This is a genomic window from Algoriphagus aestuariicola (assembly GCF_017254835.1).
In the GTDB taxonomy this organism is placed as follows: domain Bacteria; phylum Bacteroidota; class Bacteroidia; order Cytophagales; family Cyclobacteriaceae; genus Algoriphagus; species Algoriphagus aestuariicola.
On record NZ_JAFKCW010000003.1, the window covers coordinates 1 to 115343 of the forward strand.

At 47.4% G+C, this 115343-nt stretch carries 105 protein-coding genes, 2 tRNA genes and 1 rRNA gene (1 of these 108 running past the window's edge); 45 read left to right on the plus strand and 63 right to left on the minus strand.

Going from position 1 to position 115343, the window contains the following annotated elements; genetic code table 11:
* From J0A67_RS12520 to rpmH, 6 genes are all read right to left on the minus strand, one after another.
* Nucleotides 1-119 (minus strand): 16S ribosomal RNA (locus tag J0A67_RS12520); the annotation flags it as partial.
* A 352-nt stretch (nt 120-471) separates the two neighbouring features.
* On the minus strand, nt 472-981 hold the full coding sequence (locus tag J0A67_RS12525; protein WP_206569712.1) for a DUF2480 family protein: 510 nt from the start codon (nt 979-981) through the stop codon (nt 472-474).
* Nucleotides 978-1667, minus strand: a complete 690-nt coding sequence (tsaB, locus tag J0A67_RS12530; protein WP_206569713.1) for a tRNA (adenosine(37)-N6)-threonylcarbamoyltransferase complex dimerization subunit type 1 TsaB — start codon at nt 1665-1667, stop codon at nt 978-980. Before tsaB ends, J0A67_RS12525 begins: the two co-directional genes overlap by 4 nt.
* Before the next feature lies 1 nt (nt 1668).
* Complete coding sequence (locus J0A67_RS12535) at nt 1669-3330, minus strand: S41 family peptidase (RefSeq protein ID WP_206569714.1); 1662 nt, start codon at nt 3328-3330, stop codon at nt 1669-1671.
* A complete protein-coding gene (rnpA, locus tag J0A67_RS12540) occupies nt 3320-3706 on the minus strand; it encodes a ribonuclease P protein component (RefSeq protein ID WP_206569715.1) in 387 nt (128 codons plus the stop codon). The genes J0A67_RS12535 and rnpA overlap by 11 nt, the downstream gene beginning before the upstream one ends.
* Before the next feature lie 48 nt (nt 3707-3754).
* Complete coding sequence (gene rpmH / locus J0A67_RS12545) at nt 3755-3913, minus strand: 50S ribosomal protein L34 (RefSeq protein ID WP_077346283.1); 159 nt, start codon at nt 3911-3913, stop codon at nt 3755-3757.
* A 138-nt stretch (nt 3914-4051) separates the two neighbouring features.
* On the opposite strand from rpmH, the gene J0A67_RS12550 reads away from it, so the two are divergent.
* Complete coding sequence (locus J0A67_RS12550; RefSeq protein WP_206569716.1) at nt 4052-5710, plus strand: M61 family metallopeptidase; 1659 nt, start codon at nt 4052-4054, stop codon at nt 5708-5710.
* Nucleotides 5711-5755: 45 nt separating this feature from the next.
* On the opposite strand, the gene J0A67_RS12555 is transcribed toward J0A67_RS12550, so the two are convergent.
* The 7 genes from J0A67_RS12555 to rimO all read right to left on the minus strand — a co-directional run bounded on the left by J0A67_RS12555 (nt 5756) and on the right by rimO (nt 15129).
* The gene (locus J0A67_RS12555; protein ID WP_206569717.1) at nt 5756-6484 is read right to left on the minus strand and encodes a LolA-like protein; all 729 of its coding nucleotides are present in this window, start codon (nt 6482-6484) and stop codon (nt 5756-5758) included.
* A 58-nt stretch (nt 6485-6542) separates the two neighbouring features.
* Nucleotides 6543-8588 carry a M16 family metallopeptidase gene (locus tag J0A67_RS12560; RefSeq protein ID WP_206569718.1) on the minus strand — a complete coding sequence of 682 codons (2046 nt, stop codon included), beginning with the start codon at nt 8586-8588 and terminating at the stop codon, nt 6543-6545.
* 26 nt (nt 8589-8614) lie between these two features.
* Nucleotides 8615-9946 carry a M16 family metallopeptidase gene (locus tag J0A67_RS12565; RefSeq protein WP_206569719.1) on the minus strand — a complete coding sequence of 444 codons (1332 nt, stop codon included), beginning with the start codon at nt 9944-9946 and terminating at the stop codon, nt 8615-8617.
* 192 nt (nt 9947-10138) lie between these two features.
* On the minus strand, nt 10139-11134 hold the full coding sequence (locus tag J0A67_RS12570; protein WP_206569720.1) for an adenosine kinase: 996 nt from the start codon (nt 11132-11134) through the stop codon (nt 10139-10141).
* A gap of 193 nt (nt 11135-11327) precedes the next feature.
* On the minus strand, nt 11328-12491 hold the full coding sequence (locus J0A67_RS12575; RefSeq protein WP_206569721.1) for a hypothetical protein: 1164 nt from the start codon (nt 12489-12491) through the stop codon (nt 11328-11330).
* A 240-nt stretch (nt 12492-12731) separates the two neighbouring features.
* Nucleotides 12732-13256 (minus strand): peroxiredoxin family protein, encoded by a 525-nt coding sequence (locus J0A67_RS12580; RefSeq protein ID WP_206569722.1) that lies wholly within the window; start codon nt 13254-13256, stop codon nt 12732-12734.
* Nucleotides 13257-13815: 559 nt separating this feature from the next.
* Nucleotides 13816-15129: a 30S ribosomal protein S12 methylthiotransferase RimO gene (gene rimO / locus J0A67_RS12585; protein ID WP_206569723.1), complete on the minus strand. Its 1314-nt coding sequence runs from the start codon at nt 15127-15129 to the stop codon at nt 13816-13818.
* 264 nt (nt 15130-15393) lie between these two features.
* On the opposite strand from rimO, the gene J0A67_RS12590 reads away from it, so the two are divergent.
* The 3 genes from J0A67_RS12590 to J0A67_RS12600 all read left to right on the plus strand — a co-directional run bounded on the left by J0A67_RS12590 (nt 15394) and on the right by J0A67_RS12600 (nt 18620).
* Entirely contained in the window at nt 15394-15771 is a 378-nt protein-coding gene (locus J0A67_RS12590) for a GxxExxY protein (RefSeq protein WP_206569724.1), read from the plus strand.
* Nucleotides 15772-16107: 336 nt separating this feature from the next.
* Complete coding sequence (locus J0A67_RS12595) at nt 16108-18111, plus strand: alpha-ketoacid dehydrogenase subunit alpha/beta (RefSeq protein WP_206569725.1); 2004 nt, start codon at nt 16108-16110, stop codon at nt 18109-18111.
* Nucleotides 18111-18620, plus strand: a complete 510-nt coding sequence (locus J0A67_RS12600; RefSeq protein WP_241265183.1) for a GNAT family N-acetyltransferase — start codon at nt 18111-18113, stop codon at nt 18618-18620. Before J0A67_RS12595 ends, J0A67_RS12600 begins: the two co-directional genes overlap by 1 nt.
* A gap of 6 nt (nt 18621-18626) precedes the next feature.
* Here the strand turns inward: J0A67_RS12600 and truA are convergent, their stop codons facing one another.
* The gene (gene truA / locus J0A67_RS12605) at nt 18627-19523 is read right to left on the minus strand and encodes a tRNA pseudouridine(38-40) synthase TruA (protein ID WP_206569726.1); all 897 of its coding nucleotides are present in this window, start codon (nt 19521-19523) and stop codon (nt 18627-18629) included.
* Between truA and J0A67_RS12610 the strand changes: the two genes are divergently transcribed.
* The 3 genes from J0A67_RS12610 to J0A67_RS12620 are packed head-to-tail and all read left to right on the plus strand — an operon-like array spanning nt 19504 to nt 20559.
* Nucleotides 19504-20076, plus strand: coding sequence for a hypothetical protein (locus J0A67_RS12610; protein WP_206569727.1), 573 nt, complete (start codon nt 19504-19506; stop codon nt 20074-20076). The two genes, truA and J0A67_RS12610, sit on opposite strands and share 20 nt — an antisense overlap.
* Nucleotides 20076-20324 (plus strand): DUF4160 domain-containing protein, encoded by a 249-nt coding sequence (locus J0A67_RS12615; protein WP_206569728.1) that lies wholly within the window; start codon nt 20076-20078, stop codon nt 20322-20324. The genes J0A67_RS12610 and J0A67_RS12615 overlap by 1 nt, the downstream gene beginning before the upstream one ends.
* Nucleotides 20305-20559, plus strand: a complete 255-nt coding sequence (locus J0A67_RS12620) for a DUF2442 domain-containing protein (RefSeq protein WP_206569729.1) — start codon at nt 20305-20307, stop codon at nt 20557-20559. Before J0A67_RS12615 ends, J0A67_RS12620 begins: the two co-directional genes overlap by 20 nt.
* Before the next feature lie 280 nt (nt 20560-20839).
* Here J0A67_RS12620 and leuB read toward each other — a convergent pair whose 3' ends face one another.
* The 9 genes from leuB to ilvD form a co-directional block, all read right to left on the minus strand.
* Nucleotides 20840-21907, minus strand: coding sequence for a 3-isopropylmalate dehydrogenase (gene leuB, locus J0A67_RS12625; protein ID WP_206569730.1), 1068 nt, complete (start codon nt 21905-21907; stop codon nt 20840-20842).
* Nucleotides 21876-23462 carry a hydroxymethylglutaryl-CoA lyase-like TIM-barrel protein gene (locus J0A67_RS12630; RefSeq protein WP_206569731.1) on the minus strand — a complete coding sequence of 529 codons (1587 nt, stop codon included), beginning with the start codon at nt 23460-23462 and terminating at the stop codon, nt 21876-21878. Before J0A67_RS12630 ends, leuB begins: the two co-directional genes overlap by 32 nt.
* 9 nt (nt 23463-23471) lie before the next feature.
* Entirely contained in the window at nt 23472-24062 is a 591-nt protein-coding gene (gene leuD / locus J0A67_RS12635; RefSeq protein ID WP_206569732.1) for a 3-isopropylmalate dehydratase small subunit, read from the minus strand.
* 134 nt (nt 24063-24196) lie between these two features.
* A complete protein-coding gene (gene leuC, locus J0A67_RS12640) occupies nt 24197-25603 on the minus strand; it encodes a 3-isopropylmalate dehydratase large subunit (protein WP_206569733.1) in 1407 nt (468 codons plus the stop codon).
* Nucleotides 25604-25605: 2 nt separating this feature from the next.
* Nucleotides 25606-27114 (minus strand): 2-isopropylmalate synthase, encoded by a 1509-nt coding sequence (locus J0A67_RS12645; protein WP_206569734.1) that lies wholly within the window; start codon nt 27112-27114, stop codon nt 25606-25608.
* Between the two features lie 20 nt (nt 27115-27134).
* Nucleotides 27135-28178 carry a ketol-acid reductoisomerase gene (gene ilvC, locus J0A67_RS12650; protein ID WP_206569735.1) on the minus strand — a complete coding sequence of 348 codons (1044 nt, stop codon included), beginning with the start codon at nt 28176-28178 and terminating at the stop codon, nt 27135-27137.
* Between the two features lie 135 nt (nt 28179-28313).
* Complete coding sequence (gene ilvN / locus J0A67_RS12655) at nt 28314-28814, minus strand: acetolactate synthase small subunit (RefSeq protein ID WP_206569736.1); 501 nt, start codon at nt 28812-28814, stop codon at nt 28314-28316.
* Nucleotides 28815-28823: 9 nt separating this feature from the next.
* Nucleotides 28824-30518, minus strand: a complete 1695-nt coding sequence (gene ilvB / locus J0A67_RS12660; protein ID WP_241265184.1) for a biosynthetic-type acetolactate synthase large subunit — start codon at nt 30516-30518, stop codon at nt 28824-28826.
* A 4-nt stretch (nt 30519-30522) separates the two neighbouring features.
* Nucleotides 30523-32211, minus strand: coding sequence for a dihydroxy-acid dehydratase (ilvD, locus tag J0A67_RS12665; protein ID WP_206569737.1), 1689 nt, complete (start codon nt 32209-32211; stop codon nt 30523-30525).
* A gap of 529 nt (nt 32212-32740) precedes the next feature.
* Here ilvD and ispE point away from each other — a divergent pair.
* The 3 genes from ispE to J0A67_RS12680 all read left to right on the plus strand — a co-directional run bounded on the left by ispE (nt 32741) and on the right by J0A67_RS12680 (nt 34178).
* Nucleotides 32741-33547, plus strand: a complete 807-nt coding sequence (ispE, locus tag J0A67_RS12670) for a 4-(cytidine 5'-diphospho)-2-C-methyl-D-erythritol kinase (RefSeq protein WP_206569738.1) — start codon at nt 32741-32743, stop codon at nt 33545-33547.
* 69 nt (nt 33548-33616) lie between these two features.
* Nucleotides 33617-33859 carry a ribbon-helix-helix domain-containing protein gene (locus tag J0A67_RS12675; protein WP_206569739.1) on the plus strand — a complete coding sequence of 81 codons (243 nt, stop codon included), beginning with the start codon at nt 33617-33619 and terminating at the stop codon, nt 33857-33859.
* Nucleotides 33860-33887: 28 nt separating this feature from the next.
* The gene (locus J0A67_RS12680; RefSeq protein ID WP_241265185.1) at nt 33888-34178 is read left to right on the plus strand and encodes a type II toxin-antitoxin system PemK/MazF family toxin; all 291 of its coding nucleotides are present in this window, start codon (nt 33888-33890) and stop codon (nt 34176-34178) included.
* 5 nt (nt 34179-34183) lie between these two features.
* On the opposite strand, the gene J0A67_RS12685 is transcribed toward J0A67_RS12680, so the two are convergent.
* From J0A67_RS12685 to tgt, 3 genes are read right to left on the minus strand one after another with little or no spacing between them, the layout of a single operon-like run.
* The gene (locus tag J0A67_RS12685) at nt 34184-35101 is read right to left on the minus strand and encodes a DMT family transporter (RefSeq protein ID WP_206569741.1); all 918 of its coding nucleotides are present in this window, start codon (nt 35099-35101) and stop codon (nt 34184-34186) included.
* A complete protein-coding gene (locus tag J0A67_RS12690; protein ID WP_206569742.1) occupies nt 35102-36175 on the minus strand; it encodes an LptF/LptG family permease in 1074 nt (357 codons plus the stop codon).
* 2 nt (nt 36176-36177) lie between these two features.
* A complete protein-coding gene (tgt, locus tag J0A67_RS12695) occupies nt 36178-37308 on the minus strand; it encodes a tRNA guanosine(34) transglycosylase Tgt (protein ID WP_206569743.1) in 1131 nt (376 codons plus the stop codon).
* Between the two features lie 120 nt (nt 37309-37428).
* Here tgt and J0A67_RS12700 point away from each other — a divergent pair, with 120 nt between their 5' ends.
* The 9 genes from J0A67_RS12700 (at nt 37429) to selD (ending at nt 50991) form a co-directional block, all read left to right on the plus strand.
* The gene (locus tag J0A67_RS12700) at nt 37429-38568 is read left to right on the plus strand and encodes a glycosyltransferase (protein WP_206569744.1); all 1140 of its coding nucleotides are present in this window, start codon (nt 37429-37431) and stop codon (nt 38566-38568) included.
* Nucleotides 38559-39170, plus strand: a complete 612-nt coding sequence (locus tag J0A67_RS12705; protein WP_206569745.1) for an RNA polymerase sigma factor — start codon at nt 38559-38561, stop codon at nt 39168-39170. Before J0A67_RS12700 ends, J0A67_RS12705 begins: the two co-directional genes overlap by 10 nt.
* Complete coding sequence (rsmG, locus tag J0A67_RS12710; protein WP_206569746.1) at nt 39170-39814, plus strand: 16S rRNA (guanine(527)-N(7))-methyltransferase RsmG; 645 nt, start codon at nt 39170-39172, stop codon at nt 39812-39814. Before J0A67_RS12705 ends, rsmG begins: the two co-directional genes overlap by 1 nt.
* Before the next feature lie 467 nt (nt 39815-40281).
* Nucleotides 40282-43095, plus strand: coding sequence for a TonB-dependent receptor (locus J0A67_RS12715; RefSeq protein WP_206569747.1), 2814 nt, complete (start codon nt 40282-40284; stop codon nt 43093-43095).
* Between the two features lie 160 nt (nt 43096-43255).
* Nucleotides 43256-43996 carry a GLPGLI family protein gene (locus J0A67_RS12720; protein ID WP_206569748.1) on the plus strand — a complete coding sequence of 247 codons (741 nt, stop codon included), beginning with the start codon at nt 43256-43258 and terminating at the stop codon, nt 43994-43996.
* Nucleotides 43997-44105: 109 nt separating this feature from the next.
* Nucleotides 44106-48398, plus strand: coding sequence for a DNA polymerase III subunit alpha (dnaE, locus tag J0A67_RS12725; RefSeq protein WP_206569749.1), 4293 nt, complete (start codon nt 44106-44108; stop codon nt 48396-48398).
* Between the two features lie 134 nt (nt 48399-48532).
* Nucleotides 48533-48853, plus strand: coding sequence for a thioredoxin (trxA, locus tag J0A67_RS12730; RefSeq protein ID WP_206569750.1), 321 nt, complete (start codon nt 48533-48535; stop codon nt 48851-48853).
* A gap of 28 nt (nt 48854-48881) precedes the next feature.
* Nucleotides 48882-49988, plus strand: coding sequence for a tRNA 2-selenouridine(34) synthase MnmH (gene mnmH / locus J0A67_RS12735; RefSeq protein WP_317195063.1), 1107 nt, complete (start codon nt 48882-48884; stop codon nt 49986-49988).
* On the plus strand, nt 49951-50991 hold the full coding sequence (gene selD / locus J0A67_RS12740) for a selenide, water dikinase SelD (protein ID WP_206569751.1): 1041 nt from the start codon (nt 49951-49953) through the stop codon (nt 50989-50991). Before mnmH ends, selD begins: the two co-directional genes overlap by 38 nt.
* On the opposite strand, the gene J0A67_RS12745 is transcribed toward selD, so the two are convergent.
* The 9 genes from J0A67_RS12745 to cmk form a co-directional block, all read right to left on the minus strand.
* Nucleotides 50988-51545 carry a DUF502 domain-containing protein gene (locus tag J0A67_RS12745; protein ID WP_206569752.1) on the minus strand — a complete coding sequence of 186 codons (558 nt, stop codon included), beginning with the start codon at nt 51543-51545 and terminating at the stop codon, nt 50988-50990. The two genes, selD and J0A67_RS12745, sit on opposite strands and share 4 nt — an antisense overlap.
* 84 nt (nt 51546-51629) lie before the next feature.
* Complete coding sequence (locus J0A67_RS12750; protein ID WP_206569753.1) at nt 51630-52259, minus strand: 3-keto-disaccharide hydrolase; 630 nt, start codon at nt 52257-52259, stop codon at nt 51630-51632.
* Between the two features lie 127 nt (nt 52260-52386).
* The gene (nqrE, locus tag J0A67_RS12755; RefSeq protein WP_206569754.1) at nt 52387-52998 is read right to left on the minus strand and encodes an NADH:ubiquinone reductase (Na(+)-transporting) subunit E; all 612 of its coding nucleotides are present in this window, start codon (nt 52996-52998) and stop codon (nt 52387-52389) included.
* 15 nt (nt 52999-53013) lie between these two features.
* Nucleotides 53014-53697: an NADH:ubiquinone reductase (Na(+)-transporting) subunit D gene (locus J0A67_RS12760; RefSeq protein ID WP_206569755.1), complete on the minus strand. Its 684-nt coding sequence runs from the start codon at nt 53695-53697 to the stop codon at nt 53014-53016.
* A gap of 30 nt (nt 53698-53727) precedes the next feature.
* Nucleotides 53728-54480: an NADH:ubiquinone reductase (Na(+)-transporting) subunit C gene (nqrC, locus tag J0A67_RS12765; protein WP_206569756.1), complete on the minus strand. Its 753-nt coding sequence runs from the start codon at nt 54478-54480 to the stop codon at nt 53728-53730.
* Entirely contained in the window at nt 54467-55669 is a 1203-nt protein-coding gene (locus tag J0A67_RS12770; RefSeq protein ID WP_206569757.1) for an NADH:ubiquinone reductase (Na(+)-transporting) subunit B, read from the minus strand. The genes nqrC and J0A67_RS12770 overlap by 14 nt, the downstream gene beginning before the upstream one ends.
* Nucleotides 55670-55672: 3 nt before the next feature.
* A complete protein-coding gene (locus J0A67_RS12775; protein ID WP_206569758.1) occupies nt 55673-57022 on the minus strand; it encodes a Na(+)-translocating NADH-quinone reductase subunit A in 1350 nt (449 codons plus the stop codon).
* A 120-nt stretch (nt 57023-57142) separates the two neighbouring features.
* Nucleotides 57143-58039: a 4-hydroxy-3-methylbut-2-enyl diphosphate reductase gene (locus tag J0A67_RS12780; protein WP_206569759.1), complete on the minus strand. Its 897-nt coding sequence runs from the start codon at nt 58037-58039 to the stop codon at nt 57143-57145.
* On the minus strand, nt 58023-58727 hold the full coding sequence (gene cmk, locus J0A67_RS12785; RefSeq protein ID WP_206569760.1) for a (d)CMP kinase: 705 nt from the start codon (nt 58725-58727) through the stop codon (nt 58023-58025). Before cmk ends, J0A67_RS12780 begins: the two co-directional genes overlap by 17 nt.
* A 132-nt stretch (nt 58728-58859) precedes the next feature.
* Here cmk and ade point away from each other — a divergent pair, with 132 nt between their 5' ends.
* The 3 genes from ade to J0A67_RS12800 all read left to right on the plus strand — a co-directional run bounded on the left by ade (nt 58860) and on the right by J0A67_RS12800 (nt 62920).
* Complete coding sequence (ade, locus tag J0A67_RS12790; RefSeq protein WP_206569761.1) at nt 58860-60485, plus strand: adenine deaminase; 1626 nt, start codon at nt 58860-58862, stop codon at nt 60483-60485.
* A gap of 314 nt (nt 60486-60799) precedes the next feature.
* Nucleotides 60800-61801, plus strand: a complete 1002-nt coding sequence (locus tag J0A67_RS12795; protein ID WP_206569762.1) for a hypothetical protein — start codon at nt 60800-60802, stop codon at nt 61799-61801.
* A 165-nt stretch (nt 61802-61966) separates the two neighbouring features.
* Nucleotides 61967-62920 (plus strand): metallophosphoesterase family protein, encoded by a 954-nt coding sequence (locus J0A67_RS12800; RefSeq protein ID WP_206569763.1) that lies wholly within the window; start codon nt 61967-61969, stop codon nt 62918-62920.
* A 41-nt stretch (nt 62921-62961) separates the two neighbouring features.
* Here the strand turns inward: J0A67_RS12800 and J0A67_RS12805 are convergent, their stop codons facing one another.
* Together J0A67_RS12805 and J0A67_RS12810 are read right to left on the minus strand one after the other, a co-directional pair.
* Entirely contained in the window at nt 62962-64542 is a 1581-nt protein-coding gene (locus J0A67_RS12805) for a peptide chain release factor 3 (protein WP_206569764.1), read from the minus strand.
* Nucleotides 64543-64831: 289 nt separating this feature from the next.
* Nucleotides 64832-66067 carry a sensor histidine kinase gene (locus tag J0A67_RS12810; RefSeq protein WP_206569765.1) on the minus strand — a complete coding sequence of 412 codons (1236 nt, stop codon included), beginning with the start codon at nt 66065-66067 and terminating at the stop codon, nt 64832-64834.
* 232 nt (nt 66068-66299) lie between these two features.
* Between J0A67_RS12810 and J0A67_RS12815 the strand changes: the two genes are divergently transcribed.
* Nucleotides 66300-66770, plus strand: a complete 471-nt coding sequence (locus J0A67_RS12815) for a Dps family protein (RefSeq protein WP_206569766.1) — start codon at nt 66300-66302, stop codon at nt 66768-66770.
* A gap of 31 nt (nt 66771-66801) precedes the next feature.
* On the opposite strand, the gene J0A67_RS12820 is transcribed toward J0A67_RS12815, so the two are convergent.
* The 9 genes from J0A67_RS12820 to J0A67_RS12860 form a co-directional block, all read right to left on the minus strand.
* Nucleotides 66802-68112 carry an ABC transporter permease gene (locus tag J0A67_RS12820; RefSeq protein WP_206569767.1) on the minus strand — a complete coding sequence of 437 codons (1311 nt, stop codon included), beginning with the start codon at nt 68110-68112 and terminating at the stop codon, nt 66802-66804.
* Nucleotides 68105-68998 (minus strand): ABC transporter ATP-binding protein, encoded by an 894-nt coding sequence (locus J0A67_RS12825; RefSeq protein ID WP_206569768.1) that lies wholly within the window; start codon nt 68996-68998, stop codon nt 68105-68107. The genes J0A67_RS12820 and J0A67_RS12825 overlap by 8 nt, the downstream gene beginning before the upstream one ends.
* 7 nt (nt 68999-69005) lie before the next feature.
* Nucleotides 69006-69890 carry a toast rack family protein gene (locus J0A67_RS12830; RefSeq protein WP_241265186.1) on the minus strand — a complete coding sequence of 295 codons (885 nt, stop codon included), beginning with the start codon at nt 69888-69890 and terminating at the stop codon, nt 69006-69008.
* Nucleotides 69891-69970: 80 nt separating this feature from the next.
* The gene (gene dnaJ / locus J0A67_RS12835; RefSeq protein WP_206569769.1) at nt 69971-71077 is read right to left on the minus strand and encodes a molecular chaperone DnaJ; all 1107 of its coding nucleotides are present in this window, start codon (nt 71075-71077) and stop codon (nt 69971-69973) included.
* 6 nt (nt 71078-71083) lie between these two features.
* Nucleotides 71084-71641, minus strand: coding sequence for a nucleotide exchange factor GrpE (locus J0A67_RS12840; RefSeq protein WP_206569770.1), 558 nt, complete (start codon nt 71639-71641; stop codon nt 71084-71086).
* Nucleotides 71642-71720: 79 nt separating this feature from the next.
* Complete coding sequence (gene obgE / locus J0A67_RS12845; RefSeq protein ID WP_206569771.1) at nt 71721-72713, minus strand: GTPase ObgE; 993 nt, start codon at nt 72711-72713, stop codon at nt 71721-71723.
* A 77-nt stretch (nt 72714-72790) separates the two neighbouring features.
* Nucleotides 72791-73363 carry an adenylate kinase gene (locus J0A67_RS12850; RefSeq protein ID WP_206569772.1) on the minus strand — a complete coding sequence of 191 codons (573 nt, stop codon included), beginning with the start codon at nt 73361-73363 and terminating at the stop codon, nt 72791-72793.
* 16 nt (nt 73364-73379) lie between these two features.
* Nucleotides 73380-73919 carry a hypoxanthine phosphoribosyltransferase gene (hpt, locus tag J0A67_RS12855; protein WP_206569773.1) on the minus strand — a complete coding sequence of 180 codons (540 nt, stop codon included), beginning with the start codon at nt 73917-73919 and terminating at the stop codon, nt 73380-73382.
* Nucleotides 73920-73928: 9 nt separating this feature from the next.
* Complete coding sequence (locus J0A67_RS12860; protein WP_206569774.1) at nt 73929-74837, minus strand: zinc-binding metallopeptidase family protein; 909 nt, start codon at nt 74835-74837, stop codon at nt 73929-73931.
* A gap of 173 nt (nt 74838-75010) precedes the next feature.
* On the opposite strand from J0A67_RS12860, the gene J0A67_RS12865 reads away from it, so the two are divergent.
* The 5 genes from J0A67_RS12865 (at nt 75011) to J0A67_RS12885 (ending at nt 79784) form a co-directional block, all read left to right on the plus strand.
* The gene (locus J0A67_RS12865; protein WP_206569775.1) at nt 75011-76273 is read left to right on the plus strand and encodes an OmpA family protein; all 1263 of its coding nucleotides are present in this window, start codon (nt 75011-75013) and stop codon (nt 76271-76273) included.
* Nucleotides 76274-76393: 120 nt separating this feature from the next.
* A complete protein-coding gene (locus tag J0A67_RS12870; protein WP_206569776.1) occupies nt 76394-77686 on the plus strand; it encodes an OmpA family protein in 1293 nt (430 codons plus the stop codon).
* A 55-nt stretch (nt 77687-77741) separates the two neighbouring features.
* Nucleotides 77742-78383, plus strand: a complete 642-nt coding sequence (gene upp / locus J0A67_RS12875; protein WP_206569777.1) for a uracil phosphoribosyltransferase — start codon at nt 77742-77744, stop codon at nt 78381-78383.
* 4 nt (nt 78384-78387) lie between these two features.
* On the plus strand, nt 78388-79329 hold the full coding sequence (locus tag J0A67_RS12880; RefSeq protein WP_206569778.1) for a calcium/sodium antiporter: 942 nt from the start codon (nt 78388-78390) through the stop codon (nt 79327-79329).
* A complete protein-coding gene (locus tag J0A67_RS12885; protein ID WP_206569779.1) occupies nt 79326-79784 on the plus strand; it encodes a hypothetical protein in 459 nt (152 codons plus the stop codon). The genes J0A67_RS12880 and J0A67_RS12885 overlap by 4 nt, the downstream gene beginning before the upstream one ends.
* Here J0A67_RS12885 and sdaAA read toward each other — a convergent pair.
* Nucleotides 79773-80681: an L-serine ammonia-lyase, iron-sulfur-dependent, subunit alpha gene (sdaAA, locus tag J0A67_RS12890; protein ID WP_206569780.1), complete on the minus strand. Its 909-nt coding sequence runs from the start codon at nt 80679-80681 to the stop codon at nt 79773-79775. The genes J0A67_RS12885 and sdaAA overlap by 12 nt on opposite strands.
* 52 nt (nt 80682-80733) lie before the next feature.
* Nucleotides 80734-81138, minus strand: a complete 405-nt coding sequence (locus tag J0A67_RS12895) for an OsmC family protein (RefSeq protein WP_206569781.1) — start codon at nt 81136-81138, stop codon at nt 80734-80736.
* A gap of 70 nt (nt 81139-81208) precedes the next feature.
* On the opposite strand from J0A67_RS12895, the gene J0A67_RS12900 reads away from it, so the two are divergent.
* The 3 genes from J0A67_RS12900 to J0A67_RS12910 all read left to right on the plus strand — a co-directional run bounded on the left by J0A67_RS12900 (nt 81209) and on the right by J0A67_RS12910 (nt 83268).
* Nucleotides 81209-81937 (plus strand): hypothetical protein, encoded by a 729-nt coding sequence (locus tag J0A67_RS12900; protein ID WP_206569782.1) that lies wholly within the window; start codon nt 81209-81211, stop codon nt 81935-81937.
* A 54-nt stretch (nt 81938-81991) separates the two neighbouring features.
* Nucleotides 81992-82870: a lipoyl synthase gene (lipA, locus tag J0A67_RS12905; RefSeq protein WP_206569783.1), complete on the plus strand. Its 879-nt coding sequence runs from the start codon at nt 81992-81994 to the stop codon at nt 82868-82870.
* An 86-nt stretch (nt 82871-82956) separates the two neighbouring features.
* Nucleotides 82957-83268, plus strand: a complete 312-nt coding sequence (locus tag J0A67_RS12910; RefSeq protein ID WP_206569784.1) for a hypothetical protein — start codon at nt 82957-82959, stop codon at nt 83266-83268.
* A gap of 54 nt (nt 83269-83322) precedes the next feature.
* On the opposite strand, the gene gcvP is transcribed toward J0A67_RS12910, so the two are convergent.
* On the minus strand, nt 83323-86211 hold the full coding sequence (gene gcvP / locus J0A67_RS12915) for an aminomethyl-transferring glycine dehydrogenase (protein ID WP_206569785.1): 2889 nt from the start codon (nt 86209-86211) through the stop codon (nt 83323-83325).
* Between the two features lie 191 nt (nt 86212-86402).
* On the opposite strand from gcvP, the gene J0A67_RS12920 reads away from it, so the two are divergent.
* Nucleotides 86403-87899, plus strand: a complete 1497-nt coding sequence (locus tag J0A67_RS12920) for a M28 family metallopeptidase (protein WP_206569786.1) — start codon at nt 86403-86405, stop codon at nt 87897-87899.
* Between the two features lie 30 nt (nt 87900-87929).
* On the opposite strand, the gene J0A67_RS12925 is transcribed toward J0A67_RS12920, so the two are convergent.
* The gene (locus tag J0A67_RS12925) at nt 87930-89288 is read right to left on the minus strand and encodes a DEAD/DEAH box helicase (protein ID WP_206569787.1); all 1359 of its coding nucleotides are present in this window, start codon (nt 89286-89288) and stop codon (nt 87930-87932) included.
* A gap of 47 nt (nt 89289-89335) precedes the next feature.
* Here J0A67_RS12925 and J0A67_RS12930 point away from each other — a divergent pair, with 47 nt between their 5' ends.
* The 6 genes from J0A67_RS12930 (at nt 89336) to J0A67_RS12955 (ending at nt 95600) form a co-directional block, all read left to right on the plus strand.
* Nucleotides 89336-90679: a dihydroorotase gene (locus J0A67_RS12930; protein WP_206569788.1), complete on the plus strand. Its 1344-nt coding sequence runs from the start codon at nt 89336-89338 to the stop codon at nt 90677-90679.
* Nucleotides 90680-90757: 78 nt separating this feature from the next.
* A tRNA-His gene (locus J0A67_RS12935) sits at nt 90758-90833 on the plus strand.
* A 91-nt stretch (nt 90834-90924) separates the two neighbouring features.
* Complete coding sequence (locus J0A67_RS12940) at nt 90925-91065, plus strand: hypothetical protein (protein WP_206569789.1); 141 nt, start codon at nt 90925-90927, stop codon at nt 91063-91065.
* A gap of 114 nt (nt 91066-91179) precedes the next feature.
* The gene (locus J0A67_RS12945; protein WP_206569790.1) at nt 91180-93096 is read left to right on the plus strand and encodes an amylo-alpha-1,6-glucosidase; all 1917 of its coding nucleotides are present in this window, start codon (nt 91180-91182) and stop codon (nt 93094-93096) included.
* 12 nt (nt 93097-93108) lie between these two features.
* Nucleotides 93109-94398 (plus strand): glycosyltransferase family 4 protein, encoded by a 1290-nt coding sequence (locus tag J0A67_RS12950; protein WP_206569791.1) that lies wholly within the window; start codon nt 93109-93111, stop codon nt 94396-94398.
* Nucleotides 94395-95600, plus strand: a complete 1206-nt coding sequence (locus J0A67_RS12955) for a glycoside hydrolase family 57 protein (RefSeq protein WP_206569792.1) — start codon at nt 94395-94397, stop codon at nt 95598-95600. The genes J0A67_RS12950 and J0A67_RS12955 overlap by 4 nt, the downstream gene beginning before the upstream one ends.
* Before the next feature lie 76 nt (nt 95601-95676).
* On the opposite strand, the gene J0A67_RS12960 is transcribed toward J0A67_RS12955, so the two are convergent.
* From J0A67_RS12960 to J0A67_RS12975, 4 genes are all read right to left on the minus strand, one after another.
* Nucleotides 95677-97608: a CHU_0125 family OmpA-like outer membrane integrity protein gene (locus J0A67_RS12960; RefSeq protein WP_206569793.1), complete on the minus strand. Its 1932-nt coding sequence runs from the start codon at nt 97606-97608 to the stop codon at nt 95677-95679.
* 37 nt (nt 97609-97645) lie between these two features.
* Entirely contained in the window at nt 97646-98134 is a 489-nt protein-coding gene (locus J0A67_RS12965; RefSeq protein WP_206569794.1) for a hypothetical protein, read from the minus strand.
* A 75-nt stretch (nt 98135-98209) separates the two neighbouring features.
* Nucleotides 98210-99001 (minus strand): (Fe-S)-binding protein, encoded by a 792-nt coding sequence (locus tag J0A67_RS12970; RefSeq protein WP_206569795.1) that lies wholly within the window; start codon nt 98999-99001, stop codon nt 98210-98212.
* 145 nt (nt 99002-99146) lie between these two features.
* A complete protein-coding gene (locus J0A67_RS12975) occupies nt 99147-100484 on the minus strand; it encodes a 4Fe-4S dicluster domain-containing protein (protein WP_206569796.1) in 1338 nt (445 codons plus the stop codon).
* A gap of 102 nt (nt 100485-100586) precedes the next feature.
* On the opposite strand from J0A67_RS12975, the gene J0A67_RS12980 reads away from it, so the two are divergent.
* The 7 genes from J0A67_RS12980 to J0A67_RS13010 all read left to right on the plus strand — a co-directional run bounded on the left by J0A67_RS12980 (nt 100587) and on the right by J0A67_RS13010 (nt 104471).
* Nucleotides 100587-100659: transfer RNA gene (locus J0A67_RS12980), tRNA-Phe, on the plus strand.
* A 268-nt stretch (nt 100660-100927) separates the two neighbouring features.
* On the plus strand, nt 100928-101419 hold the full coding sequence (locus J0A67_RS12985) for a GFO_1088 family ECF-type sigma factor (RefSeq protein ID WP_206569797.1): 492 nt from the start codon (nt 100928-100930) through the stop codon (nt 101417-101419).
* Nucleotides 101416-101847: a PG0215 family putative anti-sigma factor gene (locus tag J0A67_RS12990; RefSeq protein WP_206569798.1), complete on the plus strand. Its 432-nt coding sequence runs from the start codon at nt 101416-101418 to the stop codon at nt 101845-101847. The genes J0A67_RS12985 and J0A67_RS12990 overlap by 4 nt, the downstream gene beginning before the upstream one ends.
* Nucleotides 101848-101850: 3 nt before the next feature.
* Nucleotides 101851-102387 carry a DUF4252 domain-containing protein gene (locus J0A67_RS12995; RefSeq protein ID WP_206569799.1) on the plus strand — a complete coding sequence of 179 codons (537 nt, stop codon included), beginning with the start codon at nt 101851-101853 and terminating at the stop codon, nt 102385-102387.
* A gap of 54 nt (nt 102388-102441) precedes the next feature.
* On the plus strand, nt 102442-102921 hold the full coding sequence (locus tag J0A67_RS13000; protein ID WP_206569800.1) for a DUF4252 domain-containing protein: 480 nt from the start codon (nt 102442-102444) through the stop codon (nt 102919-102921).
* 460 nt (nt 102922-103381) lie between these two features.
* Nucleotides 103382-103951 (plus strand): hypothetical protein, encoded by a 570-nt coding sequence (locus J0A67_RS13005; RefSeq protein ID WP_206569801.1) that lies wholly within the window; start codon nt 103382-103384, stop codon nt 103949-103951.
* 130 nt (nt 103952-104081) lie between these two features.
* A complete protein-coding gene (locus J0A67_RS13010) occupies nt 104082-104471 on the plus strand; it encodes a carboxypeptidase-like regulatory domain-containing protein (RefSeq protein WP_206569802.1) in 390 nt (129 codons plus the stop codon).
* Nucleotides 104472-104582: 111 nt separating this feature from the next.
* Here J0A67_RS13010 and clpB read toward each other — a convergent pair whose 3' ends face one another.
* The 9 genes from clpB to J0A67_RS13055 form a co-directional block, all read right to left on the minus strand.
* Nucleotides 104583-107201 carry an ATP-dependent chaperone ClpB gene (gene clpB / locus J0A67_RS13015; protein ID WP_206569803.1) on the minus strand — a complete coding sequence of 873 codons (2619 nt, stop codon included), beginning with the start codon at nt 107199-107201 and terminating at the stop codon, nt 104583-104585.
* A gap of 250 nt (nt 107202-107451) precedes the next feature.
* Nucleotides 107452-107943: a hypothetical protein gene (locus J0A67_RS13020; RefSeq protein ID WP_206569804.1), complete on the minus strand. Its 492-nt coding sequence runs from the start codon at nt 107941-107943 to the stop codon at nt 107452-107454.
* Nucleotides 107944-108080: 137 nt separating this feature from the next.
* Nucleotides 108081-109418: a BatD family protein gene (locus tag J0A67_RS13025; protein WP_206569805.1), complete on the minus strand. Its 1338-nt coding sequence runs from the start codon at nt 109416-109418 to the stop codon at nt 108081-108083.
* Nucleotides 109402-111129: a VWA domain-containing protein gene (locus J0A67_RS13030; RefSeq protein WP_206569806.1), complete on the minus strand. Its 1728-nt coding sequence runs from the start codon at nt 111127-111129 to the stop codon at nt 109402-109404. Before J0A67_RS13030 ends, J0A67_RS13025 begins: the two co-directional genes overlap by 17 nt.
* Nucleotides 111122-112129 carry a VWA domain-containing protein gene (locus J0A67_RS13035; protein WP_206569807.1) on the minus strand — a complete coding sequence of 336 codons (1008 nt, stop codon included), beginning with the start codon at nt 112127-112129 and terminating at the stop codon, nt 111122-111124. The genes J0A67_RS13030 and J0A67_RS13035 overlap by 8 nt, the downstream gene beginning before the upstream one ends.
* On the minus strand, nt 112113-112613 hold the full coding sequence (locus J0A67_RS13040) for a DUF4381 domain-containing protein (RefSeq protein WP_206569808.1): 501 nt from the start codon (nt 112611-112613) through the stop codon (nt 112113-112115). Before J0A67_RS13040 ends, J0A67_RS13035 begins: the two co-directional genes overlap by 17 nt.
* Entirely contained in the window at nt 112610-113545 is a 936-nt protein-coding gene (locus tag J0A67_RS13045; protein WP_206569809.1) for a DUF58 domain-containing protein, read from the minus strand. Before J0A67_RS13045 ends, J0A67_RS13040 begins: the two co-directional genes overlap by 4 nt.
* A gap of 12 nt (nt 113546-113557) precedes the next feature.
* A complete protein-coding gene (locus tag J0A67_RS13050; protein WP_241265187.1) occupies nt 113558-114532 on the minus strand; it encodes an AAA family ATPase in 975 nt (324 codons plus the stop codon).
* A gap of 211 nt (nt 114533-114743) precedes the next feature.
* Nucleotides 114744-115343: the 3' portion of an arylsulfatase gene (locus J0A67_RS13055; protein WP_206569810.1), read on the minus strand. Its footprint extends 921 nt past the window's final position; the window shows 600 of its 1521 coding nt (coding positions 922-1521); its start codon lies off the right edge, out of view; its stop codon occupies nt 114744-114746.

The window sequence follows — 115343 nt, forward strand, 5'->3', positions numbered from 1 at the left end:
GCGTTACGCACCCGTGCGCCGCTCTAGGCCTCAGATTACTCCTCGGCTTGCCGCTCGACTTGCATGTATTAGGCCTGCCGCTAGCGTTCATCCTGAGCCAGGATCAAACTCTCCATTGTAAATTGTCTACTTGTCCGCCGACGGTAGGCCAAAGCCAATCCCGCGGCGCCCGTTTCGACCAGGCTTTTCTTTTCTCTCACAACACTTCAAAGAACTTATTCCTGACTTTTCAGGAGTTGGTGAGACCGTTGTCCCAAATGCGAGTGCAAAGATCAGATTTTGTTTCTTTTTTCCAAAATCCCGAAGAAATTTTTTGTCTTTTTTTTCTCCGCTTTGACTGCCTTATTTCATCTTTCCCCGAGACGTCTTCTCAAATGGGAGTGCAAACATAGAAGAGTCAATTTGATTACGCAAGCCTTTACCAAACAAAAATCTCAATCTATTTTGATTTCTAATATTACCCTTTCAAAATCAGGACTTTTGTTTTTTGTACAGAGGGACTGTACTGCAGGGTTCTCCAAACATTAGGCTCTTCGCCTTGCCTTGGATCATGGAAACTAAACGCCCATAGGCAAAAAGTGGGATCGGGAATTTTGAACATCCTTTGATCACAACAGGCCGATCTTTGTACTCTTCCGAGTCAATCTGACTTAAGGCGGTTTCGGCAATGTGTTGTTCCAAATTCTCGAGACTTCCTATAACGTACCCCTTTGCCGTATTTTCCAGATAGGTGCAAACCAACATGAAAGCCCAAGTAGGAACAATCGCTTCTGCACTACAAACAACCGCAACCCATTTATGGGAATACTGAGACCAATCCCATTCCTTCAAAGCCTGACGAAAATCCTTTTCCCTCAAGATCAACTCCTGAAAAAGGAAGTGCTTCATGTCAAAAACAACCCTCTCTTCCTGAGGATAAAACTCCTCCATGTTGACCGAAAGGATAGGACTGGAAGCGACTCGGTTGATTATTTCATTCATAGGGTGAGTAAGGGATTTTTTTTTGAATGCAATGCCTTAAACTCCTTCAGGTAGTTCGGCACAAAGTATGCAATGTCCGCAAACTGCTTTTTTTCATACTTTTCGAAGGCTATTCTACCCATGTGTTTGGCCGAAAATGACAAATCGGAAATGAACTTGGCTTTCTCGTTTTTGACAACGGAACTTACCTTCTCCACCGCATCTCCGACAAAATAAACTCGATGATTTTCCAAAAAGTTCTCAAAAGACTTTTCAGATAGCACCTCCGCATCCAAAGCTGCGATGGAAGTCAACCTACTGTCGAACACCTCCCTGTACACCTCCATTCTGCGGGCATCCAACACAGGGACTACCAATTCACCTTCTTCCAGGGCGACCGCACTTGCCAGCGCTTGGAGAGTATTCACCCCGATCAAAGGCTTGCCCAAACCGAAAGCCAATCCTTTTGCGGTAGACACTCCGATGCGCAACCCTGTGTAGGAACCGGGCCCCTCGGACACCGCTATCGCATCCAATTCATGGAATGCGGCCCTGCCTTTCTCCAAGACCTCCTCAATCAGCAGCATCAGTCGCTCGGCATGCGCCCCAGTTTCATTCAATTCGGATAGGGACTCAAGGTCTCCATCGACATGGACAGCTACAGAGCATACCGGCGTTGAAGTCTCAATGGATAGGATGATGGCCATCTTATTTTATCGTAGCCGTCAATGTTTCAGCAATCTTGGCTGGGTTGGAAAGATAGGATTTCGCCACTTCCACTGCTGGATCCTGATCAAGCCCCGCTTCTACCATTCCTTCCTGGAAGTAGTAGCGTGAAACAATCTCCTCGCTTAGAATTTTCTTCACTTCTTCCTTATTCGTATCCAAATCCTGCTCCTTGCTGTGGTTGACCTTCGCCTTTATAGCCTCTAGCTGAGACTTGATTTCGTCAAAATATTCTTCCTTCTCAGCATATTTCTCAAGATCCTGCACCGACTTTTCCACATAAGTGGTGTAGTCGTATTCCTTTCCAGACAAAAACTTTTTGAATTCCTCGTAGTCCTGATCTGTGATCGTAAAGGTCAAGGGGTCTGTTATTGACTCGTGCTTGTAGAAATACTGGGTAGCAAAATCAAAGATGTGATTGCCAGCGACGAGGGTGTAGGAAATCGGTGCGTAGTTGACTTCTTCTACCGACTCATCCGGTTCGATGCCTGCGCCATCCAAAACCCTTCTTCCATTGGCGGTCTTGAAAGCTTTCCTCAAGGAATCTGGAACCGAGGTCACTTCTCCGTTTTCCCGGGTCTGGGCATAATCTATCGCCTGAATACAACGGCCACTGGGAATATAGTATTTCGCGGTGGTGACTTTCACTTGCGCGTTATAGGTCAACGGAATCGTCGTCTGCACCAAGCCTTTGCCAAATGATTTCCTTCCCACTAATACTGCCCGGTCATAATCCTGCAAAGCTCCAGCAACTATCTCCGCAGCCGAGGCACTCCGCTCATTGATCAACACGACAATGGGGATGTCCTTGTCGACAGGAGTTTTGGTAGTCCTGTAGTTGTAATTGACACTTTGGAGCTTACCAATAGTCTTTACCACGTCCTTTCCTTTTGGGATGAAAAGGTTGACAATCTCGACTGCCTCATTGACCAGTCCTCCTGGATTATCCCTCAGGTCCAAGATCAGCCGATCGGCTCCTTGGGACTTGAGGCTTACAAGCGCATTTCTGACTTCCGCCGAAGCGTTGGAAGTGAAGTCCGCCAGCTTGATGTATCCAGTCTTTTCATCCAGCTTGCCATAAAAAGGGACATTCTTTAGCGATATTTTTTTTCTGACCAAAGAAAAATCAAGCGTATCCTTGTTGCGGAGCACCTTTACCTTAAGCGGCGTATTAGCCGGGCCTTTCAAAAGATCGGACACCTCCGAAGTGGGCTTACCCACTACGTCCACCGAATCGATTTTCAGGATATAGTCGGCAATTTTGAGTCCCGCAGCCTGCGCCGGAAATCCCGTATAAGGCATCAAAACCATATTTCCTTCTCCCCTGTTGCCGATCAGGGCACCTATGCCGGCGTATTCGCCGGTAGTCAGCATTCGAAAATCATCAGATTCCTCTTCGGGAATATATTCCGTATAGGGATCCAGTTCCTCGAGCATCGCGTTGATACCGATGGTCACTAATTGGTCAGGATCAATTTCATCCACATAATAGGAATCAAGCTCCCTGACCAGAGTGGCGAAAATGTCGATATTCTTAGCCAAGGCAAAGAGCTTGTCGTTTTTCAACTGAAAGGCAAAGACTCCTGAAAACAACAACAAGGCGAGGGGAATGTAAACAACCGGTCTTTTCAATTTATTGATCATGTGGCAGAGTTTTTTGGGGAAGTTCTTGGGACAGCTTGCTCAAAGCCAGAATCATTTTCGGTTCTATTTCAGCAAACGACGTGTCAGGTTTACCAACAAATATAAAGCCCAGGATGATTCCATCAGAAAGCAACAAATGCTTATTCAGCCGATAGGCCTCTTTTAGTCTTCTCTTGATGAAGTTTCGACCGTTTGCCCGTTTGATTTTCTTCTTCGAAACAGAGAACAGCACCTGATTGGTTTGGCCGGAAAGGTCAATTTTTCTTAAAAAAATCACCTTGAAAGGATACAAAAAAAAAGAGGAACCTTCGTTAAAAAGTTCCTTGATTAACTTCTCGGCATGAAGCCGTTCAGATTTTGGAAGTCGATAATTCATTGCAAGGACTGAACTCGTATGTGAACATACGAAAAGCAGTGCAAAGAATTACTTCTTCAATGTCTTTTCAGAAGATACAGTCAGCTTGTGTCTTCCCTTTGCTCGTCTGGCTCTCAAAACTCTTCTGCCATTTGCAGTCGCCATTCTCTCTCTGAAGCCGTGCTTGTTCTTTCTCTTTCTATTAGAAGGCTGGAATGTTCTTTTCATGATCGAATATCTTTATCTAATTGCTTTCTGGACTTTCCTAATTTGGCATTGACCCCAAAAAGGACTGCAAAGATATGTACCATTTTCTTAAATACAAATCGCACCCCTACATTTGTTTTGAGACTCAGTAAGAAACCAATGATTCACCACCAGATTTCCTGCTCAAATCCCACTTCCCAGTTCATCCAAATCAGATTAAGCCTTGAAGTTTGGGATCAAAATCCCATTTCCCTTCAGCTTCCTGCCTGGAGAGCGGGACGCTATCAGCTGGCAAATTACGCCCAAAATATCCGAAGGCTCAGGGTGCTTGATGGATTAAAAAAGGATGTCAAGTTCGAAAAGACGACTAAAGACTGCTGGACCATATACCCCGAAAATACGGGGCAGATCCAAGTCGACTATGAATACTGGGCTGGAAGGATGGATGCAGGCGGCGCTTGGGCGGACGATGAGCAGATTTATGCCAATTTGGTCAATTGCTGTTTTGAGGTTTTGGAAAGAAGTGGGGAGGAAATAGGAATATCCCTGGACCTTCCTGACTACCCAGTCCAAATCAGCACGTTGACCGCGGTTTCCGACTCGAACTGGCGGGCCGAAAATTTCCAAATACTTGCCGACTCGACCGCTTTGGCAGCCAAAAGTCTCACCCATTGTGAATACAAAACGGCGGATGTCCTCTTCCATATTTGGATTCACGGAGAGGTTCATTTTGACAAAACCCTTTTGTTGGATCGATTTAGCGCATTTACCGAGAAACTAATTGTCGATTTTGGAGCGTTCCCAGAGCTGGAATACCATTTCATCTTTCAGTTGCTTCCCTACCCCCACTACCATGGCGTCGAACATCGCAGGGGCACGGTCATCACCTTTGGCCCAGCCGAAAGTCTGAAAGAATCCACCCAAATGGAAGAACTTCTTGGAGTCAGCTGCCACGAGCTCTACCACGCTTGGAATGTATGCCGCATCCGGCCAAAAGAGCTGCTCCAGTATGATTTCTCCAAAGAATCCTATACCCGAACCGGCCTAGTGCTAGAAGGAGTGACGACCTACATGGGGGACCTTTACCTATTGAAGTCAGGGGTGTATACATTAGAGACCTACCTGAAACATTTTGAAAAAATCGTCAATCGAGAGGCAAGTAGCTCGGGTTGGAAGTCCAATAACATCCTTGAATCCTCTTTTGATCTTTGGCTCGACGGCTATGTGCCGGGAATTCCAGACCGCAAGGTCAACATCTACTCGCGCGGTGCCTTGCTTGCTTTTTGCCTCGATATTCTTTTGCTCGAAGATGGCCGTTCTCTTGCCGAAGTCATGAGAAAAATGTGGGACAAATTCGGCAGACCTTTCATCGGCTATGGTTTCCAGGATTTCGAAGAATTGATTTTTTCGAGCTCTCATAAGCAAATGCACCTCCGGGACTTCTTCCAAGAGTTCGTTTATGGCTATGGAGACCTTTTTGCAAAACTTCCCTCATTCTTCGAAGAGGTCGGAATCACCATGATGGAGCGGCTCAGCGAGGACTGGCTTCTGCATCAAATGGGCATAAGAACCAACGCTGACGGGACGGTCCTTCAACTTCATCCGGAAGCTTCCGCTTCGTTCAGACTGATGAAAAACGATAAAATTTTGAATTGGCCATTGGAAAAACCGGACTCAGATACTCCCCTGAAAATCCAGGTGGATCGCTACGGCAGAAGATTGGAATTGGTGCTTTCTCTGAAAGTTGGACGGTATTATCCGTATTATTCACTGCAGTTCTATCAGGAAACTGAGATATTCCAAAAGTGGAAGGCATAAAAAAGACCTCCGCGATCGGAGGTCTTTTTTATGCCTTCCACTCGATCACTGAAAATCAGCGTCCGACAAGGACTGATTGAATTGAAGCGTTACAATTTTGGCTTGAAGCGGGACGGGAAGCATTGGATTGGTGATTGTCAGGAGCATTGGAAACATGATGCCATCGACTTCCTGATAGTCGGAGTAGGCGACATCCCCCGCACTCCCTGAGCTTGACTTTAACTTCAAGCCGCTTTCGGCGGAGTAATATTCATTGATCACCAGCCCATCTGGAGAGGTTACTTCCAGCTTGTGTACCTGAGTCCCCTCCATGTCTTCAAGCCCGATATAGACGGACTTAAACCCGATCTCCTCGTAGTAGAGCTCGGGAATGAGAAAGGTTTGGGAGGTAAGCATGCCTGTAGCCGACTCGGTCAAGTCTTGGGTCTGCCCCATCACAATCATTTTGCCTTTGCCATCTGCCATCAAGGTCTTCTGCATCACGTTGCCTCCAACAGAGGTAGATTGCATCAGACGTCTGTTTTCAGAATCGGAGATCGTTTTGATCTCAATGACCTGACCCTGAAAACTAGCTTCGGCAGTCATACTGGCGTTTTTGATAGCCCTGATTTTTTCCTCACCGCCTAGTGCCTCGATGTATCTGCCGATGACCGTCGCTACGTCACTTTTGGCTACTGCCCGATACTCAGTGGCAGTTGGTATTTTTCCCGCCAGGATTTCCGTAGAGATCCCCAAACCTAGGAGGCTTAGCAACAGAATTGTTTGGATTTTCATAAGTGTTAATTCCAGTTTAGAAAGGATAAGGAGGAGTGGGCCTCCTCCTTTTTCATGATCATTTGATGTCTTCGTCGGTAATCGGCACATTCAGCTCCAAAGTAGTCACTTTGGCTTCCAAGGGAACAGGGATTGCCGGCGACTTGATCGTCCATGCCATCGGCAATAGTACGCCATCCTTGGCCTGGTAGTCTGAATAGAAGGTATCGCCAGAAGCTGGATTTTCATATTTGATTTTCAAACCAGACTCTTGGGCGTAATAGTTGATCAACTTTGCGCCGGACGGCGCGGAGATGATCACCTTATAGGCTGGCGTGCCCTCCACGTCCTTTAGACCGTCAAATGTCAGGGTGTAGCCTTTTTCCTGATAAATAGCCTCGGGGAAAAGGTAGGAATTCAACATCACAGCCTCTAGCTGCTCGCCAGTCAAGTCCATCTGCTGGCCTTGAGCCGAGACTGCTGCTTTGCCATCTGCCAAAGTTGTCTTTTGCATCACATTGCCTCCCACAGAGAGTTTTTGCCCATAGCGTCCGTTTTGGGGATCGTAGGAAAAGGCAATATTTAAGGGAGTGCCCATCACGTTAGCGTCCATGGAGATCTTGGCGGTTTTGATCGCCTTGACTTTCTCCTCGCCTCCGATCGCCGTCAAATAGGCTTCCAGTACTTTTTCAGCAGTCATGTCTGCGTCAGCAACCAACTCCTTGGCAGGCTGCCCCATGTTGTCATATAGTGTCACTTCCCCAAATTGCGCTAGCTTTTCCTTGATTTCATCTCCATTTCCCACGGTGGTAATGATGAATTTATCCGGTTCAATCAGTCGTTTCGCTGTTGCGTTGATATCTTCTACCGTCAATGCGTTGAGCTTTTGCAAATAGGTCTCGTAGTAGTCCTTGGGAAGATTGTAGCGGTCAATATTCAGCGCAAACTGCGCAACAGTGCTTGGCTGCTCCAGAGAGCGACCGAAGCTTCCCGAAAGTTCGGCTTTAGCCTTCGCGAGCTCCTCTTCGGTCACACCGTTTTCCACCAGATTTTCGATTTCATGGATAAATTCATACACGGCCGAGTCAGTCACCTCGGTTCGGACAGAGGCATCGGCGGAGATGGTTGCTATCAGCTTGTCTGCTCCAATAGAGGAATATGCGCCGTAGGTATAGCCTTTGTCCTCACGCAGATTCATAAAGAGTCTAGAGGATGAACCGCCCCCCAATATTTGATTGAGCAAGCGGCTGGAGATATAGTCCGGATCACCGATCTTCATTTGTACAGGCTGGGTGAGGTTGATGACAGACTGCACGGAGGAACTCCTGTCCACCAAGGCAACGGCTCTTTTGGAAGCACGCTGGGGAACCGGATAGGTAAACTTCGGTACCTCACCTCTTGTCCAGCTGCCGAAGTATTCTTTCACGACTTTTTCCGCTTCGGCCTTGTCCATATCCCCTACGATAGCGAGGTAGGCGATATTGGGCTTGAAATAGGTGGAATAGTATTTTTTGACATCATCTACAGTGATGTTGTTGATGGTCGCTTCACTTTCGATCTCGCCATAGGGATGATCCTTTCCAAAAAGGACAGTTGACGACAATCGGGAAGAGATTGCGTTTGGGTCGTCCTTGCTTTGGGCCAGCGCGGTGAGGGACTGCTTTTTAAGCTTGTCCAATTCTTCTTGTGGAAAAACCGGATTGTAAAGCACATCGGCCATCAGTTCAAGGATTTTATCCTGGTGTTTTTTCAGAGAAGAGGCGTATACCGAAGTCGAAGAGGCACTCAAGCTACCCCCAATAAAATCAACCTCTAGATCCAATTGGTCTTTGCTCCGATTCTTGGTTCCACCCATCATCATCTCACCGACGAATCCAGTCATACCAGCCTTATCCCCTTCGAGAATAGGATCCCTTTCCAAAACCAAGGTGAACGAGACGCGCGGTAGCTTGGTATTTTTTACCACAAAAACCTTCAAGCCATTGTCCAGGGTAAAGGTCTCCGCTTCTCCAATTTTGATCTCGGGAGCGGGACCGGAGGCAGGCAGCTTGCTTCGGTCCACTTGGGCCATCAAGCCTACGGTGACCAAAAGTGTCAATACAAATGATATAGCGAGTTTTTTCATTTCTTTAGATCAGTAAGGTCAAACAATTATTCGGTGGTAGGTTGAGCTGATTTTGGCAAATAGTATAACACTACACGCCCGTTCAGGTCAAGGTATTCTTTGGCTACCCGCTGGATGTCAGCCTTGGTAACTTGGGAAAACTTGTCCATAATCTGGTTGATGTAGTTCGTGTCGCCATAAATCACCTTTGCCTCCGCGAGGTTTTCGGCAATGCCTGCCATGGTGGAGTTGCTGCTGACGATGCTGTTCTCCATTTGGTTTTTCAGCTTTGCAAATTCATCGTCCGAGATACCCTGATCTTGCACCTGCTTGATGAGACGATCGATTTCGCTTTCCAAATCCTTTGGCTCCACGCCCATGTTGGTGATTCCATACATGATAAAAATTCCTCCATCTTCGAGCTCCAAAGGAATCGCCGCCACGACCAAGGCCTTTTGCTGCTTGTCCACCAGCTCCTTGGTCATTAGCGAAGAGTTCCCTCCCGTCAAATAGGTAGAGAGCATAGTGAGTGCATAGCTGTCGGGATGGTTTCGTGGGGGCAGGTTGTAGGCCTGGATCACCGCCGGAATCTGGATATTGTCATAAATCACGTCCCGAGTCTCGCTAGTCTTTTTGGGCTCGACCACATCGGGACGAAAAATCGCTTTAGTTCCTTCAGGGATTTCGGTGAAGTATTTCTTCACCAAGGCCTCTGTTTCGGCATAATCGATGTCCCCAGCGATAGTCAGCGTCGCATTATTTGGAACGTAGAAGTCTTTGTAGAATTGCTGAAACTCCTCAATGGTCGCGGCATTCAGGTGGTCCATGGAGCCGATGGGTGCCCACTGATAGGGATGTACGGAATACGCTCTGACTAAGGTCTCCGGCAGGATAGTGCCATAGGGTTGGTTTTCGTAGCGCTGTCTCCGCTCCTCCTTCACTACTTCCCGTTGGGTCTCCACGCCAGTCTGGTCTACTTTGGAATGTAGCATTCGCTCGCTTTCCATATAGAGTGCCAGCTCGAGCTCGTTGGAGGGCAACAGCTCATAGTAGTAGGTGATGTCATTGGACGTGTAAGCGTTGAGCGTGCCGCCACGGCCTTGGATGATGTTCATGTACTGGCCCCGATCTATGTTTTCCGAGCCCTCAAACATCAAGTGCTCAAAAAAATGGGCGAAGCCGGTGCGTTCTGGGTTCTCATTTTTGGAACCCACATGATACAAGACCGAGGTCACCACGATGGGAGTGGAGTTGTCCTGGTGCATGATCACATGAAGACCGTTGTCAAGGGTGAATTCCTTGAAGTCTATTTTGTTTTGGGCTAAAGCAGGAGTGCCTAGCATCCCGGCCACCAAGCCTAAAGCATAAAGTTTATTCATGGTCAAAAAGGTTGGATAAGATTCTATGGAATAAATACAGGGTAATGGGTCAAAATGTTATATGTACGCTTTTGTACAGGCCTTTATCACTACGTTATCATAAAGTCTAAAAGTATTTAATCAAAATCAATTAAAACTAAGATGGTAGCTATTTTAACAAAAAAACCCGAACAATCTCGGGTTTTATGATTTTTAAGGTAGCAGTCTTGCCAATATTTCCTTGGCCTCGTGCCATTTCAGTCTGGGACCAAATTGGCTCACGATCTTTGAACTTGCCATGGAAGCCAATTTTCCGCTGGAAGCATAGCTATGTCCGTTGGTAATGCCGTAAAGAAATGCTCCGGCAAACATATCTCCCGCTCCATTGCTGTCGATGGCTAGGGTCGGATACGGCTCAATATCGATGAACGTATCCCCATCAAAGATCATCGCTCCGTTTTTGCCAAGCGTAATCACGAAGTGTTTGGCGGCCTTTTTCATTTCTTCGCGAGCTTCTGACAGGGTATCTTTTCCGGTGAAAAGCATGGCTTCCTCCTCGTTTGCGAAAAGCAAATCCACGCTTGAACCAATCACATCCTCAAAATTTGCCTTGAAATACTTCACCATAGCGGGATCAGAGAATGTCAAGGCTACTTTAGTCCCGGCTTCTTCTGCCACTTTCTTGGCATGAATCATCGCCTCTTTTCCATTGTCGGAAGTCACCAAATAACCCTCGATAAAAAGGTATTTGGAATCCTTGATAGCCGAGTCGTGAATATCCTGAGTAGAGAAGTTTTGGGTGATTCCCAAGAAGGTATTCATGGTCCGTTCGGAGTCTTCTGTCACCATGACCAGACATTTACCGGTCACACCTGCCTCCAAAGACTCCTTTTTCAAGGCAATGTCCACGCCAGAGTCGATCAGATCCTGGAGATAAAAATGTCCCAGCTCATCATCTGCCACACGAAAATTGTAGAAGGATTTTCCTCCAAATTGACTGACCGCAACGATGGAGTTTGCTGCAGAGCCGCCGGCCTGTTTTTTCGCCTCAGCGGTATTGATCACGGCCATCAAAGAGTTTTGGCGCTCCTCGTCGACCAGGGTCATGAGTCCCTTTTCGACTCCATTGTCGGCAAAAAACTGATCTTTGACCTTAAACTCAATATCTACTAGGGCATTTCCGATGCCAGTTACGTCGTATTTTTTCATTTATGGAGAATTGTAAAATTGAAAGGTTTCAAAATTGGAAAATTGGGAAAAAGGCTGGATGCCCGGTGTCGGGTGTCCGATGTCAGGCTGAGCGGAGTCGAAGCCTTTTTCACTAAGTCCTCGACTCGGCTCGGACTGACACAGACGCTCGATCAATCCGAGTCCTCGTAAATCGTATTTCTAAAGTCGTAAATCAATCGAAAATACGGTGTCTTTCAAACGTTTTTTCTCGATCAAACAAATAGCGATACGTATGGTGTGTCTTATAAATAGTCGCAAGCAGCTGCTCGCATACACGCATCATCTTGGGGTTGAAGTCCCCGATCCAGTTCATTTCGATGGTCTTGTAGGGAAAAGAAGACTTGCCGCTCATCTTGTCATAGCTGATGATCATGGCGCTCTCTACACCCTTGCCTTGATGCTCCGGCACAACGCCAAAGACCAATCCCAGCATCTTGTTGGGAGGAAAAAATGTCTTGTGCCAAAGGAATTTCAGTTTACCAATGAAGTCCATCTTGCCATTCACATGCTTGAAGATCTGATTGATCTCCGGGATCTGGATGAAAAAGCCCACGGGTTCGTCTTTGTGAAAAGCGAAGTAGATCAGCCGCTCGTCTATGATGGGTTTCATCTTGCCAAACATCAACTGGGCTTCCTTTAGCGCGATGGACTTGCCCATGTGGCGAGCCCAGGCCTTGTTGTACACCGTCATGAAGTACTCGGGTGCTTTCTCCTGCAGCTCTTTTCCCTTGATGTATCGGAAGGAATACTCCGGATTTGCCATAATCTGGTTGGCACGCTGGATCATCTTCTCGTCAAAGCCGAGATTCTGCACCGGACGCATGTAGGTAAACTGCTTGAAATAGAGTTGGAAGCCGTAGTCCTCAAAAAACTTCTGGTAATAACCGAAGTTCCAAGGCATGTTGTAGTTGGGCTCGGAAAATCCGTCGACCAAGAGTCCCCACCACTTGTCACGCTCCCCGAAATTGATCGGGCCGTCCATGGCTTCCATGCCTTCGCTCTCGAGCCAAGCCTTGGCGGTGTCAAAGAGGAGGAAAGCCGCCTCTTGGTCGTCAATACATTCAAAGAATCCCAAGCCGCCCGTCGGCTGCTTTTCCTTCATCTTGGGATTGATGAAAGCGGCTACGCGACCGATGGATTTTCCTTTCCCGTCCTCCAGCAGCCAACGCTTGGCCTTGGCCCCGTTACGAAAGAGCTTGTTGGTTTCAGGATGAAAAAGCCCCTCAATGTCCGCATCCAGAGGCCTGATCCAGTTTTTCTCATTTCGGTAGAGCCTCACTGCCATCTCTATAAATTCTTTCTGTTGGGCAGGCGTGGTGACTTCGATCAGCTTCATTCGGGTGATTTTAGTCGGCTAAAATACGGCTTCAGGGGCAAAGGGCAAAAAGTGGGAGAAATGAAGGTTGTCTTGCATCTTCGGAAGCTGGAAATAATTAAAAAATAAAAAAGCTGCACTATTTAGAGCAGCTTTGAGATTTTATTCTTTAATGGTCGCGTAAAGATCAAACTCCGTCGCGTCATAGATCATTTCCTTGACAGAATCACCCGCTAGGAAACAAGTTTAGGATCGATCACATTAATTTTTCCATTTATTAATTTCCGCACTAAGCCATTCAAGACTCTTTGTCTCAGGGATTATCGGGCCGGTATATTTTGCCTTAAGAACTCCAGCTTTGATAACAAAATGGGTTGGAGACATCACTACATCAAATCTCTCCAACACTTCGTCCCTTGATAAAGAAATGTCTTGATACCCTATTTCTCCATTTTTCTCTAGGTATTTAATGATTTTATCCGGCTTGCTCATGCAAAATCCGAGAAATACAACTTCGCTATCGTCCTGATGGCTTTCCGTTATCTTTTTAAGATAGGGTTCCTCCTGTTTACAACCTTTGCACCCAACAAACCAAATATTGATTACCACAACTTTTTCTTTCAATAGCTTCAGGTCAACAGAATCTCCAGAAATGGTGAGGTAACTGAACTCAGGAAATAACGAATCTATTGGAGGTCCTTGGGCTTCAAAAGGAGATATTTCTTGGGCTTCCAATTTGGAACTGATTAAAAAAAGGGCAAGGACAATTAAAAATTGATATTTCATCGAAGTATGATAAAGTTTATGAAGCTAAAAAAACAAAATCAATTACCTCAAAGAGTAGAACAAAAAACCAAATCATCGAACAAGTCGGACTCCACGTAAATCTCCCGACGATGTCCAATAGGGATAACCTCGATGGTCATTATTTTATCTTCAATTTTATAGATAATTCGATAGTTGGAAAGTCGAATTCGTTAAGCATTGCGTCCCCTCAGCTTCTAACATCCTATGGGCCAGGGATGATTGGCCAACTGATAAATTGTTTCTTTGAGTTGAGAAAAATAGGGTTCAGGAATTTTAGCAAGTGACTTATTTATCGGCAGTGAAGTCTCGTCGGATTTCTTTACTTGGTCGTAAAGATTAATATCCTCCAGTTCCTCCAATTGTTCTACCATAGACTCAAATTCCTTCACTTACAAGATCACAGAAAGCTTTTTTCCTTTTTCGTCAGTAATATATTTAGGATTGATTGCCAGCCTGATGGAAGTTAGAAATTTTAGAAACTACTCCAAATACGAAATTCGATTGGCTTTTGGTTTGGCTTCCGCAAGCCCAATCTGGATTAACCCACTACTTCTCCGTACAAATCAAACTCCGTCGCGTCAGTGATCTTCGCCTGAACAAAGTCTCCCACTCTGCAATAAAACTTGGAAGCATCAATCAGCACTTCATTGTCTACCTCAACTGAGTCAAATTCAGTCCGGCCGACAAAGTGTCCGCCTTCTTTTTTATCTATCAATACTTTGTAGGTTTTACCGATTTTCTCCTGGTTGAGGTCGTAACTGATTTGCTCTTGAACTTCCATCAGGTGATTGGCGCGGTCTTGCTTTTCCTCCTGAGACAGACTGTCCTTCATGGAATAGGCATGGGTATTTTCCTCATGGGAATAGGTAAAGACTCCCAATCGCTCAAACTTCATCCGTTCCACAAAATCCACCATTTCCTGGAATTCCTTTTCGCCCTCACCCGGGTGTCCGGCGATCAGCGTAGTACGTATTGCAATCTCAGGAATCATCTCCCGGATGCTGTGGATGAGTTCTTCCTGCTTCTCACGGGTGGTCCCTCTGCGCATGGCTTTCAGGACATCAGTCGAACCGTGCTGCAAAGGAATGTCTAGGTACTTGCAGATATTCGGACGTTCCTTCATCACGTCGATCACATCCATCGGGAAACCGGTCGGATAGGCATAATGTAACCGAATCCAGTCGATTCCTTCCACGTCGGCGAGGTTACGAAGGAGTTCGGCAAGGTTTCTTTTTTTATAAATATCCAACCCATAATAGGTAGAATCCTGAGCGATCAATAGCAATTCTTTGGTTCCGTTGGCAGCTTTGTGTTGGGCTTCTTTGACCAATTCCTCGATGGGTCTGGAGATGTGACCACCCCGCATCAAAGGAATTGCGCAAAAAGAACAGGGTCTATCGCAACCTTCGGAAATCTTCATATAGGCATAGTGCGCGGAGTGAGTCAACAAGCGCTCTCCCACCAACTCATGCTTATAATCAGCCTTGAATTTTTTCAAAATCGCCGGCAAATCCCGGGTTCCGAAAAAAGCATCCACCTGAGGGATTTCCTTTTCCAAATCGTCTTTATAGCGCTGGGAAAGACATCCCGTCACATACACTTTGTCCACCAAACCCTGCTCTTTGGCATCCACATACTGGAGGATGGTGTCGATGGATTCCTGCTTGGCGTTGTCGATGAAGCCGCAGGTGTTGATGATGATGATATTGTTGTCCTGGTCGCTGGACTCGTGGCTGGCGTTGATGCCGTTGCCTTTCAGTTGGGTCAGCAGCACTTCTGAGTCCACCAGGTTTTTGGAGCATCCCATGGTAATGATATTGACCTTGTCTTTCTTTAACGTTCTAGCTTTCACAGGCTTTGATTGGATTTGGGAGTGCAAAGGTAGGGAAAAATGGGTTGGAAAGTTGTCAAAGTTCAAAAGTTGTCAAGTTACTAATCCGCAAAGTGCTACTTTCCCCCATGTAGATGCTTCGCATCCGTTGCACCGCCGAGACGCAAAGGACGCAGAGATTCACAGAGGTTTAGTATTTAACTGTTTTTAGTGCCTGCTCGCAAAAGAAATGACCGTTGCTGGCAGTACATTTTGACTATCTTCATAGAATACATTCTTTTTAGCATGAGCGACAACGAGCTTTCCTCCAAAATAATTGGGGCTGCGATCGAAGTACACAAGCAACTGGGACCGGGACTTCTTGAAAGCACCTATGAAACCTGCCTGGCTTTTGAGCTGAGGCAGCAAGGCCTCCTCGTCCAAAGCCAAGTACCTCTTCCTGTCGTCTATAAAGAAATCAAACTGGACGCAGCCTATCGACTGGACATCATGGTGGAGAACCGTATTATCATCGAAGTCAAGTCAGTCGATGAGTTGGCTCCAATCCATCTGGCCCAGATTCTCACCTACTTAAAACTCAGCGGCCGCAAACTGGGTTTACTGATAAATTTCAACGTCCCAAAGCTCGTAGATGGCCTCAAGCGTGTGGTCAACAGCCTGTAAGAACACTCTTACTTTTTTTCCTCTGCGTCATCCTCCGCGTTCTCTGCGGTGAAATCGGCGCGAAGCGCCTCCCTTAACACAAGCGTAAAACAAGCTTAATCCAAAGAATCGTGCCGACGCCGACGCTTTGCCTAATTTTGAACCGTACAGCAAATACTTTTTAACTCCTTGCATTTATTTTTTGCCCCCGATGCGAATCGGGGTGCACTGCAGGAGAGGGATGCGAAACGAGGTTTGGTGTCGAATAGCCGACGTTTTGGATTTCTTTTCCCCCAAGTCCCCAAAACCATTGCCTGATTTCCTGCCTTCCTGTACCTTGAGGGGAAATCAATCCCCATGTACTTCACCGCCCCAAATGCCCAAAAACTAACTTTTGACCGCAAAAACCACTCCGACGAAACCCTTCTCGCCCTTTACGAGTCCCTTTTAATCCCGAGAAGAATCGAAGAGAAAATGCTGATCCTACTTCGGCAAGGCAGAATTTCAAAATGGTTTAGCGGCTGGGGACAGGAGGCGATTTCAATCGGGGCGGTAAACGCGCTGAAACCGGACGAGTTTATTCTTCCCATGCATCGAAACCTAGGGATTTTCACGGGAAGAAACATTCCCTTGGAGCGGCTTTTCTCCCAGTTTCAAGGCAAGAAGTCAGGCTTCACCAAAGGGCGGGACCGCTCCTTTCACTTCGGCTCCATGGCCCATCATATCGTGGGGATGATCTCCCATCTCGGTCCCCAGCTGGCCATCGCGGATGGAATTGCACTTGCGGATAGGCTTTCGGGGGAAAAGAAAGTGACCTTGGTCTTCTCCGGTGACGGAGCGAGTTCCGAGGGGGATTTTCACGAAGGGCTGAACGTCGCCGCAGTTTGGAAGCTTCCGGTGATCTTTGTCGTCGAGCACAACGGATACGGCCTCTCCACGCCCAGCGAAGAGCAGTTTGCATTCAAATTCTTTACCGAAAAAGGCCCAGGATACGGGATGGAAGCCATCCGCATCCAAGGCAATAATGTTCTGGAAGTCTATGACGCCATTCTAAATCTTGCGAAAGATCTCAGGGAAAATCCGCGTCCCGTGTTGGTTGAGGCGATTACATTCCGGATGAGGGGCCATGAAGAGGCATCAGGAACCAAATATGTCCCCAAATACCTGATGGAAGATTGGGCGAAATTGGATCCAGTCGACAACTATGAATCTTATCTCGAATCCATTGGGGTTTTGGATGAAAAAACGAAGGAACAGATCAATCAAAAAGTCAAAACTGCCATAAATGATGGACTCGAAGTGGCTTTTGCCGAGGAAGCAATTGCTGCCAATCTGGAGGAAGAGCTAAATGATGTGTATGCTCCCTTTACCCAAAAAGTCATTTCTCACGAAGAACCAAATTCAGAAAAGCGCTTCGTAGATGCCATTTCGGATGGACTTCGACAGTCTATGGAAAGATTCCCAAACCTGATTCTCATGGGGCAAGACATCGGGGAATATGGCGGCGTATTCAAGATCACGGATGGATTCAAGGCCCAGTTTGGAGCGGATCGGGTGAGAAATACCCCTCTTTGCGAAAGTGCAATCATAGGAGCTGGCTTGGGCCTTTCCCTCAAAGGCTACAAAGCAATGGTGGAGATGCAGTTCGCGGATTTCGTGACCATGGGCTTCAACCAAATCGTGAACAACCTGGCTAAAATCCATTACCGCTGGGGTCAAAACGCCGATGTGGTGATTCGTATGCCAACTGGCGCAGGTACCGCTGCTGGACCTTTTCACTCCCAATCCAACGAGGCTTGGTTTTTCCATACCCCCGGCCTGAAAATAGTCTACCCTTCCAATCCCGTCGATGCCAAAGGACTACTGAACGCGGCACTGGAAGACCCGAATCCTTTCCTCTATTTTGAGCATAAGTTGCTTTATCGATCTATCTCCAAACAAGTTCCTGATTCCTACTACACCACAGAAGTAGGAAAAGCGACTTTGGTGAAAGAAGGCGACCAAGTCTCCGTCATCACTTATGGCATGGGCGTTCACTGGGCAATGAAAGCTGTCGAGGAGTCTGGCATTTCAGCGGATATTCTGGACCTAAGGACACTTTTGCCTTGGGATCAAGAAGCGGTAACTCAATCCGTCAAAAAAACCGGAAAAGTGATTTTCCTACAAGAAGACACACTGACCGGAGGGATTGGGGCAGAAATCTGCGCTTGGATTTCGGAACATAGCTTTCAGCATCTGGATGCTCCCGTGATGCGAGTAGGCAGTTTGGATACGCCAGTACCTTTTGCTCCGAATTTGGAAAAGCAGTTTTTGCCAGAGACAAGGTTTAAAGCCAAGTTGAAAGAGTTAATTGAGTTTTAATGGAATCCGAAATGACGAGTATTCGACCACTTGCACATAATGAACTTTCCAAAGTCCAAAGCATCGCTCATCGGACCTGGCCTAACACCTTTGGTGAAATTCTCAGTCCCGAACAGATCAGCTATATGCTCAATATGATGTATGCGCTCCCTGTTTTGGAATCCCAGTGGCAGAAAGGACATACTTTCCTATTAGCCGAGGAAAATGGACAGGAGTTGGGTTTCGCAGGATTTGAGCTGAATTATGCGGAGGGCCCGAAGGCAAAACTCCATAAGATCTACCTTTTGCCAGAAACCCAGGGAAAAGGTCTAGGAAAGAAGCTTATCCTTGACGTGGCAAGAAGAGTCAGGGAAGCGGGGCAAAAAAGTCTTTTGCTCAACGTCAACAAATACAACCAAAAAGCCATAGACTTCTACCAACGAATTGGGTTCCAGGAAATCTACAAGGAAGTGATTGACATCGGGAATGGCTACGTTATGGATGATGTGGTGATGGAGCTTACCCTATGACCTATTTCAGATGTAATTTCCCGGATTTTCTACCAGCACCGTTTCCCAAAGCGTCAATCCATGAGCTGGAGCGGGAGGAATTTGCTCCCAGCTTTCCTCTGGCTTATTCAATCGTTCTTGGATTTGATCTGATGCCAAGGTCCAAATAGCTGAAACCATTTTTCTCACTTGGTGGTGCAAAAATCCTGTGCCGGTGACTTCAAAACAATAAACTCGCTCTGGGAAAAATTCCCCTTGGTATTCATCCGTCAAATAAACTTTGGCTTCCAGAACCTCCCGAACATAGTCCGACTTGTTTGGAGAAACTTTGCAAAATGCTTTGAAATCGTGCTCACCGACAAATGCGCTGACGTTTTTTTCCATCTTCTCCAAAGAATTTAATCCAGAGACTTGATGCATATAAGCGGAAGCGAAGGGGTGAAAATCTGGTGAATCGGAGAAAAAATAGCGGTAGGTTTTCTTCTCCACCGCTTGGATCAAATTGAAGTCCCGAGGGATTTCCCGGACCGAATTTAAGGTGATTTCACCACCGAGGTTTTGATTTAAAGTTGGGAGTAGATTTTCCAGCTCGATTTTTTCCCGGAGAAAAAGCTGCATATATCCACTCCTACAATGCACTCCAGAATCAGTTCGGCTAGCTCCAATCAGGGAAAAATCCTCATGGTTCAACACGTAGCGAAATACCCTCTCCAGTTTTCCCTCCACAGTGGCTTGATTGGGCTGCTTTGCCCAGCCTTTGAAGTGCCCACCGAAATAGCTGATCGAGAATAGGTAAGAATAGGGTCTTGTACGCATGAATGGGACCATAAAATCGGAAATACTTGTAAGCGCTTTGATTCGCTTGGCAGCTTCCTTAAATTCAATAAACCCAAAAGTACTGACTATGAAAGCAATTCTCAGCATCCTCGCCCTTTTGATCGGATTTTCTGTCTTCGGACAGACCGCTCCTAGCAAAGAAATCCAGATCAAAATGGCCTTGATGGCTGCCCCCGAAGACCAAAGGGAAGGAGCCACCGTTTATAGTTCCGATGGAGTTTTGCTTCGAAATGGTAGCAATCAGACTATCTGTCTGGGCGATGACCCGAATCGGGAAGGACTTTCAGTGTCTTGCTACCATAAGAGTGTACAGCCCTTTATGGAAAGAGGCTGGGCTTTGAAAAAGGAAGGAAAAAGTATGCAGGAGATTTTTGCAATACGTGAGGCTGAGGCAAAAGCAAAAACGTTGACTTTGCCAGACTATGGGAGCACCTTGTTTGTATTAGTAGCCGACGAAAAGGATGTGAACTGGAATACTGGCGAAGCCGCAAACACCTATACCCGATCCGTAGTCTATATTCCCTGGGCAACTGTGGAGAGTACGGGGCTTCCCGTTTCACCTCCAGCACCGGGTCTGCCTTGGATTATGGATCCGGGAACTCATCGGGCTCATATCATGATCAATCCGCCGAGGGATTGATGCCTACCATACTTTACATACTTGGCTGGAGACTTTTCTTCTATTCAAATGAAGGAAAAGAACCAATTCACGTTCACGCACAAAAAGGTGATATGGAATGTAAGTTCTGGATTGATGATAAAATTATGGATATTAGGGAGGATTTTGGTTACAATTTGACACCACAGGCCAGAAAAGAAATTAGAAAAATCATCTTCCAAAACTTCGATTTGATCGTTAAAAGTTGGAATGAGTACTTTAAAAAGTAAAACTATGGTTGATTCTCATCAAATATCAGAAATTCGATTTGACAATAAGCATATGATTCTCGAAGTCGATGCAAAGGAAATTAAAGTGGATTTAGAATTCATTTCTCCAAAATTATTGGTAGCATCAGATATAGAGAGAAGTCTTTACAAAGTATCCCCTTCCGGCTATGGGATTCACTGGCCTTTGATTGATGAGGACCTTTCAGTAAATCAATTGATAAAAAACTGTGAATGATTTGAATCCAAGTAAAAGTTGGGCAGCTATGCCACATCACGTGGAGGGTGTCCCAACAATAGTTTATATTTTTTTCATATTGATTTGTTTGCTTTTTGGCTACTACATTTTCAGCCGTATGAAAAAAGATAAGAAAAATCCTCCTCTGAACTCAAAGATGAAAGTCATAGAACAAACTATAAAATCACTAAAAAAACCACCCCGATAATAATGGGGTGGTTTTTTTTTTTGAAAGTTCGAGATTGCAAATCTCGAACAGCGAATTCTTACATGAGTGAGCTTATCCCAAAATCTTAGCAGCTAGCCAGTCTCCGACTTCGGAAGTTTTGTAGGCTTTACCGCCTTCGGCAATATCTTCGGTCACAAAGCCTTCAGCCAGTGAAAGGTTCACCACATCGCTGATCGCTTGTGCTTCTGCCTTCAAGCCGAATGCATAATCAAACATCATCGCCGCAGACAATACCGTTCCAAGAGGATTGGCGATGTCTTTTCCGGCAGCCTGAGGATAGGAACCGTGGATCGGTTCGAATAACTTTACTTTGGAACCCAAAGAAGCGGATGGCATCAAGCCCATAGAACCGGAAATCACAGAAGCCTCGTCAGTCAGGATGTCCCCGAATAGGTTTTCGGTAATCAAGACGTCATAAGCTTTTGGCCACTGGATCAAGCGCATCGCTACGGCATCCACAAATTCGTATTCTACTTTTACGTCTGGATACTCAGGAGCCAATTCCTGTACAGTCTCTCTCCAAAGTCTGGAAGTTGCCATGACGTTTGCTTTGTCCACGCAAGTCAACAATTTTCTTCTTCCTTGAGCTGCTTCAAAGCCCATTCTGGCCAAGCGCACGATTTCCTCTTTGGTATACACGTTGGTATCAAAGGCTTTGGTTCCTTGCTCGTTACGACCTCTTGGTTCACCGAAGTACACCCCACCAGTCAATTCACGGAAGAATACAAAGTCCGCTCCGTCCACTCTGTCAAGCTTCAATGGCGACTTATGCACCAAAGATGGGAAAGTGAACGTTGGTCTTACGTTGGCAAAAAGGCCCAATTTCTGACGCATTCTCAATAAGCCTTGTTCAGGACGAACTTTGGCTTTAGGGTCATTGTCATATTTAGGGTCTCCGATAGCACCAAAAAGCACCGCGTCAGAGGAGGCACAGATCTCGTGAGTAGCATCTGGGTAAGGATCGCCTGTCGCATCGATCGCGCAAGCACCAACCAAGCCTTCTTTGTACGAAATTTTATGTCCAAATTTTTGTCCAATGGCATTTACAACCTTCACAGCTTGAGCCACTACTTCTGGGCCGATGCCATCACCCGGCAACAGCGCGATATTCATTTCCATATTTTGGGGATTCTTCTAGTTCTGGATTATAATTCATGGTTTCGATGATGTTGAGCATTTTTTCAGTGGCCATCATCGCCGCCACCGTCTGATCGGGATCCAAGCCTTTGGTCTTGAATATTTTACCATAATCCCAAGTGATCACCGTCTCCACAAAGGCGTCGGTCTTGCCTCCTGGAGGAATGGACACATGGTAATCGGTCAATTTGGGAAGCTCTTTCCCAAAGGATTTATATATCTTCTTGAGAGCCTTCATGAAGGAATCGTACTGCCCGTCTCCGGTGGCGATTTCGTCATAAATTTTCCCATGGATATTCATTCGAAGCTGCACGACAGGCTTCAGACCCTTGGAATGAGTCATGTGGTAGCCTTCAATGCTGATGTGCTTGGAGATGGAATTGTTTTGCAGAACATCCGAAATGATGTAAGGCAAGTCCTCTGTAGTCACCCGTTCTTTCTTGTCCCCGAGTTCGATGATTCGTTGGGTCACTCTTGCGAGCTCTTCCTTTTCGAGAGAAATGCCCAACTCTTCCAAATTTTTCAAAATGTTGGCCTTCCCGGAGGTTTTTCCCAAAGCATACTTTCTTTGACGGCCAAATCGCTCCGGCATCAGATCATTGAAATATAGGTTTTTCTTGTTGTCTCCATCTGCATGAATACCTGCGGTTTGGGTGAAGACATTTTCCCCAACCACCGGCTTATTTGCCGGAATGTGCTGACCAGAAAACTGCTCGACCAACTTGGAAACGCGGAAGATCTTCTGCTCTTGGATGCCAATCTGCAGGTCGGTAAAGTCCTTGATCACTGCCACGACAGATTCCAAAGGAGCGTTTCCTGCTCTTTCACCCAAACCATTGACAGTCGTATGAATGCCAGCTGCTCCATGGAGCACAGCTTCCATCACGTTGGCCACGGAAAGATCGTAGTCGTTGTGCGCGTGAAAGTCAAAATGTATCTCAGGAAACTGTGCGACTAACTGGCTGAAGTATTTGGTCACCTCATCCGGAGACAACAATCCGAGGGTATCGGGCAGCATGATTCGCTTCACTGGAAGCTTGGTCAGCAGCTCGATCAGTCTCATCGTGTATTCCTCAGAATTCCGCATTCCATTAGACCAGTCTTCCAAATAGACGTTGACTGAGACCCCTTTGCTTTGGGCATACTCAATGCTCTTTCGGATGTCCTCAAAATGCTGTTCTGGAGTTTTTTTCAACTGGTGAACCAGATGATTGAGCGAGCCCTTGGTCAGAAGGTTTAGTACCTTGGCACCTGCCTCGAGGATCCAATTAACGGATACTGGAGTATCTACGAATCCCAAAACCTCCACCCGATCCAGATAACCCTTTTGGGCGGCCCAATGGGTAATCTTTTGCACTCCCTCCAATTCCCCTTCAGAAACCCTTGCCGAAGCCACCTCTATCCGATCCACTTTGAGTTCTTCCAGAAGAAGCTTAGCGATCTGGAGTTTTTCCGAAGGCAAAAAGGAAACCCCTGAGGTCTGTTCTCCATCCCTCAGGGTAGTATCCATAAGTTCTATTCTTCTCTTTGCCTCCATTAGAGCAGATTATCTTGAAGCCGCGAAAGCGTCTATTTCAGAAGACATATTGAGAAGATAGTCGATGTCATCGAAGCCATTCTGCATATTGTCTTTCTTGTATTCATTGATGTCGAAGGACTCAGACTCTCCGGTAGCAAGCAAGGTTATTTTTTGCTCAGGAAGGCTGATTTCGATTTCTGTTTTTGGATCTGCGGTGATTGCTGCGAAAAGCTTATCTGCAAACTCCGCTGAAACTGTTACCGGAAGCACTCCGATATTCAGACAGTTGTTTTTGAAGATATCTGCAAAAAAGCTGGAAACTACGCAACGGAAGCCATAATCATAGATTGCCCAAACGGCGTGCTCGCGGCTGGATCCTGATCCGAAGTTTTTGCCGGCAACCAGGATTTTTCCGAAATAGGTGGTATCGTTAAGGACAAAATCCTTTTTGGGATTGCCTTCCACGTCATATCTCCAATCACGGAACAGGTTGTCGCCAAAGCCCTCACGCTCGGTTGCCTTTAGGAAACGAGCCGGGATGATCTGGTCAGTGTCCACGTTTTCGGTGGGCAATGGAACTGCCGTATCTCTTAGGACGGTGAATTTATCGTAAGCCATTTTTTTCGATTTGAAAGATTGGAAAATTGGAAGATTGATAGATCGGTGAAACCTGCTGGGGAAAGAAATCGAAAAGGACTCTCAAACCTCGGGCAAGCCGTGCTTCTCCATTCATACTTCTCGCTTCATATTTCTTAATTGGGAAATACTTCTCTTGGGTCAGTTATCATACCTGTCACAGCTACTGCTGCTACCGTCAACGGAGAAGCAAGCATTGTTCTTGCGCCTGGACCCTGACGGCCTTCGAAGTTTCTGTTGGAAGTAGACACTGCCAGTTTTCCAGAAGGAATCTTGTCATCGTTCATGGCGAGACACGCAGAGCAACCCGGCTGACGCAGTTCAAATCCTGCATCTTCCAAAATTTTCACCAAGCCTTCTTCGTACGCCTGTTTCTCCACTTCGCGAGATCCAGGAACAATCCAAGCAGTGATGTTGTCCGCTTTTCTTTTGCCTTTTACAAATTCAGCAACTGAGCGGATATCTTCGATTCGACCGTTAGTACAAGAACCTACGAAGACGTAATCCACTTGCTTACCTTTCACTGACTCACCCGGAGCAAAGCCCATGTAGTCCAAAGACTTCAAGTAAGAGGTCTTGTTAGATCCTTCCATTCCTTCTGTAGTCGGGATACTACCCACCACTTTGATTCCCATTCCTGGGTTAGTTCCGTAGGTGATCATCGGCTCGATGTCTGCGGCGTCATAGTGGTATTCTTTGTCGAAAGTAGCACCATCGTCCGTTCTTAACGTTTTCCAATGAGCTACAGCCTGATTCCACTCCTCTCCAGCTGGAGCATATTGCTTACCTTTCAGGTAGTTGAATGTAGTATCATCAGGAGCGATCAAGCCACCGCGTGCGCCCATCTCGATGGACATGTTGCAGATGGTCATTCTTGCTTCCATACTCAAATTTCTGATTGCAGAACCTGCATATTCCACAAAATAGCCTGTAGCTCCTGCTGCGGAAATTTTGGAAATGATGTACAAGATGATATCCTTGGATGTCACGCCATTGCCAAGCTCGCCTTCTACAGAAATTCTCATTTTCTTTGGCTTGGACTGCATGATACACTGCGTCGCCAAGACCATTTCCACTTCAGAAGTACCGATTCCGAAAGCAATCGCTCCGAAGGCACCATGCGTGGAAGTGTGGGAGTCACCGCATACGATAGTCATTCCAGGCTGAGTCACCCCCAACTCTGGACCGATCACGTGAACAATCCCGTGGTGGGCAGAACCCAAGTCATGCAGCTCGATTCCGTATTTCTTACAGTTCTCACGAAGCTTTTCCACTTGCATGCGAGAAAGCTTGTCTTTGATCGTCTGATCCTGATCCACTGTAGGAACATTGTGATCTGGAGTAGCGATCGTACGGTGAGGGTATTTTACTCCAATGCCTCGCTTCTCAAGGTTAAGAAATGCGACAGGAGAGGTCACTTCATGGATAAAATGCTTATCGATGAAGAATACATCCGGGCCAGCAGGTACCGATTTGACTACGTGTGAGTCCCAGATTTTATCAAATAATGTTGTCTTTTCCATAATTATGCAGTCGCGTATTCCTTGACCGGTATTTTGTTGAGGGCATCGACAAAAGCCTGCGCTGAGGCCAATACGATATCTTTGTTTGAGGCAAAACCATAATAAGGTTTGTCCGATTTGATAAGACGCATGTGTACTTTGGCCACATCGTCGCTTCCATGGGTAATGGCCTGAATCAGGAACTCCTCGAGATCCACTTGAGGTTTAACAATTTTCTCAATGGATTTCAGGACAGCATCGACAGGCCCAACGCCACTTGAGGAAGCTGTGTGAAGCTCATTTCCAATCTTCAAGCTTACTTGGGCATTGATAGAGCCATTTGAAGAATAGCTAACATGCTCCAACTCGATGAAATTGGACTCATCCATGTATTTTCCAACCAACTCCAGCAAATCCTTGCGTCCGATATCTCTTTTGGAGTCCGCCAAAATCAAGAATGCCTCATAGACTTCTCGCAATTCCTCACCTTCCAGTTCGACACCCAAAGCGTCCAAATGGTGCTTCAATGCCGCTCTACCAGATCTGGCTGTCAATACGATAGTCGATTCATCCACACCAACTTCCTTAGGATCGATGATCTCGTAGTTTTCTCTATGCTTCAAAACCCCATCTTGGTGAATACCGGATGAGTGAGCAAATGCATTTCTACCTACGATAGCCTTGTTGGGCTGTACTGGCATGTTCATCAGTTTGGATACCAATCGGCTGGTCTGGTAGATTCTTGGAGTGACAATATCGGTGTAAACCGGAATCGACTTATGGCACTTAATCGCCATCACCACTTCTTCCATTGAAGTATTCCCGGCTCGCTCGCCAATGCCGTTGATGGTGACTTCTACCTGACGGGCTCCATGCTGCACGCCTGAAATGGTATTCGCAGTTGCCATACCGAGGTCATTGTGGCAGTGGGTAGCGATGATGGCCTTGTCGATGTTGGGCACATTGTTTTTCAAGCTGGCAATGATCGCTCCGTATTGCTCAGGAAGGCAATAGCCGGTAGTATCCGGGATGTTGACTACCGTAGCACCTGCCTTGATCACCTCCTCGATGATCTTACAAAGGAAATCCGGCTCTGAACGTCCCGCATCCTCGGCGTAAAATTCCACGTCCTCCACAAATTTTTTGGCAAACTTCACCGCCGCCACGCCCCGGGCAATGATGTCCTCGGGGGTGGAGCGGAGTTTGTATTGGATGTGGTAGGGAGATACACCGATACCGGTGTGAATCCGTCCCTTCTTCGCATATTTGAGCGCTGAGGCTGCTACTTCGATATCTTTTTCTACAGCACGGGACAGTGCACAAATGATCGGATTGGAAACAGCCTTAGAAATCTCCTGCACCGAGTTGAAATCCCCCGGGCTTGAAATCGGGAAGCCTGCTTCGATAATATCCACGCCTAGGGCCTCTAGGGCCTGGGCAACCACGATCTTCTCCTGGGTATTCAGCTGACACCCGGGCACTTGCTCCCCATCTCTCAGGGTTGTATCAAAAATCCACAGCTTGTCACTCATAATATTTGGGGTTTGGGGTTTTAGTTATTCTCAGGTCTCAACTGACGGACGACCGCGCCGGCCTGCCACATTTCAGACTCTCTCAACTCTTTCAATTCTTGCTCAAGCTTCTCTCTGTAATCTGCCTTGGAGTTGGAATCGATGGACTTCTGAGCTTCCTTGCCTGTCTTCACCGAGTCATATAGAGCCTCGAAAACCGGCTTAGTTGCGTCACGGAAAGGCTTCCACCAGTCCAATGCGCCTCGCTGGGCCGTAGTGGAGCAGTTGGCATACATCCAGTCCATTCCGTTTTCGGCTACCAAAGGCATCAAAGATTGGGTTAATTCTTCTACGGTTTCGTTAAAAGCTTCGGATGGCGTGTGACCATTTGCTCTCAACACTTCGTACTGCGCTGCAAAGATCCCTTGGATCGCACCCATCAGGGTACCTCTTTCTCCAGTCAAGTCGGAGGTCACTTCTCTGTAGAAATCAGTTTCAAACAAGTATCCAGATCCAACTCCAATACCCAAAGCGATAACACGGTCTTTGGCTTTGCCAGTTCCATCCTGGAAGATCGCATAGGATGAGTTCAATCCACGACCTTCTACAAACATTCTTCTCAGAGAAGTACCAGAACCCTTTGGAGCCACCAAGATCACATCAATGTCAGCTGGAGGGATGATGCCGGTCTTTTCCTTGTAAGTCACGCCAAATCCATGGGAGAAATAAAGCGCTTTGCCAGGAGTCAGGTGCTTCTTGACAGTTGGCCAAAGGGTAATCTGGCCTGCGTCAGAGAGCAAAAACTGAATAATGGTGCCTTTTTCACAGGCTTCTTCGATTTCAAACAGGGTCTCACCTGGCACCCAGCCGTCAGAGATGGCTTTGTCCCAAGTCTTAGAGCCTTTTCTCTGGCCCACGATCACGTTGAAGCCGTTGTCTTTCAGGTTGAGCGCCTGTCCAGGTCCCTGTACGCCGTAACCAATTACTGCGATCACTTCGTCTTTGAGCACCTCGCGGGCTTTTTCCAATGGAAATTCATCCCTGGTTACTACGTTTTCTTCAACTGTGCCGAATTTTAATTTCATAAGTTTATAGTTTGATTTTTGAAGGCTATATGGAATCTCGCATGGCTTAGGATCAACTTAAAGGCGGAAGAACCTCCCCGCGCTCGATTTCATGATATAAGGTTTAATAGTTTGTCGTTGCTTCGATTGAAATAATTACTTGATGAATGATTCTATGGTAAGCATGCGCTTGGCCACCGCCACCCTTCCAGATCTTGCAAATTCCAGCAGGCCGTAGCCTTTGAGGATTTCCAGCAGCTCCTGGGTTTGCTCCTTGTGCCCCGTGAGTTCCAATACCACAAATTCCGGCTCGGCTGCGATTATTTTAGCGTTGTGCTGGCGGATGATCTTTTCCAAGCCCCCGTCCAAACGGGAGACGGGAATCTTGTACAGTGCGATCTCCTGATAGACCACTCCCTCATCTTCGTGATAAAAGGCCTTGATTACATCGATGATCTTCTCGATCTGATTGACGAGTTGGATGACCGTGTCCTCGTTGGCCGTCACCTCGATGGTGATTCGGTGAATTCCTGGAATACGGCTTTCCGAAGCCGTAAGAGCATCAATATTTATCCCACGGCGGGTAAAAATAATGGTGATCCGGTTGAGAATTCCGATGAAATTCTCGGTAATGACGAAAATGGTGTAACGCTTCATAGGTTGGGATTAGCTAAGTCTTACCTCTTCTACCGAACAGCCCGTGGCTATCATCGGAAATACGTTGTCCTCTTTCTCGACGACCACTTCCAGAAAGAACGGCCCGTCGTGAATGAACATGTCTTCGATGGCCTCCTTCAGGTCGGCCCGATCAGAAACTTTCTGGGATTTGATATTGTAGGCTTCGGCAATCTTGATAAACTCCGGATTGTCCAATTCTGTAAACGAATAGCGTTTGTCAAAGAACATCTGCTGCCATTGGCGCACCATTCCTAGGTAGTTGTTATTCAACAACACAATTTTCACCGGCGCTTTGGTCTGCATGATCGTACCCAGCTCTTGGATAGTCATCTGGATCCCCCCGTCACCAACTACGCAAATGACCTGACGAGAATAATCGTGCAATTGTGCCCCCAGCGCCGCCGGAAGTGCAAAACCCATGGTACCCAAACCTCCTGAAGTCACTTGGGTTCTCGACTTCTTGTAGTTGAAATACCTCCAGGCGATCATCTGGTGCTGCCCAACGTCAGTTACCAAAACCGCATCGTCAGCCTTGTATTGGTTGATCTGGTGAATGACTTCACCCATAGTCAAGCCAAGTTTGGTAGGCGTGATATCGTGTTGCATTACCGCAGCCTTCTCCTGCTGCTCAAATTCACGGAAACGAGCCATCCAGGATTCATGCTTTTTGGCTTCAATTGCCGCAGTCAGCATAGAAAGACTTTCCTTGCAATCACCAACCACAGCGACATTTGCTTTCACATTCTTGTTGACTTCTGCTGGATCCAACTCAAGATGGATGACTTTTGCCTGCTTGGCATAGCGCTTTAAATCGCCAGTAACCCGGTCGTCAAAACGCATCCCAACCGCAATGAGGACATCGCACTGGTTGGTAAGCATATTTGGGGCGTAGTTTCCATGCATACCCAATTTCCCAACATAATTTGGATGGTCCTGAGGCAAGGCGCCTGAGCCCAACAGCGTCGAAGCAGCTGGAATCCCGGATTTGTCGAGGAAAAACTTCAACTCAGCTTCTGCTTTTCCCAAAACGACGCCTTGCCCAAAAAGCAAATAAGGTCTCTCGGCCTTGTTGATTAGCTCGGCAGCCTCCTGGATTTTCGTTTTTTCTACCGGCTCGTAGGTTTTGTAAGACCTGAATCCCAAGCAGGGAACGTAGTTAAACTCTCCAAAATCCGTCTGGGCATTTTTTGTAATATCTATCAAAACCGGCCCTGGCCTACCAGAACGGGCAATGAAAAAGCCTTTTGCGATAGCTGGGGCTATATCTTCAACTCTTCGAACCTGAATATTCCACTTCGTAGCTGGCATCGAAATACCGACCACGTCAGTTTCTTGAAAAGCATCAGTTCCCAACAGATGCGCTGCTACCTGACCGGTGATACATACCAACGGCGTGCTGTCGATTTGAGCGTCAGCCAAACCAGTGATGAGGTTGGTTGCCCCTGGGCCTGAAGTAGCTAAGCAGACTCCGACTTTGCCAGAGACTCTTGCATAGCCCTGAGCAGCATGAATAGCGCCTTGCTCGTGTCGGGTCAATACATGTTTGATTTGCTCATGATAGTCGTAGAGCGCATCGTAAACTGGCATGATGGCTCCTCCGGGATATCCGAAAATAACCTCCGCCTGCTCTGCGATAAGTGACCGAACAACTATGTCCGCACCTCTGATCATCATGTCCTTCATAGGCTTAGAATTTATCTGTTACGCAACCCTCAGAAGCGGTTGCCACAAGTTTGTTGTATTTTTTGAGTGTTCCTTGAAGCCCTTCGATTGGGCGGGGAGACCAGGTGCTGCGGCGATTTGCAAATTCTTCCTCCGACACATCGACTGACAAATTTAAGCCATCGGCATCGATAGTGATGATATCTCCGTCTTTCAAAAGCCCGATCGGCCCGCCGCTCCAAGCTTCAGGAGTAACGTGTCCTACGACGAATCCGTGCGTCCCACCGGAGAATCTCCCGTCGGTGATCAGCGCCACGTCAGAGCCAAGCCCTGCCCCGATGATCATCGAAGTTGGCTTTAGCATCTCCGGCATTCCCGGAGCACCTTTAGGGCCGACGCTTCTGATCACAATCACATCACCGGATTTGACCTGATGATCACGGATCGCGTCATTGGCTTCCTGCTCGGAATCAAATACTCGGGCGGGTCCAGTAAAGGAGGTTCCTTCTTTTCCCGTGATCTTGGACACAGCACCTTCCGGTGCGAGATTCCCCTTTAGGATACAGAGGTGTCCTGTTTTCTTCAGCGGGGACTCCACTGGATGAATGACATTGACCATCGAAGGGACGATGGCATCTATATTCTCGAGGTTTTCAGCCAATGTTTTGCCGGTCACTGTCATGCAGTCACCGTGAAGGTATCCTTTGTCCAAGAAGTACTTCATGAATGCAGGGAGTCCTCCCTGCTCATGAAGGTCTTCCATCATGAACTTTCCGGAAGGCTTGAAGTCGCCCAACATCGGTGTTGTCGCATTGATTGCCTTGAAGTCTTCCAAGGTAAAATCGACTTCGGCGGTCTTGGCAATAGCCAAAAGGTGCAGAACCGCATTGGTACTTCCTCCCAAAGCGATTGTCACTCGAACCGCATTTTCGATGCTTTTGCGGGTGATGATGTCTTTCGGTTTAATATCTCTCTCCAGGAGAATCCGCATGTATTTGTTGACTTCTTGGCATTCTCTCAGTTTCTCTGCAGAATTTGCAGGATAAGAGGAGGAGTAAGGAAGAGACATCCCCATCGCCTCGATCGCCGAGCTCATGGTGTTGGCGGTGTACATTCCTCCACAAGCACCCTTGCCAGGACAAGCGTTGCGGATCACCCCGTCATAATCTTCGTCAGAAATGGTGCCCTGCACGCGCTTTCCAAACGCTTCAAATGCCGACACGATGTTCAGTTTTTCTCCTTTGTAGTGACCAGAGGCGATGGTACCACCGTAAAGCACGATCGCAGGACGATTGGTTCTCAACAATCCCATGATCGCCCCGGGCATATTTTTGTCACAGCCAGGCACGGCAATGCAGGCATCGAAGGAATGACCGAGGATGAAGGACTCGATGGAATCGGCGATGATCTCCCTGGAAACCAAAGAATAGCGCATTCCCAGAGTTCCCATGGATGTGCCGTCGGAAATACCGATGGTATTAAAAACCAAACCGGTCAGATCATATTCCTGGGAGGATTGCTTGATCAGACCGGCGAAGTCATTGAGGTGCATATTGCAGGGGTTACTTTCATAGCCACAACTCGCTATCCCTACAAAAGGCTGTTTCATCTTTTTGTCGCTCAAGCCAGTGGCATAAAGCATGGCTTTGCCCGCCGGATGTTCGTCGTTGTCGCTTATTTCCCAACTGTATTTCTTAAGATTGCTTAGGGTCATATTTATGCTAAATAAAAAAGTGCCTCAGGTCGGTGAGGCACTTTAGATTTTTATATACTGGATTATAATGGTCTAGTGCCTCACTTCGAAAATCCGACGAGAATAATAAAGCTTAGGAGGACGACCAGAGGTAAAGACATATCGCGGTTTGAGGTTTGATGCTTCGGTTGCGAATCACACGACAATATTAAAACCCAATCTTGAGACTTACAATATTTAATTCTTCGCAATTCGTTCTTCACAAATTTTAATATTAGGAAAAAATATTTTTTATGAAATATTATATTGATTTTATCCGATATTCAAAATCAATTTTTGAAAAATCGCGTAAAAAAAGAGATTTGTCGAAATTTTGTATCGATTTCGAGAATATTCAAATTTTTCGAAAATTTATTCTCTTTTATTTAAGAAAAAAAATGATACACTGATAAATACCTAAAATTTATCGGAAAGATTAGGGAATTTTCAAAGAGGAAACAAGAATTCTTTCTGAATCTTATTCGATTATTTTTGTCCAAACATCTTTTCCATGATCAGCTTTCCCAATGCAAAAATCAACCTGGGCCTCCATATCACAGCGAAACGCAAAGACGGATACCATGACATCGAAACCTGCATGGTCCCAATTCCTCTGTTCGACGCGCTGGAGATGATCATTGATAAGAAGTCCGCTTGGACTTCGACAGGCCTACCCATACCCGGAGACCCCAAAGACAATCTGATCCTCAAAGCGGAAAAACTCCTCAAAAAGGACTTTCCGGGGCTGCCAAATTTGAATATGCATCTACATAAGAACATCCCTATGGGCGCTGGATTGGGTGGAGGATCGGCTGACGGTGCATTTGCGCTCAAGCTGATGAACAATCTTTTCGATTTACATCTGGATGATTTTTTCCTGGAAGAATACGCTGCCCAACTTGGAAGCGACTGCCCCTTTTTCATCGAAAACAGACCAAAAATCGCTCGTGGCCGTGGGGAAATACTCTCGGAGATAAATTTATCCTTACAAGGAATTCACCTAGTGCTCATCAATCCCGGAATCCATGTCGGCACCAAAGAAGCATACGCAGGAGTAACACCAACTTCTGCCAAAGTGGCCTTGGAGGAAGTGATAGCCGATCGCTCTCGGTGGAAGGAAGAGCTTGTGAACGATTTCGAAGTCAGCGTCTTTGGCCGCTATCCGGAAATCAGTGAGATCAAAAGTAAAATGTACGATTTAGGCGCTTTCTACGCCGCGATGTCCGGCTCTGGTTCCTCGGTCTTTGGATTGTTTGAGGAAAAACCCAAAGCAACAGACTGGAAGGGAAGCTATTTTGTCTTCGAGGCCGATCTTTAAAAAATTCATTTTCAAATCATTAGCGACCAAAACATTATTTATATTTGTAATTTATTAATATAAAACACAATGGCAACTTTCACTTCCACGCTTCCAGACGAACTGCTCCAAAGGCTTACGGACTACGCAAAGAAGCTTTCGCTTCCCAAAAACAAGCTAATGGAAAATGCGCTCAACCTGTATCTTGAACATCTGAAACGAGCCGAATACGTCAAATCCTATGGCGCCACCGCCCAAGACGAAGACATATTGGCTGTGGCAGAAGAAGGAATGGACACCTACCTCAAACAGATAGAAGGTGAAGCAGGGTGAGATTTGGATGTCTGACCTAAACCCTGTTATGGGTTCTGAACAAGCAGGTAGACGGCCTGTGGTGATACTTAGCGGGAACCTGATGAACAAGTTTTTACAAGTAGTCATCGCCGCACCACTCACATCCAAAATCAAAAATTACCATGGAAACCCAATCCTGAATCCGTCAGGGAGAAATGGCTTAAAAGTCATTTCTGAACTTTTGGTTTTTCATGTTCGCTCAGTCTCTAAACAGCGCCTGATCGAAAAAATAGGAGAAGTTGAGAAAGAAGAACTCAATATGGCCTTAGGCACTTTGAATGATCTTACCACCCTTTGAGACTTTTAGCCTAGCGGTCTTACAGGCTTTCTCCTTTTATTCCAAAAATTCAGCAAAGGATAGAGGAGCACCGAGACGAGGATCACTAGCGTGCCCAGGTAAAATTGCGGGGTCATTTTTTCGCTCTCTCCAAAAATCAACACCGCCAAAACTATCCCGTACACCGGCTCGAGATTCACGGTCAAGTTGATAGTGAAAACCGAAAGCCTTTTCATCAGCTCTACTGAAACCGAAAAAGCATAAACGGTACAAACTCCCCCCAAAATCAACAACCACAACCAATCCGACCCTTTCCAACCCAATTGCAAGGGCTGTCCCTCTGTGAGAAAAGCAGCGTACACAGGCATAAAAGCGAAAGCAAATACACAGGCAGCAGCCATCTCATAAAAGGTAATCTGGTAAGGACTGTGCTTTCGCGTCAACCGACCATTCAACACGGAAAACAAGGCTCCCAAGAACGCAGAAACCAAAGCCATGGCAAGACCAATCCAATACCCGCTTTCAAATTGGAAAATCACCAACAAACCCGAAATCACCAGCAATCCCAAAGCAACTTCATACCATTTGATCTTCGTTCTGTTGACAAAAGGATCCACAAATGCCGTCCAAAGCGAGGTGGTGGCCATACCCGCCAAGCAAACGGACGCGGTGGACAGCTTAGCAGACCAAAAAAAGAAAATCCAATGCAGCGAAATCAAGACGCCAACCCCGGTGATCTTGAGCATGGCAGGCCAAGAGACGAGAAGTGGCTTTTTTCTAAAAAAACAGACTGCAACCATACCCACAGCCGCGATCAGGGTTCGATAGAAAACCAATTCCAAGGAAGGCAGGCTGATGAGAAGTCCCAGGATAGCCGTAAAACCCCAGATCAACACGATGAAATGGAGCATGAAATAGTCTCGAATCGTCGCCTTTCCGACCATCTATCTAGGGACGGTTTTGTAGAGCACCAGGCCGGTAAGCGCAAAAAGGATGTTCGGCAGCCAGACGGCGAGAATAGGATATTGGGTGCCGTTTTCAGCAAAAGTCCTGGAAAGGATGAAAAGCAGAATGTATACAAAAGCCAGCAAGAATCCCATGGCAATCTGGAAACCTGAGCCGCCCCGTGTCTTTCTGGCTGACATGATCACTCCGATAAAAGTCAGAATCAATGCTGCAAAAGGCGACATCAGACGCACGTAGCGCTCTATTCTATAAAAATTCACGTTGTCGGCGCCTCGCTCTTCCAGCACCTTGATCTGCCTACTTAGTTCGGGGAGTTTCAAGGTTTCATGATGATTCTCCGGAAGGTTGAAATCCTCCGGAGAAATAGACAAAACCGTGTCGAGTTCTTTTCCGACGGTGTAATCTTCCCCTCGCTCTTGAAGTTTTCGAAGTTTCCAGTTTTCCAGCCTCCAGACATTCTTAGCCGTATCCCACTGGATTCTATCCGCAGAAAGCTTTGCCAACAACTCCCCGTCCTTGATCTCTTCAAGGGTAAAATAGTAGCCCGTATTATTGGCCTTAAAATATCGAGTCAAAAATGCGTAGGAATCTGGACCTACTTTGATATGGATATTTGGATCGGACGAAGCCCTGCCTTTGTCCAAATAGGCAATCTTAAACCGGGAAACCCCCGCCGTGGCACCAGGCAGAATCCACCCGTTCATCAAAAAGCTGACCGCCCCGATCATCGCCGCCCCCAGTAGAAACGGACGAAGCATACGCACAAAACTGACTCCAGAGCTCAGAATCGCCACGATCTCGGTTCTCCCGGCCATCTTGGATGTGATAAAGATGACTGCGATAAAAACCGTGATTGGAGTGAGCAGGTTATTGAGGTAGAGGCCATAATTGCCCATGTACCTCAATATCTCTCCCGCTGGCACCGAGTTGCGGATATAGGTGTCATTCTTTTCCGTGAAGTCTAAAACTAGAACAATCAGGATCAGCATAACGACCACAAAGAAGTAGGTCTTCAGAAATTCCTTGATGATCAGCTTGTCAAGAATCTTCATGCTTATAGCCGAGTGCTTACTTTTTTTACCATCTGATCCTTCCAAACGGCAAAATCGCCAGCAAGGATATGCTCCCTCGCCTGGCCTACGAGCCAAAGGTAAAAGCTCAAGTTGTGTATACTGGCAATCTGGGCAGCCAAAATCTCCTTAGAAACCGTCAGGTGCCTGAGGTAGGCTTTGCTGTAAAAGGTGCTCGCATAGTTGCCTATTGAAGGGTCTATGGAACTGAAGTCGTCCTTCCACTTTTCATTTCGGATATTGATGATCCCCTCGGAGGTGAACAGCATCCCGTTGCGGGCGTTTCGGGTGGGCATCACGCAGTCAAACATGTCCACGCCCAGCGCGATGCATTCGAGTATATTGGCGGGGGTGCCTACTCCCATCAGGTAGCGAGGCTTGTCAGCAGGCAAAATATCCGTAACCAACTCGGTCATTTCATACATCATCTCTGCGGGCTCCCCTACCGAAAGGCCACCGATTGCATTGCCTTCGCGACCTCTTGAGGCGATGAATTCCGCACTCTGCTTTCGCAGATCCTTGTATACCGAGCCTTGGACGATGGGAAAAAGCGTCTGGCTATACCCGTATTTCCCCTCAGTCGCATCAAAACGCTGGATACATCGATCCAGCCAGCGATGCGTCATCTCCATAGACTTTCGCGCGTAGCCATATTCGCAAGGGTAAGGCGTACACTCGTCAAAAGCCATAATTATATCCGCTCCAATAGTTCTTTGGATATCCATCACTCCCTCTGGGGAAAAGATATGCTTCGAGCCATCGATATGTGATTTGAAGGTGACCCCTTCTTCGTTGATTTTGCGTGTGCCGGCAAGGGAAAAAACCTGGTAACCTCCAGAGTCGGTCAGAATCGGGCGATCCCAGCCGTTAAATCCATGAAGTCCGCCAGCCTTCTCCAAGATATCCAAGCCAGGGCGGAGGTAAAGATGGTACGTGTTGCCGAGGATAATTTGTGCCTGAATATCCTCCTTCAGCTCACGCTGGTGCACAGCCTTGACCGTGCCAGCAGTGCCAACGGGCATGAAAATGGGCGTTTGGATCGTTCCGTGATCGGTGGTAAGCGTGCCTACTCGGGCTTTGGTTTGGATATCTTTTTGTATTGGCGTAAACTTCATGCTGCGATCAGAGCCTGTAGAAATACCCTACAAAATGCCCCTTTTTGCTCGCAAAAATATCCACTTATTCTTAAATGACTTGCTGAAATTGATTTTATATTTGCCCAGCAAAATCGACCTATGGGCCTATTTTTACTCTGGTTTTTCTTTGGCATCGGCGTTATCATTCAGGCAGTTTATCTCTTGGTGATCTTCGGACGGACAGCCTGGTTCAAATCACCTTCCAAGTCTTCGAACAACCAGATCCCTGAGGAGGGCGTGACTGTCCTTGTCGCTGCCCACAATGAGTACCACAACCTCAAAACCCTCATCCCCAAGCTCTTTGAGCAGGATTACCCCAAATTTGACGTAATGATCGTCAACGATCGTAGCACTGACCGGACCAAACGTCTGCTCGAGGAATTGATGGTAAAGTATCCCAAGCTCCGCTCTGTCACGATCAAATACACGCCCAAACATGTTACCGCGAAAAAGTTTGCGCTCACACTCGGTATCAAAGTGGCCAAAAATGACGTCATCCTATTGACTGACGCAGACTGTATGCCGAGCAGCGAACAATGGATACGAAAGATGACCGCCCCGATACGTGAAGAAGGCAAGACTTTTTCCCTTGGATTTTCCGGCTACGAGGTCAAGGCCGGATTGCTAAACCGTTGGATTCAGTTTGAAACCATACTTACGGCACTGTTTTATTTTTCCTTTGGGCTTTGGAATGCTCCATTCATGGGAATCGGCAGAAACTTGTCTTACCGAAAAAGCTTCTTTATGGAGGCGAAAGGTTTTAGGTGGCTCTGGCATATCGAAGGCGGGGACGACGACCTCTTTGTCAACCAATATGCTACCGGCAAAAACACTTCCCTGGTCATAGATCCGGAGGCGAATACGACTTCGATTCCCAAGGAAACCTGGAAGGACTATCTGCTCCAGAAAAAGCGTCACCTCCATGCGGGCAAATATTACCGCAGCGAAGACAAGCGAAAGATTGGACTATTCCCCCTTTCCCATGGACTTTTTTGGGTTGGCGGCATAGGTTTGTTGTTTTATTTTGGATTCGGCCAGCAATGGGAACAATTTTCGATCGTTTTAGGTATTATTTTACTACGATCGTTTTTGGTTGTGAGGATTTTCAACTCCGCTTCCAAAAAAGTTCAGGGATCCACCGCTCCAATGAATGTCCTGGTCAATGACTTTATGTACTTGGCCTACTTCTGGGTTTTGGGATCAGTATCTTATCAGGCAAAAGACATCCAATGGAAATAAATGAACGCGGTTTTTCGAATAAGGCACTCGAGGATTTTGATCTCATCGATAGAGCCGTCATGGAAAAAGACCAGCAGGCCTACGCTACCCTGATGAAGCGGTACAAAAAGGCCGTTTATTTCATGATCCTAAAGATGATCCGCGACGCCGACGATGCGGAGGACCTGACCATGGAAGCTTTTGCAAAGGCCTTTAGAAATCTCCAGCGATTCAAGAAAGACTACACCTTCAGTACTTGGTTGTTCCGGATTGCCACCAATAATACCATCGACTTTATCCGGAAAAAAAAGCTCAAGACCATGAGCTTGAACAACACCATGTCGGATGACAGCGGCAACTCGGTCAATATCGACGTGGAAGACGACGATAACAATCCCCAAGACGAATTTATCAAGTCCCAACGGATCGAGATGGTGCGGATTTTCGTGGACAAGCTCCCGGCAAAATACCGGAAGTTGGTGCAATTGCGCTACTTCGATGAACTTTCCTATGAGGAAATAGCCCAGGAATTGGACAAGCCGCTGGGCACGGTCAAAGCCCAGCTTCACCGCTCTCGGGAATTGCTCTACGAAATTGCCGCTGGCAAAGAAAAACACATCTGATGAACCCAGGCACCCAGCTGATTCTCTCCTACTTTCCTGATCTAAGCGAAAAGCAGATCGAGCAGTTTGACCGCTTGCAGGAGCTCTACGAAGACTGGAACTCCAAGATCAATGTGATCAGCCGTAAGGACATGGAGCAGTTTTATGTCCACCATGTCCTACATTCTTTGGGCATTGCCAAAGTGATGCGTTTCCAGCCAGGCACCAAAGTGCTGGACATAGGCACTGGCGGTGGTTTCCCGGGGATCCCCTTGGCGATTCTTTTTCCAGACACCCACTTTCATCTTGTCGACTCTATTGGCAAGAAAATCAGCGTGGTGAAGGAAGTTGCCAAATCATTGAAGCTCAGCAATATCGAGGCACAGCAAGCTAGGGCAGAGACTTTGGTAAGGAAGTACGACTTCGTGGTCAGCAGAGCAGTGACTCGCATGATCAATTTCTACCCTTGGGTCAAAGGCAAGATCAAGCGCGAGGACATCAACGAATTCCAAAACGGTATCCTGTATCTCAAAGGCGGGGATGTGGATGAGGAAATGGAGGAGCTGGACAAGTCCTATGTCACTTACCATTTGGAAGATTACTTCAAGGAGAATTTTTTTGAGACCAAAAAGGTCGTCTACATGCCTTGGGAGGATAAACGTTAAAAGTTATTTTTTGAAATCCAGTAACATAGGAAAATGCCTAGTAAAGCAATAGGCTACGACTCCGCCCATGCGATGCTAGGTTTTTTGGCTTGGATTGATATCACCTATTGGCATTTTTGAGGTTAGAACATCAGCTGGCTTCCCTTTTTGTAGCTATTTGGGAAAATGATTTTTCCAAAGTTCACCTTTCGAAACGCAGCATTTACCCCATTTAGATTTGGTCTATTTCCCTGGTTCAACCACCCGAATTATCTTACTAACAATATTTAACAAAATAGTTACGCTATTTTTAATAAATAATTAATAATATACCAGTGTTAAAACGTTTATCAGAATAATCGTTTGGTGATTACCGACACTTCGATCTTGAGCTGTCATCCTATGCGAAGATGCACCGGTAATAATTTTTGAAATGAGTCTAGTTTTAGTCATGTATTTTATAGTTGAAAAAAATAACACTGAAAAAAATGAAATTTTTCCTTTCATTCCTTCTTTTGGCTGCCGTCACTTTTGCTTCGCAAGCCCAATCCAAACTTACCATTCGGGGAATAGTGAAAGACACCACCAACGTCTCGCTTGACTACACCTCTGTACTTCTTCTTAGTCCAAAAGATTCTGCCTTGGTGGCCTACACTTTGACTAATAAAGCAGGAGAATACCAATTCAAGAACGTAGACCGGCAACCCCTACTCATCAAAGCCACCTACATGGGCTACCTCCCCTTCCAAAAGGAACTGGTTCTACCCGAAACAGATATTTTGGAGGTGGACGAGATTCAGTTGAAGCCCATCCTTCAGGAACTTTATGAAGTGGTGGTAAAAGCTGCCAAAGCACCTTTGATGATGCGTGGCGATACCCTGGAATACGATGCAAGCAAATTCAAAGTACCGCCTGGAGCGACTCTGGAAGATTTACTGCGCAAGCTACCCGGAATGCAGATTGATGCGAATGGAAATATCATCGCCCAAGGAGAGCAAGTGCAGAAGGTAACAGTGGATGGGAGGCGTTTTTTCGGAGGGAATACCAAAATGGCCACGCAAAACCTGAATGCCGAATCGATAAGCAAGCTTCAGCTGTTTGATGACAAGTCGGAACAGTCCAAACTCACCGGTGTGGAAGATGGCGTGAAGGAAAAAACCCTGAATGTAGAGCTTAAGGAAGAAGCGAAAAAAGGAGGTTTTGGTAAAGTCTCAGCTGCCGGAGGGACCGATGAAAGGTGGACCGCAAATGCCTCATTCAACAAGTTTGATAAAGTAAACCAGTTTTCAGTCATCGGCTATGGCAACAATGTGAACCAATCCGGCCTGAGCTGGGATGACTTGCAAGAGTTTAGGGGCAGCAGTGCTTTCCAATTTGGTGATACTGGAGATTTCGGTTTTAGTGGAGGCGGAGGCAATTACATTGTTTTTTCAGGAGGGGACAATGAGGAATCCTTCGAAATTCCCTTCAATAATCTCAACTCAGGCTATTCCAACAATCAGGCTGTTGGCATCAATTACAACTACCTGAAAGACAAAAAGGACTTCAGCAGCAACTATTTCTATAGCCGAAGTGACCAAATCCTGGAGAGCGTCAATAGCAGAACCAACTTTCTACAGGACAATACCTCCTTCACCTCCACTGACCAAAGTAGACAAAACAATATGGCAGGTCACCATCGGGTAAATCTTCGGTTTCAAAATGAACTCGACAGCGCAAACACTATCACCCTAACCGCGAAGGGACGCTTAAGTACGCTCAATACCATCTTGTTCAGCCATCAGGAGCTGATACGCAGCACCCTGGAGCAAAGCCAAATGGATCGGGACAACCAATCTGACAAATGGTCGGGAGCTTTTCAAGGCACAGCAATCTATCGACATAAATTCAAAAAAAATGGGCGGAATTTTGCTGCCAGCATCAGTGACACCTATAGTAAGGCAGACCAGGATGGCACTCAAAAAGCCGTAGTGGACCACCTGAACTCGACAGATCCGAATACTTACTTCCAAAGCTTGGATCAAGTCATACAGGCATTGAATGGTTCGAACCTGATCAAATCAAGCCTACTCTATGTCGAACCCATCAAGAAGATATTCTTTTGGGAGACTTTCTACAATTTCAGCCAATCTACGAGCGAAACAAACCGACAAGTGTACGATGTGGAGACGAGTGACACGAGAGAGCTAAATCCTGAGCTCAGCCGGTTTTTTGACAACAAAATTACCTATAACAGGATTGGTTCCAGTATCCGATATGCGAATAAGGGCTCTAACCTCAGCGTGGGAATAGCCGCATCCAACTATCGGCTGAACGGGGAGTTTTCAGTGGTAGAAGGCAGTGAGATCCTGGGCAGAGTGGACAAGATCTACCTCAATTTCACCCCCAACGTATCCTATTGGAAAACCATGAAGGGCAACAAGCGGATCAACGCAAGCTATGCCATGGGGGTGACTCCGCCAAGTATTGCAGACCTACAGCCATTCAAGGACATTTCCAATCCGCTCTATATCCGGGAAGGAAATCCAGATCTGGAACCCGAAGTATCCCATTCTTTCAACACCGGATACAACATGTATGATCCGGCTACTTTTATAAATTTCCGGTTCTCATTCAATGCTACGTTCTATCAAAATCAGGTCGTACAAAACCAGACTATAAATCCGGAAACCCTTGTCACTACCTACAAATCTGGAAATGCTTCCGGAGGACAGCGCTTTTACCCCTATGTAGGCTTTGGCTTTCCCATCGTAAAGACCAAGGCAAACGCATACCTATATGCAAATCCATCCTACACCAAAAGCCTCTCCCTAATCAATTCCATCGAAACGGAGACACATACCTACAGCCATAACTTTGGGGCAAACTTTGACCTGACACCTTTGGAATGGCTCGGCCTCTATGCCGGGTCATCCTTCCGCCTGAGCAAAACCGATTACGAGCAAAACCCTTCCCAAAACCAGGATATCGTAAACTGGAGCGCTTACAGCAATGCAAACATCAAACTCCCCAAGGACTTCTACCTGGATGTGAAATTCAACTACAATCGATACAAAAACGAAAGCTTTGGATTTGACCAGAAAGTACCAATTCTCAATGCATCCTTCTACAAACTACTCGGTGAGGCAAAAAAATGGGAAGTCAGACTTTCGGCCAATGATATCTTCAATAAAAACCAAACGATCAGTCAGTATGCAGGACAAAACTACGTATCCACGGGAAGAATCGAGACTTTGGCTAGGTATTTCCTACTCGGATTGACCTACAACATGCGAGGAATAGAAGTCAAAGCCAGAAGATAACTTTAACTAGTGTTATGCTAACTCCTAAATGACATTTCGACTTAGTAACTCCCGTTACTCAGGTGCTTAAGGTGACCCCGTATTGTCAGGTCGAGCGGAGTCGAGACCTTCTTCATACGAATAACACTTAACGCAACACTAGCCATCAACCTTTACAACCATGAAATCAATTCTTAAGACCATTGCGCTGATATTGCTTACTACGGGACTCAGAGCCCAAAATATAGTGGGTGAGGTAGAATACCGTTACAAAATTTTCTATGACAAAATCTACGCAAGCATGCCCCACCTTACCGAGCAGGAACGGGATAGAATCCTACTTTCCTGGGGTAATCCTGAGGGCTACAGCACCCGGATGAAGCTCCAGTTTTGGCCAGAAAAAAGTCTTTACACTTTCGGTGCCCCCTATCAGGTCCAAAGCTATTCCTGGCAAGTAGAAGACTACTTCATTGAAAACAATCTGGAAGAGCAAACCTATCTGAAGTACATGGATCAAATGGGCAAAACATACATTGTCCGCGACAGCCTAAATGCTCCAAAATGGAGAGTAATGAACGAAATAAGGGATATTCTCGGACACATGTGCATGAAAGCCGTGGCTGAAGACAGCATCAAAGGCCAAAAGATCACGGCTTGGTTTGCCTCAGATATACCGGTTCCGGTCGGCCCCGAAGAGCAATTTGGACTACCGGGTTTGATTTTAGCCTATGACATCAACGACGGAATGCTGATTGTGGAAGCCGAGAAAATTACATTTGGCGAGCCGGAAGAAATCATCACCCTGCCAAAAAAACTAAAAGGAAGGGAAGTATCGGGCACTCAGTATCAGGACCTGGTCCAGGATTTTATCCAGACCTCCATCGACAGCAAGCGAGCTTGGATGTGGGAATTGAGATATTGAGGGGGTAGAAACGAGTAGTAAGTAATTTCTCTTTTCTCCGACAATTACCCCCGCTCGCTTGGCGGCTTTCGCAGATTAGCCCTAATTTGAAGCCCCATTCCCCAAAGCTATGTATATCGTATTTGATACCGAGACCACCGGTTTACCCCGGGACTACAATGCCCCCATGTCCGATGTGGATAACTGGCCCAGGCTGGTTCAGCTCGCCTGGCAGCTCCACGACGCGAAGGGTAAACTACTCTCCAATCACAATTACATCATCCGGCCGGAGGGTTTTACCATCCCCTACAATGCAGAAAAGGTCCATGGAATCTCCACCAAAAGGGCTTTGGCCGAAGGCCATGATCTGAAGGAAATCCTCCAGATCTTCCGTGAGGATGTTGTACAAGCCAAATATTTGGTCGGACACAACATTGGCTTTGACATCAATGTTGTCGGTTCTGAATACCTGAGATCCGACTTGGTCATGCCTTTGGGCGATAAAAATGAGCTCGACACCAAAGACATCTCCACAGAGTTTTGCGCAATTCCCGGAGGAAAAGGTGGAAAATTCAAATGGCCAACCCTGACCGAATTGCACCAAAAGCTCTTTGGCAAAGGTTTCGGTGACGCCCACGATGCAGCCTATGACGTGGATGCGACAGCGCGATGCTTTTTTGGCCTGATCACCCAAGGCGTCCAAATGCCAGAGGGCGGGATTTTGTTAGAAGAGGTGATCTACGAAGCTCCAAAACTTGCCGAGGCGAACTTTGCGCAAGTCAAAGATGATACCAAAGCGGCTGCAAAGGACATCTTAAAACAGGCTGGCAAGGCTGACATCTCCGATCTCGCCGACGTGCCCTTCACCCACTTACACGTCCACAGCCAATATTCGGTCCTACAGGCGACTTCCGAAATTCCGGCGATGGTATCCCGCGCCAAAGATCTTGGAATGAAAGCAATCGCCATGACCGATCATGGAAACATGATGGGGGCTTTTCACTTCGTAAAAGAAGCGATGGGAAAAGAGCTCAAACCCATTTTGGGCTGCGAGTTTAACCTTAACCGAGACAGAAAAAACAAATCCAACAAGGATGACGGCTATCAGACCGTTTTGATCGCCAAAAACAAAGCAGGCTACCACAACCTCGCCAAACTAGCCTCCTACGCCAATATCGAGGGATTCTACTACGTACCGAGAATTGATAAGGAGCTGCTGGTACAGTACAAAGGCGACCTGATCGCCACCACCGGCGGACTGTGGGGGGAAATCCCTTACTTGATCCTCAACGTGGGCGAGACTCAGGCAGAGGAGGCTTTCGTCTGGTGGAAAGAGCAATTTGGAGAGGACTTCTACGTGGAACTCAATCGACACGGTATCCCGGAAGAGGAAAAGGTAAACGAGGTTTTACTCGACTTTGCCGCCAAGTACGGAGTCAAATACTTCGCTGCCAACAACACCTACTACAACGACAAGCCCGATGCCAAGGCCCACGATATCCTACTTTGCGTGAAAGATGGGGAACTGGTCGAAAAACCAAAAAAATACATTGGCAAGCGAGGGCGGGAATTCCGCTATGGCTTTCCAAATGACGAGTTTTACATCAAATCTCCCGAGGAGATGAAAAAGCTCTTTGCCGATCTGCCAGAAGCCATCCAATGTACCCAGGAGATTGTGGACAAGATAGAGGCCTACAAGCTGGCTAGAGAAGTGTTACTTCCAAAATTTGACATCCCGGAAGAATTCAAAGATCCCGAGGACGAAATAGACGGAGGCAAGCGTGGGGAAAATGCCTACCTGCGATACCTCACTTTTGAAGGAGCAAAAAAACGCTACCCAGAAATCACACCCGAAATCCAGGAAAGACTCGACTTCGAATTAAAAACAATCGAGAAAACAGGGTATCCGGGTTACTTCTTGATCGTTCAGGATTTCACACGAGCAGCGCGGGATATGGGCGTATCGGTTGGCCCAGGCCGGGGATCTGCTGCGGGATCAGCGGTTGCCTATTGCACCGGAATCACCAATGTGGATCCGGTGGCATATGACCTACTCTTTGAGAGATTTCTCAATCCTGACCGAGTATCCCTCCCCGATATTGATATTGACTTTGATGACGAGGGTCGACAGAGTGTAATCGACTACGTGATTAATAAATACGGCTCCAACCAAGTGGCTCAAATCATCACCTACGGTACCATGGCTGCCAAATCAGCGATTCGCGATACTGCAAGGGTTTTGAACCTACCTCTAGCGGATGCCGGAAAGCTCGCCAACCTTGTGCCTGACATCAAGCTTAAGGCGCTTTTTTCGCTAGCTAAAAACCGGCCTGCATTGCTGGAAAAACTTAAAGGTCAAGGTGAGTTGCTTGCCAAAGCGGAAGAACTTATACGCATTGCCGCTGGTAACGATGAAATGGCAAGGACCATCAATCAGGCCTCGGTACTTGAAGGATCCGTACGGAATACCGGTATACACGCCTGCGGGGTGATCATCACGCCGAGCGATATCACCAACTTCGTTCCGGTAGCCTTGGCCAAAGACTCTGACATGGTGTGCACCCAGTTTGACAACTCCGTGGTAGAATCTGCAGGCCTGCTTAAGATGGACTTTTTGGGTTTGAAAACGCTCACCCTGATCAAGGACGCCATCAAGATCGTAAAAGAGCGACACGGAATTCAGCTGGATGCGGATGAGTTTCCGATAGACGATGTAGGAACCTACGAACTTTTCCAAAGAGGCGAAACAGTCGGAATCTTCCAATACGAATCCGCTGGTATGCAGAAGTACATGCGCGAACTGAAGCCAACCGTTTTTGCTGACTTGATCGCCATGAACGCTCTGTACCGACCGGGACCTTTGGAATACATCCCTTCCTTTATCCGAAGAAAGCACGGCCAAGAACCCATCACCTACGACTTGGACGACATGCAGGAGTATCTCGAGGAAACCTATGGGATCACCGTCTACCAGGAACAAGTGATGCTTTTGTCCCAAAAACTGGCTGGCTTTACCAAAGGTGAGGCTGACGTCTTGAGAAAGGCGATGGGTAAAAAGCAGAAGGACGTCTTGGACAAAATGAAGCCCAAGTTTGTCGAGCAAGCTTCAGCAAAGGGACATGATGCCAAGCGACTGGAAAAGATTTGGAAAGACTGGGAAGCATTCGCTTCGTACGCGTTCAACAAATCCCACTCGACCTGCTACGCGTGGATTGCCTATCAGACGGCCTATCTCAAAGCGCACTACCCGGCGGAATACATGGCTTCGGTACTGAGTAACAACATGAATGACATCACCCAAGTGACCTTTTTCATGGAAGAGTGCAAGCGTATGGGAATCAAGGTGGCTGGACCAGACGTGAATGAATCCAAGAGTGGGTTTACGGTAAATAAAGCCGGAGAAATCCGATTTGGATTGGCCGCGATCAAAGGCGCAGGCTCTGCAGCTGTTGAGGAAATAATCAAGGAAAGGGAAAAAAATGGTCCTTTCAAAAACATCTTCGACTTTGCGAAGCGAGTCAATTCAAGGGCTCTGAACAAAAAGACGATGGAGGCACTTGCGATGGCTGGGGCGTTTGACTGCTTCAAAGAACACCATCGCCGACAATACCTCGAAGCGGCAGATGGCGACATCACCTTGATCGAAAAAGCCACCAAATACGCCCAAAAGGTCCAACAAGAGGAAGACAGTGCCCAAGTAAGCCTCTTCGGTGGAGGTGGTGGAAATATGGAAATCCCACTACCATCGGTATCGCCGATGGAGCCCTTTTCGCAAATCCAACAGCTCAATATCGAAAAGGAAGTCGTCGGGCTGTTCATCTCAGGTCACCCACTGGATGAATTTAAGCTCGAGATCGAGGCCTTCACCAATACGGCTTTGCCCGCTTTGGCTGATATCGAAAGCCTGAAAGGAAAGAATGAACTGAAATTGGCCGGATCGGTCAGCAGCTTTGCCCATCGAACCACCAAGACAGGAAAACCCTTTGGGACGCTGACACTTGAAGACTACCAAGGTTCATTTACCTTCTTTCTTTTTGGTGACGACTACGTACGCTTCAAAGAATATTTCATGACGGGGTGGTTTCTCTTCGTCTCTGGAGCGGTCGCGCAGAAAAAGTGGGGAGGGGACAACGAACTGGAATTTAAGATCAACAGCATCATGCTGCTCAGTGAAGTGCGTGGCAAGATGGTCAAAGGACTGCGGATCAACATCGATCTCGACAACCTGACCCTAGACCTGATGGAAAAGCTCGAAACGATCACCACCAAATACAAGGGAGACGCCAAGCTCTACATCGATGTGATTGACCGAAAGGAAAACATTGCTTTGGAGCTGTTTTCGAAGCGCTTTACCATAGATCCAAGTGCGGACATGATACGTGCGCTGAGGGAAATCCCGGAAGTGGTCTACAAGGTAATATAGCGAAAATGGCCCCAGTGTCAGCGACTTGTCTATGGGCGATAGATATTTTTTTACCGCTCATCGGAACTTATCGCCAACTGATCCGCTTTTGCTGATATATTTGAAAATTGGACATCAATTAACTCATTAATACAATGGCAAAAGCAATAGAAATCACTGATGCAAACTTTGAGGAAGTCATCGCAGGAGACCAGCCAGTCTTGGTAGACTTCTGGGCAGAATGGTGCGGACCATGTAAGATGATCGGTCCCGTGGTGGAGCAGTTGGCATCAGAATATGATGGAAAAGCCGTTATCGGCAAGGTGGACGTAGATTCCAACCCATCCGTAGCACAAGCTTTCGGTATCAGATCGATCCCTACCCTGCTCTTCTTCAAAGGCGGACAGATCGTGGACAAGCAAGTCGGAGCGGTACCCAAGGCAGTACTTGCCCAAAAATTGGACGCACAACTCTAATTCTTAATTACACATAGAGCCAAAAGCCGTGAAGATCTCTTTGCGGCTTTTTTTTATCTTCACTCCCGAAATGGCCGAGCAACTGATCAGCTTAGAGGAATTTTGGAGCCTGCGGGAAAGATATCCAGTGCTCGACGCACGCAGTGAAAGCGAGTTTGCACAAAGCCATATCCCCTCAGCGCAAAACCTTCCTATCCTGAACGACTCCGAAAGGAAAATCGTCGGCACGCTCTACAAAGAGAAAGGATCCGAAGTGGCGACCATGAAGGGATTTGAATTGGTAGGACCTAGATTTCATGAAATCCAGAAAACTGCCAAACGAATTTTCCCAGACGGAGAAATAATCCTTTATTGTTGGAGAGGTGGAATGAGGAGTCAAATTCTTTCCTGGCTTTTGGGCATGGTGGGATTCAAAGTCTACCGGCTTAAAGGGGGATATAAAACGTACCGAACCTATACTTTTGACGAAGTCAGGAAAACCCGAAAAATGATCGTATTGGGGGGTAAGACCGGGGTCGCCAAGACGCTTCTCCTTCAAAAACTGATGGAAAACGGCGAACAGATCCTCGATTTGGAGGCTCTCGCCAATCACAAAGGATCTTCATTCGGATCCATCGGACTCCCCCCACAGCCTTCAGTCGAGCAGTTTGAAAATCTGATGGCCGAAAACCTTCGCCTCTGTGACACTTCTTTCCCCATCTGGATCGAAAACGAAAGCCGGAAGATCGGCCGGATCATCCTTCCCGATCAGTTTTATTTGTTATTGCTGAAAAGCCCACTCATCGACATACGAAAATCTCTGGATGAGCGGGTCGCTCATATTACTCAAGACTACGCGCTACTCCCCAAAGAAGACCTGATCGCGGCTGTCATCAGACTCAAAAAACGCCTTGGGGGCCTCAGAACCCAAGAGGCCATCGCCGATATCCAAGCAGGAAACCATTCCGCATGGATTTCAAATCTTCTTATCTACTACGACAAGGCTTATGAATTTGACCTGGAAAGACATAAAGCCGATAAAATCCACACACTCGACTTAGAAGGGAAAAGTATAGCTGTGCAAGTCGACATCCTCTTGAAAACAAAAGACCAAATCCATGCAAAATCCCACCACGAGACTCACAGAATGGAGTGAAGGCTCCGGCTGCGGCTGCAAGATCGCCCCGGCCGTGCTAGACCAGATACTGGGCGCAAGCGGATCTTTCTCCCAGACTGACCCAAAGCTCCTTGTAGGAAACTCGCACAAAGATGATGCAGCCGTATACCAAGTCTCAGCCGATTTGGCAGTGATCAATACGGTGGACTTTTTCACGCCTATCGTCGACGATCCATATGACTTCGGAATGATCGCCGCCGCCAACGCCATCTCGGATGTATATGCGATGGGAGGAAAACCCGCTTTTGCGAACGCTATCCTAAGCTGGCCCGTGGAGAAAATAGCACCAGAACTAGCCGCGAAGGTGCTCGAAGGGGCCAAGAAAATCTGCCAACGGGCTGGAATAGAATTGGCGGGTGGTCATTCCATCGCTGCAAAAGACCCGATCTTTGGCCTCTCTGTCAGCGGAACCGTCCATCCGCGCAAGATCAAGACCAACCGAGGCGCGAAAGCTGGAGATTTGCTTTTCCTGACCAAACCTCTAGGAATCGGCGTGCTTGCGACCGCTCTCAAACGCCAAAAAATCACGGAAAAGGACTATCTCAACCTAGTAGACACAGCGTGCCGGCTGAATGCTGTGGGGACCGTTTTGGGCAACCACGAGGAAGTCCATGCCATGACTGACGTCACAGGATTTGGCTTACTTGGTCACCTGATAGAGATGGCTGAAGGTGCCGGACTTTCTGCCCAGATCGAAATCTCCAAGCTGCCCCTGATCGAAGGAATACAAGATTACATCAACCAGTTTATCTTCCCGGACAACACCTATCGCAACTGGAACGCCTTCAGTCCCAAAACCAAGGGCGTAACTGGCATGGACTTGGTCAAACTCTGCGACCCCCAGACCAGCGGAGGTCTCTTGATTGCTGTGGCGGAGGAGAACAGGGCTTGGTTTGAGGAGGCGACGCGACTCCAAAACCAGGTGGTTTGGGAGATTGGAAAGTTTTTGGACAGAGCGGAAGCCGTCGTCGAAGTGGCCTAGTGCTCCAGCGGCGACACCCCACCCGACACCATAAACTTCATCACGTCGGAGCTCTTCACGCCTTTGAGCGGAGATACATTTTCCCGCTTGACGAGAAAGACATTTCCGGACACATTGTAGCTATGGGGAAAATAGACCGCGACCATATCCTGCTGCCCGATGACATCAAGATTGTCTTGGGTCAAAAAGCCCAGCCTGGACACTGACTCGCTCATTTGGACAATTACCGGTGAACTGAACTTTTTCTTGTCCCCGACAAAGGCGCTCATCAGATCCTTGATGCTCGTGTAGAGCAGATTGACCAAGGGGATCTTAAATACCGCCCGCTCAAACCATTCGAAAAGGGGCTTAGTAAAGAACAGACTTGCCATATACCCGGCAAAGGTGATCAGTCCAATGACCATAAGAATCCCTATGCCGGGAATCGGAACGGGAATCAACCCATCCAAGAAAACAAAGATGGCATAGATCACATAGGCCGTGACAGCCAAAGGTGTCAATACAAGTAGACCTCTTAAAAAGTAGGAAAGGATGCGGTGGTAGGTGAATTTCATAAGGGGAAAGTTTTGGCAATCGGGTCAAAAAAAATGCCCAACCGGACGACTGGGCATTAAAATTAAATATCAGACAAAGTCATCTCAATCCAAGACCTTGATCTTTACACTGCGGTAATAGATCACGCTCTCAGGATCGTGCGCCTGAAGAGCAATCGTACCGGAGCTGAGTTTTTTGTCGCCCAGATTTCCAGCTCTCTTGGTGTCTTCCGCTTCCACATATTCGTTGATCACCTTGCCGTTTACTTTCACGGTAATTTTGCCGTCTTTGACGATGACTTCCTCGGTGTACCACTCGCCATCCTTCACATAGACTTCTTTCACATCTTGGAAAGAGTAGACGCTGCCGGTCTTTCTCCAGTCACCATGGCTTTGGTTTACCTGGATCTCATAGCCGATTCCCGGCCAGCCAGTCTCTTGATATTTGGTATGGATGAAGATGCCCGAGTTGGCTTTGGGCATGGTCTTCACTTCCACTTTCAATTCAAAATTTTTGAAATCATGGTCGCCTATCGGACCGTCGTAGAATGCATGGGCACGGGGACCAGCGACCTTGATCACTCCATCTTCCACCGAAAAAGACGAGGGACTGTCTGTGGTCAGCTTCCAGCCGTCCATATTTTTCCCGTTAAAAAGTTCCACCCATTTGCCCTTTTGGGGAAAAGCGGCGATCGAGATGGAGCAAAGAACAAGCAACAAGAATAGTTTTTTCATGAGTTTTGGGTTATAGGTTACCGAGACCTCAAGATAGAAAGTCTGGATAAAATAGCGTTTACCGTTGGAAACAAAAAAGGCTCCAAAGTGATGCCTTGGAGCCTTTCTGAACTGCTTTTTCCCGCGATTAAAGGTCGATGCCCATGAAGGACATGAAGGCGATCCCCATCAGACCTGTCAACAGCATCGTAATGCCCAAGCCCTTGAGGCCGTTTGGCACGTGTGAATATTTGATTTTTTCCCGAATAGCAGCCAAAAGCACGATGGCCAGCATGAAGCCCAATCCAGAGCCGAAACCGTAAACGGCTGATTCAGCAATGGTGTAGTCTCTCTGGGCCATAAACAGGCCACCACCCAAGATGGCACAGTTTACCGCGATCAAGGGAAGGAAGATGCCCAGCTGTCCGTAAAGTGCAGGGGAAAACTTCTCCACGATCATCTCCACCAGCTGCACGATACCTGCGATGATGGCGATAAACATGATGAATCTAAGGAAGGAAAGATCAATCGATGCCATATCAGCAGAGACCCAGGTCAATGCTCCTTCTTTCAGTACGAACTCGTTCAAAACCCAGTTGAAGGGTACGGTCACACCAAGTACGAACACTACCGCTGCACCCAGGCCTATAGCTGTACTTACCTTCTTGGAGACAGCCAGGAAAGAGCACATTCCCAAGAAGTAGGCGAAAATCATGTTGTCGATAAAGATCGACCGTATACCAAGGCTAATTAATTCCATTTTTCTGTCGATTTATTAATGTTCAACATATCCGGTTTTGGTACGCTGTACCCATACGATCAGTCCCAGAATGATGAATGCCCCTACTGGAGTCACCATCAAACCATTGGTAGCCAGGCTAAAGTCAGGACCAAAAAGACTTGAAACGTAGTCAAACACTGGGATACCAAATACAGACCCAGAGCCCCACAGCTCTCTGAAGAAAGCCACGGTCAGGATAATCCAAGAGTACCCCAAGGCAGAGCCCAGACCATCCAGCATGGAGTCATAAGGCTTATTGCCCATCGCGAAAGCCTCCAGACGACCCATTACGATACAGTTGGTGATGATCAGACCAATGAATACGGAAAGCTCCTTGTACATGTCGTAGGCAAAAGCCTTCAACACCTCACTTACCAGAGTCACCAGCGTCGCTACTACGGCGAGTTGGACGATGATTCGGACACGGGAAGGAATAGTATTTCTCATCATGGAAATCACCACGTTGGCAAGAGCCACCACAAACGTCACGGAAATCGCCATAACCAAGGTAGGTTGCATCTGCGTGGTCACTGCCAGTGCAGAACAGATGCCCAACACCTGTACGGTGATCGGGTTTTCATCCACTAGGGGATCAGCAACGATTCTTTTTCTTCGCTTCGAGAGCAGCGCTTCGGCTGGCTTTTTCTCGATCGCTTTTTCTAAAGTTTCAGCACTCATTTTATTTGAATTAGGTGAGTTGAAAATGATTTACAGGCCAGCCACCGCTGTTTGGGACTTCCCTTTGATGTACGCTTCGTAGTGGCTCAGATAGGCCTTCAGCATATTGTTAACCCCGTTTCCGGTGATGGTCGCTCCAGACATCCCGTCCACTTTGTGATCGTCGGTAGAGTAATCTTTGCCTTCGCCTTTCATCATCTCTACGGCCACCAGCTCTCCGGACTCGTCAAAGATCTTCTTGCCTACATATCTTGCCTGCACCTCACCCTCGGTGATTCTGGCGCCAAGGCCAGGAGTCTCACCAGCGTGAGCCAGTGTAATACCCGCGACCGTGTTCATATCCGTCTCCAAAGCGATATAGCCCCAGATGGCATCCCAAAGACCTGCGCCATAAAGCGGCAGGATGTAGGACTTCACCTCGGAAGGATTGCCCTCCGCGTGATAGATAAACACCGGATAGGATCTCTGGTCAGCTGGCTTCTTGTAGTCTTTGGCAATCTCCACCTTCTCTGCAGTGACGCCACCATCGGTGATTTCCTTGCCGTTGATGTCGACTACAATGGAGGAAATGTTGTTTTCGTAAAACTCATTGACCTGATCAGGGGTCATCGCTCCGATCTCTTCGGCACTGATTACCGCGCCAAGAATCTGTTTCTTCTTGTCCAACGCGATGGCCTTCTGCTGTCTCGGCCCCAATATCTGGGCAGATCCCGAGAGCAAAAGCCCCAGGATGATGGTCAATACAGCGGAATAAACAATTACATAAGTATTAGACTGTTGCACGTTGTAACCTCCTTGTTTTGTTTGCTTTTACTACATAATAATCGATCAGCGGCGCTACTACGTTCATGAACAGAACTGCAAGCATGATTCCCTCTGGATACGCAGGGTTGGTCACTCGGATGATGATCGTGAATACCCCAATCAGGAAACCATAAATCCACTTGCCTGTCTCAGTCTGCGCTGCCGATACCGGGTCTGTTGCCATAAAGACGATACCAAAAGCCAAGCCACCCATCACCCAGTGATACTGTGGAGGAAGAGCCATGTATTCATTTACCGCCAGAAGGTTCATCACCAAGCCCATCAGGTAAGCTCCTGCAAATCCGGAAACGATGATTTTCCAGCTTCCTACTCCGGTTGCGATTAGAATCACCGCCCCTATCAGACACATCAACGTAGACGTCTCACCGATAGAGCCTGGGATCCAACCCATAAACATGTTGGAAAGGCTGTATAGCCCATCGCCGATGACGGAGTTGTGCTGGTTAAGCGCTTCCACAGCATTGGTATTTTGAACTCCCGCATTGTAAACAACCGAAAGTGCGGTCGCTCCAGAGAATCCATCAACAGGTGTTTTGTCTGCCAGGTAAGTCCAAACTTGGTCACCTGAGATATTGGCTGGGTAAGCGAAGTAAAGAAACGCACGGGCGGTCATAGCCACGTTCAGGATATTCATCCCAGTTCCGCCAAACACCTCTTTGCCAATTACCACCGCGAAGATTGTCGCCAGCGCTACCTGCCAAAGTGGAATATGCGGCGGAATCACCAAGGCAATCAGCATACCCGATACTAAGTATCCTTCACTGATGGGGTGATTACGTATTACACAAAAGATAAATTCGGTCAACAAACCTACACCGTAAGTCACGATGAGGATTGGCAATACGGACATTGCTCCAAAGAGCGCCTTGTCTACCCATGTGGCGTCCTCGCCGATGGCCAGAAAGTGCTGCTCGCCTACATTGAGGATGCCAAACAGCAAGGTGGGAATCATGGCGATCACTACAGTGATCATCACCCGCTTCAGGTCAGTTGCATCCTTGATCTGGGCTCCTTTGGCTTTGGTAGTCAAGTCAGGAGCGAAAACGATCGTTCGGTGTCCCTCATAAAGGGTATGAAACTTTTCCCACTTGCCTCCCTTTTCAAAGTTCGGTTTTAGATTGTCGAAGAGTTTTTGTAATGCCTTCATATCTTAACTATACATTAATAATTCAATCCCGTGTCTTACCAACACCTGCAATTCATTTTTTGAAGGATCAACAAATTCGCAAAGGGCTACGTCCTCTTCCACGATTTCATACAGTCCCAGCTCTTCCATCTCGTCGTAGTCCTCGGCGATGATGGCCTTGAACAGATAGGTAGGCAGGATATCCATAGGAAGTACTTTCTCAAATTCCCCGGTCACCACAAAAGCCCGTTCTTCTCCGTGGGTATTGGTGTCCACCTTGAATTCTCCCTTGTTGAGGAAGGAGAACATTCCCAAGGCTCTGTGGAAGCTCAGCTTGGAGGTAGTTGGCAAAAGCCAGCCTAAAAACTCTTCCTGGTCTCCTTCAGGGATTACGGTGATCTGATTGTGATAAAAGCCCAAGAATCCGTCCAGGTTTACCTTCTCTCCAGTCAGCACGTTACCGGATATTACCCGTACGTGGCCTGAGTTGAGGTTTCCTTTGACGAAAGTGGAGACGTTGGCTCCAGAGTAAGTCTTCACGTAGCCGGTCTTGGTCAATTCAGAACCGGTAAGCGCCACGACTTTGGAGGCATCAAAAATGCCGTCCAAGACCACCTTCCCAATTTGAACGACGCCGAAGGGGCTCACGGTCCAAGCAATTTCGCCCTTGTTGATTGGGTCTAGGTGGTGGATCTGCACGCCCACATTTCCAGCCGGGTGGGGTCCGGAAAACTGGTTGGTCTGTGCATTTTTCACTCCCGAAAAGATCGCTGGAGCAGGCTTGGAACCATCCACGTTGAGGTGGACTTTGCCCTTGGTGAGTTTTGCCAAAGCATCAATCCCAGCTTGGAAGTATCTCTCCTGCCCCTGGAGGGTGAATCCGTAGTCCGGAGCCAAGGGGTTGGTGTCGAATGCCGAAACGAAGATCGCCTTGGGACTATCTGCAGGATTGGCCACCACTCCGTAGGGTCGCTGGAGGATGTTGGGCCATACCCCAGTAGACGCCAGCTTGACAGCCAGAGCGTCACGATCTTGATTTAGGTCGATCTTTCCAAAGTTTTCGTGGGTGATGGTTTGATCCGCCAGAATCTTGATCTCAAGCAGCTTCCTTTTGTCGCCTCTCTTGATTTCTACAATCTCACCGGAAACCGGGGCCGCATAGATCACCTGATCCATGGCTTTGTCGATCAGTATGGGAGTGCCGGCCTTCACCGTATCCCCTTCATTGACAAGTACTTTAGGGCGTTGGATCCCCGGAAAGTCTGTCGGCTTAATTGCGAAGGTCGTTGCCGAGGCTAAGTTGGCGATCTCCAGAGGAGCTTTACCGACTAGCTTCAAATCGAAACCTTTCTTAAGCTTCACTATTTTAGACATATCTGTTTTTGAACTATGAGCTTTTGAAAAACGCCCCAAATCTAAAGAAAAACCTTTTGATATGGAGTGTAAGTCACATTAATTGTTCGAACTTTTGAATACTCGGACAGGCGGTGAAATTCAGGCATGAAGACTGTTTTCCGCCAAACCCTCCACATAGGATTTCACCTGCTCCATCAGCCACATCGGGGTGGAAGTCGCACCGCAAATCCCCACTTTGTCCTCCGCATGAAACCACTCTGTATTGAGCTCGGACTCATTTTCTATAAAGTAGCTGCGGGGGTTTTCCGTAAGGCAAACCTGATAAAGCGCTTTGCCATTGGAGCTTTTCTTGCCCGACACGAAAAGAATCACGTCGTTTTCCTGTGAAAACTTCTGCAGCTGGGGCTCTCGGTTGGATACCTGGCGACAGATGGAGTCATTCGCATTGAAGTCTACCTCAGTCATTTCGCCTTTGGCCGACTTGATCCGGCTCCCGATCTTTTCCGAAAGCTGGTAGAAGCCCTTGGTGCTTTTGGTAGTCTGGCTAAACAGCGTTACCGGCCGGTTGTAGTCGATTTTTTCAAGATCGGAATCCTCCATCACCACAATGGCCTTCTCCAAAGTTTGTCCCGTCAATCCTATAACCTCAGCGTGGCCTTTTTTGCCGTAGATGACGATCTGGCCATTTTCCCGTTCCATTTTATCGAACGCATTTTTGACCCGGTGCTGGAGCTTGAGCACCACGGGACAGGAGGCATCGATCAGCTCGATGTTGTTTTCGATGGCGGTCTTGTAGGTCTCAGGTGGCTCGCCATGGGCGCGGATGAGTACCTTGCAGTCATGCAGTTGCTGAAGCTGCTCTCTATCGATGACGACGAGGCCTTTTTCGCTCAGGCGATTGACTTCCATGTCATTGTGCACGATATCGCCCAGACAGTACAGCTTGTCTCCGTTATCCATCTCATCCTCGGCCATCTTGATGGCAAATTCGACCCCGAAGCAGTAGCCGGAATTCTTGTCAATGCTTACCTGCATAGCTTTCTTGTGTTTTAATGACTTCCCTGGCACGGTCAACGATGAGCTTGACCTGTTCGTCAAAGCTAATATCACTGGTGTCTACTTCAATAGCATCGTCCATTTTCTTCAGTGGCCCTACCGCTCTTGAAGAGTCAACCGCATCCCGTGAGGAAAGATTCTTCTTGATATCTTCAAGAGGGACCAACTCGCCTTTTTCCAAGAGTTCTGCCTGCCGCCTCACCGAACGGGTATGGAGATCGGCAGTCATGAAGACCTTCAACTCGGCATCCGGAAAGACCACAGACCCCACATCCCGGCCGTCCATGACGACTCCCTTTTTCTTACCCAATCGCTGCTGCTGTGCAACCAGCTCCCTCCGAATCTCCTTGATGGCGGCGATCTCGCTCACCCGATCAGAGACTCGCATCGTACGGATCTCATCCTCTACATTCAGCCCGTTGAGATAGGTTTCCTGGATATTGGTTTCGGGATTAAGGTGAAAGGATATGTCAAGTGTTTTCAGGCCTTTTTCCACGTCATGGGGATTGGAGGCGAGAAGGTAGTTGTTCAAAAAATGAAGGGTCGCCGCTCGATACATCGCCCCCGAGTCAATGTAGGTATATCCTAGTGCTTTGGCTACCGCTTTGGCGGTGGAGCTTTTACCACAGCCTGAATAGCCATCTATGGCAATGACGATTTTCCCCATTAAAGAAACCAGTCTTGTTTTGGCGTATAATTTTGCGCAAATATAGTAGTTTTAATCCAAACCCTTTTCCCAAAGCGGGATTCACCAAAGCCCGAAGTCCCCGAAAAGACTCCTCTTTTTGATCTTTTGCCCATGAAAATCCAAGGAAACCTCGTCGACATCCCCCAGCGAAAAATCTATCCAGCAGAATTGACTGTCAGCGAAGGAAAAATCTTCCAAATCCGCGAAATACCTGCCCAAGAAGGCCTCCCCTACCTCATGCCCGGTTTCATAGATGCTCACGTCCACGTGGAGAGCTCCATGCTCGTCCCATCCGAATTTGCCCGGCTGGCGGTGGTACACGGCACAGTCGCTACTATATCAGATCCCCATGAGATCGCCAACGTCTGCGGCATGGCCGGCGTGGAATATATGATCGAAAACGGCAAGCAGGTGTCTTTTCACTTTTTCTTCGGCGCTCCATCCTGCGTGCCTGCCACGCCTTTTGAGACGGCAGGAGGGGAAATCGACGCCCAAGACATTGAAAACCTAATGGCACGACCTGAGATTCTTTACCTCGCCGAGATGATGAACTGGCCGGGCACGGTCAATCGTGATCCTGTAGTGATGGAGAAAATCAGGATCTCCCAAAAATACGGCAAACCCATCGACGGGCATGCGCCTGGACTGACTGGCGAACTGGCCGAAAAGTACGTCAGCGCAGGCCCCAGCACCGACCATGAGTGCTTCACCTATGCCGAAGCGCTGGGCAAAATCAAACTCGGAATGAAAATCTCCATCCGCGAAGGCTCCGCCGCCAAAAACTTCGAGGCCTTGATAGATCTTATCGATGACCATCCCGGGATGATCATGTTCTGCTCGGACGACAAGCATCCTGACAATTTGGCCATATCCCACATCAATGAACTTGCAGCTCGGGCTGTCGCCAAAGGCAAAGACCCGTTCAATGTTCTTCAGGCTGCTTGCTTGAATCCGATTGCCCATTATTCTTTGCCTGTCGGTCAACTACGGGAAGGTGATTCCGCGGAGTTTATCTTGGTCAAGGATCTGGAAAAGTTTGAAGTCCTCGATACCTACATCAACGGAGAAAGAGTCGCAGAAAACGGAAAGACCCTTATCCCGAGCATCAAAAACGAGATCATCAACAACTTTCACACGTCCCCTAAAAAACCGGAGGACTTCCAGATTAAAGCCAAAGGCGACAAAGTCCGCGTGATCGAAGCTCTAGACGGACAACTGATCACCCCGGAAATCCATGGAGAAATCCGTGTCAAAAACGGCTTCGCAGAATCCAATCCCGATCAGGACATCCTAAAAATCACCGTCGTCAACCGCTACCAAGACGCTCCGCCAGCCGTCGCATTTATCAAAAACTTTGGGCTAAAAACAGGAGCCATCGCCTCCTCGGTAGGACACGATTCGCACAATATCATCGCAGTCGGCGTGGACGACAAATCCATCTGCCGAGCGGTCAACCTGATCATCGCCGCGAAAGGCGGGGTCTCGGCTGTATCTGGAGAAAAAGAAGATATCCTCCCCCTTCCGGTCGGCGGCATCATGTCCGCCTCTGACGGATACGAGGTCGCCGCTGCCTACACACACATCGACCGCATGGCCAAAGAAATGGGTTCGACACTGGCTTCGCCCTTTATGACCCTGAGCTTTATGGCGCTGCTGGTGATTCCGGACCTGAAACTGAGCGACAAGGGTTTGTTTGATGGGAAGAAGTTTGAGTTTAGGGAGGTGTTTTTGAAATAATGATTAATTCAAACTTTCGAATGGTAAACAAGAAATGAACAGTCATACTTTTCGGGGCTGGAGCAGTCATCGATTGGGGCGGCCCAAAAATTCCTGAAATCACAACATTAATTCGTAACAGCGGATTTTGGGCAAAGGATGGCAAAACAAGAATCACAGAATTTATCTACCAGCGCCTAGTCGAATCTGGCTTTGATTCAGATGAAGTAAATTTTGAAACCATTTTCAATGTACTGGAGGAACTAATAGCCTATTATGCAAATCAAGACGGGAATAGGGATCTTCCTTCATACATCAAGTCTTTTTTCTCCCCAATGTTTGAGGAATATGTTTTGAATTTCGAGATAGAAAATCACCTTAACAGTTTTAGAACCATAACCCCAGGGCTTTCCAAAGAATTAAGTCCCAGCGCAAGACGAAGAGAACACCCCGTCCAACTCTATCTCCAAGAACTTGTTCAGACCTTACTTACAGCTATCTACGATTTGATAGAAAAATACGGGGATCATCGACTTGACTTTTCAAATTTAATCTGCGATGACATAAGGGACTTAAATAACCTTTTCTGCAAATGGGCCGAAAAGGTAAAAGATTCGGGAGTCCTAAGAATGTATACCCTTAATTATGAGAGAAACTTCAAAATAATTTTAGAGAAAGGTTTAGGATTAAAAATATTCGAAGGGTTTGAAGCATCTGCCGACATCGACTACAACGAGAGAATTGAAGCAAATCCAAACCGAATTTTAACCGACTTTGACAGCCATTGCCACTACAATTTACATGGCTCAATTTATTTGGATATAGAACCAGAGAATAATGGTTTCTTGGCTCCTCGCTATCTATTAACAGGTTATGGAAACTTGACCATTAACAATGACCACCCAGTCATTCAGAGTGAAAAAGGAAAAACTGTTTTAGTCTCAAATTTCATCACCGGCTACCAAAAGCTACAAAAGGGATCTCTTACTCCTTTCCGACAAATGAAATATGCTTTTGACAGAGACTGCATTACTGCAGACACTATCTACATCATCGGCTATTCTTATGGAGATGAACACATTAATGCCGCTATTGGAGAATCTTTACGAAGCAACCCAACTATTAAGCTGGTTTTTGTAGATCCAGCATTTCAGTCGATAGATACGAAAATCATCATCTCAACCCTAGGACACTATACCCAAGGCATAACAACATTGCCTGGAATTATTCGAAAAGGGCTCGAACACGAGTTCAATTCCGGAAAAATCAGGGCTTTCACAATGACTTTCAAAGAATTCTTGATTGACCAGACGGAATCTCCCCTCCTCAGCATCTGAAAATCGCGAGCCAACAATTTACTAGTCTAAAACTAACAAGGCCAGATTAGCCCGCATCACCGCCTCTCCTATCATCCTTCAAAAAAAACATCAACAAAAGACTGGCCTTTCCTCAAGCAACTGAGGGTACACCTTTAGACGACTACCCGTAAAATCAAACGAACCATGGCAAATGAAAACCAGGGACATCTAAGCCGAAGACAGTTTATCCAAGCCTCAGGAATGGCGATGGCCAGCATGCCCTTCCTTTCCCTTGCTTTGAAAAAACCAGAAAATGGGCAAGCCAAAAACCCCGGGGACAGCTCCTTTGAATTTTCCTTCCTGACAGACATCCACCTCAAACCGGAAATGAACGCCCCCTTGGGCTTTCAAATGGCCATAGACAAGGTGAATGCCCTAAATCCAGATTTTGTCATCACGGGAGGAGATCTGGTCTACGACGTGATGCGCGGGGACTACGCGCAGAGTGAGATGCTCTTTGACCTCTACCAGAAGATGAGCCGGGGGTTCCAGATGCCGGTGTACAACTGTATCGGCAACCACGATCTGTTTGCGATCTATGAAGAAAGCCCGGAGGGATCCGACCATCCGGACTACAAGTATGGCATGTGGGAGCGGTATTTTGGAAAAACTTACTATTCCTTTGACCACAAAGGCTGGCACTTCATCGTCCTCAATTCCCTCGATGTAACAGAGGAAAAGGGCTACAAAGGGATTTTGGGGGCAGATCAGCTGGACTGGCTGGCGGAGGATCTGCGAAAGACCGATCAAAGCACCCCGATCGTGGTCACCACGCACGTCCCCATGCTCACCGCCTACTGGCAGCTGAGCGGGAAACGGGGAAACGTGGGCGTGGAAAATTCCGCCAAGGCTTTCCAATTGCTGGAAAACCACAATCTAAAACTGCTGCTGCAAGGCCACATCCACTGGAAGGAATCCGGCATTCCCAATGACCGATTTGAATTCATCACCGGAGGATCAATTGCCGGAAACGGTTGGAAAGGTAGACGTCACAACACCAGGGAAGGCTTTGTGCAGGTCAAAGTGCAGGGAGAAAGCTTCTCCTGGGAATACGTCGATCACGGCTGGGAAGCCGAACGGCTGAAGCTACAGCTTTGACGTAACCCTCCAAGGGTATCGGACTCTTGGAGGGATTTTCCTTAAAACTCCGAGGTAAAGTGAAACTCGATCTCGGGGTAGTTGTCCTGTACCATTTGTAGCCAGGATTTGGACTCGGCCATAAAGACCAGCTTATCATCTTTGTCCCGGGCGATGTAGCGATTCTTGGACCGGACAAACTCGTCGAGCTGTTTTTTGTCCGCGCTGCTGATCCAGCAGGCCTTGTAGAGGTTCATCGGATGAAACTCCACAGTGGCATTGTATTCGTTTTTCAATCGGAACTGAATCACTTCAAACTGAAGTTGACCGACTGTACCGACTACTTTCCGCTGCCCCATTTCAAAAGTAAATAGCTGGGCAACTCCTTCTTCCATCAGTTGCTTGAGGCCTTTTTCCAGTTGCTTGGTTTTCATCGCGTCCTTGTTAATCACCTCGCGGAAGATCTCAGGCGAAAAGCTCGGAATCCCGGTGAACACCATATTTTCTCCTTCGGTCAGCGTATCGCCGATCTTCAGGTTTCCAGTGTCATACAATCCGACGATATCTCCGGGAAACGCCTCATCGATGATTTCCTTGTCCTGAGCCATGAACTGCGTCACGTTGGAAAAGCGGAGCGGCTTGGGCCCTCTTACGTGATTGTAGGGCTTATTTCGCTCAAAAGTCCCTGAGCAAATTCTTAGGAAGGCAATTCGGTTTCGGTGATTAGGATCCATGTTGGCGTGGATCTTAAAGACAAATCCGGAAAACTTCTTTTCCTCCGGCTTGACTTCGCGTAGGTCTGTCTCGCGACTTTTAGGTCCCGGAGCGATTTTGATGAAGGTATCCAGCATCTCATTTACCCCGAAGTTGTTGACTGCCGAGCCAAAAAACACGGGGGCGATTTTTCCTTCTAGGTAATCATTCACATCAAACTCAGGATAGACGCCCTCGATCAAATCGACATCTTCCCGAAGCTGATTGGCGTTGTTTGGTCCAATTAGGCTGTCCAATTCAGGATCATCCAAATTTTCAAACACCTGTCTATCGTCACTGAGCTTGCGCTGGGAAGGTGTAAACAGGTTCAGTTTTTTCTCATAAAGATTATATACCCCCTTGAAGCCTTTTCCCATTCCGATTGGCCAGGACAGTGGGCGCACTTTGATGTTCAGCTTTTCTTCCACCTCATCCAGCAAATCATAAGGATCGCGGCCTTCACGGTCCAGCTTGTTGATAAAGCAGATCACCGGCGTATTGCGCATGCGGCAGACCTCCATCAGTTTTTCGGTCTGGATCTCGACCCCTTTTACGCAGTCAATGACCATGATAACCGAGTCAACCGCGGTCAGAGTTCGGTACGTGTCCTCCGCAAAATCTTGGTGACCTGGAGTATCGAGGAGGTTGATTTTAATGTCCTTGTATTCAAAACCCATGACGGAGGTCGCGACAGAGATCCCTCTCTGCTTTTCGATTTCCATCCAGTCAGACTTGGTGGCAGTGTCGATTTTGTTGGATTTCACCGCTCCAGCGGTCTGGATCGCACCGCCAAAAAGCAGGAGCTTTTCGGTCAAGGTGGTCTTTCCCGCATCCGGGTGGGCAATAATGGCAAAAGTTCTTCGCTTCTTGATTTCCTCAGTCAAACTCATGGGTCTTGAATTTCAGGGGGCAAAGGTAGGGAAAAAATAGGTTGTAAGGTCGCAAAGTTGAAAGTTGGAAAGTCGGCGCACTGACAACATTTCAGATCTACGAAGTACGATTTACGAGGCAAAGAAGTGAGTCGTAGCAATTTACCTAGCAATAGCTTTGGGCTAAAAACCAAACTCGCCTAATCAAAGGACAATCCATTAAGCAATAGTTTCTCCTTGTGGCAATGCCTCGTAAATCGTAAATCAAAAATCGTCAATCAGCGTTCGTACTTCTACCCTCGCGGCTTCCCTAATATTCCAGAATTCCCTCCGTGATAAACTGCGAAGCGTCTTCCAGATTGCCTAGGAGCATAATCCGGAAAGTCGTGCCCCGTCCGATTTCGGAGCTCTTGACAAAAATCCTTCCTCCATGGTAGCCCTCCACGATTCGTTTGGCCAAAGTCAATCCCAAGCCCCAGCCCCGCTGGCGCGTGGAAAATCCCGGATAAAACACCTTTTTAAAATTCTTCTTTTCTATCCCCTTACCGGTATCAGCGATGTCTACGATCACAAACTTGTCGCTATCCTGGAGAACGCTGATGGTGATGGTTCCCTTTCCCCTCATCGCATCGACCGCATTTTTGCAGATATTCTCTATCACCCACTCCATGAGGGGCTTGTTCATGAGCGCGTCGAGATCCCTGGAGTCGGCATTGATGAGGAGCTCCACTTTGGTCGAAATCCTCGGGCGTAGGTAGTTGATCGTCTCTTCGATCATTTCGTAGAGATTTTCGGGTTGGATCACCGGCTTGCTGCCAATGCTGCTGAAGCGCTCGGTGACCATCCGGAGCTTGACCACGTCTTTGTCCATCTCCTGGATAATCTCTTTGTTTTCTTCCCAAACGGGAGAGTTTCTCAGGTAATCAATCCAAGCCATCAGCGAGGCGATGGGCGTTCCTAGCTGATGGGCAGTTTCCTTTGTCAATCCCGCCCAAACGCGGTTTTGCTCCGCAATCTTACTCTGATTGAAAAGCGCATATGCCAAAGCCCCAAAGACCAGGATCACCGCCAGCTGAACATAGGGATAGTAGCGAAGATTAGTCAAGAGCTCGGAGTTTCGATAGTAGACCCGAACATCGGCCTCCATTAGATGGATGGGCTCATACTCCTCCTGCATTTCAAAAAGCTCCTTTTCCAAGGTACGCAGCGAGTCTTCCCCGTCTGCATTCTTCTTGAAATTGATATTCCTGAACTCCATCGGATCCCCCTCCGCATCCACCATGATGATGGGGATCGAATGATTCTGCTGAATGATTTCCTGGTTGATAAAAGTCAGGTTTTCAGAAGTGGTGGCGGCGTACTCCAAGGCAGAGGAGAGGAGCTGGATCTGTCTACTCTCTCTTTCCCTCAACTCGTCAACCAACAGACTGGTGTACCAAATCGATCCCGACCCGATCAAAAAGGACAAAAGGAATACCAGCCACTTGACCTGTTTTCTGTTCTGGTAAAAATCAATCGAGGTAAGATCCTGGAATCGCTTCGCCATTCGCTTGGGGGTGGTTTTCGGAATATAAACTCCTAAATGCCATTGATAGTATGAGTGGGAAATAGAATTTATCAGTTAGACTTTGCTTCCTGATTTGCGTAAATTTATGCCTAATTAGTTCAGAATTAAACAAAGAACGACAGTAAATAGAGCATAGCGAGGAGGTCACGCCTAGGATCAGCATCCGGGACGTGCGATTTCACAGCACCTTTGAAAATCAAACAATAATCATATGAAAACAAACGACATCGGACTCGAGATCAAAGAGTCAAAGCCTTTGGTTAAAAAGCTGAACGAACTTCTGGCCAACTACCAGGTCTACTACCAAAACCTTCGAAACTTCCACTGGAACGTCTCTGGCCCGAATTTCTTTGAGCTCCATGCCAAGTTCGAAGAGCTATACACCTCAGCCAACCTCGCTGTGGATGAAATCGCAGAGCGTATCCTTACCTTGGGCGGAAGACCGTTTTCGTCCTATGCCGAATACATCGAAAATGCCGAGATCAAGGAGGCTAAAGAGGTAAAGGAAGCCATGAAAATGGTGGAAATCGTCCGAGACAATCAAAATGCACTTCTTGGCTTGGAGCGAAAAACCCTCGAAGCCGCTGGTGACGCTGCCGACGAAGGCACTGTGTCACTGATGAGTGACTTTATCACAGAAAAAGAAAAGGTCGTCTGGATGCTTTCCGCCTATCTGAGATAACAATGAATCCCGGCTAAGCCGGGATTCATTGTTATTGGCTGGCTTTGATCCATTTCCAAAGGATTTTGTAGGTGGGCTTGGTGCCGTGCATAAGGATTCCGATGCGGTAGATTTTGCCCGCGAGCCAAGTCGTAAACAGAAAACCCAGAACAAGCAATCCCATTGACAGCGCCAATTCCCAGAATGGCACACCATAGCTGATGCGACCCATCATTGCTATCGGCGAGGTGAGCGGAATGATCGAAAGCCAAAATGACGTGGTACTCGTGGGATCTTGCAGCACAAAAACAAAAAGGCCCATATAGGCTACAATCAGCGGAATGGTAATCGGAAACATGAACTGTTGCGCATCCGAAGGGGCGTCCACCGCTGATCCGATGGCGGCAAACAGCGATCCGTAGAGCAAATACCCTCCAAGAAAATACATGACGAAACTCAGCACCAAAGCGACAAAATCAATTCCATTGATCACGGCAAGAATGTCCGCCAATTCACTGGAATCGGGTGTGGCTTGTGCAAACTCAGGATTGGCCATCTCCATTGCCTGCTGCTGGGGCATTTGAAAGCCCAACACTCCCATCACAAGCGTCGACAAGGTGCCTATCAGCACCACCCAAATCAGAAACTGCGTCAATCCCACCGCTCCAATGCCGACGATTTTCCCCATCATCAGTTGAAATGGCTTGAGCGACGAAACCAGGATTTCGACGATACGGGTTGACTTCTCCTCGATGACTCCCTGCATGATCTGATTGCCGTAGACGAAGATGAAGATGTAAATCAGGATTCCAGAGAGAAACCCAATTGCATAATTGACGTTCGCGTTGTTAATTTTCTCCTCCCCTTGCTCCCCCAATGTGATTGATTTAATAGAAACATCCGTACGGATCTCCTTGAGCACTTTCGGATCTATTCCTTGGTCGTAAAGTTTTTGGTCTTCTATCTTCCGCTTCAGCGCACTCTCCAAATAGCCCATCAAGGTCAGGCTCGGATTTTCCACCCCGTAAAACTGTATGCCCGTAGGATTCTGAAGATCCAGCTTAGGGATGTGCAAAAAACCGTATCGCTCTCCGTCCTGAACCATTTTCTTCGCTGCTTCAGGATCGATATCGGAAGAGGTAAAGGCATACTGCTCTGAGCTTTCCATAAAAAACAAGCCCGTATCATCAACAACTTCAATGATTCGAAGTGATTGGCCGTCTTTCTCCTGCACGGCAATCCAGACAAAAATTCCCATGATAGCGGGGAAAATCAACGGAGTCAAGATCGTCGCGATCAAGAAGGACTTCTTCTTTACCCTCGCCAAATACTCTCGCTGGATGACCAGTAAAATCTTATTCATTTGACGACGCTTTTACCTGATGAATAAAAATCTCCTCCATACTCGGAATCTGTTCACGAAACATAACCACCTCTCCATACTCCATCAACTCCGCCAAGAGCTGGTTGGGAGCCTTCCCTGACAACGGAAGTGTAAACTCCCATGCATCCCCGGTGAACTTTGGCACCCATTCCCTTGGCAGTTCTTGGATGGGACTGGCTATTCCTACCCGAAAGACTTCTGGCCGAAAGCTTCTCTTCACCTCGCGGATGGTACCATCTAGGATCTTCCGAGATTTGTTGATCATTGCCACTTGGTCGCACAAGAGTTCCACCGATTCCATGCGATGGGTACTCAAAATCACTGTTGTCCCATTCGTCTTCAGTTCCAGTATCTCATTCTTGATGATTTCTGCGTTGACCGGATCAAAACCCGAGAAAGGCTCGTCCAGAATCAGCAGTGAAGGACGGTGAACGATGGTAGAAATAAACTGGACCTTTTGGGCCATGCCCTTGGATAGATCTTCGATCTTTTTGTCCCTCCAGGTAGCAATGTCCAATTTTTCCAACCAATGTTTGATCTCAAGCTTCGCGTCACTTTCGCTGAGTCCTTTTAGTCGGGAAAAATAAATCAATTGATCCCAGACCTTCATCTTTTTGTACAAGCCCCGCTCCTCGGGCAGATACCCGATTTTTCTGACGTCGTCGGGAGAAAGTATCTTCCCATCCAATTCTACCGAGCCGCTGTCTTGCTCTATGATCTGGTTGACGATGCGTATCAGGGTGGTTTTCCCCGCACCATTTGGCCCCAGAAGCCCAAAAATCACTCCCCTTGGGACAAGAAGATCTACTTCTGAAAGCGCGCGGTGGTTTTCGTAGGATTTGTTAAGCTGTGTAATCTGAAGCATCTCGTGGTTATTCGATGGTGATCGAGCCGACCCCCACATCCAGTATCAATTCCAGTAGTCTGGGATCCGAAGCTTTATATCCCTTGGTCACATAGGTTTCCTTGTCTACCGACTTGAGGTATTTGGGAAAAATCGTGCGGCACATCGGGGTGGTTTTCATACGAATTTTGACCGGATTGGAATCCGGGGGGAGTTTGAGGTGAATACTTCCTCCGCTCACAGCCGCGATTACCTGACAAGAACTCGCCAGCCCGTCACTGTAATTCAAGTCTATCTTACCATAACTCACTTCGATGATTACCTTTTTTGAATTGGTGAAATTCAGGTCCTGTATCTCTACCACTCCCATGTTAAGGGTGACCAGCAGCGTATCCATCTCCACTTGATTTGGGATAGCCAAGCCATAGTGGATCTTGACATCGGCACTGGCGCTTTTCACCTTAAGCTGGGATATAGGGATCTGGGCAAGGTCGAAATCAGAGATGCCGACACCTAGATTAAAATCGAGGTCATATAGGAAATTGGAAGCCAATCCCAAGTCCCACGAGTGGTCAAAATCAGAATTGTCGGAAAATAGCTTGGATGTGATGCTCCTACCCAGGTTGTCGGACTCCACATTCTTATGTACCAATTTGGCATCAAGCATATTATCATGCACAGAATACTTGAAGTCCGGCAAAATATTGGATTTCAGCAGGTGGCCGTGGATGTAGATTGGATCCTGCGAGATTACACGCTTGAGCTGCGTCACGCTTTTGTAAGTAGAAAAATCCAGGTGGACGATCTCAAAGCCTTTCCGCTCCGTCACTTTATATTCTTTCACAAACTGCGCCGGGGCGGGAATTGCCTCCACCATGATCCAGAATAAAAGCAGACACAGTTTTTTAAGCATACGGATAGGTTACGAGACGACATTGAAAAGGTTTTTTAAAAATATAAAAAAAGCCGGAATCGCTTCCGGCTTTCATCCTATTAGAAAAACTCCTTCATTTTATCGAAAAAGGATTTGTCCTGCTTTCCTGGGTCAGGCCTGAAATTGTCAGAAGTGCGCAATGACTCGAGGACATTGCGTTCGTCTCTGGACAGCTCAGTTGGAGTCCAGACATTGACCATAATCAATTGGTCTCCGCGGCTATAGCCATTGATATCTTTGATCCCTTTTCCTTTCAAGCGAAGCATCTTTCCACTTTGTGTTCCGGGATCGATCTTGATCTTCACCTTACCGTCAATGGTGGGTACTTCCAGAGAAGCGCCAAGTGCTGCGTCGATGAATGACACATGAAGGTCATATATGACGTTGTTGCCTTCGCGTTGCAAAACCGTATCTTCAGCCTCTTCAATGACGATGAGTAGGTCTCCGGCAATACCTCCGGGAATTTCATTCCCCTTTCCGGACATGCTGAGCTGCATGCCTTCGCCAACCCCGCCTGGGATGTTGATGGAGATGACTTCCTCTTTCACAATCAGACCACGTGAGTCCGCATCCGCTGGCTTCTTGTCAACGATTTGGCCGCTACCACCGCAGACTGCACAAGTGCTTGCCGACACCATCTGTCCCAGCATGGTATTGACCACCTTCTTTATTTGGCCAGACCCATGGCACGCGCCGCATGACTTAAACGTAACACCAGGCGCAACCACATGGCGCTTTACTTTGATCTTTTTCTCGACGCCGTTCGCTATTTCCTGAAGGTTAAGCTTCAGCTTTACACGAAGGTTTGTTCCCTTCTTCGTGCGACGACCACCGCCGGATCCTCCAAAAAATGACCCGAAGCCCCCGCCTCCGAAGATGTCACCAAACTGGGAGAAGATATCCTCCATGTTCATTCCACCTCCGCCAAAGCCTGAAGCTCCACCCAGACCCTGGTGTCCAAATTGATCATAGCGGGCCTTCTTATCTGGGTTGCTAAGAACCTCGTAGGCTTCTGCCGCCTCCTTGAATTTGTCTTCCGCCTCGGGGTTGTCCGGGTTTTTGTCGGGATGATACTGGATTGCCAGCTTTCGGTACGCCTTTTTTATCTCATCGGCGCCCGCCGATTTGGAAACGCCAAGAACTTCGTAGTAATCTCTTTTTGCCATAGTAATTTAAGCTCCAGTTACAACCTTGGCGTAACGCACCACCTTCTCTCCCAGCGTGTAGCCTTTTTCGACGACATCTATCACAGCACCTTTCAGCTCCTCTGACGGCGCCGGAATTTGCGTGATGGCTTCTTGCGTATCCGGATTGAAAGGCTTCCCTGTCAAATCTTCCATTGCCTTCAGTCCTTTTGTCTCGAGAATCCTGACAAGCTTGTGATAAATAAGCTGGTTCCCTTCTCTGATTTTAACTGGGTCGGACTCTTTCTCCGAAGCCTTGAAGGCCCTTTCAAAATCGTCTACAACTGGGATCAAGTCCTTTAGAACTTCCTCTGATGCGGTTGTTATGAGATCCACACGTTCCTTCGCTGTCCTTTTCCTGAAATTTTCAAAGTCAGAATAAAGCCGGAGGTATTTTTCCTTCAGCTCAGCTACCTCAGCTTCAAGTTTAGATTCCTGGCTTTCTGCTTCACTCAGATTTTCGGTCACATTTTGAGGAGTTTCATCTACTAGCTGCTCTTCAGTTTCCTTTTTTAGTTCTTGATCCACTTGTTCTTTATTTTTCATAGAAATTAGGCAATAGTTGGTGTGAGGGTCAATATCAATGACTTTGCCAGATCCATTTCTCTGACAAAGTGGCACTTGATCAGGAATGGATGGCTTGCCAGATTAAGTCTTTTAGCTTGTCGAGATTAAATTGGCTTACCGCAGAGATAAAAACAAAAGGAAGATCCTTGGGTACCTCGAGCTCCATCTCCTTCATCAAATCGCCATCCAGCATGTCAGCCTTGGATATTGCAAGAATCCTTTTCTTGTCCAAGAGCTCTGGATTATACTTTTCGAGCTCGCCTAAAAGTATCCTGTATTGATCTTGGATGCTTGCCGCATCCGCTGGAATCATAAACAACAGGATCGAATTGCGCTCGATATGCCTCAAAAACCGAATCCCAAGACCTTTGCCTTCGGCTGCCCCCTCGATGATCCCCGGAATATCCGCCATGACGAATGACTTGTCGTCCCGATAGCTAACAACTCCGAGGTTTGGCACCAAAGTGGTAAACGGGTAATCTCCAATCTCCGGCCGGGCGGCAGAAATAGAGGATAGCAGTGTAGACTTTCCCGCATTGGGAAATCCCACGAGTCCCACATCCGCCAAAAGCTTCAGCTCCAGCACAATCCACTCTTCTATTCCCGCTTCGCCCGTTTGGGCAAAATGCGGCGCTTGGTTGGTCGCTGTCTTGAAGTGGTCGTTTCCCAGGCCCCCTCGGCCTCCAGGGGTGAGGATGACTTCTTGTCCGTCTTCGGTGATCTCAAACCGCTTTTCTCCCGTCTCGGCATCTTTTGCCACTGTACCAAGAGGCACTTCCAAAATCACGTCTTTGCCGTCGGCTCCTGTTCTCCTACCGCCTTCTCCTCCCTTGCCGGATTCGGCAATCACATGCTTTTTGTATTTAAGGTGCAGCAGGGTCCAATGCTGGGAGTTTCCCCTCAGGATGATGTGGCCTCCGCGACCTCCATCACCTCCGTCCGGGCCGCCTTTGGGCACGTGTTTCTCGCGCCTGAAATGAACAGAGCCCGCTCCTCCGGCACCGGATCGCGAACAGAATTTTACGTAGTCAATGAAATTGGAATCCGCCATTTTTTTAGGAAAGAAAAAGGCTAAGCCCAGAAGCTTAGCCAGATCTTGGTTTTGCAAAATTAGCGATTCAAAGTGAATCAGTAGCTATCCAGCACTTCCGAAATCTCCATAAAGATCTCGTCAATTCCTCCGACACCATTGATACTCTTGTACTTTCCTTGGTTTTCGTAGTATTTGGCTACCGGGAGGGTCTCATCCAAATAGACTTTTATTCTGGTATTGATTTTCTCCTCGTCCTGGTCATCTGCCCGATTGGAAGTCTTGCCGCGCTCTTTTATCCTCTCTTTCAAAATCTCTTCGGGAACGTCCAAAGCGATCATTCCGGAGATTTTCATGCCGTTGTTCGCTAGCATCACGTCCAATGCTTCGGCTTGGGCAGTCGTCCGGGGAAATCCGTCAAAAATAAAACCCTTACTACCCTCTGTGTTGGATATTTTGTCTTCGACCATGCTGATCACGACTTGATCGGGGACGAGATGGCCTTCGTCCATATACTTCTTGGCGAGTTTTCCCAAGTCGGTTCCCTCTCCGAGATGTTTCCTGAACAGGTCTCCCGTAGAGAGATGGGTGAGTCCGTATTTTTCGATTAGCTTTTCACTTTGGGTACCTTTACCTGCACCCGGAGGACCAAACAGTACTATATTCAGCATTCCAGAATTCGTTTTTTTAAGTTTCACTCAATTGATATAGATCGGGAAGATTCCTTCCCAATCCGTCGTAATCCAGCCCGTAGCCGACAACAAATTTATTGGGAATTTCAAATCCGACATAGTCCAAGGAGTAATTAAACCGGAAAGCCTCTTTTTTAAGCAGCAAAGTTGCAATACGCAAGCTCTTGGGATTGTGTTTGGAAAGCTCTAAAATCAGGTAGTCCATGCTTATGCCTGTATCGACTATATCTTCGACGATCAACACGTTTTTGCCTTTCAACTCAGTGTTTAATCCCATCAGCGACTTGACGTCGCCCGAGCTACTGGTGCCAGTGTAGGAAGATATTCTCAAAAATTCCACACTTAGAGGAAGATGAATCTCACGCGCCAGATCTGCCATGAAAATGAAGGATCCATTCAATACGCCCAAAAGTAGGACTTCTTCCCCGGCAAAGCGGGCTGTGATATCGTTTCCCATTTGAGCGAGTCTGGTTTTTATTTTCTCCTCAGAAATAAAAACTTCGAAGGAAAGATCCTTTACCATTATCTTTTTCATGCTTTGAAATTAAAGGTTCTCCATTAGGAATCGATACATTCTGATCATGCATTCCAGATCAAAAAGCGATACTTTTTCATCCGGAGTATGGACATTTTCCTCCGCGGCTCCCACAAAACACCAATCGATTAAATGTGGTGAAAACTGAACCTCTCGGCCGTCACTGCCTCCGTAGGCTTCGACCTCAAGCTGAAACGCAACTGTGCTCCTTTCCGCGATTTTGATCAATTTGTCAATAAAGCTCTTTCTCGGGATGAACTTATCCCGGATTGAAATAACCACGCCTTTGTGATGTTCCACGCCCTCCGTAACCCATGTAATATCTGAAATTAGCGCCTGCTTAATTGGAGCTTCATTTTGGATAAAATTAAGGAGAAACGGCATGCTACCACCTCCATGTTCTTCGTATGTAGAAAACACAACCCACCCATTTTCAAGGGTTTCGCATAACAAAAGCGCATTGTATATACCTAATCTATTATCAAGGTATGCTGCCTGAATATACTCCTCATCCAGTCTGATATTTTGCTCAAAAGACAACCTGGTCCCCCTGTCTATACCTCTTGGAAAATCGTGAAAGCAGGCTTCATCATCGCCTAATATCGTACATGAAATATCCCCCTTACTATCCTTCCCAACTAGTTTCGTCCCCTCAACCACCTCTGGGCCACCGACTGTTATAAGCTGATTTTGGTAGCGGGTCATGAACCCGACCGTGTCCAGATGGGCAAATACCGCCGTTTTTGGCTCCCCAAATTTCAGGAGTAAACAATCATGAAATTCTTCACCAAAATAGACTATGGGCCGAACCTTCCAAGAAGAGGCTCGTTTCGAAACATAGTCAAAAATAAAACGTGCTATTTCGGATTCATCTCCAGAAACACTATGTTTAGACAATAATTCAAACAAAAATTTCATTTTGGCATCGATTATGTAGCTAAATAATTTGTTGGAAATTTAAAAAGTCGGGATAAATTTTGATCGTTGGATTGGGATTTAAATAAATCGTCTAGATTTGCAATAAATTAAAAGTTTATAAATTTGTAATCACATCTATCAATCACTTAAAATTTGAACAAAAATTTTTTGTCATGAAAAAATTTATACTCTCATCTCTTATGGCTGGCGCCTTAGCTTTAACTGCTAATGCTCAGGAATTTAACAAGTGGTCTCTAGAGGCTACCGGTGGCTTTAACAAACCTATGGCTCCGTTGACCTATGGGTATCTTTCCCCGTCTTTGAACCTAGGTCACGTTGATTTCGGCGTGCGCTACATGTTCAATGAGAAATTCGGTTTAAAATTGGATTACGGATTGGGTACTTTCAAGGAAGTAGACGGCGAAAGTCCATCCTTTGAAACAAAGTACAACCGACTCAACCTCCAAGGTGTTGCCAACATCGGGCGCATAATGAATTTTGAATCATTCACGAGAACATTCGGCTTGTTGATGCACGGGGGTGCAGGTATTGGGCAAGTAAGTCCTCAGGAGAACGCGAACAGTGATTTCAAAGATGATGTTTACACTTTCATTTTCGGTATTACTCCTCAAGTTAAGCTTGGAAATAAAGTAGCATTGGTTGGTGACATCTCTACCGTACTTAACGGGCGACAGTCTGTCTCATTTGACGGTGCTTCTTTAGAGCCTTATCCATATGGTGCCAATGGTACCTGGTGGACTGGTACAATCGGTTTGAATTTCTACTTGGGCAAAGCGGAGCAACATGCAGACTGGTATATCGCTGCTGACAAGTATGCTACCAAAGAAGAACTTGCGACTCAGATCAATGGCATCAAGGACATGTTGAAGGATTCTGATGGTGACGGGGTTCCTGATTATCTGGATAAAGAGCCGAACACCCCAGTTGGAGCTCGAGTAAATTCTGCTGGTATGACTCTTGATTCCGATGGTGACGGTACTCCTGATCACGTTGACAAGTGTCCATTCCTCCCTGGTCCAGCTTCTACTGGAGGTTGCCCTGTAGAAGAGATTCGTGAGGAGATCGACTACATGAAAAAGGCTATCAATGACGGCTATGTAAACGTTTACTACGCATTTGACAGCTCTAAACCTCTCGGATACTCAGTAAGTTCTGCGCAGTATGTTTCAAACTTTATGAAGAGAAACCCAGGCGTTAGCGTTGAAATCAAAGGTTATGCTGACGAACTCGGTCCTGAAGACTACAACATGAAGTTGTCTGAAAGCAGAGCGAAAGCAGTATACGATCTCTTGGTTGCTTCTGGAGTTGATGCTTCTAGACTTTCTTACAAAGGATACGGCGAAGATACTTCTGTAGATAAAGCATCTGCTGATGCTCGTCAGATGGCAAGAAGAGCCAGCTTCGAGATCAAGTAAGAATTAATAAAGAAATATGGAGAGCCCGATCAAATTGATCGGGCTTTTTTGTTGAAATGGCTTAATCATATTTCCATTATTTCTACTTTTGGTCGTTCATCCCATTTCACCCCTATCTCGATGAAAAAACTGATTCTTTTCTTACTCCTCATTGGAGCGACTATGAATGTCTTTGCCCAAAACGACTTTAATAAGTGGTCCTTGGAGGTAAATGGCGGTTTCAACAAGCCTATGGCCCCTCTTACTCCTGGATACCTCTCCCCAACCTTAAAATTAGGCCATACGGATTTTGGGGCTAGATACATGTTCAATCAGTATTTTGGACTGAGTGGGAACTTCGGAGTTGGAAATTTCTCCGAGTTAAAAGGAGAAAGTCTTGAATTTTCCACAACCTACTTAAGCACGAGTTTTCGGGGAGTGATGAACATTGGTCGATTGCTTTCTTTTGAATCTTTTTCACAAAAGTTCACCATGCTTGCTGATCTAGGGTTTGGATTCGGAGCTTTGAAACCAGAAACTCGAATTATACCTTCGGATGAGCCTGATTATGTCTATTCTATCAACACTTCAGTTAAGGTCCTCTATCTAATTTCGGAGAGAATCAGTTTGCAGGGGACAGTTTCAACAAATGTAAATGGGCGTCAGCGATATACCTTTGATGGTAATGAATTTAATCAGGAAGGGAGACCCGATGTACCCGAAATACCCTTCGTTCATGCCACTGGAACTTGGTGGACCGGAACTATTGGATTGAACTTTTACCTAGGAAAAGCAGATCAGCACGCGGACTGGCATATTGCTGCCGAAAAGTATGCAACGAAAGACGAACTTGCCGAGTCAATCGCAGGAATCAACGAAATGCTCAAAGACTCTGACGGGGACGGGGTAGCCGACTATCTTGACAAAGAACCGAATACCCAAGCAGGAGCAAGAGTAAGCCCAAGTGGCGTCAGTATGGACTCAGACAGCGATGGCACTCCCGACCATCTGGATCAATGTCCGTTTCTACCCGGACCAAGCTCGACCAAAGGATGCCCTATCGAAGAGATCAAAGACCAGTCTGATTATCTGAAAAAAGCAATTGACGAGGGCTATGTCAATCTCTACTTTGGCTTTGACAGCCATAAGCCTTTGGATTATTCCACTTCCTCAGCCTCATTTGTGGCGAACTTTCTGCAAAAGAACCCAAGTTTGAATCTCGAAGTAGAAGGCTATGCAGATGAGCTCGGTGAAGAAGACTATAATATGCAGCTGTCCGAGAAAAGAGCAAAGGCTGTTTATGACTTGCTTGTCGCCGCAGGAGTCCAAGCTTCTAGACTGACGTATAAAGGCTATGGAGAAGATTCCAGCCTAGACAAATCCTCACCTGAGGCCAGGCAAATGGCGAGAAGAGCCAGCTTTGCAATCAAATAACCTCTATTTAAATGCCCCGTTTTAATCGACCGGGCATTTTCTTTATACTTGTGGGATGTTTGTCTTGACAGAATCAGGGTCTGTGGGAAACCACTTTATCGCCGAGCTCCGGGATATCACCGTGCAAGGAGACCGTCTTAGGTTTCGCAAAAATCTGGAGCGTCTTGGGGAAATACTTGCCTACGAAATTTCCAAAACCTTCAGATATGAATCAAGATCAGTAGAAACCCCTCTGGCACAGGCAAATGTCCTACTATCTCCTACTATCCCAGTCTTAATTGCCGTCCTTCGAGCTTCTCTTCCCTTCTATAATGGATTTTTGAATTTTTTTGACAAAGCGGAGAGTGGATTTATTGGGGCTTTTCGGGAAGAGGGTGAAGGGGAAATCAAAATCAACCTGGGATATCACGCCAGTCCTAGCCTTCAAGGAAAAACGGTCATCCTCGCAGACCCCATGCTCGCGACAGGAAAGTCTTTTTTCCGGAGCATAGAAACGATTCTTTCCCATGGAACACCCGAAATAATCCACATAGCCGCTGCGATCGCCTCTCCGGAAGGCATCGACTACCTCAGTAAAAACATCACGGTCCCTTTTCAATTGTGGATTGGGTCGGTAGACCTATCCCTGAACGCGCAATTGTACATCGTCCCTGGTCTAGGAGATGCGGGGGACCTAGCGTTCGGAGAAAAACTTTAACGACATGACAGCATATTTTTTATTGGCGCTAGGCTTGCTTATTCTTTTATTCGGTGGTAAGATCCTGGTAGACGGGGCATCTTCTATTGCGCTAAAACTGGGCATGACCACCGGACTGATCGGATTGACAGTGGTTGCTTTTGGCACTTCAGCTCCAGAGCTTTTAGTCAGTCTAACAGCCGCCATGAAAGGAAACAGTGACATCTCCATTGGAAATGTGGTGGGCTCCAACATAGCTAATATCGGTCTTGTATTGGGAATCAGCGGCATTTTCTACCCCATTGCCATCCGAAAAAGCCATGTGCGCTTCGAATATGCTTTGATGATGCTGGTCACCTTAATCTACTATATATTGAGTCTAGACCTATTGGTCTCCCGCGTGGAGGGAATACTTTTGTTTACAGGTTTTATCGGATTCAACCTTTATTTATTTAGAAACCTTGGCAAGGGAATCCAACAGGATAGCCAAACGGTCGAGGAGGAAATCGAAGAAGTACGCAACTATTCCTGGCCGACATCCATCGGGCTCTTCCTCGGCGGCATTGTTGGCTTGTACTTCGGATCGGAACTCTTGGTAAATAATGCAGTTCTGATTTCAAGAGAATTTGGCGTATCAGAACGAATCATCGGAGTAACCATCGTCGCAATAGGAACCAGTTTACCGGAATTGATCACCTCGATTATTGCAGCTCTCTCAAAACGCACCGATCTGGCTTTGGGGAATATTTTGGGTAGCAACATCATGAATATCCTCTCGATTATCGGCGTGACGGCTATTATCAAACCTATATCAGTCTCCGAGGCCTTTGTCAAATCCGACTATCTTTGGATGATCGGAATTTCTTTGCTGCTTTATCCCCTGATGAGAACCAAAATGCGTATATCCAAGGTGGAGGGCTCAGTGCTGCTGTTCGCCTATATTGCATACTTGGTAATTCTCTTATGAACGAGTCGCTGATTACCTTCTTTGGCATCTATTTTCTCAGTATGTTCAAATTCATTGCCGGGCCTTTGCTTGGCAATGCGGCTGGATACAGCATTTGGGAGATTATCTTGGTCACCGTCTCCGGCATGATGACCAGTGTGTTGATTTTTACGCTTATTGGGTCTAGGTTCAAAAAAATCCTGGCACTGCGGATAAAGAAAAAAAGCCCCGTTTTCTCCAAGAAAAACCGAACCATCGTACGGCTTTGGAGCAAGTATGGGGAAGTTGGAATCGCCTTCTTCAGCCCATTACTGCTCACGCCGATCGGCGGCACCTTGATTTTGGTTTCCTTTGGTACCAAAAAGAGGAAAATTTACTTCCACATGCTATGGAGCTCACTTTTTTGGTCATTCGTACTTGGACTCGGTATTGATCAAATCCTCCAGATTCCCCTCTTTGGAAGATTACTCGGGTAGGTTTTCGTCAGGAAGAATTTCAATATCCTGTATCAAAACCCGATTGGCAATTTCCTGACCTGTCAGAGTTGCAGCAAGCCCTCCCATCGCCGTTTCCTTGTATCTGCTTTCCATGGAAGCTCCGATCTCACCCATTGCTTCCACACATTCATCCACAGGAATCACCGCGTTGACGTTAGCGAGGGCTATCTGCGCGGAACTGAAGGCAATGGCAGCTGCACTTGCATTTCGAACGACACAAGGCACTTCGACCAAACCTGCCACCGGGTCACATACCAATCCTAACATGCACTGTATTGTGATTGCGACCGCGTTGAAAATCTGATCCGTATTTCCGCCCAGACAATGCACGATGGCTCCAGAGGCCATAGCCGCAGCAGAGCCAGTCTCCGCCTGGCATCCTCCTACGGCGCCTGCTAAACTGGCCTTCTCCTCAATAATAAGAGCTATCCCCGCCCCTACCAATAAGCCTTCCAAAATCTTCGCATCGTCCAGTTCGTGAATTTCTTGGAGTGTAACCATCGTACCGGGTAGGATCCCTGAAGCCCCTGCAGTTGGCGCTGCCACTACTCGGCCCATACAGGAGTTTACCTCCTTGGCTGCCAGCGCACGGGAGATAAGCTTTTGGAACTCTGGCGAAAGGACAGTCAACGGATGGTTGAACACCTTTTTTGCCCCGTTGTTGATCATGCCGGACCGTGAGGTCATCTCTTCCCCGAGACCGGTGGCAACCGCTTCCTTCATCACTGTATAGGCATTTTGCAGACCAGACCAAATCTTTTCCTCGGAGGAATTCTTCTGCTCTACTTCGTACTCGATCACTGACTGGACTAGGCTGGAATTATGGCTTTCGCAATACTGTTTCCAGCCTTTGAAGCTTTCGAAGAGATAGCACATGAGTACGTGGGTTTATATGATTGAAAGCAATCGTCAGGAGATTTCGTTCCGATCAGAAATCGAAATTCACCGTCTGTTTGATGGCTGGATCTAGACTCAGGGCCACAGGGCAAGTCAGAGCGGCATTTTTAAGCTTCTGGATCATCGCTCCATCCTCCACAGGATTGTCCCAATGAAAATCCACTACGATCTCTTGGATCTTCCGCGGTGATGCCTGCATCACCTTAGTCACCTCCCAGCTCAGCCCTTCCAGCGAAACACCATTCCTCTCCGCTACAATCCCCATGATCGTCACCATACAGCTTCCCAAAGCACTGGAAACCAAGTCTGTTGGAGAAAACTTTTCACCTTTCCCGTTGTTGTCCACTGGCGCGTCTGTGAGCAATTCAGTTCCGGATTGTAAATGCACTGACTGGGTCCTTAAATTCCCCAAATACGAACTTTTAATAGTGGGCATAAACTCTTACTTTTAAAATTCAGTTAAATACTTAAATCCAAAAATAGAGCAATATTTTCGACCAATTCGAATGAGCAAGCTGAAATTAATCCTACCCGCACTTTTCTTCCTATTCAGTCAGGAGGCATTTTCCCAAAGGGAGGATGTCGGAAATTATGAATATGATAAGGAATACCTTTTTGGGATCAACAAAAACACCAATGGAGGTTTGATAGGGGGATTTGTTTTCAAGGCAGGCACCCGGATCGACGACTCCCAATTCTCATTTTGGGGGGTAGAATTGTCAAACGTAAAAAATCCCAAAGAGGCCCGATACAATACGGTTTTGGGGAACAGCTATATTTTCGGAAAGTCCAACTACCTCTACGCTATCAGACCACACTACGGTCGAGAAATCATTCTTTTCAAGAAAGCTCCCAATCAAGGCGTACAGGTATCTGCCTTGGCCGCCGCCGGCCCCACCATCGGCATTATCGCCCCCTACTATATCGAGTACGCCATCAACCGGGTGGAAACGGTGACAGAGCAGTATGACCCTGAGATCCACCAAAGCCGCTACAATATCCTGGGAACAGGAAGACTTTTTGAAGGTATCGGCCAATCCGAAGTGGCTATCGGTGCAACTTTAAAGGCGGCGTTGATGTTTGAGTTTGGAGTGTTCAGAAGCAGCGCAACAGGACTGGAAGTCGGGTACATGATCGAAGGATACAATAAGGAGATCCCGCTCATCCCTACCACTGAAAACAACCAGATTTTCCAATCTGCCTATTTCACTTTCTTTTACGGCTTCCGTAAGTGATTGGAATTGGCTTTTGAGCCCTTCTGGATTACCTTTGCACCAAATCCGAATGTGATGATTGAATTACCCGTAATATCCGAGGAGGCGACACGACGTAAAAAGCCTGATTGGCTACGCGTCAAGTTGCCCGTGGGAAAAGAATACGCCAAGGTCAGAAAGCTGGTAGACGAGCACAAGCTTCACACCATCTGCGAAAGCGGCAACTGCCCAAACATGGGCGAATGCTGGGGAGCAGGGACTGCCACATTTATGATCTTGGGAAATGTCTGCACTCGCTCTTGCTCTTTTTGCGCGGTAGCGACGGGCAGACCACCAGAATATGATACCGACGAGCCAAGACGAGTGGCAGAGGCCATTAAGCTCATGGGCGTAAAGCACGCAGTGATCACCTCTGTGAATCGGGACGAATTAAAGGACCGTGGGGCTGAGATCTGGTATCAGACCGTGGTGCAAACCAAGGAACTGTCTCCAGAAACCACTATTGAAACACTGATTCCTGATGTGAAATCCAACTGGGATGCGCTCTACAGAATGATAGAAGGCGGCCAGGAAGTGGTTTCTCACAACATGGAAACGGTGGGAAGCCTTTATCGCCGAGTGAGGCCACAAGCGAAATACGAGCGCTCACTGGAACAGATCAAATTGACCAAAGGGTTTGGCAAACGAACCAAGACGGGTATTATGCTCGGACTAGGCGAGACAAAAGAAGAAGTCTATACTGCCATGGACGATCTTGCCGCACATGGCTGTGACATCCTCACATTAGGCCAATATCTCCAGCCTACCAAGATGCACATCGAAGTGGCAGAGTTTATCCATCCGGAACTTTTTGCCCACTATCGGGAGGAAGGATTGGCGAGAGGCCTCAAATACGTGGAATCCGGCCCATTGGTAAGATCATCCTATCATGCAGAGAGGCACGTAAACGTCTAAAGCAGCAACAAAATTTAAAAGCTCGTTTTGCAACGAGCTTTTTTTATGCCTATATTTTTCCAACTAAACATCTTACATGACATAATATGCAAGTAGTCAAAAGAATCGGAGTCGGTTCAGCCGCCAAAGTTTATGGCCTCACATTAGGCTTATTGGGCATTTTTATCGGGATAATTTATGCGGTTATGTTCTCTCTTATCGGAGGATTAGGAGATGGATTGCCCTTATCAGATTCGGGTGGACTTGGCATTGCTATGCTGATCATAATACCAATCTTTTACGGTGTGGTGGGATTCATATTCGGCGCATTGGGGGCAGTGGTCTATAATTTTGTCGCGAAAAAATTTGGCGGCCTGGAAATCGAACTTTCCGAACCGAATCACATGCCAGCTGACTAAAACGACAAGAGGCCGCCGATGGCAGCCTCTTTTAAATTTAATTGGGAAAAACTCTTAAGCCAATTCCTTGGCAAATTCCTCAGTAGGAATACAGCTACACATCAAGTTTCTGTCGCCATAAGCAGAGTCAATTCTTCTTACGCTTGGCCAGAATTTGTTGTCTTTCACGTATTCTAAAGGATAAACCGCTTTCTCTCTGGAGTAAGGCAAGTTCCACTCACCAGTCAAAACCATCGATGCGGTGTGTGGCGCATTTTTCAGTACGTTTTGCTCTTTGTCAGCCGCACCAGTCTCGATCTCGCGAATTTCCTCACGGATGGAAATCAACGCATCACAGAATTTATCCAATTCAGCTTTCGTCTCAGATTCGGTAGGCTCGATCATCAAAGTGCCTGCCACAGGGAAAGATACCGTAGGAGCGTGGAATCCATAGTCCATCAACCGCTTTGCGATATCCTCTACCTCTACGCCAAAATCTTTGAAAGATCGACAATCAACGATCATCTCGTGGGCAGCTCTTCCTTTGGATCCGGTATAAAGAATTGGGAAATGTCCGCTTAATCTTTCTTTGATATAGTTGGCATTTAAGATTGCCATTTCAGTGGCTCTTTTAAGGCCATCTCCGCCCATCATTGCGATATAAGCATAGGAGATAGGCAAAATGCTAGCACTTCCATACGGTGCAGAAGAAACGGCTGATACCGCGTGAACTCCGCCAGTTTTCACGACAGGGTTACCTGGAAGGAATGGAGCCAAATGGCTAGCCACACAGATTGGGCCCATGCCAGGTCCTCCTCCACCGTGAGGAATACAGAAGGTTTTGTGCAAGTTTAGGTGACAAACGTCAGCACCGATAAAGCCAGGAGAAGTCAAACCTACCTGAGCGTTCATATTGGCACCATCCATGTAAACTTGGCCACCATATTGGTGAATGATTTGGCAGATCTCTCGAATACCTTCTTCAAACACCCCGTGTGTAGAAGGGTAGGTTACCATCAAGCAAGAAAGATCATTTGCATGCTCTTCTGCTCTCTTTCTCAAATCTTCGATATCGATATTTCCCTTTTCGTCACACTTCACCAAAACCACTTTCATTCCAGCCATAACAGCGGAAGCAGGGTTGGTTCCGTGAGCGGAAGTAGGGATCAAAGATACATTTCTATGTCCTTCACCACGGCTCATGTGATAAGCTCTGATCACCATCAGACCAGCATATTCGCCTTGAGCACCGGAGTTCGGCTGGAGAGAAGTATCCGCGAAACCAGTGATTTCGGTAAGCCAAGTTCTCAAATTGGTAAACAGCTCTTGGTAACCCAAAGTCTGATCCATTGGAGCAAAAGGATGCAGTTGACCGAATTCTGGCCAAGTTACTGGGATCATTTCCGCAGTGGCATTCAATTTCATGGTACAAGAGCCCAAAGAAATCATGGAATGTACCAAGGAAAGATCCTTGTTTTCCAAACGCTTGATATAACGGAGCATTTCGTGCTCAGCATGATAACTATTGAATACCGGGTGCGTCAAGTACTCAGACTTTCTAGCCAATCCCTCTGGAAATTCCAGCTCGAGGTTTGAAACCAGATCATTCAGATCCAAGGTATGCTTGCCTTCTTCGGTTGCGAAGATCTTAACAATGGTATTAACATCGTCCAGAGTTTTGGTCTCGTCAAAAGAGATGAAAACAGAATCAGACTCATATCTGAAGTTCATTTTAGATCCCAAAGCCAAGCCTCTTACTCTTTCTCTCGCGACATCATTCATTTTGATTTGAATGGTGTCGAAGAAATACTGATCAGCTACATCCAAGCCAACTTGCTTCAAAGCCTGGGCGGTCAATTTCGCCAAACCGTGAGTTCTCAAAGCGATATTTTTCAATCCTTGAGGACCATGATAGACTGCATAGAAACTTGCCATCACGCTTAGCAGTACCTGAGCGGTACAGATGTTGGAAGTTGCCTTCTCACGCTTGATGTGCTGCTCACGAGTCTGGAGAGCCATTCTATATGCCTTGTTTCCGGCCTTGTCTACAGACACACCGATGATTCGGCCAGGAATCTGTCTCTTATAATCGTCTTTGGTAGCAAAAAATCCAGCGTGAGGTCCGCCGTAACCCATCGGTACACCGAATCTCTGAGCGGAACCTACCACAACGTCTGCTCCCATTTCGCCTGGAGAAGTCAAAAGTGTAAGCGCCAACAAATCAGAAGCGAAGGCAGTCATCACTTTGTTTTCCTTGGCAGACGCTACCAATGCAGCGTAGTCTGCAACAGCACCATCAGAATTAGGATACTGGATCATGAGCCCGTAAAGCTCCGGATCAGTCAAGTCCAAGCTAGCTAGAGATCCAAAAACCAACTCAATTCCAATTGGCTCTGCTCTCGTAACCAAAACTGCTTTGGTCTGAGGGAAGACCTTTTCGTCAACAAAGAACTTGTTCGCGTTCTTCTTTTCTCTCGCTTTCACCGCGTGAAGCATAGTCATTGCTTCGGCAGCAGCAGTACCTTCGTCCAAGAGAGAAGCATTGGCAATCTCCATCCCGGTCAATTCCATCACCACAGTCTGGAAGTTGATCAAAGCTTCCAATCGACCTTGGGCGATTTCAGCTTGGTATGGAGTATAGGCTGTATACCATCCCGGATTTTCCAGCACATTTCTCAAAACCACTCCCGGCACGATGGTATCGTAGTAACCCATCCCGATGAAGGACTTGAAAACCTTATTTTTGGAAGCCAGCTTTTTGAAATCAGCCAAAAACTCAGACTCCAATTTTGCCTTAGGTAGATCCAAAGGCTTCTTGGTTTGAATGGCTTCCGGTACTGTTTGGTTGATTAATTCCTCAAGGGATGAGGCACCGATTTTCTCCAACATCTCAGCGATTTCCGCTTCATTCGGGCCGTTGTGTCTGCTCTCAAACTTGACAGCATTGGAAAGATTGATCTTCATAAAGTACGTTTGGGTAGAATGACGTATTTGGGTTTGAAAACATCCTGATTTTTCGTGCGCAAAGGTACTATTTCTTAAAGGAAAAGACTTTGTGGAACACGAATAATTTCCCTGTCAACACGCCATATATATAAACGGTTTTTATGAGGCTTAAAAATTTGGCTAGCTTAGTGCCCTAATCACAAAACTGTATGAATAAAGGATTGATTTTAACTGGCGCTTTGGCGATCGGCTTGGCTCTCCCAAGCTTTGCCCAAGCTCCCGCTCAGGTGAAGTATGCCAATACGATCACCGCCGAAGACCTCACCAAGCATCTCACCCACTTGGCCTCTGATGGAATGAAAGGCCGAGATACGGGTTCCGAAGAAGGCAAACTTGCCGCCAACTACCTGGCTGACTTCTACAAAAGCCACGGCCTGACCGGTCCTGTGGACGGGAGCTACTTCCAAAATGTTCCGCTGGTAAGCACCTCCTACAGCAAAGTGGCCCTGCAGATAGGCAAAACCAAACTGGTGGAAAACCAGGATTTTGTCTTCGTAGGTGACGGCGATATGGCCAAAGCAGCGAAAACTCAATTGGTATTCCTTGGCTTGGTGACCGATGAAAACCTGGCGAAAGTTGATGTAAAAGGCAAGCTTGTCGGCCTTTGGGCCGTAGGCGTACGCAGCAACGACTTGGTGACCAAAGTCATGGATGCGGGCGCAGCTGGTATCGTCATCGTGAGCATGGAAGGCCAGGCCAACTTTGACCGGATCGCAAACCGATATAAGACGCTGGCAGGAAAAGGCAGAATCGGCTTTGACCAAGAGACAAAGCAGCGTCCAATCTTCATGGTAAGCTCCGACAAAATGGGCGAGCTTTTTGGCACTTCGGTGGAGATATTGAAGGAAGCAGCTAAGGCAACACCTGAAACTGTGGCTGCTCAAAAAGCTACCTACCAAGTGGTAAAAACCAAAACTCCGGTGGAGGCATACAACGTACTTGGCTTCCTCGAAGGAACTGACAAAAAGGAAGAAGTGCTCGTAATCTCCTCGCACTACGACCACGTGGGTGTGAGCAGCGAAGGAGAAGTATTCAATGGCGCAGATGATGACGGCTCAGGCACAGTTTCCGTAATGGAGATAGCCGAGGCATTTGCACTGGCTGCCAAAGACGGCCTGAAACCAAGAAGAAGCATCCTCTTCCTCAACGTGACTGGTGAGGAAAAAGGCCTCCTAGGCTCCGAATACTATTCTGAGCATCCCGTATTCCCACTTGCCAATACGGTAAATAACATCAACATCGACATGGTGGGCCGTATCGACTACGAATACCAGAAAGAGGCTAACAAGGACTATGTATATGTGATCGGCTCCGAGATGCTCTCTTCCCAGCTGAAGAAAATCAACGAGTACAACAACATCACTTACACTAATTTGATCTTGGACTACCGCTACGATGCCGAGGACGATCCAAACAGATTCTACTACAGATCCGACCACTACAATTTCGCCAAACATAACATCCCGGTGATCTTCTTCTTCAACGGCGTGCATGACGACTACCACCAAGTGACTGACACCGTGGACAAGATCGAGTTTCCGCTGATGACCAAGCGCGCCCAGCTGATATTCTACACGGCTTGGGACCTTGCCAACCGAGAGAACAGAACTCCGGTAGATGGAACCAACACCAGAACTGACAGATAAAAGCAAAGGCCCCGAAAATCGGGGCCTTTTTTATTTGCCTTTATTCTTCTGATTCTTGGTCTTCAACTGGTTCCGGTTCGGCTTCTTGCCATGCTTTTTTGCCTTGACCTTTTCACCCTTGCCAATATTGGTTTTTGGCTGGGCTTTTTTCTCGTGAAAGGCTCCTTTGTAGTCTGGATTTTCCCGCTGCTTGAGCTTGTCAAGTTCCCGTGCATAAGCCTGCTTTTCCTCAAAGGGCGTAGCCGGTACATCCACTGAGTCTGGGATTTCCAGCTCTTCAACGGACATACGGATCAGTTCTTCGATTCTTTCAAAATGATAGGTTTCCGCTGGGTTAACGAAGGTGATTGCCTTACCCTCATTTTCTGCCCTTCCCGTTCTTCCGATTCGATGCACATAATCCTCATAAATCAGCGGCACGTCAAAGTTGATCACGTGTGACACCATCGTCACGTCTAGACCTCTGGAAGCTACGTCGGTCGCGACTAGCAATCGCACGTCGCCGGCCTTGAAATCCTCCATGGAGTTGATGCGAGTATTTTGGCCCTTGTTGGCATGGATCACCCTGATCTCGCCCATGTGCTTGCGATCCAAAAAGCCGAACACCGACTCGGCGTTTTTTCGGCTGCGGGTGAAAATAATCGCTCGATTGATCTCCTCGTTTTCCAGCAAATGAGCCAGTAAGTTAATCTTGGTCTTGATATTAGGCACCAAATACTTGACTTGGGCGATGGTCTCCGCAGTGGTGGCTGACGGAGTAACTTCGACTTTTTCGGGGAATTCCAAAAATTCCTCCGAAAGCTTCTCCACCCTTGAGCTGAAAGTGGCCGAGAAAAGAAGGTTTTGCCGCTTCACCGGAATAACCTCCAAAATCGCCCGAATCTGAGGCATAAAGCCCATATCCATAATCTTGTCGGCCTCGTCCAAAATCATCGTTTTGATTTCCTTTGTCAGAATCGTCCCTTTTCGGTAGAGATCCATGAAGCGGCCCGGTGTAGAGATGATGATATCCACTCCAGCTGTGATATTTTCGATCTGGGTCTTAGGCCCCAAGCCCCCATATAGGCTGACAATCCGCAGGTCTGTATTTTGCGCCAGCGCCTTGGCAACCTCCTCGATCTGCATCACTAGCTCGCGGGTTGGAGCCAAGATCAGTGCTTTAGGGAAAGAGCCCTGCGCGTATTTCACCTTCATTAGGAGTGGCAATACATAAGCCGCCGTCTTGCCGGTTCCAGTTTGGGCAATTCCCAACACATCATGACCGGCCAAGGCTAAGGGGATGGCCTTTTGCTGGATGGGGGTCGGTTGGGTATAGCCAGCGGAAGCTACTGCGTCCAGCAATTGCCTGTTTAGCTTAAAAGCATCAAAACCTAGGGCCTCATCACTCATGATTGTTATTTTTGGAGAGAAATCTGAAATCGAAAAAGAAAGAAACGATGAAAAGTATCCTGATCACCGGCGCAAATATAGTCAATGAAGGCCGGATTAGTCCGGGCGATGTTTTGGTCAGGGATGGCCGCATCGCCAAAATCGGAGACAACCTCCGCGGCGAGTCCGCAGAGATCCACATTGACGCGCGAGGAAAACACCTCTTTCCTGGTGTAATTGATGATCAGGTACACTTCCGCGAGCCGGGACTCACCCACAAGGCGGAAATCTACACCGAAGCCAAAGCGGGGGTTGCTGGAGGTACCACCACCTACATGGAGATGCCCAACACCGTCCCACAAACTGTAACAATCAGTCTACTGGAGGAAAAATACAAACGGGCTTCCGAGGTCTCTTTGGCCAATTATTCCTTCTTCTTCGGAGCTACAAACGACAACCTCGAAGAAATCCTCAAGGTCAATCCTGAGAATGTCTGCGGGGTGAAAGTCTTTCAAGGCTCCTCCACTGGCAACATGCTCGTGGACAACCCTGAGGTCTTGGAGCAGATATTTAAGGAATGCAAGACGCTGATCGCTATCCACAGCGAAAACGACAACATCATCAAAGCAAATCTGGAGGAATTCAAAGCTATATACGGAGAGGACATTCCCGTCAAATACCATCCCAAGATCAGGTCTGAGGAGGCTTGCTACGACGCTTCTAGTCGGGCGGTAGCCATGGCCAAAAAGTACGGCACCAAACTTCACATTCTCCACATCAGCACAGCCAAAGAATTGGAGCTGTTTGACAACTCGATTCCCTTGGAAGAAAAGCGTGTGACTGCTGAGGCCTGTATACACCACATGTGGTTTTCGGAAGAGGACTACGCCACCAAAGGCAACCTGATCAAATGGAATCCTGCAGTAAAAACCGCCAATGACCGTGAAAAGATATTCCAAGCCATGCTGGACGGAACCATCGACGTGGTAGCAACAGACCATGCCCCCCATACTTTGGAGGAAAAATCCCTGTCCTACCTCAAAGCTCCCTCTGGAGGGCCATTGATCCAACACAGTCTCGTTGCCATGCTGGATTTCTACCATCAGGGGAAAATCAGTCTGGAGGCCATCGCCCAGAAAATGGCACACAACGTAGCCCGCTTGTTTCAGATTAGGGAAAGGGGATTTATCCGGGAGGGATATTTTGCGGATCTAGTGTTGGTGGATTTGAACTCGCCTTGGCTGGTATCCAAGGAAAACATTCTATCAAAGTGTGGCTGGTCGCCTTTCGAAGGGCACACATTTCGTTCGAAAGTAATACAAACCATCGTATCCGGACATTTGGTGTACGATCAGGGAGAGTTCCACGAAGAGAAGAAAGGGGAAAGGATTACTTTTTTGAGAAATAAATGAAAGCAGCCTTGCGCTAAGTGGGCTTAAATATTACTTTTGCAGACCATTTGAGAGAATCCTCTCTCGAATAGGCCACACGGTGATTGTAGCTCAGCTGGTTAGAGCGCTGGTTTGTGGCACCAGAGGTCGCCGGTTCGAACCCGGTCTTTCACCCAAAACCCCTCAAATCGAGGGGTTTTCCTTTTTTTATACCGGTGCATTTGGCACAGCATTTGACAAAATAGAAAAAACTAAACCACACTCAGATGTTTACTTTGTATAAAACCCCTCCAAAATTTCCGGTGGTGAAGCCCGTAAATATCCGGCTTGTCCATAATTATTTCGTGAAATTCGAAGAATCGCTGAAAATCTTCGAGGAAATCCAGCGAGAAACCGCACATTCGTGAACAAATCGACTCTACATCTAGAAAAGGTTATGGAAACATAACCTTTTATTTTTTGCCTGCGATTTTTCTTATCGAATCAAAACTCTATTTTTATTTTCCTACAATTCTCCCCTTATGAGTTATATCCATTTTGATAAAACCCAATTAATCAATCTGAATTACTCCCTCGACCGGGAGATTATTCGGACGAATCGGTCTGGTGCGTACACCAGCACCACTATTATCGGATGTAACACTCGTAAGTACCATGGCTTACTGGTGGTCCCACAGCCACAGATCGATTCCCAAAACCATGTGCTACTATCGACCGTCCATGAGACGGTTATCCAACATGGAGCAAATTTCAACCTCGGCATCAGCAAATTTCCCGGAAACTACTCCCCCAGGGGACACAAATATCTGGAGGATTTTGATTCTGAGCCGATCCCGAAACTGACCTATAGAGTCGGCGGAGTGGTATTGCAAAAAGAGCTCATTCTGGACACCAATCGGGACAGGGTCATGCTGCGCTACACCTTGCTGGAGGCGCATTCCAAGACAAAGATCCGGATACAGCCTTTTTTGGCATTTAGGGGATACCATAGCCTCGTCAAAGCCAATGACCAAATCGACCGCAATTTCGAAAAAGTGCCCAACGGAGTCAGTTTCAGGCTATATCCGCAGTACGACCCGCTTTTTCTCCAGCTTTCCAAAAAAGGGGAATATGTATCCCATCCAGATTGGTACTACAACATCGAATACATCCAAGAGCGGGAGCGTGGCTACGAGTATCAAGAAGATCTCTTTGCTCCTGGTTATTTTGAATTTGACATAGAGAAAGGCGAGTCTGTCATTTTTTCGGCGGGACTGACAGAGGCCGATCCCTCTACGCGCCAAAATGCCTTTGAAAAAGAAATCGCAAGGCGAATCCCAAGAAACAATTTTGAAAACTGTCTGCGAAACTCCGCGGGTCAATTCATCCGAAGACGTGACGGCGACACCCGCATCATTGCCGGCTATCCTTGGTTTGGCTGGTGGGGGCGCGACACCTTTGTGGCGGCGCCGGGCTTGACCCTGACGACAGGGGACACGGAGACCTTTCTAGAGATCATGGATACCATGGCCAGAGATCTTCAGGGCCCGCTTTTTCCAAACATCGGAAGTGGCGACTTCACCAACATGACCTCGATAGATGCGCCGCTTTGGTTCTTTTGGACCCTACAGCAATACATTATTTACACTGGAGACAAAAAGACTATCCAAGAAAGGTATCTCGGGAAACTGAAGGGAATCATAGAAGGCTATAAAAATGGAACAGACTTCAACATCCACATGCAGCCTGCCGGCCTGATTTGGGGTGGACGTCCCGACGTAGCACTAACCTGGATGGATGCGATCACTCCGGATGGGCCTGTCACACCCCGCATCGGATGCCCTGTGGAGATCCAAGCACTTTGGTTCAATGCACTGTGTTTTTACCATGAGCTCTCGGGAGAAGAAGTCTATGCCTCTTTGGCGGCGAGGGTCAAGGAGAGTTTCGATCGTGAATTTTGGTCTTGGGAATATGGCTACCTGGCCGATGTGGTAGATGGAGACGAAAAAGACTGGTCGATCCGTCCAAATATGGTCTTTGCTACTTCTCTTCCCTACACCATGCTCAATGAGGAGAAAAACGACAAAATCCTCGAAATCATTAAATCAAAACTTTTGACGACTAGAGGCCTTCGATCCCTATCGCCTGATGACCCAGGATACAAAGGCTATTATTACGGAAACCAAATCAGCAGGGATCACGCCTACCACAACGGCACGGTTTGGGCCTGGCTACTAGGCCACTTTACAGAGGGATATCTGAAGCTACACGGGAAAGCTTCCAAAAACTTTATCCAGAAAATAATCAAGGGTTTTGACGAAGTCATGACCCAATACGGGATAGGAACAGTAGCAGAGATTTTTGACGGAGATCCTCCTCACCGTCCCAAAGGCTCCGTTTCCCAAGCTTGGAGTGTTGCAGAACTGCTTAGAATGATGGACATCGTGAACAGGATCTAAAATGATTTTTCTATGAGAGTTTTAATGTTTGGCTGGGAATTTCCACCGCATATTTCCGGAGGACTGGGTACCGCCTGTTACGGTTTGGTCAAGGGTATGAATCACCACAATCAGCAGGTAATCTTTGTGGTGCCCAAGCTATGGGGGGACGAGGAGCCAATGGCGGATTTTGTCAATGCAAGTGATGTCAGGATAGACTATAGAGAAAAGCGGTTCAAGAAATTCTGGAAAAATCTCACCTACTTGGAAGTAAGCAGTTTCCTGGTGCCGTATTTGGGCCCGGAAGAGTTTAAAAAGTTCACCGACTACGCCATCCACGATCGAACCGACGTGGATGAAAGCATCTTCTCCAACAAGTTTGAATTTAGCGGGAAGTATGGCAAAAACCTCTTGGAGGAAGTCTCCCGCTATGCGTTGGTAGCTGCTCAGATCGCCCGCGACAAAGACAATTTCGACATTATCCATGCGCACGACTGGTTGGCATTCCCGGCAGGGATCGCGGCTAAGGAGATCAGCGGAAAACCCCTGGTCGTACACGTACACGCCACGGAGTTTGATCGCTCGGGAGAGACGGTCAATCAGCCGGTCTACGACATCGAACGTGCTGGCATGCATGCCGCCGACCATGTGGTGGCGGTGAGTCAGCTCACGAAAAACATCATCGTGAGAAAATACGGAATTCCCGCCAGCAAAATCACGGTTTTGCACAACGCAGTACTTGATGCCAGTATCATCAAATCAGAATACGAGAAAAAAGTACCGGAAAAAATCGTCACCTTCCTGGGAAGGATTACCTTCCAAAAGGGCCCCGAGTATTTTGTGGAAGCAGCGAAGAAAGTCATCGATCGAGACCCCAACGTGCGTTTTGTTATGGCAGGCTCGGGCGACCTGCTGAATCGAATGATTGACCGCGTGGCAGAATTGAGAATGGCGACACGGTTTCATTTCACGGGATTCTTGAAGGGCGATGACGTCGACCACATGTACGCCATCTCGGACGTTTATGTGATGCCCTCTGTATCAGAGCCATTCGGCATAGCACCTCTGGAAGCCGTCCGCCACAATACACCCGTAATCATCTCCAAACAGTCGGGAGTAGCCGAGGTGCTTCGGAATGCGATCAAAGTTGATTTTTGGGATGTCGACGCTATGGCAGACGCCATTTTCGCATTGCTGCACTACGATGGGATATCCCGAATGTTCAAAGAATTGGGAAGCGAGGAACTCAAAAAATTGAAGTGGGAGCATGTGGCTGCCAAACTAGTAACTGTCTATGAAAAAACTTTAGCCGAACGATCATGAGAACCATCTGCTTTTACTTCCAGGTGCACCAGCCTTTCCGATTGAAGCCCTACCGATTTTTTGACATTGGAGAAGACCACCACTATTGGGATGATTTTCTAAACCGAAACGTGATTCGCAAAGTCGCCCAAAAGTGCTATTTGCCGATGAATACGCTCCTGTTTGAACTAATAAATCAATATCGGGGCAAATTTAAAGTTGCGTTCTCGCTTTCCGGCACCTTCCTCGATCAAATGGAAGCCTATGCCCCCGAAGTACTCGAAAGCTTCCAAAAGCTCGTGGCAACCGGCCACGTAGAACTTCTGAACGAAACCTACACCCACTCTTTGGCGTCGCTGAAAAGCAAGGAAGAATTTCAGGCCTTGGTCAGAAAACACCAAGAGCGAATCAAGGAGCTCTTCGGCGGCTACACCCCAAAGGTGTTTAGAAATACGGAATTGATCTATTCAGACCAGATCGGCGCTATGGTTGCGGATATGGGATATGAGGCAATACTTACCGAAGGAGCCAAACACATTCTAGGCTGGAAAAGCCCCAACTATGTCTACTCAAGCGCCAATGTCCAAAAACTAAAGGTACTCCTAAAAAACTTCTTGCTATCGGACGACATTGCATTCCGCTTTAGCAACAAAACTTGGGCCGACTATCCCTTGACGACCGAAAAATTCGTGAATTGGATCAATGCCATCCCGAAAGAAGAACAAGTGCTGAACCTTTTTATGGATTACGAGACCTTCGGTGAGCACCAATGGGAGGAGACTGGAATCTTTGAGTTTATGCGGCATCTTCCCGAAGCAGTCTTCAAACATTCAAACTTCAGCTTTTCAACGCCTTCGGAAGTAGCTGCAGAGGTTAGCCCGGTGAGTAAGATCCACGTTCCCGTTCCGATCTCATGGGCTGACGAAGAGCGTGACTTGACCGCATGGCTCGGCAATGACATGCAGGACGAGGCTTTTGACCGACTTTATGAACTTGAGAAACTAGTTCGTAACATTGACGATCCAGAGATCAAGAGGGATTGGGGCTATCTACAGACTTCCGACCACTTCTACTACATGTGTACCAAGTTCTTTTCCGACGGCTCCGTACACGAATATTTCAGTCCCTACGATACGCCCTATGACGCCTTTATCAACTTCATGAACGTGCTAAGCGACTTTATGCTCCGAGTGAAGCAAAAAACGGCCGCACTCCAAAGCTAGCATCGTATTCAAGTAACAAAGAGAAAGGCCTTTCGGAACTGCTTCCGAAAGGCCTTTCTCTTTGGCTTCGCCAAGTTTACTCTTTGATCTCAATAACCTTAAACTCGGTACGTCTGTTAGTTTGGTGTTCTTCCTCGGTTTGGGCGTTTTGGACGATCAGCTGAGATTCCCCATAACCTTTGGCAACCAGTCGATCCGCAGCAATCCCCTTGGAAACGATATAGTCCACTGCCGACTGCGCCCTGCGCTGGGAAAGATCCAGATTGTAGGCATCACTGGAGCGGGAGTCGGTGTGTGAACTGAGCTCTATGCGGATAGTAGGGTTGTCGGCCAAGATCTTCACCAACTTATCCAACTCTATGGCTGCGTCTGGACGGATGTCCGCCTTATCCAGATCATAGTAAATATTATCCAGCACGATGGCCTTCTCCAAGATCAGCTGGTCCAATACTATCGTCGTGTCCAAAGAAACATTGGTGACTTCCTGTACTAGCGTGGCGGGATCCGGTGTCTTGCCCTTGGTCGAATAAGGAATGGACTTGGAGAAATAACCGCCTTTAGAAGCAATGATCGTATAGTCAGAATCCACGTTCATGGTGAACCTAACACGCCCATTGGTGTTGGAGAAGTCTCCGCCTTGTTGCTTGTTGTCCGAGCCATAGAGCACGACTCTGGTCTGAGGCAGTACTGCTTCAGTACCGTCCGCTTTGGCTTCTTTGGTATAGACATTCAGCAGAACATTGACGATTTTAGGCTTGGGGGTTTTGTCCTCGAAATAGTAGATATCGTCGTCCCCCACTCCGTCGGCACGGTTGGAAGACAGGAATCCGGCCTTGGGATATTCTGTGAAGAAAATCCCAAAATCATCGCCCTTGCTGTTGATGTTTTCGCCTAGGTTTTTGATGGTCTGTTTACCGGAACCGTCATTTTCGGCCACAAAAATATCCAACTTCCCATATCCCGGATGTCCGTCCGAGGAAAAGAAAAATTTGCCGTCTGCAGCCTCACGAGGAAACATTTCATTTCCCGGTGTATTCACAGTAGGCCCAAGATTCACAGCATTACCGAAGTCGCCATTGGCCAATCTTGTGGCCTTATATAAGTCAATCCCCCCAAAGCCCCCAGGTCTATTGGAGGCAAAATAGAGCTCTTCCCCGTCTGAGCTGAAAGCCGGCGTAGAATTCCACCAGGTTTCGTCTTCATTCACGGGCATCCAGATCGGCTGGGTGAAACCTGCTCCGCGAAAATAGGACACGAAAAGGGCTGTCTCTGGAAGGTCTTTGATCGAGGTGGAGTTGCCTCTCGCATAGATGATGGTATTGCCATCTGGACTGATGGCTATCGCCGCTTGGTTGAGCCCTTCTTCGTTACGGAATTCGGGCAAAGCCTGAATCGCCCCAACATCCACTTTTAGCCCATCGGCACGCGCTCGAAAGAGCTTGGTATAAGGCGTACCCGTAGCAGGATAGAGACCAGATGCCTGTCTCCCGGAGGTGAAGTATAGAAAATCCTCGCTCAAAACCGGAGAATAATCAGGCCCGGGCGTATTGAGTTCCTTGTAATTGACCAACTCATGCTTAGGCCAATAGTCATCTATGCCCTCGGCTAGATTAATGGCTTCAATCTCCCGTTGGTTTCTTGCCAAAAGTGCTTCGTCGGAAGTATAGGATTTGGCTTTTTCGAAGGCCTCCTTTGCCTCTTCGTTTTTCTGCTGGGCCCTCAGACTTTGTCCCAGAAAAAAGTAATGGTTAAAGGAAGGTTCTTCCTCCGCCAATTGTCGGTAGTAGGGCTCCGCCTTTTCTACCCGATTAGAAAGTCTGTAGCTCTCTCCAATCACGCGGTTGGCTTCTAGATTAGTAGAGTCCTGCTCGAGGATTTGCGAAAAGGTATTGATGGCATATTGGTATTGGCCGGACAGGAATTGATCATTTCCTTTTTCCTGAAGGCTCTTACAGCCTGCCAGTGCAAACAAGGTAAAAACTGCTATCCACAAAAAATGCTGCTTCATCTAAAGGCTATTGTCGGTCAATACTGAATATTACTAATTAATTTGGAAAATATCTGCTCAGCCAACTATTTCGAACGGGTTGCCAAAGATTTTTTAAATCGGATTTGACGCGTATTTGAGGGTTGATCACTTCGGCATCAAGGCCAATTTCCCCGGATGTGACGCGGGTTTTCACTCCCAAGGCAGGAATAACCCTCAGTTCGCCGTCAGGTCTCTTCAGACTGATCTTTCCCTGATCGGTAAGATTGGTCTGAAGGAGACTTTCCAAATCACGCAAGGTTCGAACCGAGCTGTCTATCGAGCATCCGCTAGCCCCAAGTTTGCTTTCGTCTACCGCCAGGATGAGGATCTGACTTTCCAAAATATCAAAGGAAGTCGGCATCAAGTTGCCGTGGGTATTCCAGCCTTCACAAAAGCTGACTAATCGCTCACGGATCAATTGCTCGTCGGATTCAGAGATTGGTTTGTCTGCCTGATAGACCCAGACCCGGGAATACTCTGGCATTTGTTCGAATGGGAGGTACATAATTCAGTTAGTCTCACAAAGAAAAACTCTTTCAGCATAACGGCAAAAAAGGCCAAATTGATTCAATTCCTCGGACTAAATACCCATTTCTTTAGCAATCATCTCCGCCAGATCCAGGACTTTGACTTCAGCTTCCCTATTCTTGTTTTTCACACCATCTGTCATCATCGTCAGGCAAAATGGGCAACCTACTGCAATCGCCTGAGCTCCAGTAGCCAATGCCTCCTCCGTTCGCTCGACGTTGATGTCTTTGTTGCCCGGCTCCGGCTCCTTAAACATCTGAGCTCCTCCGGCCCCACAGCAGAGCCCCTTGGTTTTGCAACGCTTCATCTCGACGAGCTCCACGTCCAAAGCCCTGATCACTTCGCGGGGCGCCTCATATACATTGTTTGCCCGGCCTAGGTAGCAGGAGTCATGGAAGGTGATCTTCTTACCGCGAAACTCTCCCCCGCCCTGCAGCCTCACTTTCCCTTCATTGATCAGTTGCTGGAGAAACTGGGAATGATGAATCACTTCATAGCTTCCTCCCAAAGCAGGATACTCGTTTTTTATGGTATTGAAGCAATGTGGACAGGCAGTCACTACCTTTTTCACCTCATAGGCATTCATCACCTGGATATTGGCCACAGCCTGCATCTGAAAAAGGAACTCGTTTCCAGCCCGTCTTGCTGGGTCTCCAGTACAAGTTTCCTCGGGGCCAAGCACGGCAAAACTTACTCCTACCTTATTCAGAATCTTCACGAAAGCCTGCGTGACGGCTTTGTACCGCTCGTCAAATGAGCCGGCGCAGCCCACCCAAAAAAGGACTTCCGGAGCTTTACCGTTGGAGGCCATCTCGGCCATAGTCGGGACTTTATAGGTTGACATAGCTTTGAATTACGATTTTAGAATTAAGATTTACGAGGACTTGTTTGCTATTGAGGTCAAATCAATCAGCTAACCCAAGCCTTTTAAAACTACTTTTAACTTTTGCGTTGCAAACTGTCATTGATAATTGGACACTAAAAACTGTTCACTGAGACTGCTCACTCTCTTTAACCTTATCCGCCCAGTTGAAACGGTCAGAAGGACTAAATTTCCAAGGAGAAAAGCTGGTTTCCATATTCTGGAACATCGCATTCCATTGTGATGGCGTGCCAGACTCCTCCATGGCTATGTAGCGCCTCATCTGCAAGATGATCGACAAGGGATCGATGTTCACGGGACAAGCTTCCACGCAGGCATTGCAACTAGTACAGGCATTGAGCTCTTCTTTGGTGATGTAGTCGCCGAGCAGAGACTTTCCATCTTCGAGTCCCGGTCCTCCTGCGTCGATGCTTTTGCCCACTTCCTCAGCCCGGTCACGCACATCCATCATGATCTTTCGCGGAGAAAGGTTTTTGCCCGTGATATTGGCGGGGCATTCGGCAGTACATCTGCCACATTCTGTGCAGGAATAGGCATTCAAAACGCTAATCCATGAGAGGTCGTTGATATCTTTCGCACCAAACCGGCCAATCTCAGCCGGAGGATCAGCCTGATTTTCCACCGGAATACCAAGCATCATATTGACCTCGTTGGTCACCTCTGGCATGTTTTTCATCTCGCCCTTCGGCTTCAGATTGGAGTACCAAGTGTTAGGGAAAGCCAGAAAGATGTGCAAATGCTTGGAATAAGTGACATAGATCGCAAAAGCCAAAATGCCTATAATATGAAACCACCAAGCGGCACGCTCTACAAAAACCAAAAAGCCGTCCGACAAACCTTCAAAAATCGGAAATAAGAAATGGCTGAAAAACAGCGGACCGACGTCTATGTAATTTCCCACGCCTCTTTCGGCCAAGATCTGATCAGTTGCGTTCATCGTCAAGATAGCTAGCATCAGCACGATTTCTATTACCAAGATCAGATTGGCATCGAGCGCAGGCCAACCTTTCAATTCCGGTTTATTGAGACGCCCTACCTTCAACACATTTCTCCGGATCAGAAAGGCAACACAGGAAATCAACACACCTACAGCCAAGAACTCAAAGAAATTCATCGCAACGGTATAGGCCCCGCCCAAGTAAGGGGCGAAAAGCCGGTGGGTGCCAAAGACTCCATCTAGGACAAACTCCAAAACCTCTAGGTTGATCACCAAAAAGCCAACGTAAATCAGAAGATGCAAAAGGGCTGGAATCACACGCTTAAACATCTTCTGCTGGCCAAAGGCTACCAAAGCCATTGTTTTCCAACGAAGCTCGGGCTGGTCGTTTCGGGTTTCTGGTTTTCCCAAGAGGATGTTTCTCCTGAGAAATTTGATCCGTTTACCCAAAATATAACCCGCCGCTCCCAAAATCAGCACAAACGCGAGTTGATATAAAATGCTCATAGTGATCAGATTAGCTTGTTTCTCGTTTTTTTAGCCTTATTTTTTCCGAAAAGGATTTGTATCAAATACTCAAATTTCTACCTTTGCATCACTTTACGAGTCGGTGATATAGCTCAGTTGGTAGAGCATCGGACTGAAAATCCGTGAGTCGGTGGTTCGAGTCCACTTATCACCACCCTCCCGATCCACCCGGATCGGGATTTTTTTTTGCCCTTTTTTCTGATTTATCAAGTCCAAAAGCAATTTTTCCATACCTGCAAAATAGAAAATAGTCTGCATGCATACTATTTATTGGTTCAAATTTAAATTGAATCTATTGCAAAAATCCCCTTTAAGTTTATTCTATCCCTTTCAGAATAAGGCGCTTTAGGCTTGGGAAAATATTTTCGCGATTTTTCGCACTGAAGTGTAACATTTCCGCCACTTCTGCATCATCTACTTAAATGAATTCATTTTTCGAAACGCACATCTGGCCGATGCGGGGTAGACTATATAGACTGGTCTACCTTTGGATCAAAGACCAATCCCTCGCCGAGGATGCGCTCCAGAATGTATTCGAAAAATCAGTGGAGCGTCAAAAGGAACTCCAAGCGCACCCCAACCTGATGGGGTGGATGGTAACAAGCCTGAAAAACGAGGTGTTGATACACCACCGAAAGAACATCCGGCTGAAAGGGCTTGAAGAGCTGAACGAACCGGTGGCGACGCAGTCCGACGCGCTGGAATCTGCCGAATCGCACAGGCTTATCTTCGATTTGGTGGACGGCCTACCGGAAAAGCAAAGAGAAATCTTCCACTTACGCGAAATCGAGGAAATGAGCTACGAAGAAATCGCCCAACATATGGAAATCAGCATTGACCAGGTAAAAGTGAATCTCCATCGCGCAAGGAAGACGCTCAGGGAAAAATTGATCAACCAAGGAATAACCAGATGAAACCACGGATAGAAGAACTATTGGATAAATACTGGGAGGGAGAAACTTCCCTGAACGAGGAAAGAGAACTTCGAAGTCTCATCACAAAAGCTGATGGTTATGAGAAGGAAAAAGAGCTCTTTCAGGCACTTGGACAGTTTCGAGCCTTGGAGCCTTCGGGCTTGCTCATTCCAAAGAAAGGCAAGCAACGCTGGCTGCCGCTGGGATTGCGCTGGGCGGCTTCTATCACGCTCTTGGTCGGAGCGTATTGGGGATGGGCGACATACGAACAAATGCAGGCCGAAGAAAGGGCTTACCGAGAGGTAATGGAAGCCTTAGCACTGATCCAAACCAACCTCTCCAAAGGACAAAAGCAGTTGGATCACCTCAACGATCTCAAATACCTGAACACAACCAATCAGCTATTTCAGCTGAATACAAGCAACTGAACTATGAAAAAGATCATACTGCTCATCTTCTTCCTCACCTCCTTCTCCGCACTTTCATTAGGCCAGGACGACGCTATACAGAGGTTTTTCTCCAAATACATGGAGGACGATCGCTTTTCAAGGGTTTATATTTCCCCTAAGATGATGCAGATGGCCGGGGGCTTTCTGAAAAACAACGCAGGCGGAGATGCGGATGCGGAGGAGCTCGGCAAGCTGATATCCAAAATCAAAGGAATCCGAATTTTGTCCACAGAAGAGCTGGACGGACTCCCCCTCTTCAAAGAAGCCATGACCACGCTAAATAAAAACCAATACGAAGACCTGATGGATGTAAAGGACAAGGGCTCCAACCTGAAGTTTATGGTGAGGGAGGAAGGCGGACTGGTCAAGGAGCTCACAATGATTTCAGGCGATTCCAAATCCTTTACGCTTCTCTCCATGCTGGGAAGCTTTACCTACGAAGACCTCAATCTCTTGGCCGAAAAAACCGACCTCCCGGGCATGGACATGTATGGGAAGGGATCCAAAGACCCCAAATAAACCCCAATAGTTTGACACACAATTTTGAAAACTAAACCTATAACCCATTCAAACATGAAAAAGCTACTCCTATCTCTTGCCGTTTTCGCAGCAGCCCTAGCAGCCCATGCACAAAGCAACAGTGTCGCCGCACTTAAAGACAAGTACAAAACCGAGGAAGATTTCTTCCATCTTGAGCTTGGCGGCAACTTTATGAATTTCGCCGAAGGCTTCAAAGTCGATATCGACAAAGACGACATGGCCGCTGTCGCCAAATCAGTGGAAAAGCTGAACTTCTTCACCCTCCCAGATGGACCCAATTCCTTTGCCGAATTCAAAGCCTTACAAAAAGGTCTTGAAAAGGAAAGGTACGAGCTCTTGATGGAAGCATCAGAGGGAAAAGGCGGCGTGATGGTTTACTCCAAGGGAGCAAAAATCATCTCCGATTTGGTCATTTTGGTAGGGGATGAAAAAGAAGGAGACTTGATGGTCATAGAGCTGAAAGGAAAATTCACCCAAGAATCCTTGGACAAGGCTACTTCACACTTGAATTAAGAGTTTCCAGACCCCTCATTTTCTAATTAAAACTGAAAAAGCCCAAAATCTGGGCTTTTTCTCGTTTGGGTAGAAAAAATTTATCTTCTTTCCTAAACCTCTACAATCGATTGCGAAATCGGAAAAACCAGACTTAAAATATTTTTTAAATTTCGTTTTATAAAGATTAATCAAAATTATATTCCGTTTTTTTGATTCTTATCCACACGAAAAAGCTTTCGCAATCGATAGCGAAGCTAAATTATTATATTTTCAATAATTCATTCATTTTATTAATGAATACTAAATTTTTGTAAAGTTTTTTTGAAACATTTGCAATTAAGGTTTCGTGTAGTAACTTTGTAATGTAATTCGAATTGCATCGATAACCCTGTAACCCAAAATGTCCCCCCCGATAGAATCAGTCTATCCTGCGGTTACAAAAAAAATCTAGAAACCTATTTTAAACCAACTACTTAAAATGAAAAAATTACTCTCAATGCTTTTTGTTGCGGGGATCGCAACTGGAGCTTTTGCAAAAAACGACGAGAAAGCTGTAGAAATCAGACAAACTGAACCAGCTAAAGTTATGGTGGCCGTGCCTAATGCACCTGAAGGAACCTTGACTGTAAAGATCACTGACGCTGATGATCGCTTGGTACTGCGTGACAGAATCACCAAAACCGAAGCTTTCGCTAAGCGCTATGATCTCAACGCACTTCCAGTAGGAAACTACTCTATCGAAGTATCTGACGCAAACGGAACTCTGAGAACCGCTACCTTCAGCACTGAGGCAGTAGTGAAGCCAGTGGTGTACACTCGAGTGACTGAGATGGGCAATGACCAATACAGACTCCTGGTTTCCAATCTGGAAGCTAAAGACGTGACCGTACAAATCTTCGACGGAGACAAGCTGATCCACACTGAAGCCATCGACAATCCACAAGGCCTGCATAAAATCTACACGATCACCAAGCCAAACTTCCCGGATGCGATCAGCTTCAAGGTGACCACTGCTAGCGGTTTCGAAGCCTACGCTTCTTCCAAGTAATTAAACCAACTGTTTAGAAATACACCCCTGCTGAGGCGACTTGGCAGGGATTTATTTTTTTCCTCGATTTAAATCAATAAATTAGTTTCATTCGCTTTTTTCCGTAAATCCAACAATAAACCAGAAAATAATGAATGCTACTTTTCCCTCTTTTGCCAATTCACTTGGCCTCGCATCAAAAACAGCTTTTGCAACCCTCGCAATCATACTCTTTAGCTATGCTTTGACAACTCCTGCAGTAAAAGCCCAAACAGCCCCTCCCCCAACCGAACCGAAAGTCCGGGGACAAATCGTTGACAAAAACGACAAACCAATACCTGGTGCTGCGATATTGGTAAAAGGACAAACCACCGGGACCGCAAGCGATGCGAACGGCTTTTTTGAGTTGAATCTTGGCAAGTTCACAGACAGAGATCTGACCTTGGTAATCAATTTCATCAACTACTCCAAAAAAGAGGTTGAGATCCCCTGGAAAAAACTTCCAAAAGACTTTGGCCAAATAAGGCTATCCGAGGACTGATATAGGGAAAAGAAAACTCCAAGCTCCTTCTCAAAAACTTGCCTGGCGATCGAAAAAAGTAACCCTTGAGGATCACTCCCCAAGGGCTTCTGGTTTGATATAGCCGAATGTTTAAATATCCGCCGTCTCTACGTTTTTGAAATACACCTGCTTGTCCACATCCAGATCGACCAAGACAGCCGAGTCGTTTTTGATATATCCGGACAAGATTTGCTTAGATAGCTCATTCAGGATCAAACGCTGCATAGTCCGCTTTAGCGGTCTCGCCCCAAACTGCGCATCAAAGCCCACCTCCCCAAGGTAGTCCAACACTTCTGTAGTTGCCTCGATGTCGATATTTGCCTCGGCAAGCCGCTTCTGGATCTCCTTCCATTGGATATCGACGATTCGACGCGTGATCTGCTTACTCAGCGGTTCAAACATGATCGTCTCGTCAATTCGGTTGAGAAACTCCGGCCTCACAGACTTTTTCAAGAGGTCATAGACTTCAGTTTTGGTTTTCTCCAAAACCACCTCCTTGTTCCACTCTTCCATCTCAGCAAAGCGCTCCTGGATCAGGTGCGAGCCGATATTGGTCGTTAGAATGATGATCGTGTTCTTGAAGTTGGCGATTCGGCCTTTGTTGTCCGTCAGACGTCCGTCGTCCAAAACCTGTAACAGGATGTTGAAGACATCGGGATGCGCCTTTTCGATCTCATCCAGCAGCACGACTGAGTAAGGCTTTCTCCTCACTGCCTCAGTTAGTTGTCCGCCTTCGTCGTAGCCCACGTAGCCTGGAGGTGCTCCCACGAGTCGGCTGACTGCATGTCGCTCCTGATACTCGGACATATCGATCCGCACCATGGCGTTTTCATCGTTGAAGAGGTATTCGGCAAGTGCTTTCGCCAATTCCGTCTTACCAACCCCGGTGGTACCCATGAAGATAAAGCTACCGATCGGACGCTTGGGATCCTGAAGGCCTGCGCGACTTCTGCGAACCGCATCGGAAAGCGCTGCGATGGCTTCTTTCTGGCCGGCTACCCGCTTGCCCAGTTCCTCTTCCAAATGCAAGAGCTTTTCCCGCTCAGATTGGATCATCTTTGACAGGGGAATTCCAGTCCACTTGGAGACGACCGCGGCGATGTCCTCTTGGTCCACTTCTTCCTTCAGAAGAGGCGAACCAGCCTGCATCTCGTCCAATTGACTCTTGAAAGATTCGAGTTTTTTCTCGGCTTCGACGATTTTTCCATATCGGATTTCGGCGACTTTGCCAAAATCACCCGCCCGCTCGGCCTGCTCAGCCTCGAGCTTCAGCTTGTCGATGGCTTCCTTTTCGTTTCGAATCCCTACGATTACAGCCTTTTCGCTCTCCCATTTTGCCTTTACATTTTGACGTTTTTCGGAAAGCTCGGCAATCTCCTTGCTAAGGACGGTCTCCTTATCGCGATTATTTTCCCTACGAATAGCCTCCCGCTCGATCTCCAGCTGCATGATCCGCCGATTGAGTTCGTCGAGTTCTTGTGGCAAGGAATCGATCTCCATCCGCAACTTTGCAGCAGCTTCGTCCATGAGGTCTATAGCTTTGTCAGGCAAGAAACGATCAGAGATATAGCGCTGCGAGAGCTCGACAGCTGCGATGACCGCGTCATCCTTGATCCGCACCCCATGGTGGAGTTCGTACTTGTCTTTGATCCCACGAAGGATCGAGATTGCGTCGGCCGCATCAGGTTCGTCCACAATGACCGCTTGGAATCTACGCTCAAGCGCTTTGTCCTTCTCGATATACTTCTGGTATTCCTTCAGTGTGGTCGCGCCGATGGCATGCAATTCCCCCCGAGCCAAAGCAGGTTTGAGCAGGTTGGCGGCGTCCATGGCACCTTCTCCTCCACCGCCTGCACCGATCAGCGTGTGAATCTCATCGATAAAGAGAATAATCTCGCCTTCGGCATCGGTCACCTCTTTGATCACCGCTTTAAGTCTCTCCTCAAACTCGCCTTTGTACTTTGCGCCCGCGACAAGTAGTCCCATATCCAGGGATATCAAGGTCTTGGATTTGAGATTTTCGGGTACGTCACCGGAAACAATCCTTTGCGCGAGGCCCTCTACGATAGCAGTTTTGCCGACCCCAGGCTCTCCGAGCAGGATAGGATTATTCTTTGTCCGCCTCGCCAAAATCTGCAAGACGCGCCTGATCTCCTCATCCCGGCCGATGACCGGATCGATCTTGCCTTTTTTGGCTAAATCGTTCAGGTTTTTGGAGTATTTCTCCAGCGCCCTGTATTTGCTTTCTGCGTTTTGGTCTGTCACTTTGTTTCCTTTTCTAAGTTCCTTAATTGCTTCTATAAGAGGCTTTTCGGCCAAACCTTGATTCTTCAGCAGCTGCGAGATAGCATCGCTTCCCGCCAAGATGGCCAAGAGCAAATGCTCAACCGCTACAAATTCATCCCCGAACGTCTTGAGGTATTCTTTCGCTTTTGCCAAGACTTGGTTGGCGGCTCCAGATAAATAAGGTTGTTGATTTGCACCGCTTACTTTTGGAAGTTTGGCCAGCTCCTGATCGAGCTTTTGATCGATGAGCTGTTTGCTTGTTCCCAGCTTTTTGAAGAGAAAATCGGTGACATTTTCGTCTTCCGAAAGGATGCCCTTCAAGAGATGGGCCGTTTCTATTGCAGGAGTTCCCGAAGCCGTCGCGAGCTCCACGGCCTTTTGGATAGCCTCCTGCGATTTGATAGTAAATTGGTTAAAGTCCATAATGGGTTGCTAGTGGTGTTGGTTAATTCCACATGGATCAAATGTTCCGCCAAGGGTAAATTTCAGCCAGAATGACTTGAAAAAAGTATGTTATTGATAAATAATGGAAATTTTGACAGAAGATAAAACTCAATTTTTCATTTTATCGAGCCATTATTTCCTCTGTCTAATTTTTTAATGGCGGCGAAATCCAAGGTTTTTGGAAACGCCCCGGATAAAAAAAATCCCGCCTTTTCTGACGGGGTCTGGATTAGTTTCCTTTGAGCAGTTCGCTGGCCGGAGGCGCCTTCTTGTTTACACCGGAATTGTTATTGATAAACTCCGGAAAAAACAACTGGACATAGTAACCTTCTTGGGACACAAACAACTTGCTCATCCCGGAGACGACGTCATAAAGCGTTTCCTTGTCTTGCTGAGCCAACCAACCTTGATCCAAATCCCTAAACACCGTACTCAGAGGCGCATAACTCATGTCGTCTTTCTGAAGCTCCACTGGAAGCACCAATTTCCCGCTTTTCACAGTAGTCCTTCCCATAAAGCATTCGCTACTGCCTTGGTGGAGTATCGATATCACCACTTCATGTTGGCCATCCGTCACCGGTTTGGCTCCTTTGTTTACGAATGCGCTGTAATAATCAATGTAGCATCCTTTGACCCCCTTGAGGTGAAGAGACAAGCCTTCTTGAGAAAATGCCTGGTTCATGACGCCCAGAAACAAGAGCATACTAACTTTGATTTTCATAAATATCTGACGATTAAAGCCGCGTTAGTTTCCAGTTTCAAAAACTTCAACACAAGAATATTATTAAACCGTCGGCATTTTTGTGAGAAAAGTCAGTTGTAGGAAATTAAATAAGCCTGATCTATCCTTCTAAAACCTCAGGGGTTGATCCAAGTCACGGGCGTGCTGGCTGCGGGCAAATCGGCAGTTAAATAATTTATTCGGGCTCGCGTCCAGTCATTTAGCAGATTCTTTTGCAAAACTGAAGCGGCAAGCTCGCCGGATCTTATTCCCTCGGCACAGGCATTCCTGAGCCCAGGGGGCCCATACCTGTCCACAAAGTGTGCTATTGTAGGTTCATCTAAATGCAACTCATCCAACCAATGATAGAGCGACCTCATGGTTGAAGACCCGCTTCCTTTAGAAAATTCATGCCTGAAAAGATCCCAATAATAGCGCTCAGAATTGAGATAGGCTTGGTGGTTTTTGTGATAGATTGCTAGGACTTTTCTGATGACGACTATCAGAAGACTGATTCCCACCACGCAAACGCCCATCAACAATGCGAATTGTTTCAAACTCATACCAAGGATTGTCTTTGGCTTCTCAGCCGATTGCTCTTTGACAATCTCTTCCTGCTCACGCGCCAAAGAATCCCGAACACTTGCCAAAACACCCAAATCTGGATTTGGGGCGACCTGAACCGTGACTTCTTTCAAAGTGCGCTTGTACAGCTTCTTATGATTGGGATTATACCAGGTAAAAACCATCTCGGGGATGATGACTTCTCCTTCCTTCTCGAAAAGGTAGCGCATCGTTTCCGTACGGGTGGCACTGATCGAGGTCTTGTCCTTGTTGTTATTGACCGCACTGCGGGAGGGGTACTCGCTGACACCGGACAGGCTGTCCCAGGCAATAGGAGGGATCAACTCGGAGACCGTTCCATAGGCCGTTCGGGAGATCTGCCGCTGTAAGACTTCACCGACTTTCACTTGCTTTGGATCAACATTCCAGTGATCGGTGACGCTGAGGCCGCTGGCTACCAGCCACTCCGCAGACGCAAAAGCCGCGGGGGCAGGCTTCACCTTGATGGTCTTTTCCTTGGTTTTTACGGTATGTTTCACCCCCTTGAAATCGCCTGGTGCCGGCGACTCCACCTCAATGTCCAGCACCGGAAAAGTCACATTTCCTACCTCGTAGGGGAACACGTGGTATATCTGCTCCACTCCTGCGTAGTTTTGTCCGTCCCTCTGAAAGGAAGTACTCACCGGGCGAAAATACACCGAAAAGGCGCTTTTAACCTTGATATTACCCAGATCCAACCCAGTCGTAAACCAAGTGGAAGTATAGACTTTCACCGTTACTTCGACGGGCTCGCCTACATAGACCGAACTTTTGTCCAGCGTCACATCCTCCAAGATCGATTGGGAAAAAGAGGGGATCGAAAGCACCCACGCAAGTCCCAAGGCTATTACTATCCTACCACTTCTTCCCATCTGCCTTCGGTTTTAGCTTGCTCTTTTTCACCTGATATTCAAACTTCTTTTGAAGAAACAGCGCCGGATCGTCGTCTACCTTGCGCATCAGCATCTTGTCAGACATAGGTTGCTTGGAGGCCGTGATGTCATCCGGCACCTCATCGAGCTCCTCACCCATGTGGATGTTAGAGGTCACGGTCTCTTCATTGCGCTCGGTTTCCATGTCTTTCTTCGTCGCCTCCTGCCCTCCTCCGCTTAAGTCCTCCATGCTGTCATTCTGCCTGTTCTTGGCTTGTTTTCCTTGGTCGCCATCGTTGGCTTCTTCCGCTTTTTCGGGAGTCATCCCACTCTCTCCGCGCGGCATTTGCTGAAGCTGTTGATTGGCCTGTTGCGCTGGCGAAAAATCAGGATCCAACTCTGCGGCATTCTGAAAAGCCAGCATCGCTGCCAGCGTGTCGCCGGATCGGAAATAAGCCAGTCCAAGATTGTAGGTTCCTTGGGCGGTAGTATCCTGCTGAAAGTCCTCGATTGCTTCGGCGTAATTGCCCGCTTTAAAGTTGGCCACGCCCTTTCGCATCGGATCGTCATATCGCTGCGCCGCTTGCGCAAAATCCCCCCGATCACTCAACTTCTGCCCCTGAAAGTCTGGCGTATACCATAGATTGGCAAACTTTGACCCATCGGTGCAGGACGAAAACAGGATCAGGACGAGCCCATACATCACCCATCCCCGGCGGAACCAAAGCAATAATAAGAACGCCATCGGAATCACCAACAGCAAGCCCATGTCCCGCCAGTCATCGTCTTTCTCCTCTGGTTTTTCGGTAAACTTGAGATTGTCAGAGATCGATTTGCTGATCAAAGCCACATCGCTGTCATCCAGAGTCAAGTCGTGGACGGACACCCGATCCAGCGAGGAAAGCTGGGAAAGAATCTGCCGGTCCAGCGAGGAATGAACCACATTTCCTTCGGAATCTTTAAAGAATGCCTTGGAATGCGGCATCGGCACGTCTGCCCCGGCATCGGTGCCCATCGGGAGGACTGCCACTTTCCCCGCATTTGCCTGCACAAACTGCTGAATCGCCTCAAACTCCGCTTCCCCCAAATCGTCGGAAAGAAGCAGGACCGTTCCAGGAGCCGTGGTCACGCTCATGACCGAGTCAGCCATGACAAAAGCATTCTCCAGATCCGAACCTGGAAAGGGCATCGTGCTGGGACTCAACCCGTCGATATGGCTGGTGATGATTTCATAGTCCCGCGTGAGTGGCACGATGGTGTGCGCAGTGCCCGCAAATCCAACCAGCGCCACCCGCGCTTGGGGATTTTGCTTCAGCAGATCGCTGATCTTAAACTTGGCGCGCTCCAGCCTCGTGGGCTGGAGATCAGTGGCCATCATACTCTGAGAAAGGTCAAGCAGGATGACAACGGGAGTTTCCAGCTCCTGTCCCGGCACTTCCACTTTCTTCCAAGTGGGGCCCGCAAGCGCCAATACACCCAAACTCAGCGCAAGCACCAACACCAGCTGCATCGCATACTTGGCCCCTTCGCTTCCTTTTTTGATCACATAAGGACGCAGATGCGGCGCAATGACTTTCTTCCAAGCCAAATCCTGCCGCATGCTGAGCAAGCCAATCAGCGGCAAGAGCAATACCGGCACGAGTAGCCAGAGAAACTTGGCCCGGAGGAAATGAAAGGCCTCCCAGTCAATTGGAAAAATCCCATCAAACATACGCGCCCTCCTTTCTACTCGCTTTTTTGAAAAGCTGAACTATCGAACCCACAAAGGCACTAAAAATCAACAAACCCAAGGCCGCACTAAGCGGATAATAATAGAGTAAGGTCACCGGTCGGTTTTCCATCTCTTCGTATTCTATCGGCTCCAGTTTGTTCACTTCATCATAGATCTCCGCGAGTCTGCTTTCATCTTTTGCCAGGAAATACTGGCCATTGGTCATCTCGGCAATGTCCTGAAGCGTGCCCTCATCCAGGTCGCTTCCGCTTTTCCCCGGATCGCCAATGCCGATGGTATAGATCAGGATGGAGTCCTTTGCCGCCAGATCTGCGGCGTCGAGCGGCAGCACATCGTCGCCCGAATCGATCCCATCAGTCAGTAACAGCATAACCTTGGTCTCGATGGTATCTTTTTCAAACATGGCCACGCCCTTGGCGATCGCCTTGCCGAGATGGGTCATCTGTCCAGCCATCCCCACATCCGCCTCATCCAGCATCTGAGCTACGGTTTGTAGGTCGGGGGTAAATGGCGCCTGCACATAAGCATTGGTGCCAAAGAAGATCAAGCCCATCCGGTCCCCCTTTCGCTTCTCAATGAACTCGCGCATCACTTCCTTCACCGCATCCCATCTTCTGGCTTTGTCCCCATCGATCACCCAGTCATTCTGGGCCATGCTAAAGGAAATATCCGCTGCGATCAGAAAATTTCGGGAAGTCTTGACCTTCATCTCGGGCTTGCCGACTAGCTGTGGGGACGAAAGTGCAGCGAGAAGCAAAGCCCAGCTCAACATCAAGACCAGCCATTCGAAAAAATTCCTCCGCTTGACCAATGCCGATTTCCTGGGTTTTTGACCGGTATAAGTCAAGGCCTTATCATACGTTGGCAGCGTAATCGACGCACTTTTCATCCGCAAAGGAGGGAGCAACAGATAGATTAGCAGCGGCAAAGGCAGCAGCCAAAACACCCACAGGTACGCTATTTCAAAGTTTGCCGGCATGCGTTTTCACCCATTGTTTAGCGTTGGAGATGATAGCCTGACGCGCTTCCGATGGCAAGGCTTGGTTTTGATAGATGGCCAACTGAATCTGCTGGTCCTGGCCGAGCATTTTCACATTCTTGCCGCTAGATTCCAGGAATTTCAGCCATTCGGTCCCGGAGAGTCTTCCGACTTTTTCACGCCCAAATGCGTGGATGGCGGTACGCTTCAGCACCACAAAGATTTCCATGGTCTCGCCTTGTCCGATCGAATCCAAACTCTTAAGCGCCTCCCTTCGGTAGGCATTTCGCCGATAGTACCGATACCAAAAAAAGGCAGCGACCAACAATCCCAGCAAGATCAGGCCGCCAAGGATCGGCCAGCCAACCGTCTCAAAAGAAAACTTGACCGGATCAGGCTCGTAGAGCTTGCCCATCTCAAACTGGGCGAGTGGATTTGCTGTCGTATCCGCTTGGGCTGCTATGCTGTCTTGCAGGTGGATCATTTTGTCGGTTTTTTAAAAAGATCCTTGATCTGATCTTCGATAGGCTGGACGGTGTCCACCTGAAATATCGGGATCCGATGCTTTTTCAGCTTCACCTGAAAATTCCTGAAATCGGCATCGAAGCCTTCTTCGAATTTTAGTCGAAGGCTCTGTTCTTTGCCATCCACGGCGACCTGCGTCTGTTCGTCACCCGCCACAAACTTAACAGCCGCGATATCCCGCTCGAAGGGATCACTCACTTTGGCCAAGACCACATCGTTGTGCTGGGACAGGATGCTGATAGACTTCAGGACGTTCGCAGAATAGCGGTGAAAGTCACTGATGATAATGATCATGAAATCGTGTGTGACGATGTTTTGAGTCTTGGCGGTGACCTCCTTGAGCAAGTCGTCAAAGCTCCCCGGCTTGCTGTTCACGAGTTCATGGTTTCGCTTCACGATGTTTTCAAAAAAACGGAGGATATTCCTTCGGTCTCTCTTGGGAAAAACGATGTCAATGCCCTGATCCGCGAAGACGATCCCACCGACCCGATCTCCCTCTTTCAATATCTTAAACGCGGCCAAGGCAGCCAGTTCGGCTGCAACGACGGATTTGGTTTTTTTTTGAGAACCGAAAAACATCGATTGGGACTGATCGACCAGAATCAAGGCAGGCTTTTCCTTTTCCTCACTGAACACCCGCGTATGGGTTTCCTTGGTGCGGGCGGTGACCTTCCAGTCGATATTCCGAATATCATCGCCCTTCACATATTGGCGAACTTCCTCGAAATCCAATCCCCGACCGCGAAGTTTGGAAGCATGCTTACCCCCCAAGATGCTTTTGACCTTCTGCTTTCTGTCCAAAAGATTAAAGTGATGCGCATAGCGCTCCATACCCAAAAGATCCTTGAGAGAACAAAAAATATCGGCAGGAAAGGTAGTCTCTTTGGCCATACAAAAGTGAATTTAGGCCACCACTGCAACCTGTTTGAGGATTTCCTCCAGCACCTGGTCGGGAGTAACTCCCTCGGCGTTGGCCTCGTAGCTGAGGATCAGTCGATGGCGTAGGCAGTCATGGACGACGGCACGCACATTTTCAGGAGTGACAAAGTCACTGCCGGCCATCCACGCGTGCGTTCTGGAAGCTCGATCCAAGGCGATACTTCCTCTGGGACTAGCGCCAAAATCCAACCAGCCGTCCAGTTCTTCACTGTATTTTTTGGGATAGCGCGTGGCCGAGATGAGGTCCACGATGTACTTCTCCATCGCCTCAGAGATCTTTACTTGGGCGATTTCTTTTCGGGCATCGAAGATCACCTGGGGAGAGAGCTTTTCTTTTTTCTCGCCTTTTGGGGCACTTTGTTCATTTCTGTTGAGTCGCAGGATCGCCAACTCGGACGCATCGTCGGGATAGCTGATCACCACGTGCATGAGAAAACGGTCCATCTGGGCCTCAGGCAGGGGATAGGTACCTTCCTGCTCTACGGGGTTTTGCGTAGCCATGACCATAAAGAGCGGCTCCATCTTGTAAGTCTTGCCCGCGACGGACACTTGTCGCTCTTCCATCGCCTCCAGCAAAGCCGACTGTACTTTTGCCGGAGCACGGTTGATTTCATCCGCTAGGATCAGATTGCTGAAGATGGGACCTTGTTGGAAGACAAACTTTTCTTTCAGCTCGGGCTGGTAGATCTCCGTACCTGTCACATCCGAGGGCAGCAGATCCGGCGTAAACTGAATTCTGCTCAAGCCGCAGTCCAGTTCGCTCGCCAAGGTCTTGATCGCTCGGGTCTTGGCCAGTCCGGGCAGCCCTTCCAGCAGCATATTGCCGTCGGCGAGCAATACCAAAATCAGGCGGTCGATCAGGTCTGTCTGGCCGATGATGGAGGCCGACATCCTCTTTTTAAGCTCCTGGATAGATTCTTGTGCAGTCATACTGGTCATGATAAAATGATTTTCCGCAATGTTCCCAGTAAGGTTATTCAGCTCGAATGGACGGAAGAAATAAGCAGTTTCACTCTCGGCTTACCATCAATTACTGAGCTTTTGAAGTCCCATCGTTAGCAAAGCGAATAGAAATATTTCAAAAAATTAAATAAATAGGTAAAAAAAAGGTCACCCTAACAAATAGGGCAACCTTTTATCAATAGTTATTTTAGTTTTTAGGAGGTGCTGACATTTGCTGCACGACCTTATCAATTGAAAGAGAAGACCCTGTCTGAGGTGGGAAATCCTTAAAAGTAGCTAAGAAATTGGCGGCAAACTGTTGAGCAGGAACAAACAACCACATATTGTCCCCATACCATCTGGTATACATTCCAGATTCCCATGAAACCTCATAGGGATCGGCTCTCAAATTGATTGCCAGCGGCCAGCTCGGAGATTTACGGTAAGCGGTATTGATCGCTCCGTCCATGATTGCAAAGTGAAGCTTCCAATCCTGATATCTGATTGCATTGAGATTTGCGCTCGCGTCAAAATAGAAAATTTCCTTTCTCGGAGACTCCTTCACTTCTCCCTTAAAATATGGCAGCATATTGTAGCCATCTAGGTGTTGCTTGAAGGTTTTTCCATTTGCTTGATATCCATTCAGTACTTTTTCCTTGATATTCGGCTCTCCCGCAGCAGCCACCAAAGTAGGCATCATGTCTTCATGAGAGAAAATATCATTGTAAACCGTTCCCGGTTTGATCACACCTGGCCATCTAATCGCGGCAGGTACACGGAATCCACCTTCCCAAGTAGTACCCTTTTC

What these genes read in the sequence shown, in the direction of transcription:
- J0A67_RS12805 (WP_206569764.1), bottom strand. Translation starts at nt 64,542, where the DNA reads ATGAGTTTGACTGAGGAAATCAAGAAGCGAAGAACTTTTGCCATTATT.
- J0A67_RS12970 (WP_206569795.1), bottom strand. Translation starts at nt 99,001, where the DNA reads ATGTCAACCTATAAAGTCCCGACTATGGCCGAGATGGCCTCCAACGGT.
- J0A67_RS12570 (WP_206569720.1), bottom strand. Translation starts at nt 11,134, where the DNA reads ATGAAAAAATACGACGTAACTGGCATCGGAAATGCCCTAGTAGATATT.
- J0A67_RS12865 (WP_206569775.1), top strand. Translation starts at nt 75,011, where the DNA reads ATGAAAAAATTTATACTCTCATCTCTTATGGCTGGCGCCTTAGCTTTA.
- J0A67_RS12705 (WP_206569745.1), top strand. Translation starts at nt 38,559, where the DNA reads ATGGAAATAAATGAACGCGGTTTTTCGAATAAGGCACTCGAGGATTTT.
- J0A67_RS12780 (WP_206569759.1), bottom strand. Translation starts at nt 58,039, where the DNA reads ATGCAGGTAAGCATTGACAAGAATTCCGGCTACTGCTTCGGGGTCGAA.
- J0A67_RS12610 (WP_206569727.1), top strand. Translation starts at nt 19,504, where the DNA reads ATGAAAGCAATTCTCAGCATCCTCGCCCTTTTGATCGGATTTTCTGTC.
- J0A67_RS12555 (WP_206569717.1), bottom strand. Translation starts at nt 6,484, where the DNA reads ATGAAAATCCAAACAATTCTGTTGCTAAGCCTCCTAGGTTTGGGGATC.
- J0A67_RS12775 (WP_206569758.1), bottom strand. Translation starts at nt 57,022, where the DNA reads ATGTCTAAAATAGTGAAGCTTAAGAAAGGTTTCGATTTGAAGCTAGTC.
- J0A67_RS12985 (WP_206569797.1), top strand. Translation starts at nt 100,928, where the DNA reads ATGAATTCATTTTTCGAAACGCACATCTGGCCGATGCGGGGTAGACTA.
- J0A67_RS12720 (WP_206569748.1), top strand. Translation starts at nt 43,256, where the DNA reads ATGAAATCAATTCTTAAGACCATTGCGCTGATATTGCTTACTACGGGA.
- J0A67_RS12800 (WP_206569763.1), top strand. Translation starts at nt 61,967, where the DNA reads ATGGCAAATGAAAACCAGGGACATCTAAGCCGAAGACAGTTTATCCAA.
- nqrE (WP_206569754.1), bottom strand. Translation starts at nt 52,998, where the DNA reads ATGGAATTAATTAGCCTTGGTATACGGTCGATCTTTATCGACAACATG.
- J0A67_RS12870 (WP_206569776.1), top strand. Translation starts at nt 76,394, where the DNA reads ATGAAAAAACTGATTCTTTTCTTACTCCTCATTGGAGCGACTATGAAT.
- J0A67_RS12860 (WP_206569774.1), bottom strand. Translation starts at nt 74,837, where the DNA reads ATGAAATTTTTGTTTGAATTATTGTCTAAACATAGTGTTTCTGGAGAT.
- ispE (WP_206569738.1), top strand. Translation starts at nt 32,741, where the DNA reads ATGATCAGCTTTCCCAATGCAAAAATCAACCTGGGCCTCCATATCACA.
- J0A67_RS12830 (WP_241265186.1), bottom strand. Translation starts at nt 69,890, where the DNA reads ATGCTTAAAAAACTGTGTCTGCTTTTATTCTGGATCATGGTGGAGGCA.
- J0A67_RS12960 (WP_206569793.1), bottom strand. Translation starts at nt 97,608, where the DNA reads ATGAAGCAGCATTTTTTGTGGATAGCAGTTTTTACCTTGTTTGCACTG.
- J0A67_RS12990 (WP_206569798.1), top strand. Translation starts at nt 101,416, where the DNA reads ATGAAACCACGGATAGAAGAACTATTGGATAAATACTGGGAGGGAGAA.
- J0A67_RS12750 (WP_206569753.1), bottom strand. Translation starts at nt 52,259, where the DNA reads ATGAAAAAACTATTCTTGTTGCTTGTTCTTTGCTCCATCTCGATCGCC.
- J0A67_RS12525 (WP_206569712.1), bottom strand. Translation starts at nt 981, where the DNA reads ATGAATGAAATAATCAACCGAGTCGCTTCCAGTCCTATCCTTTCGGTC.
- J0A67_RS12810 (WP_206569765.1), bottom strand. Translation starts at nt 66,067, where the DNA reads ATGGCGAAGCGATTCCAGGATCTTACCTCGATTGATTTTTACCAGAAC.
- leuD (WP_206569732.1), bottom strand. Translation starts at nt 24,062, where the DNA reads ATGGCTTACGATAAATTCACCGTCCTAAGAGATACGGCAGTTCCATTG.
- ade (WP_206569761.1), top strand. Translation starts at nt 58,860, where the DNA reads ATGAAAATCCAAGGAAACCTCGTCGACATCCCCCAGCGAAAAATCTAT.
- J0A67_RS13020 (WP_206569804.1), bottom strand. Translation starts at nt 107,943, where the DNA reads ATGAAAATCAAAGTTAGTATGCTCTTGTTTCTGGGCGTCATGAACCAG.
- tgt (WP_206569743.1), bottom strand. Translation starts at nt 37,308, where the DNA reads ATGAAGTTTACGCCAATACAAAAAGATATCCAAACCAAAGCCCGAGTA.
- J0A67_RS12925 (WP_206569787.1), bottom strand. Translation starts at nt 89,288, where the DNA reads ATGAGTGATGAGGCCCTAGGTTTTGATGCTTTTAAGCTAAACAGGCAA.
- J0A67_RS13050 (WP_241265187.1), bottom strand. Translation starts at nt 114,532, where the DNA reads ATGACCAGTATGACTGCACAAGAATCTATCCAGGAGCTTAAAAAGAGG.
- trxA (WP_206569750.1), top strand. Translation starts at nt 48,533, where the DNA reads ATGGCAAAAGCAATAGAAATCACTGATGCAAACTTTGAGGAAGTCATC.
- J0A67_RS12590 (WP_206569724.1), top strand. Translation starts at nt 15,394, where the DNA reads ATGAGCGACAACGAGCTTTCCTCCAAAATAATTGGGGCTGCGATCGAA.
- J0A67_RS12940 (WP_206569789.1), top strand. Translation starts at nt 90,925, where the DNA reads ATGTTTACTTTGTATAAAACCCCTCCAAAATTTCCGGTGGTGAAGCCC.
- ilvB (WP_241265184.1), bottom strand. Translation starts at nt 30,518, where the DNA reads ATGAAGGACATGATGATCAGAGGTGCGGACATAGTTGTTCGGTCACTT.
- J0A67_RS12535 (WP_206569714.1), bottom strand. Translation starts at nt 3,330, where the DNA reads ATGATCAATAAATTGAAAAGACCGGTTGTTTACATTCCCCTCGCCTTG.
- J0A67_RS12715 (WP_206569747.1), top strand. Translation starts at nt 40,282, where the DNA reads ATGAAATTTTTCCTTTCATTCCTTCTTTTGGCTGCCGTCACTTTTGCT.
- ilvC (WP_206569735.1), bottom strand. Translation starts at nt 28,178, where the DNA reads ATGAAATTAAAATTCGGCACAGTTGAAGAAAACGTAGTAACCAGGGAT.
- J0A67_RS12820 (WP_206569767.1), bottom strand. Translation starts at nt 68,112, where the DNA reads ATGAATAAGATTTTACTGGTCATCCAGCGAGAGTATTTGGCGAGGGTA.
- rsmG (WP_206569746.1), top strand. Translation starts at nt 39,170, where the DNA reads ATGAACCCAGGCACCCAGCTGATTCTCTCCTACTTTCCTGATCTAAGC.
- J0A67_RS12815 (WP_206569766.1), top strand. Translation starts at nt 66,300, where the DNA reads ATGAAAACAAACGACATCGGACTCGAGATCAAAGAGTCAAAGCCTTTG.
- J0A67_RS12900 (WP_206569782.1), top strand. Translation starts at nt 81,209, where the DNA reads ATGAGCAAGCTGAAATTAATCCTACCCGCACTTTTCTTCCTATTCAGT.
- J0A67_RS13030 (WP_206569806.1), bottom strand. Translation starts at nt 111,129, where the DNA reads ATGTTTGATGGGATTTTTCCAATTGACTGGGAGGCCTTTCATTTCCTC.
- J0A67_RS13025 (WP_206569805.1), bottom strand. Translation starts at nt 109,418, where the DNA reads ATGGGAAGAAGTGGTAGGATAGTAATAGCCTTGGGACTTGCGTGGGTG.
- J0A67_RS12580 (WP_206569722.1), bottom strand. Translation starts at nt 13,256, where the DNA reads ATGAAATATCAATTTTTAATTGTCCTTGCCCTTTTTTTAATCAGTTCC.
- J0A67_RS13010 (WP_206569802.1), top strand. Translation starts at nt 104,082, where the DNA reads ATGAATGCTACTTTTCCCTCTTTTGCCAATTCACTTGGCCTCGCATCA.
- J0A67_RS12885 (WP_206569779.1), top strand. Translation starts at nt 79,326, where the DNA reads ATGAACGAGTCGCTGATTACCTTCTTTGGCATCTATTTTCTCAGTATG.
- J0A67_RS12595 (WP_206569725.1), top strand. Translation starts at nt 16,108, where the DNA reads ATGTACTTCACCGCCCCAAATGCCCAAAAACTAACTTTTGACCGCAAA.
- rpmH (WP_077346283.1), bottom strand. Translation starts at nt 3,913, where the DNA reads ATGAAAAGAACATTCCAGCCTTCTAATAGAAAGAGAAAGAACAAGCAC.
- J0A67_RS12895 (WP_206569781.1), bottom strand. Translation starts at nt 81,138, where the DNA reads ATGCCCACTATTAAAAGTTCGTATTTGGGGAATTTAAGGACCCAGTCA.
- hpt (WP_206569773.1), bottom strand. Translation starts at nt 73,919, where the DNA reads ATGAAAAAGATAATGGTAAAGGATCTTTCCTTCGAAGTTTTTATTTCT.
- J0A67_RS12840 (WP_206569770.1), bottom strand. Translation starts at nt 71,641, where the DNA reads ATGAAAAATAAAGAACAAGTGGATCAAGAACTAAAAAAGGAAACTGAA.
- J0A67_RS12600 (WP_241265183.1), top strand. Translation starts at nt 18,111, where the DNA reads ATGGAATCCGAAATGACGAGTATTCGACCACTTGCACATAATGAACTT.
- J0A67_RS12945 (WP_206569790.1), top strand. Translation starts at nt 91,180, where the DNA reads ATGAGTTATATCCATTTTGATAAAACCCAATTAATCAATCTGAATTAC.
- J0A67_RS12850 (WP_206569772.1), bottom strand. Translation starts at nt 73,363, where the DNA reads ATGCTGAATATAGTACTGTTTGGTCCTCCGGGTGCAGGTAAAGGTACC.
- J0A67_RS13045 (WP_206569809.1), bottom strand. Translation starts at nt 113,545, where the DNA reads ATGGCCAAAGAGACTACCTTTCCTGCCGATATTTTTTGTTCTCTCAAG.
- obgE (WP_206569771.1), bottom strand. Translation starts at nt 72,713, where the DNA reads ATGGCGGATTCCAATTTCATTGACTACGTAAAATTCTGTTCGCGATCC.
- J0A67_RS12675 (WP_206569739.1), top strand. Translation starts at nt 33,617, where the DNA reads ATGGCAACTTTCACTTCCACGCTTCCAGACGAACTGCTCCAAAGGCTT.
- J0A67_RS12950 (WP_206569791.1), top strand. Translation starts at nt 93,109, where the DNA reads ATGAGAGTTTTAATGTTTGGCTGGGAATTTCCACCGCATATTTCCGGA.
- truA (WP_206569726.1), bottom strand. Translation starts at nt 19,523, where the DNA reads ATGCTGAGAATTGCTTTCATAGTCAGTACTTTTGGGTTTATTGAATTT.
- J0A67_RS12620 (WP_206569729.1), top strand. Translation starts at nt 20,305, where the DNA reads ATGAGTACTTTAAAAAGTAAAACTATGGTTGATTCTCATCAAATATCA.
- J0A67_RS12825 (WP_206569768.1), bottom strand. Translation starts at nt 68,998, where the DNA reads ATGCTTCAGATTACACAGCTTAACAAATCCTACGAAAACCACCGCGCG.
- J0A67_RS12880 (WP_206569778.1), top strand. Translation starts at nt 78,388, where the DNA reads ATGACAGCATATTTTTTATTGGCGCTAGGCTTGCTTATTCTTTTATTC.
- tsaB (WP_206569713.1), bottom strand. Translation starts at nt 1,667, where the DNA reads ATGGCCATCATCCTATCCATTGAGACTTCAACGCCGGTATGCTCTGTA.
- J0A67_RS12920 (WP_206569786.1), top strand. Translation starts at nt 86,403, where the DNA reads ATGAATAAAGGATTGATTTTAACTGGCGCTTTGGCGATCGGCTTGGCT.
- J0A67_RS12930 (WP_206569788.1), top strand. Translation starts at nt 89,336, where the DNA reads ATGAAAAGTATCCTGATCACCGGCGCAAATATAGTCAATGAAGGCCGG.
- upp (WP_206569777.1), top strand. Translation starts at nt 77,742, where the DNA reads ATGTTTGTCTTGACAGAATCAGGGTCTGTGGGAAACCACTTTATCGCC.
- leuB (WP_206569730.1), bottom strand. Translation starts at nt 21,907, where the DNA reads ATGGAAATGAATATCGCGCTGTTGCCGGGTGATGGCATCGGCCCAGAA.
- ilvD (WP_206569737.1), bottom strand. Translation starts at nt 32,211, where the DNA reads ATGACCCTAAGCAATCTTAAGAAATACAGTTGGGAAATAAGCGACAAC.
- J0A67_RS13005 (WP_206569801.1), top strand. Translation starts at nt 103,382, where the DNA reads ATGAAAAAATTACTCTCAATGCTTTTTGTTGCGGGGATCGCAACTGGA.
- dnaE (WP_206569749.1), top strand. Translation starts at nt 44,106, where the DNA reads ATGTATATCGTATTTGATACCGAGACCACCGGTTTACCCCGGGACTAC.
- J0A67_RS12955 (WP_206569792.1), top strand. Translation starts at nt 94,395, where the DNA reads ATGAGAACCATCTGCTTTTACTTCCAGGTGCACCAGCCTTTCCGATTG.
- rnpA (WP_206569715.1), bottom strand. Translation starts at nt 3,706, where the DNA reads ATGAATTATCGACTTCCAAAATCTGAACGGCTTCATGCCGAGAAGTTA.
- J0A67_RS13040 (WP_206569808.1), bottom strand. Translation starts at nt 112,613, where the DNA reads ATGATCCACCTGCAAGACAGCATAGCAGCCCAAGCGGATACGACAGCA.
- gcvP (WP_206569785.1), bottom strand. Translation starts at nt 86,211, where the DNA reads ATGAAGATCAATCTTTCCAATGCTGTCAAGTTTGAGAGCAGACACAAC.
- J0A67_RS12910 (WP_206569784.1), top strand. Translation starts at nt 82,957, where the DNA reads ATGCAAGTAGTCAAAAGAATCGGAGTCGGTTCAGCCGCCAAAGTTTAT.
- J0A67_RS12995 (WP_206569799.1), top strand. Translation starts at nt 101,851, where the DNA reads ATGAAAAAGATCATACTGCTCATCTTCTTCCTCACCTCCTTCTCCGCA.
- selD (WP_206569751.1), top strand. Translation starts at nt 49,951, where the DNA reads ATGCAAAATCCCACCACGAGACTCACAGAATGGAGTGAAGGCTCCGGC.
- lipA (WP_206569783.1), top strand. Translation starts at nt 81,992, where the DNA reads ATGATTGAATTACCCGTAATATCCGAGGAGGCGACACGACGTAAAAAG.
- ilvN (WP_206569736.1), bottom strand. Translation starts at nt 28,814, where the DNA reads ATGAAGCGTTACACCATTTTCGTCATTACCGAGAATTTCATCGGAATT.
- J0A67_RS13000 (WP_206569800.1), top strand. Translation starts at nt 102,442, where the DNA reads ATGAAAAAGCTACTCCTATCTCTTGCCGTTTTCGCAGCAGCCCTAGCA.
- J0A67_RS12700 (WP_206569744.1), top strand. Translation starts at nt 37,429, where the DNA reads ATGGGCCTATTTTTACTCTGGTTTTTCTTTGGCATCGGCGTTATCATT.
- clpB (WP_206569803.1), bottom strand. Translation starts at nt 107,201, where the DNA reads ATGGACTTTAACCAATTTACTATCAAATCGCAGGAGGCTATCCAAAAG.
- sdaAA (WP_206569780.1), bottom strand. Translation starts at nt 80,681, where the DNA reads ATGTGCTATCTCTTCGAAAGCTTCAAAGGCTGGAAACAGTATTGCGAA.
- dnaJ (WP_206569769.1), bottom strand. Translation starts at nt 71,077, where the DNA reads ATGGCAAAAAGAGATTACTACGAAGTTCTTGGCGTTTCCAAATCGGCG.
- J0A67_RS12965 (WP_206569794.1), bottom strand. Translation starts at nt 98,134, where the DNA reads ATGTACCTCCCATTCGAACAAATGCCAGAGTATTCCCGGGTCTGGGTC.
- J0A67_RS12690 (WP_206569742.1), bottom strand. Translation starts at nt 36,175, where the DNA reads ATGAAGATTCTTGACAAGCTGATCATCAAGGAATTTCTGAAGACCTAC.
- J0A67_RS12615 (WP_206569728.1), top strand. Translation starts at nt 20,076, where the DNA reads ATGCCTACCATACTTTACATACTTGGCTGGAGACTTTTCTTCTATTCA.
- J0A67_RS12760 (WP_206569755.1), bottom strand. Translation starts at nt 53,697, where the DNA reads ATGAGTGCTGAAACTTTAGAAAAAGCGATCGAGAAAAAGCCAGCCGAA.
- J0A67_RS12630 (WP_206569731.1), bottom strand. Translation starts at nt 23,462, where the DNA reads ATGGAGGCAAAGAGAAGAATAGAACTTATGGATACTACCCTGAGGGAT.
- J0A67_RS12685 (WP_206569741.1), bottom strand. Translation starts at nt 35,101, where the DNA reads ATGGTCGGAAAGGCGACGATTCGAGACTATTTCATGCTCCATTTCATC.
- cmk (WP_206569760.1), bottom strand. Translation starts at nt 58,727, where the DNA reads ATGGGGAAAATCGTCATTGCCATAGATGGCTATTCAGGCTGTGGTAAA.
- J0A67_RS12680 (WP_241265185.1), top strand. Translation starts at nt 33,888, where the DNA reads ATGGGTTCTGAACAAGCAGGTAGACGGCCTGTGGTGATACTTAGCGGG.
- J0A67_RS12645 (WP_206569734.1), bottom strand. Translation starts at nt 27,114, where the DNA reads ATGAGTGACAAGCTGTGGATTTTTGATACAACCCTGAGAGATGGGGAG.
- J0A67_RS12795 (WP_206569762.1), top strand. Translation starts at nt 60,800, where the DNA reads ATGTTTGAGGAATATGTTTTGAATTTCGAGATAGAAAATCACCTTAAC.
- J0A67_RS13035 (WP_206569807.1), bottom strand. Translation starts at nt 112,129, where the DNA reads ATGCCGGCAAACTTTGAAATAGCGTACCTGTGGGTGTTTTGGCTGCTG.
- J0A67_RS12975 (WP_206569796.1), bottom strand. Translation starts at nt 100,484, where the DNA reads ATGAGCATTTTATATCAACTCGCGTTTGTGCTGATTTTGGGAGCGGCG.
- J0A67_RS12575 (WP_206569721.1), bottom strand. Translation starts at nt 12,491, where the DNA reads ATGAAGCTGATCGAAGTCACCACGCCTGCCCAACAGAAAGAATTTATA.
- J0A67_RS12560 (WP_206569718.1), bottom strand. Translation starts at nt 8,588, where the DNA reads ATGAAAAAACTCGCTATATCATTTGTATTGACACTTTTGGTCACCGTA.
- J0A67_RS12550 (WP_206569716.1), top strand. Translation starts at nt 4,052, where the DNA reads ATGATTCACCACCAGATTTCCTGCTCAAATCCCACTTCCCAGTTCATC.
- leuC (WP_206569733.1), bottom strand. Translation starts at nt 25,603, where the DNA reads ATGGAAAAGACAACATTATTTGATAAAATCTGGGACTCACACGTAGTC.
- J0A67_RS12745 (WP_206569752.1), bottom strand. Translation starts at nt 51,545, where the DNA reads ATGAAATTCACCTACCACCGCATCCTTTCCTACTTTTTAAGAGGTCTA.
- J0A67_RS12565 (WP_206569719.1), bottom strand. Translation starts at nt 9,946, where the DNA reads ATGAATAAACTTTATGCTTTAGGCTTGGTGGCCGGGATGCTAGGCACT.
- J0A67_RS12770 (WP_206569757.1), bottom strand. Translation starts at nt 55,669, where the DNA reads ATGAAGGCATTACAAAAACTCTTCGACAATCTAAAACCGAACTTTGAA.